The organism is Pseudodesulfovibrio mercurii (assembly GCF_000189295.2).
GTDB classification, from domain to species: Bacteria; Desulfobacterota; Desulfovibrionia; order Desulfovibrionales; family Desulfovibrionaceae; genus Pseudodesulfovibrio; species Pseudodesulfovibrio mercurii.
In genome coordinates this window covers 2497840-2611443 of record NC_016803.1, presented here as the reverse complement: position 1 = coordinate 2611443, position 113604 = coordinate 2497840, and the positions used below count along the sequence as shown (strand labels likewise).

Genomic DNA, 113604 nt, shown 5'->3' with positions numbered 1-113604 from the left:
AGGCCGAGCTTGCTCGGTCTTAGAGCCGTCGACAGCAGCGATAGGGCGGCGCCCTGCCCGCCGGAGGCGCCCGCCCGGCGAGGGCATTTCCCCTCTACCCAAGTCCCGACCATGGGGCGGCATCTTCGGGTTGGCGTCCGGCCGGGGATAGCGTATGACTTACGGTGCCGCCGTGCGCGTGTGGGCGCGGGCGGTGCGGGCGCGAACCGGCCCGGTTGTGGTCATTGTTGCGGGAGAGGGGAATCCCGCGAAACCGTTTTGGAGGGATGCATGTTCCGCAAATTGTTGATGGCGGCCGTGGCTGCCTTGGTTCTGGCGTTTTCCGCCGGCAGCGCGTTGGCCCTGAATCCCGCCGTGATCTACGATCTGGGCGGCAAGTTCGACAAGTCGTTCAACCAGGCCGCGCACATGGGGGCCGAACATTTTTCCGAGGTCTCGGGCATCAAGTACCGGGACTTCGAGCCGACCAACGAGTCCCAGTACGAGCAGGCGTTGCGCCGGTTCGCGTCCAGGGGCAGCGACCTGATCGTGGTGGTGGGCTTCTCCTACGCCTCGGCCCTGGAGAAGATCGCGCCGGAGTTCCCGGACACCCGGTTCGTGATCATCGACATGGTCGTGGACCAGCCCAACGTGGAGTCCGTGGTCTTCAAGGAGCATGAGGGCTCGTTCCTGGTGGGCATGATCGCGGCCATGAAGTCCGAGACCGGCAAGGTCGGGTTCGTGGGCGGCATGGACGTGCCGCTGATACGCAAGTTCGCCCTGGGCTACAAGGAGGGCGCGCGGTACGTGAACAAGGACATCGTGGTCTTCGAGAACATGACCGGGACCACCCCGGCGGCCTGGGGCGATCCTATCAAGGCGGGCGAGCTGGCCCGCTCCCAGTTCGACCGGGGCGCGGACGTGGTCTTCACGGCGGCGGGCGGTTCGGGCATGGGCGTGCTCCAGGCAGCGGCCGACGCCAGGAAGTTCTCCATCGGCGTGGACTCCAACCAGAACTACATCCATCCCGGCAGCGTGCTGACCTCCATGGTCAAGCGCGTGGACCTGGCCGTGTTCGAGGCCATGCGCGACGCCGAGCAGGGCACCTGGAAGCCCGGCGTGAAGGTCCTGGGCCTGGCCGAGGGCGGGGTGGACTACGCCCTGGACAAGTACAACGAGTCGCTGATCACCCCGGCCATGCGGACGCGCGTTGACCAGGCCAAGGCGGACATCATCTCCGGCAAGATCAAGGTCACCAACTACTTCGACATCATGGACAAGTAGCCGGTCCGGCCGGACGGTTCTCCGGCGGCGGGCGAGGGTCCGCCGCCGTCCGTCCGCTTGGCGGGGCGCGCGGTATCGGGTATCGTCCGGAGACCGCGCCCCGGCCCTTTTCGACAACCCGGCGGAACCGGCGGGTTCCGCCCCTGGTGGAGGATGCATGTCCCGCTCGCCCATACTCCTGCTCGCGCTCCTGCTGCTGCTCTCCTGCCCCGGCACGGGCCTGGCCTTCAAGCCCGCCCTGCTCTACGACCAGGTGGGCAAGTCCGACAAGTCGTTCAACGAGGCCGCGTTCAAGGGCGCGGAGCGGTTCGCCGGGGAGTCCGGCCTGCCGTACCACGAGTTCACGCCGACCAACGAGTCCCAGTACGCCCAGGCCATGCAGCGCTTCGCGGCGCGCGGCTTCGACCCGATCATCGTGATCGGCTTCTCCTACGCCTCGGTCCTGGAGCAGATCGCGCCGCAGTTCCCGGACACCCGGTTCGTCATCGTGGACATGGTCGTGGACCGGCCCAACGTGGAATCCGTGGTCTTCCGCGAGCACGAGGGCTCGTTCCTGGTGGGCATGATCGCGGCCATGAAGTCCGGGACCGGCAAGGTCGGCTTCGTGGGCGGCATGGACATCCCCCTGATCCGCAAGTTCGCCCTGGGCTACAGGGAGGGCGCGGAGTACGTGAACAAAAGGATCGTGGTCTACGAGAACATGACCGGGACCACTCCGGCGGCCTGGGGCGACCCGATCAAGGCGGGCGAGCTGGCCCGCTCCCAGTTCGACCGGGGCGCGGACGTGGTCTACCAGGCCGCGGGCAGCTCCGGGCTGGGCGTGCTCCAGGCGGCGGCGGACCTGCACAAATTCTCCATCGGCACGGACGCCAACCAGAACTACCTGCATCCCGGCAGCGTGCTGACCTCCATGGTCAAGCGCGTGGACCTGGCCGTGTACGAGGCCCTGCGCGACGCGAGGAACGGCACGTGGCAGGCGGGCATCCGCTCGCTCGGCCTGGCCGAGGGCGGGGTGGACTACGCCCTGGACGAGTACAACGAGGCCCTGATCACCCCGGCCATGCGGGCGCGCGTGGACAAGGCCAAGGCGGACATCATCGCGGGCAAGATCAAGGTCACCAACTATTTCGACATCATGGACAAGTAGCATGGCGGCCCCCGGCGACCATAGACCTCCCGCGGTGGAGCTCATCGGGCTGAACAAGTCCTTCGGGCCGGTGCGGGCCAACCGGGACGTGTCCCTGCGCGTTGCGGCCGGGACCATCCACGGCATCGTGGGCGAGAACGGGGCGGGCAAGTCCACGCTCATGGGCATGCTCTACGGCTTCTACCAGGCGGACAGCGGGCGCATCCGCATAAACGGCCGGGAGGTGCGCATCACCAGCCCGGCCCACGCCATCAGCCAGGGCATCGGCATGGTCCACCAGCACTTCATGCTGGTCGAGCCGTTCACGGTGCTGGAGAACGTCATCCTCGGGGCCGAGGAGGGCGGGCTGCTGAAGCGATCCCTTGGCCACGCCCGGCGGGAGCTGGAGCGGCTCGGCCGGGAGTACGGCCTGGAGGTGGACCCGGACGCGGTGGTCGGCGACCTGCCCGTGGGCTTGCAGCAGCGCGTGGAGATCCTGAAGGCCCTCTACCGGGGGGCCGAGACCCTGATCCTGGACGAGCCCACAGGCGTGCTCACGCCCCAGGAGGCGGACCGGCTCTTCGCCATGCTCGACACCCTGCGCGACCAGGGGCGCACGGTCATCCTGATCACCCACAAGCTGCGCGAGATCATGGCCGCGACCGACGCCGTGTCCATCATGCGGCGCGGGACCATGGTCGCCGAACGGCGAACCGCCGAGACGAGCAAGGAGGAGCTGGCCGAGCTCATGGTCGGGCGCAAGGTCCTGCTCCGGGTGGAGAAGACCGAGGCCCGGCCCGGCGAGCCCATCCTGGAACTGGACGGGGTCGACTACGCGGACACGGCGGGCGTCAAGCGGCTGAAGGACGTCTCCTTCACCCTGCGCCGGGGCGAGATCCTCGGCGTGGCCGGGGTCTCGGGCAACGGCCAGTCCGAGCTGCTCGAAGTGCTCTGCGGGGTGGCCGCGCCGTCGGCCGGGACCATCCGGTTCAAGGGCGAGGTCATCGCGGGCCAGGGCAAACGCACCGACCCCCTGGCCATGCACCGGCTGGGCGTGGGCCACGTGGCCGAGGACCGCCACCGCACGGCCATGATCATGGATTTCACGGCGGCCGAGAACATGATCCTCGGCTACCACACGGGCCGGGACGTCAACGGTCCGGTGCTCATGGACCTGGGCCGGGTCCGGGGGCTGTGCCGCGACTACATGGCGGACTTCGACGTGCGCCCGCCCGACCCGGACCTCCCGGCCACGGGCTTTTCCGGGGGCAACCAGCAGAAGATCGTCCTGGCCCGCGAGATGGAGCGCGACCCGGACCTGCTCCTGGTGGGCCAGCCCACGCGCGGAGTGGACATCGGGGCCATCGAGTTCATCCACCAGCGGCTCATCGAACTGCGCGACCGGGGCCGGGGCGTGCTCCTGGTCTCGGTGGAGCTGGACGAGATTCTGGCCCTGGCCGACCGCATCCTGGTCATGTTCGACGGCAGGGTGGTCGGCGAGATGGCGGCGAAGGACGCGGACGAGCGCACCCTGGGGCTGCTCATGGCGGGCTGCGCCGGGACGCCGGACAGCGGGGAGGCGGCGTAGATGGCGCAATCCAAGCTCCCCGGCTGGGTCAACGCGGGGCTGATCCCGGCGCTCAACCTGCTGACCGCCTTCCTGGTCTCGGGCCTGGTCATCCTGGCCATGGGCCAGGACCCGGTCAAGGCCTTCGGCTACCTGGTCTACGGGGCCTTCGGCTACGGCGAGGCCATCGGCTACACCCTGTACTACGCCACCAATTTCATCTTCACGGGCCTGGCCGTGGCCGTGGCCTTCCACTGCTACCTGTTCAACATCGGCGGCGAGGGCCAGGCCTACCTCGGCGGGCTGGGCATCGGCCTGGTCTGCCTGTACCTGGGCGACCTGCCCTTCTGGGCCATCCTGCCCCTGAGCGTGCTCGGCGGGGCCCTGTTCGGCGCGGCCTGGGCGGCCATCCCCGCCTATCTGCAGGCCAGACGCGGCTCGCACATCGTCATCACGACCATCATGTTCAACTTCATCGGCTCGTCGGTCATGACCTTCCTGCTGGTGGACTGGCTCAAGCGGCCCGGCTCGCAGCTGCCCGAGACCGCCCATTTCCCCGAGGGGACGTGGATGCCCAAGCTGCACGAGCTGGCCGCGCACTTCGGCGTCAAGATGGCCCACTCGCCCGCCAACCTGGCCCTGTTCATCGCCCTCTTGTGCTGCGTCGGGGTCTGGCTGTTCATCGGCCGCACCCGCTGGGGTTACGAGATCCGGGCCGTGGGCCGCAACCCGGACGCGGCCGTGCACGGCGGCATCTCCCCGGCCAGGGCGATCATGGTCTCCATGCTCCTGTCCGGGGCGTTGGCCGGGCTCATGGGCCTGAACGAGCTCATGGGCGAACAGCACCGGGTGGTCATCAACTTCACCAACGGGTGCGGGTTCGTGGGCATCGCCATCGCGCTCATGGGCCGCAACCACCCGGCGGGCATCGTCCTGGCCTCCCTGCTCATGGGCGCGCTGTTCCAGGGCGGGGCCGAGCTGGCCTTCGAGATGCCCGACATCACCCGGGACATGATCTGGACCATCCAGGGGTTCGTCATCCTGTTCACCGGGGCCTTGGAGCACCTCTACCGCCCGCAGCTGGAACGGCTGTTCCTGCGCACGGGCAAGGAGGCCCCGGCATGACCGACCTGTGGATGCAGCTGCTGCTCACGGCGGACGCCACCCTGCGCATCAGCACCCCGCTGATCCTGGCCGCCCTGGCCGGGCTGTGCTCGGAGCGGGCCGCGGTCATCGACATCGGCCTGGAGGGCAAGATGCTCGGCGGGGCGTTCGTCGCGGCCACGGTCAGCTACCTGACGGGCTCGGCCTGGCTCGGGCTGGTCTGCGCCGTGGCCGCCTGCCTGCTGCTCGCCCTGCTGCACGGCTTCGCCTGCATCACCCACCGGGGCAACCAGGTGGTCTCGGGCATGGCCATCAACATCGTGGTCGCCGGGCTGGCCCCGACGCTGGGCCACGCCATTTTCCACATCAACGGCGACACCCCGCCCCTGCCCGAAGGCGCGCGGTTCATGGCCCTGACCCTGCCCGGCGCCGAGGCGTTGCGCGGGGTGCCGGTCCTGGGCCCGATCTACGCCGAGCTGATCAGCGGCCACACCCTGTTGACCTACGCGGCCTTCGCCCTGATCCCGTGCGTCTCCTTCATGCTCTACAAGACCCGGTTCGGGCTCCGGCTGCGGGCCGTGGGCGAGAACCCCGAGGCCGTGGACACGGCGGGCATCTCGGTGACCCGGCTGCGCTACCGGGCGGTGCTCATCGCGGGCGCGCTGTGCGGCGTGGCCGGGGCGGCCCTGTCCACCGCCCTGGGCGCGAGCTTCATCCGCGACATGACCGCGGGCAAGGGGTACCTGGCCCTGGCGGCCATGATCTTCGGCAAGTGGCGGCCCGGCCCGACCGCCTGCGCCTGTCTGCTCTTCGCCTTCACCGACGCGCTCCAGGCGCGGCTGCAGGGCGTGTCCCTGCCCTTCGTCGGCGAGATACCGGTCCAGTTCATCATCATGCTGCCCTACGTCATGACCGTGGTCCTGCTGGCCGGGTTCGTGGGCAAGGTGACGGCCCCCAAGGCCGACGGCATACCTTACGTCAAGGAGCGCTAGATGCCCGACATCGAGGAACTCATCCGGCTGGCGGTCCGGGCGCGCGACCGCGCCTACGCCCCCTACTCCAACCACCCGGTGGGCGCGGCCCTGGTCACGGACGCGGGCGAGGTCTTCACCGGCTGCAACGTGGAGAACGCGGCCTACCCGCTGGGCAACTGCGCCGAACAGTCGGCCATAGCCGCCATGGTCCTGGGCGGGGGCCGGACCATCCGCGAACTGGTGGTGGTCGGGCCGACCGACGCGCCGTGCACCCCGTGCGGCGGCTGCCGCCAGCGCATCCGCGAGTTCGCCGGGCCGGACGCGCTGGTCCACGCCTGCAACGAACGCGGCGTGCTGCTGACCATGACCCTGGACGACCTGCTGCCCGAGTCCTTCGGGCCGGAAAACCTCAACCCACGGAAATCATGAACGAAGATTTGATGAAGACATTGACGGCCGAGGCCGGACGGGTCCGGGCCGACGAGCGATACGCCCTGCGCGCCCTGGTCTCCATGGACCTGACCTCGCTGGGCGAGGACGACACGGACGAGAAGATCCGCGACCTGTGCTCGCACGCGGTCACGCCCAGGGGCCACGTGGCGGCGGTCTGCATATACGACAAATTCGTGCCCCTGGCCCTGAATGAGCTGAAGGGGACCGGGGTGCGCGTGGCCACGGTCTGCAACTTCCCCCACGGCGGGGCGGACGCGGCCAAGGCCGTGGCCGAGGCGCGGGCCCAGGTGGCGGCCGGGGCCCAGGAGGTGGACGTGGTCCTGCCCTACAAGCGATACAAGGCGGGGGGCCGGGACCAGGCCATCGCCCTGCTCCACCAGGTGCGCGAGGTCTGCGGCGAGACGGTCCTGCTCAAGGTCATCCTGGAGACGAGCCAGTTGCAGTCGCTGAAGATCATCGCCGAGGCCGGGCGGGACGCCATCGAGGCGGGCGCGGACTTCATCAAGACGTCCACGGGCAAGGTGCCGGGCGGGGCCACCCTGGAGGCGGCCGCGGTCATGCTCGAGACCATCCGCGAGATGACCCCCGAGGTCGGGCGTCCCCTGGGCTTCAAGCCGTCCGGCGGCCTCCGGACCGTGGCCGACGCGGCGGGCTACCTCTATCTCGCGGACAAGATCATGGGCGAAGGCTGGGCCACCCCCCAAACCCTGCGCTTCGGGGCATCCGGCCTGCTCAACGACGTAAAAAACCACCTCGGCCTCTAACCGAGCAAACCACAATCCCCCACCCACGCACCCCGCCAAGCGGCAATAAAAAGTTTGGAAAAAGGAGGGGATGGGGGTCCGGAGGAAGGGGAGGAACCAACCCTTTTCAAAGGGTTTTTCCTCCCCTTCCCCCGGCCGCCGGAGGCACCACACATGACGTTCATACCGCAGGAGATCATTCGCAGGAAGCGGGACGGCTTGGCGCTCGACCGGGCCGACATCCGGGCCATGGTCCGGGGCATCACGGACGGTTCGGCCAGCGAGGGCCAGGTGGCGGCGTTCGCCATGGCGGTCTTTTTTCGCGGCATGACCCTGCGCGAGCGCATCGACCTGACCGAGGCCATGCGCGACTCGGGCCGGGTCCTGGACTGGCCGGGCATGGGCCTTGAGCGCGGCGTGGTGGACAAGCATTCGACCGGCGGCGTGGGCGACAAGGTCAGCCTGATTCTCGGCCCCCTGGCGGCGGCCTGCGGCGCGTTCGTGCCCATGATCTCCGGACGCGGCCTGGGGCACACGGGCGGCACCCTGGACAAGTTCGACGCCATTCCGGGCTACGACACCGCCCCGGACCTGGAGACCTTCGCGCGCGTGGTCCGCGAGGCGGGCTGCGCCATCATCGGCCAGACAACGGACCTGGCCCCGGCCGACCGGCGGCTGTACGCCGTGCGCGACGTGACCGCCACGGTGGAGTCCGTGGACCTGATCACCGCCTCCATCCTGTCCAAGAAGCTGGCTGCCGGGCTCCAGGGGCTGGTCATGGACGTGAAATTCGGCTCCGGCGCGTTCATGGAAGATTTCGCGGACGCCTGCGCCCTGGCCGAGTCCATCGTCACCGTGGCCACGGGCGCTGGCGTGCCCACCACGGCCCTGCTCACGGACATGAACGAGGTCCTGGGCGACTGTGTGGGCAACGCCGTGGAGGTCCGCGAGGCCGTGGACTTCCTGACCGGCGTCCGGCGCGAACCCCGCCTGGCCGAGGTCACCCTGGCCCTGACCGGCGAGATGCTCGTCCTGGCGGGAGTCGTTGCGGACCCGGACGCGGCCGCGCGCAGGATGGAACAGGCCCTGGCCAGCGGCGCGGCCGCCGAGCGGTTCGGCCGCATGGTCGCCGGGCTGGGCGGGCCAAGGGATATCCTGGAGCGGACGGACGTTTACTTGCCGAAACCGCCCGTGGCGCGGCCCGTGTACCCGAACCGGACCGGCTTCGTCGCGGCCATGGACAGCCGCGCCGTGGGCATGACCCTGGTGGCCATGGGCGGCGGCCGCACCCGCGCGGACCAGGCCATCGACCACGGCGTGGGCATGACCGGCTTCGCCCGCATCGGCGATCCCGTTGCCCCGGACATCCCCCTGTGCGTGGTCCACGCCCGCGACACGGCACAGGCCGACATGGCCGCAGAACGCATTCGCCGGGCCGTGACCATCAGCGACGCGCCACCGGCCCCGCGCCCGGTCGTCCGCCGCCGGATCACCGCCCGCGAGGAACCCGCACAGGAGACCAACTGATGCCGCGCGCCTTCATCCTGGTCCTCGACTCCCTGGGCATCGGCTGGGCACCGGACGCCGACCAGTACGGCGACGCCGGGGCCGACACCCTGGGCCACATCGCCGAGGCCTGCGCGCGCGGCGAGGCCGACCGCGACGGCCTGCGCTCCGGCCCCCTCAACCTGCCCTGCATGGCCTCCCTGGGCCTGGGGCTGGCCGCCCAGCTTGTCACCGGCACCGTCCCGCCGGGCCTCAAATCCCCGGTCCTGCGCGGCCGGTTCGCCGCCGCCCGCGAGATCAGCCGGGGCAAGGACACGCCCAGCGGCCACTGGGAACTGGCCGGGGTGCCCGTGACCTTCGACTGGGGCTACTTCCCGCCCGACTTTCCGAGCTTCCCCAAGGCCCTCACCGACGCCATCATCGAACAGGCGCACCTCCCCGGCATCCTCGGCAACCGCGCCGCCTCGGGCACGGAAATCATCAAGGAACTCGGGGCCGAACACATGGCCACCGACATGCCCATCTGCTACACCTCCGTGGACTCGGTCTTCCAGATCGCGGCCCACGAGGAGACCTTCGGCCTGGACCGGTTGCTCGACCTCTGCAAACTCGTGCGCGAACTCCTTGACGGCTACAACATCGGCCGGGTCATCGCCCGCCCGTTCATCGGCCGGCCCGGCAACTTCACCCGCACCCCCAACCGCCACGACTACGCCCTGGAACCGCCCGCCCCCACCCTGCTCGACGTGCTCAAGAACGCCGGACGCCAGGTTATCTCCGTGGGCAAGATCAGCGACATCTTCGCCGGTCGCGGCGTCACCAGGGCCGTCAAGGGCCCGGACTCGGCCACCCTCTTCGATCTCGTCGAGACCGAGGCCGATCAAGCGCCCGACGGCTCCCTGGTCTTCGCCAACTTCGTGGAGTTCGATTCCGAATGGGGACACCGCCGCGACACCGCCGGGTACGCCGCCGCCCTCGAAGCCCTCGACGCCCGCCTGACCGGCTTCCTGCCCCGCCTGCGACCCGGCGACCTGGCCGTCATCACCGCCGACCACGGCTGCGACCCCACCTGGAAAGGCACCGACCACACCCGCGAATGCGTGCCCGTCCTGCTGTTCGGCCCCCCGGTCCTGCCCGGCTGCGCAGGCCTGCGCGACACCTTCGCCGATGTCGGCCAGACCGTGGCCCGACACCTCGACGTCGGCCCGCTGGAGACGGGTGAGGTGATTGACTTGGCGTAAGGGGTGGCGTGGGGAATGCCTCCGGCGGGCCCTCGCCGGGCGGCGTCTCCGACGGGCAGGGCGCTGCCCTGCACCAGCTCAAGGCCGAGGGCCTTGAGAATAGTCACGTTCTTCGTGTGTGACTATCCAGTCTTTCTTTTGGTTTTCAACGGGTTGCAGGTGGACACCCGCAAGCCGCCTTGTCAGCGTGTGTGAACCGCATGTGTGAAGTTGTCAGGCAACCTTGTCATCATCCTTGCGGCTTTCCCTTTCGTAAACGTCCATGGCGTCGCGTTCCACGTCACGGAGTTTTTCCAGATAGATTTCCGTGCTCCGCCGGTCCGCGTGGCCAAGGATGCGCTGGATGCCAGGGAGCAAGGCCCCGCTGTTGTCCATCACGGATGCGCCCGATGCCCGGAAGCGGTGGAAGGTGTAGTAATCCACTCCCGCATCCCGGCAGATCTTTTGGAGCATGGAATACCGGCCCCGCCTATAGGGACCTTCTTCCATCATGCCGGTCTTGGCGTTGTAGCTCCTAGTCCAGAACACCCATTCCTTTTTGGGGGCGTGGGTCGCGTACAGGTTTGAGAGGACTTCGTACAGCTTGTCCGTCATCGGCACCCGGCGCAGCACCGGTTCCCGGTTCTTGTTCTTGCGCGTTTCCAGCTCGACGTACCGTTCTTCAAAGTTGACCCGATTCCAGGTGAGCCGGTGGACCTCGATGCTCCGCGCCATGGTTTCCCGGAGCACCCACAAATAGGGGCGGTGCTTCGGCTGAGCCGCTTCGATCATCCGGTCCAGTTCGTCGATCCTGGGGGTCTTCTTCCGTTCGCTGGGCTTGTCGCTGGGGAACGTTTCCAACCCCGCGAAGGGGTTGTCCTGAATGAACCGCTGGCCCCGCTTCATGCCCCAGGAGAACGCCGCCCGGAGCACCTTGAGGTCGTTGTTGCCAGCGACCGGGGTACGTTCCCTGACCACGGCCATCAAGAATTCGTCGGCCTTCAGGCGGGTAATTACGGAACACGGCACCTTGCCGAAGTAGTCCAGCAGCCGCTGGGCCGCGAGCTTGGTCTTCTTGTAGTGGGACTCCGAGTACGCACGGTCCAGCAGGTAATCCAGCCGCAGGTTGAGCAGATCAAGCAAGGCCATGTCGCCCGTCGCTTCCAGTTCCTGTTTCTTTTCGACGTCCTCCCTTCTTTTGACTTCGGCCGTTTTCGCGGCCTGTTTCCCCTTGAACCACGCCTTGGTGTAGCGCTTGCCCTTTACCATGAAGTCGTACCGGTACCCTTTCCCGGCCTTGAAATAGACGGTCATAGATATCTTCCTCGTTCGGAAAGAACCATGACCCACCACGTTTGACGCCGCCGACGTCTTCGGCATGGTCGTAGACCCAGTCCACGCTTTTGCCCAGGAACGCGGCAACGTCCTGGGCGCATAATACGCGGGTCTTCAGTTTGGTGTCAAAAGCCATGTACCTTCCGGATTGTCTTCGGTCCCCCTCGGGCGGCCTCCGAACCGCCCGCCAACTCGGCCAACCCTTCAGTCTGATCACACCGGCACCTTTGAACTCAAGGAATCGGGATAGGGTATTTTCATTTTTTTCGACGAGTCGCTCATCAGGGAGCGAAAGTCCTCCCTGCCCATCGGCCACAAGCCGACGGGCGGGGAGGACGGTTGCCAGGAGATGAATCGCGTGAACGATTCATCTCCTGGCAACCTCATGCCCAAAAGGAAGCCCCACCGAAAAGGGCGGGGCTTCTTCTAACGGGAACGGCCAAGGTAGGCATCGGACACATCACGGCGGCCAGGGGAATGGCCGGCAGAGACTTCTATTTCATCCCGGGCTTCGGCGTCGAGCCGGGACCATTCGTCCCCAGCGGTGTCCCGCGCGGCCTTCTGGAAGGCCGCCAGGGATTCGTGCTGGTTGGGCGGCTGAAAGCCCGTGTGCGCGACATACATACGATGGAACCGTTCATGACGGTTGCTGTGCAGCGTCCACCCGCTTTCCTTCTTGGTGAAGCCGCAAAGCCTGGCCGCGTAGGACAGCTTTTCCTGCCATTTGCCGCCCATCCCGCTCGGCATGAGATTATGAATCCCCGGCCTGTCGGATTGACTTACGTATGGCAGAGCTCGCTCAAGAGCTTCCTGCTGCCGATCGGACAGATTGTGCAGCGTCCGGGGGCGCCCACCCTTCGGACCATACCGGATGTAAAGGGTGCTGCCTTCCTTGTCCCAATCGTTGATCAGATCGACTTTTGCCGACTCTTCGCGCCGGAGCCCCAGTTCGTACTGAAGCCGGATCTGGGCGGCGCAACGAGGACCGTGCTCGTATGACGATTCGGTTTCCAGTTTGGCGATTGCCCCCAAGACGAATTCAGGGGCAACCGCCTTGCTGTTGGCGTTGGCAATGCTGCCCCGCCGGACGTCGAACACGCCGTTGGTCGGGCTGATGCAGGTATTCCCGTAGGCTCGGCACAGGTGACGGGCTGCCGAAAAGATTTCGGCGATACGCCCGTCACCCACGCCTTGGCCTTTCATTTGCCGCGCTACCGCCGCAAAATGCTTGTTGGAAATGTTGGTCCATTTGCGGACCCCAAATCCGGCTTCGCGCAACCGGCCTGCGAAGGCCTTGGCGTTCTGCCGGATTCTGTGTTGCTTCGAGCGCGGGCCGGACAAAGTTGCCCTGTTCGCGCCCAGTACCAGACTGATGGATTTTGTCATGGAATTATCCTTCCTGAAGTTCGGGGCAGTGCCCCGGGACAAAGCAGGTCGGACCTTCCCCGTTTGCCGGGAAATGACCTGCCTATGGCACGAACGCGCCACACAACAACCGACACGGGACAAATCAATGTCCGTTTCCCACTGAAGGAAAATTCAGGAATCCATTTAATAAGGGGTGCCACCACGCAGGCTCATTCGTCCTGCGCATAAAGCGGTGGCCGTGGGGGAATTTCGACAACGGCAGATTTCTAGATACCTGTCGTTTGTCCGGCGGGGGTGCTGTGTTTCAGCCTGGCGTTTGGATGTGAAAGCGTGCCGTTTGGAAATGCACGGCAGCGAAATGTTAGGTGTTACGGCATGTTAGTGCCTGTTTAAGCGTTCATCAGTTTAGACTGTCGTCAAAACTTATGAACGCGCCTTGGGTGCGATTTACCTCCTTCTAGTTACTCAACCGGACTGGTTATGCCCTGTCGTATCACCCCGGGAAATCGCCGCGCAAGGTTCGGCGGAGGGGTTTTCCCCCTCCCGCCGAGTTTCCCGCGTTACCGCTGACTAACTCGCGGCCAAGCGAGGGATACCGTGAAAGGCGAACAGCTTGCCCCGGTTGCGGCGCGCAACCGTTTCAACCTCGGATCGTTCGGCTCCAACAGGTCGTTGATTCAACTTTCGGGGTGGGACCGGGAGTTGCCGGTAGGAAAGTATTGGGATATGCGGGACTATCCGGGCGGCAAACGGGATATTCACCGTCCCGGCCGGATGGCGACGATATGGGCGGGCTTCGCCGGCGGGAATCTCCGTCCGGGCGAGGGGGAGTTCGCCAGGGGTGGCGGTGGGCAACGCCCGTTGTGTCTTCAGGGGTGATTGCGCATCGAACCATTGAGGAAAGCCATTCAATGGAACGAGATTATTTCACAGGTTGATATCTTGCCCTGCGAGGGGAGAAGCATGGAAGCCGAAAACAATACATACCATGTGTTGATGATCGATGACGACGAGAACCTGTGCGGGGTCGTCAGCGATTTCATGGGGGCCTACGGTCTGGAGGTCCAGTATGCCCTGGACGGCAACGACGGGCTGCAGATGGCGCTGTCCAGCGCGTTCGACGCCATCCTCCTAGACATGATGCTGCCGGACATCGACGGCCTCACGATTCTCAAACAGCTCCGCGCCAAGGCTCCCAAGCTGCCGGTGATAATCATCTCGGCCCAGACGGACGTCAGCGACAAGATCGTGGGATTGGAGATGGGCGCCGACGATTATGTGCCCAAGACCTTCGCCCCACGGGAACTGTTGGCGCGCCTGCGCGCGGTGCTGCGCCGCAGCCGGACCAGCGCGGAAGACATGGTCGAGGAAGAATCCTGCGACGGCGAGACCGTTGTCATACACGGCCTGATGCTCGACAGCACCCGAATGCAGGCCGACCTGAACGGCAAGACGCTTGACCTGAGCACCATCGAATTCCAGCTCCTGTACAGGATGGCCTCGCACCCGGGGCGGGTCTTTTCCCGCGATCAGCTTATTTCCGATATCTTCGGCAGGGAATACTGCATCTTTGACCGCTCCGTGGACATGCACATTTCCTCCCTTCGGCGCAAGCTGGGGGACTCTCCACGCACGCCCTCCTACCTGCGCACCGTTCGAGGGAGCGGCTACATGTTCATGAAATAGCGACAGGATTCATTGGCTACAGGGAAACGGCATGCGCTTATACACAAAATTCATGATCTGGTCGGTGCTGAACCTCGTCTGGCTGGGGGTTGTCGTGCTCGGCGGCAGCTGGCTGCTGATCGGCAGCAACGGGGCCTACGCCCAAGTCCTGTTCCGCGGCGGCATCAACTCCGTCATGCAGGTTGTGGCCGCCAATCTCCAGTACAAGCCGATTTATGACTGGCAGAAGGTGCTCGACCGCTACAGCGAATCCTACGATATCCGCTTCCATGTGCAGGCCCTGGACGACATGGGGCACATTCCCACCCACGGCGCCATCCCGGACACGGTCATGGCCGAGGCGAGCAAGATGCCCAAGCCGCAGGTCTCCTTCTGCGCGGAGCCCGGAAGTTCGGAACGGCAGGACATCAACGCCGTGCTGGAAGCGGAAAGCGGATTCCTCCCCATGCAGAACGCGATCTATCTTCGTGCGGGCGACCCGACCCGCTACTGGTATGGCAGGCCGGTCTTCGTTCCCGACGAGAACCACAAGCTGCACTATGTCCTGTTGATCTCCTCCTCCACGTCCTTTTCCGGGCACGGGTTGTACTTCAACATGTACGGTGTACTGGTCACCATGGTGGTCGTGCTGGGCCTGTGCTTTCTCTGGTGGTGGCCGTTCGTGTGGCATCTGGCCAAACCCATCGGCCAGGTCACGGAAAAGGCGGAGCGCATAGCGGCCGGGGAGTACGTGCTGACCGAGAAGCGCAAGGACGACTATCTCCCGTCCCTGGGCCGCAAGGACGAAATCAGACGCCTGGCCGACGCCGTGGACAGCATGTCCAATCAGCTGATGCAGCAGATGTTCCGGCAGCGTCGCTTCATCCGTCAAATCGCCCACGAACTGGGCTCGCCCATTGCCAGGACGAAATTCGGCCTCGCCGTGCTGGAGGAACGCCTGGACGGCGATTTCGCGAACCGCGCACGCAAGATCAGCCGGGACGTCGAGGAGATCGCCGTCCTGGTGGAGGACGTCCTCGGGTATCTGCGCTCCGAGGGTCTCCCCGGCCAACCGCGCATCGAGATCGTTCCGTTGTATCATACGATCAATGAGATCATAGCGCTGGAAGGGCAAAGCGCGGACATCGAGTTTGAACGTCCGGAGCAGGAGTTTTACATCCGCACCGATCTGGAGTGCCTGCGCCGCATGGTGGGCAACGCCCTACGCAACGCCATCCGCTACGCCGCCGAACAGGGCGTCATCACGATCCGGGTGCAATGCCTGGTGGACGAGGTCCTCGTCAGTGTCGAGGATAACGGACCGGGCGTGCCCCCCACTGAACTGGCGCATCTCACGGAGCCTTTTTTCCGGGGAGAGGGCGCCGCCGATTATCCCGGCGGTTCCGGCCTGGGCCTGTCGATCGTCAAGCAGTGCATGGAAATCTGCGGAGGGCGCCTGGAATTCGCCAACCGGTCGCCGCACGGATTCGCCGTCTCCCTTTTCTTCCCCCTGTCCCATTAGGAGGGACCGCCCGGCATCCCCCCGCTGGGCTCGTCCGTCCATCCCCTTTCGCCGCTTTGTCCGGGCCTCGGCCCGGTCCCCATTTTACAATGAATTACAATTCAACACACCCGATTGAACGGCTTTTTACAATCGGGACGTAGAAGGTATTCGACGCTGCACAAGGGGCACGGGCCCCGCAGTGGGCGTCTGAGGACCAAGCAACTTGGAATAGAAGGGAAAAAAGACATGAAAAAGATGATGGCCATTCTCTCGTTGACATGGGCGCTTCTCATCCCGGCGTTCACCCTGGGTGTTTGCACGGACGTTCAGGCCGAGAGCGAACGGAAGGAAGTGAAACAGCGCCTGGAACTGAACAGCGTCACCGCCGAGGAGTTGGCGGCCACCGGCGTGGTGGACCTGGATCTGGCCAAGAAGATCATACAACTCCGCGAAGACCTGGGCGGCTTCCAGAATTACGACGATCTCGAGGAACTGAACATCCCCGCTGATCAGATGGAAAAGCTGCGTTGGAACACGACGATCAAAGGCATCGCCAGCGATTGTACCTGCTGATACTGGCAACCGACACCGACAGGGCGTCCAGTGAGAGAGGCGGTAATGAGCGAAAGTTATTCTAGGCGGCGATTTCTCCGGTTGAGTTCCGCGCTGTTGGCAGGAGGCGTGGCGGCGGCGGACGCCGCCCCCGCCCAGGCCCTGAACCTGCGTGGGGCGCGACCCAAGGGCGAGATCACCAAGGTCAAGGGATACTGTCCTTTTTGTCAGGTCAGGTGCACCTATACGGCGCTGGTCCGCAATGGCCGGATCGAGAGCCTGGTCGGCGAGCCGGACAATCCCTGGACCCATGGGACCATGTGTCCCAAGGGACTCTCCCTGGTGGAGCTGGTGCGCAGCCCGTCGAGGATCACCGAGCCCCTCCTGAAGCAACCGGACGGTACCTGGAAGCCCATTGCGTATACCGACGCCCTTGATCTCATTGTCCAGCGGGTCGAGGCCTGTCAACGCGAGCACGGCGAAACGGCCGGGGACCGCATCGCCCTCACGGGGCCCCTGTGGGATTGCCGGGAGAGCGAACTGGCCGCCGAAATGACCCTTTCCTTCATGGGCAGCAGGAACTTGATGCCTGCGGGCGAGGTGTGCATCAGCAGCGCCTCCAACATGCTCGGCCTCATGACCGGGGTGAACACCTCCACCACCACGGTCAACGAGATATGCAACTGCGAGACCCTCGTCCTCTGGGGCGCGAATATCGCCGAACTGTATCCGCCCTACAGCAATTGGCTGGACAAGGCGCGGAATGCGGGCGTGAACATCGTCTACCTCGATCCAAGGCGCACGCGCACCAGCCTGTGCTGTTCCAGCCAGCTCTCTCCCCGGCCCGGAACCGACGGCGCCATGGCCATGGGCGCGATCCGGCACATTCTGGCGACCGGCAGCTATGACGCCGACCGGGCCGGGCAGCTGATCTCCGATCTCGACATGCTGCGGGAGGACGTAGAGCCGTACACCCTGGAAAAGGTCGCCGGAATCACGGGCGTACCGAAAGAACTGGTGGAGGAATTCGCCGACACCCTGGGCAGGAGCCGAAGGACCATCATCTGGCTCGGCGGTTCCCTGTCGCGCTACACCAACGGCATCCAGAGCCTGCGGGCCGTCATGCTGCTCCAGGGGCTGCGCGACAACCTCATCGGCAGCGGCAAGGGCCTGCTGACCATGGAAGGGGGCAAGCCCGCCGGAGAGGACGAATTCATCGACCACATCTGCGGCCCCAACGACAAGCCCAGGATGAACTTCCGACGGTTGTTCAGGGCCATGAGCAAGGGCCAACTCGACATCCTGTTTCTCAACTCCTCCTACCGCCGCTACCCGGACAGCAAGAACGTCCGCGCGGCCATACAGAAGGTCCCCTTCGTGGTGCATCGCGGCTTCTTCCTGACCGAAGAGGCCGAGGTGGCGAATCTGTTCATGCCCGCGACGTTCTCCCCGGAAAGCCAAGGGTCGCACTACGGCGCGGAAAAGCAGGTGGTCTGGCGCGAAAAGGTCGTGGATGCGCCGGGGTCCTGCGTGCCCGACTGGCAGTTCTACCGGGACATCGGGCGGCGCATCGCCGGCGACAGGTATCCCCGGTTCGAGCGGCCCGAGGACCTGTACCGTCTGTTCGTCTCCCTGGTGCCCTCCTGGCGGGGGCTGACCCTGGAGCGCCTGCGCAAGGCCCAGGGCGGCATGGTCTGGCCGCGTTACCACGAGAACGATCCCGAACGGCTGGGGACGTCCTTCACCCAGGGCAAGCTCCTGACCCCGGACGGCAGGATGCCGGTAGATGACAGCGTGTTCGGCCGCATCAACTGGTCCTACCCCCGCGGCAATCCCCAGGGGCGTGACAACGACCCCAAGTACCCGCTGGTGCTGCTGCAAGGCAAGGTGTTGACCCAATGGCAGCAGACCTTGACGAACTATTCCGAGGCGCTGTCCAGGTTCTCCCACGGACGTTTCGTCAACATCCATCCGGATACCGCGGCGGAAATGGGGGTGAAGGACGGCGACATGGTGGCCCTCGAGACCGCCACCGGAAGCCTGGAGGCGAGAGTGGAACTGTGCGCCGAGATCGTGCCCGGCATCGTGTTCACCCCGTCGCATTTCAACAGGACCGCTCCATTCGCGCAAAACCGGAGCGATCACATCAACCTGATCGTGCCCAACTACTGGGATCGCATTTCCTCCCAGGTCAACGGCGTCGGCTGCACGATCCGCAAACTGCAGGGGGCATAAATGGCTCGGTATGTCATGGCGATCGACGCAACCCGGTGCGTGAACTGCAAGGCGTGCATCGTGGCCTGCCAACAACGGAACGGGGTGCCTTACTCCCTGACCCGGAACTGGGTTCGCGAGACCCCGGCCCCGGATTCTCCCACCGGGCTGCGCTACCAGCCCGGAGCGTGCATGCATTGCGACAAGCCGAGCTGCGTGGAGGCCTGTCCCACCGGCGCAACCTACAAGGCCGGGGACGGCAGCGTGGTCGTCGACCATGACCGCTGTATCGGCTGCGGCGGCTGCGTGGCCGCCTGTCCGTACAACGCCCGTTTCCTGAATCCGCATACGGGCACGGCGGACAAGTGCGACTACTGCCGCGACGCCGGGGTGCCGGGCCAGCCTCCGGCCTGCGTGCAGGTCTGCCCCATGAATTGCCGCATCTTCGGGAACGCCGACGATCCCCAAGATCCCGTCTCGGCGGTGCTGGCGGCCAACGTGAACGTCCATGTCGTCCCGTCGAGCCGGGACACCCGGCCCACGCTCACCTATCTGGGGGCCACAACCCCCACCGACTGGCCCGGTGAAGTCCGGATGCCCGAGGGGCTGGCTGCCATGGCCATCGTCTCCAAGGGCGTGAAATGGCTGGGAGGCCTGGCCTTGTTCGGAGTGGCGGGCGTGTTTGTCGAACATCTTTTCTGTCCCGGCCTTGCCGAGGACACACATGGGGACAAGGGGGAGCAGGCATGATCCGCCGACACGCGTTCAGCGCGATATTGATGCATTGGTTCAACGCCGCATGCTGGCTTCTGCTCACCTTTACCGGATTCGGAATGCTCGCGAATCCCGACATGCAGCCCATCGGCCAGTGGTGGTCGGATCTGTGGACCGGAATGCTCGGCTCCCTGGGCGTGCTGCGGCTGCACGTCGCCCTCGGCTGCCTGTGGATCGCGGCCTATCTGCTGTTCCTGCTCCTGCGGACCCCGTCGGTCGCGATCCCATTCCTGTATGAGATCACCCGGTTGCACCTGAAGGACGACCTGAAGTGGTGCCTGCGCAAGGGGCTCTCGCTGGTGCTGGGCGCACGCCTCATGGGCCGGCTCGGCCTGGACGCGACCCTTCCTCCCCAAGGCTTCTACAACGCGGGGCAGAAGATCGTGGCCGTCTTTGCGGTGTTGTGCGGCCTGGGCCTGGCGGCGACCGGCGTTCTCATGCTTCTTTTCTCGGGCGGGCCGGAAAGCGAGGCGTTGATGCGTTGGTACCTGCTCATTCACTTCGCCTGCGCGGGGCTGATGGCCATCTTCATCCCTGTCCACATCTACATGGCCGCACTCGCCCCGGGCGAGGGTCCGGCCATGCGCTCCATGCTTACCGGCCTGGTGCCGCTGAATTTCGTGCAAAGGCATAATCCGTTGTGGTTCGAAAAACTGTCCCGGGATAAGAGCACCGGTGTGAAGTGACGGGGCTCCGCCTTGGGCAAAAGGAGAAAATGATGAAGATACGAATCGGCCTTTTCCTGCTGGCTCTACTGGGCCTGCTGACCTCCCCCGCAATAGCCGCCGAGCAGGCGCAGGAATGGGAGGTCCTCAACCCAACCGGCGTCGTCAAACAGGCGAACATCAAGCCCGCGGCGCGTCCCGACACCCTCGAAGGGAAGACCATAGTGTTTCGCTGGAACGGCAAGCACAACGGCAACAATTTCCTGCAGCGGCTGACGGAATTGATGGCCGAAAAGTACCCCTCGGCCAAGATCGTCAAGGCCTGGGAAGTTGACCCCTCCCTGAACAAGATCTCGGGCAACAAGGTGGAATCCAAGCGCATCGCGAAGGCGCTCAAGGACATGGGAGCGGATCTGGTGATCGCCTCCCAATGCGATTGAGGCTCCTGCACTTCATGGCTGGTAGTTGACCAGTCCAACGTTGAGCAGCTTGGCATCCCCACCGTTACCGTCGCGACCAACTCCTTCCTCGGGCTCGCCCGAGGGACCATGGCCAGTATCGGCATCTCCGACATGTGCTTTGTCGAAGTGCCGCATCCCATCGGAATGATTCCCCTTGAAGAGGTCCGGGCCAAAGCCGACAAGGCCTTCCCGGCCATCATCGACGCTGCCTTGAACTGGAAGCCGCAGGCTGCCCAGGATACAAAGGCAATGCCCCCCTATCCCGCGCGGCGGGTGAAGATCACCGGAACCTACGCGGATCTGAACGCCATCTTCGCGAAGCGCAAGTGGTCCGGCGGCATGCCGATCATTCCGCCCACTCCCGAAGCCGTGGCGGCCATGCTCAAGGGCACCAGGCACGACCCCTCCGAAGTGCTCTGGAACGTGCCCCCGCGCATGGGCCAACTGACGGTTGAACTCGTTGCCGCCCTGGGCGTGATGTCCGGCTGCAAGCCCGAGCACATGCCTCTGCTTCTGTCCACGATCAAGGCCTTCAGCGACCCGCGGGTGGATTGGCAGGGCTGCAACACGACCACCGCCGCCACCGTGCCGGTGGTCATCATCAGCGGGCCGATCCTCGACAAGCTGGGCATCGGCTATTCGACCGGCGAACTGGGCAGTTTCATGCCCGTGAACAGTGCGCTCGGCTACTTCATCAACCTTGTCGGCGACCTTGTCGGCGGCTCCGTCCCGCCGGTCATCGACAAGAGCACGCAGGGAATGCCCAGCGACCATGTCGCGGCGGTCTTCGGTGAAAACGCCAAGGAAACGCCGTGGAAGCAGACCTACGCCGAGGAAATGGGCTTCAAGGCCACGGACAACGTCGTGACGGTGTTCGGCGCCTACCCCGGCAACGCCAACGTGGATCACAACAGCGCCTCGGGTTCCGCCCTGCTCGACACCCTTTCCAGCGGTGTGTCCGGAGCGGCCAGCGGCATCGGCGCGTGCTACGCGGAATACGGCAAGCCGAGCGGAAAGCGCTACAACCAGATCACCTTCGCCTTCATGATGCTCTGCCCGGAACACGCGGCGACCATCTACAAGGACTTCCCCAACAAGGCCGATGTGAAGGCGTTCATGCAGAAGCATACCGTCAAGCCGTTCAAGTACTACACGTCCGGACCTCTCGGCTGCATGCCGCCGGACTTCGTCAAGGACTACGACGGCGAGACGCTCATGCCGCGCTTCATGAACCCCGATTCATTCCACATCGTGGTTACCGGCGGTCCCGGCAAGCAGTCCCAGCTGTGGCTGCCGTTCGCAACCGTGACGCAACCGGTGTCCGTCCTGATTGAGGACTAACCGATACAAACAGGAGCCCGGCCCGAGTGGGCCGGGCTCCTTCCAAAAGGAGGGGACGGCATGGGCAGCAAAAGGTTGCAAGGCGGCGCGCTGATCGCCCTCATGGCCCTGTTGTGGAGCCTCGGAGCGGGGAGCGTCCCCGAATCCCTGGCCGGGCAGTCCCCGGTAACGGATCTCGGCGGCGACGACATCGTCTGGGTCTGCAACCCGGCCGGGGTTCGCGATGACGGCTCGTTCGTGGACATGGCGCTTCGCCGTGTGAGGGACTCCATGGGCCTCGAATATCCTCCCCTTGCGGGCGAATTCCCCGAAACGGACGTGGAAAGGATGCGCGTCCGGGGTGACGGAAGCGCCGCCATCAACGATCTTTTCTACAAGCGCGGCTGGACCGACGGGCTGCCCGTCGTCGTCCCGACCTTCGAACGTCTGAAGAGCATGCTCACGGGCACCGATCTCGAAAGAGCATATGAGGTGGCCACCCTCGCGCCCATGAACGGCGTGGCCACGGTGGAGAAAATCGCCGTGAACGCGATCATGGCGGGCTGCCGCCCGGTGCACATGCCCATCCTGATCGCGGCGGTCCGGGCCATCGCGGACCCGGACTTCGACCTGCGCGGCATGTCCACGACCACCAGCCCCGACGTTCCCTGCATCATCATCACCGGCCCGATCGCCAGGCAGATCGGCCTGAACACCGGGTTCAACGTCATGGGGCGCGGCAACCGGGGAAACGCCTCCATCGGCCGCGCCCTGCAACTGATCATCAACAACATCGGCGGCAGCTGGCCCGGCATCACGGACATGTCCTGCCTCGGTTCACCGGCGGAACACGGCATGGTCATCGTGGAGAATCCGGATGGCAACCCATGGCCTTCGTTCAACGAGGATATGGGCCTGCCGGCCGACGCCAACGCCGTCACCGTGCTCGGCGCGGAAGGCTGGCGCGTCGCCGTGGCCCACGGCTGGAGCGGCCCGGACGTGATGCGCCTCATGGGTCGCCACCTGGCCGGACTGGCCTACCAGCGTCCCCGGTGGCCCACCATCCTGGTGGTCATCCCGGGCGACACCGCCTATCAGCTCGCGCACGAAGGCTATACCAAGGAGAGAATCCGCAAGGAACTCCGCGAACAGAACCCCATCCCCAAAGGGGAATACGAAAAATGGTTCGCCAATGATTTCTGGAAGCAGGGGGTGACCAGGACGCTCGCCGAACACCCCGGGGAACCGGTCATTGCCGCGCCGGAGACGGACCACCTGCTGATCCTCTACGCGGGGGGCAACGGAATGAAGAACATCATCGTCCCCGGCTGGTTCGGGGCCAAGGGGCCCGTAACCCGCGAGGTCGAGCTGCCGCCGGACTGGGACGACGTGGTCGCCGCCGACAAAGGGGCGTTCTAGGCCGCCGATGCCGTCGGCACAGCCTTCCGCCTTCCCGCTTCACCTGTAAACCCGAGGGGCGTTTTCGTGCATCGAACCGCCCTTCCTCCCCAATAGGAACGTGTCATGCGACGTGGAAACATGGTGTTTTTCGTTTCGGTCCTGGCGCTGCTGTTGAACATCTGCCCGGCGGCGCAGGCCGGACCGGTGGACGTGACCGGGGCGCGAGACCTGAACGAACGGATTCAGGCGGAAGACGGCCGGCCGTTGCTGCTGGTCTATTGGGCGTCGTGGTGCCCGCATTGCCGGGTCTACCTTTCCCAGCTCGGGGCCCTGCGCGACAGCTACCCGGAAAAGGATCTCCGCATCCTCGGGGTCTCGCTGGACACGGACAGGGACCACGCGAGGGAGTTCTTGTCCGAACATCCGTTGCCCTTTCCGGTCCTCCTGTCCAACAGCGAGGTTGTCGATTCCCATCGCAACAAGCCGATTCCCCAGACGATCCTCTATGGAGCCGATGGTGTCGAAAAATGGCGGTTCATAGGCGAGGTCAGGGAAAAACGGCTCAATCACTACATCAAGCTGCTTATCAAGCAGGCTGAGCAATAAACCATCAACCCGGATGGGCCGACACGCAGGCCCGGCCAACGAGGAGAAAATCCATGCTGATTTCACGAACCGGACTGGCGATCGCCATCCTGTGCCTGGCCCTCTCCGCCACCCCCGGATACGCCGCGGAAAGGCCGTCCGAAGAAAAGAAGCAGACCGTGCTGGATCTCTATGTGACGCCTTCCGAGGCCTATGCCCAATGGGAGGCGGACAAGGACAACGTGCACATCGTCGACTGCCGCACCCCGGAGGAATACGCCCTGATAGGCCATGCGCCCATGGCGGTCAACATACCGGTCATGTTCATGACCTGCATCTTCAACCCCAAGACCAGAAGCTACGTCATGCAGCCGAACGCCGAATTCGAGGAGATGGTCAAGGCGCGCTTCGGCACCGGCGACATCATCATGATCATGTGCCGTTCGGGGAGCCGCAGCGCCCTGGCCGTGAACAGGCTGGCCAAGGCCGGATTCACCAGGGCCTACAGTATCCTCGACGGATTCGAGGGCATTCCGGACCACACCCCCGACAGCCCGAACAATGGTCGTCGCCTGGTCAACGGCTGGGCCAATTCGCGGCTCCCGGTCACCTTCGCCATGCGCAAATCCCTCATGTACAATCAGGAGAGCGGCCTCTGCTGTCCCCGATGAGGCCGATATGCATCCTTACCGGGGAGCGCCCTGTGCGTAGCGCCCCCTCATGCCCACGTCGCAACGGCGAAGGGAACAGGCACCGGGTTTATCCTGGCTTTCTCCCGACAAGTCCCTGACCTCGGACACGAGGCGGAAGGCCCGCGATCTACCGTGCAATTCATGCGGGGTCATTGGCGATGGTCTCGGGTTCCCGGACAGTTGTCACAGACGCTTCTCCCTAAATGCCGACAACGGCGGGCAGCCTTAGACCTGACGCCGAATGACAAGCCGGCGCGCCGCGCCACCCGCGGCCACAGACGGAACGTGCTGAAGTGGTGGAATTGGTAGACACGCATGGTTCAAGACCATGTAACCGTTCGGCCGTGGCACTTCGAGTCTTCTCTTCGACAGCATTGGAATTTTCTCCTTACCTCACTTAAGTTGACAATATTTTTTAATAGCACTATAATTATTTAAAATAATTAGCATATTTATATTCAACGTGTGTGAAGAAATGTGTGATTCCCATTCCGAAATCACCGCAAGACCTCGAAGAACACCATCTATCACCAAAAAGTAACCCCCTGCCATGTTTGAAAAACAAGGCAGGGGGCAGCTTTTCAGAAACGTGGTGGGTACTTTTGAGAATCCCATCGCCTCGCTGCGCTCGGAGTGCGTGCGGCGGCGAAAGGCTGGCGCGGGATGCCTTCCGCCGTGCCGGTGTGCGATTTCGGACGGGAAAAACGGATGGGCCGACGTGCGTCTTCACGAAACAGCACCCGCCGTTTTTCCCGCCCGAAATCGCGGTTTTTTATTTTTTAGGAGGGGAATAGCGCGGAAATAGCTTCTGTTTTGCCGCTTATTACCAACGCCGCAAAACCGGCTTAACGGATTCCGACCAACCGCCCGGCGGCGTTGGGCGGTGTCCCGAAGGGTTCGCGCCGGGCGGCCCTCCGGGGCCCGTGGCCGTCCGGCGCGAACCCTTCGGGACACCGCCTGCCCGCCCCTGGCCAAGCCCACCGCCAACGATCTCCGCCCTTCCGCGCCTCACCCCGCGAAGCGGCGCCAAAAAGTTTGGGAGAGTCCAGGGAACCCTTTCCAAAGGGTTCCCTGGTCCCGCCGACAAATCCGCAGGACAGCGGATTTGGACCGCGCCTGGAAAGGCGCGACCCCGCAGGGGTGAGCCCCAGGACGGGGCGAATCAAGGCGACCCCCGGTAGGGCCGCCGGAGGCCTTCCCCGCTCGTCCACCCGGCCTAGGCCAGGTGGCCGCCGGAGTCGATGATGGCCTGGATCTGGTCGTTGAGGGTGTCGGCGTCGGAGCCGGTATGGAGGATGGCGTTGATATCGGCGGCTTCGACGCCGAGGAGGGTGACCTGGATGGTCTCGTGTCCGTCGCCGATGAGCAGGTGGAGGTCGCCGTCCAGTTGGGAGGCGCTTTGCAGGGACAGGCCGTCGGCGAGGAAGAGCTGGTCGTAGTTAAGGGTCTCGCCGTCATCCACGGTGAAGTTTTCCACGATCAGGGTTTCGCCGTCCACCAGGGCGTCGCGGTTGAGGATGATGGAATCGCTGCCGTCGCCGAGGCGCACGTAGTCGTCGCCGGAGCCGGGCAGGATGAAGGTTTCGCCCACGGGTTCGGAAGTGTCGTGGGACTCCTCCGTGCCGAAGACGAGGGGTCGTCCGGCCACGATGAAGTCGTTGCCCGAGCCGCCGGAAATGACGGTCAGGAAGTTTTGTCCGCCGTACAGGGCGTCGTCGCCCGCGCCGCCGTCGATGACTTCGGCATAGGAGTAGGTGTTGTCCACGCCGTCGACCACGGTGTGGGCGGAGCCGAAGATGGCGTCGTCGCCGTCGGTGCCGGTCAGGTATTCGGCTTGGTCGACGGCATCGGATTCGCCGCCCGTGATGAGGGTGTCGAAGTCGCGGTAGGCGGTGACGTCGTCGATGAGGGTACCGTAGCCGTCGTTGTGGGCGGAAAATTCGGAGAAGGTCAGGTCGGCGTGGTCCTGGTCGGCGGTCAGGGTGAAGACGAGTTCGGTCCAGTCTGTGCTGCCGTCCGTGGTGTAGCCCAGGTTGGAGAAGTGGAAGGCGTCGGTGGTGCCGTCGGCGGCGGTCACGCCTTCACCCAGGGTGACGAGCCAGTCCCCGGCGTCGGCGTCCCAGGTGACTGTGGCCACCAGCTGGTCGCCGAGGGTGAGCTGGAAGTCGTTGGTATCCATGCCGAGGTCGCGGACCGACTCGTCCACGCGCGGGGCGAAGTGGAAGGCGATGGTCACGGCCTCGCCCGCCTTGGTGGCGATGGCCTGGGACAGGGTGTCGATGGTCCCGGACGTGGCGTCGAGTTCCATGAGCCGTTCGCCCTCGCTGGGAGTCTGGGGCATGTCCTGGCCCCAGGTCTTCATGTGGTTGTCCGAAGTTTCGGCGGCGGACCGCGCGGCCATGAACATCATGCGCCGGAACTGCGGGATGACCGGGGCGGCCGGGTCGCCGGTGTTGCGCCAGTGGTCCACGTCGTCGAGCCAGGTCCAGGTGTCGCCGGTATAGCCCGAGGCCTCGAAGCTCGGGTTGAGCACGATCTGCACGGATTCGGTTTCGGGGTAGATGGTCTGTCCGGACTGGCCGGCCAGGGGTGCGGTTTCCGCGGGCGGCAGGGGCGCGGAGGGCGCGCCCTGGGGCTGGGGCGATTCGCCGAACAGGGTGGACTGGCCGCTCATGGCGTCCAGGCCGTTGCCGAGCGCACCGGGGTCGTCGGCGTATGCGCCCGCGCCGGACCCGTCGGGCATGTCCCCGGCGGCGGTCTCGAACTCCCGGCCGAAGGCGAAGAGGTAGACCCCGCCCGCCACCAGCTGGCCGTCGAGCAGTTCGAAGACCGGCAGGGCGTGCTGCCCGGCCAGGTCCAGGTAACCCTGAAGGACCACGCTCCCGCCCCAGGGCAGGGAGATGACCAGATCGTTTCCCGAGGCCGCGAACTCGGCTTCCGAGAGGTCAAAGGCGAACTTCACCGGAACGCCCGCTTCCAGCCGATAGGTCTCCCTCTCGCCGGACTCGGGCGGCAGCACGTTGATCCGTTCGGCCATGACCGCGCTCCTTGAAAAAGGTTCCAGGGGATGCCGCCGCAATTGCTCCCCATCATAATTAGAATGAACGCTATTTTTTGTCAATACACGAATATTTCATAATTCCGTAGAGTTGTTATGTGCAAAAATAGTGAGTTTTCCCCCTGCCCCAGGCGCCGCCAAGGGTTCCCGCCCCTGGCCGCAGGGTCCGGCGCAACCGGACGGACCACTTTATCAACAGGGTCATGTGGAAAACTAGCCGCCTTGACACGGCGCGGACCATTCCCCCAAAACCGGCCCTTTCCAGGCCAATCCGCGCATATATCGGGACAATTTCTTTGTACGGAGGAAATGCGCCGGGCATTGGACGCGGCTCGGCGGCCCGGAGGCGGTGGCGGCCGACCGTGCGGAAGGTGCGATTTCCGCCATGGTCGGTATATAACCAGCTGACAGGATTGGACTTGAGGAAACGGCGCGTTCCGGCTTTACAGCCGGGGAAGGGTCCCGTAGACCGGAGGGTATGAAGAAGATCGACCTGCACGCCTGGCCGCGCAAGAGCCTGTACGACTATTTCCGGTCCCTGCCCTCGCCCCATTTTTCCCTGACCGCGGACGTGGACGTCACCGCGCTGATCACCCTGGCCAAGCCGCGCGGGGTGTCCGTGTTCAACGCGGTGCTCTTCGCGGTCATGCGGGCCGCCAACCGCATCCCCGAGCTGCGCCAGCGGCTCCTCGGGGAGGACGTGGTCGAGTTCGAGGCCGTGCACCCCGCGCCCACCGTGCCCATTGAGGGCGACCGCTTCGCCTTCTGCCAGTTCGACTACGTCCCGGACTGGAACGACTTCGACGCCATCTGCTCCGAAGCCATGGAGCGCGGCAAACGGCAGACCGAACTCGTGGACGGCTCCGGCGACCGCCTGGACCTGATCTTCACCACCTGCCTGCCCTGGGTCAGCTTCACCTCCATGCACCACCCGGTGCAGGGGCCGGACGACAGCTTCCCGCGCATCGCCTGGGGCCGGTTCACCGAGTGCGGCGGGGCCTGGCGCATGCCCGTGAACCTCCAGGTCCACCACGCCCTGGCCGACGGCCTGCACGCGGGAAAGTTCTATCAGTACGTCCAGGAGGCCCTGGACTCGTTCCGGTAGGCATGCGGCGGACGCGCCGAAAGCATCCGGCCGCGCCTCCCGAACAGAGGGGGGGCGGCGGGCTCTTGTCGCGCGTCCGGGGGACGGGCGGCTAGCTGACGGGGTCGGACATGGCCAGGCGGATGCCCAGGCCGATGAACAGGGTCCCGGCGGCGCGCTTGGCCCAGGTGCCGAAGGAGGTGTCCTTGCCGAGTTTGGCGGACACGCGGGCGGCGGACCAGGCGTAGGCCAGGTTGACCAGGGTGCCGTTGAGGGTGAAGACCACGCCGAGGATGAGGAAGGCGAGCGGCTTGTTGGGCGCGTCCACGGCCACGAACTGGGGCAGGAAGGCCATGAAGAAGAGGGCCACCTTGGGGTTGAGGGCGTTGGTCCAGAACCCCTGGGCGTAGATCTTGCGCGCCCTGACCTTGAAGAATTCGTCGTGCTCCCGGTCGTGGCCGTTGCCGTTCCTGCGCCACATGGTCAGGCCGACCCAGATGAGATAGGCCGCGCCCGCGAACTTGACCACGGTGAAGGCCATGGCCGAGGTGGCCAGGATGGCGGACAACCCCAGGGCCGCGGCGAAGACGTGCACGAAGCAGCCGGTGCCCACGCCCAGGGCGGCGATGGAGCCCATCTTCCAGCCGTGGGACGCGCCCCGGCTGACGATGTAGAAGACGTCCTGTCCCGGAGTGATGTTCAGGAGCAGGCCGGACATGACGAAGAGCAGGAAGTCGTGGACGCCGAACATGGTCAGTCTCCGGCCGGTTGGGTTGCGGGCCCGGCGGGCATGGGGAAGAGCGCGTCGTAGGCCCAGTTGTAGAGATAGGTGTAGGCCAGGAAGAAGACCGTGAACCCGAGGTCCGCGACCAGGGCGGACCACAGGGAGAGGTCCAGCCACCAGCTGATCAGCGGCACCGTGACCAGGGTCAGGGAGATTTCGAAGCTCAGGGCGTGCACCGCGCGCAGCCATGGCGGCCGGACGTTCAGCGGACGGCCCAGGCGCAGCAGCAGATGGTCGAAGGCCAGGTTGAATAGGTAGTTGCAGATCATGGCCGCAGCGGACATGGACACGGACAGCATGCCCACGCGCAACAGCTCGCGGTCCAGCGCCCAGGCCGCCAGGGGCGTGCAGGTCAGGAGCCCGAAGAACTCGTAGAGCAGGGTGTGGCGGAGCCGGTCCGCGTGGGTGCGCATGGCAGAAGGGAATACACCCGGCGGCCGCGCTTGTCCACGGGCCGGGGACGCGGCGGGCCCGGGGCCGGTCAATAGTCGTCGAAGTCGGGGTAGGTGTGCCCCCACTTCTCGTAGATGGGCCGGAGCCTGCCCTCCCCGTGCAGGCGGCGCATGCCCTCCTCGTACATCCTGATGACCTTGTCGCTGCGCGGGCCGGTGTTGAACATGGGGTGGTACGAGCGGCGGCCCGCCCTGCGGATGTCGAAATCGGCCGGGGTGAAGCACGGGCCCTGGCGCATGGAGTGCCGGATGAAGGCCATGTCGTCCACGTAGAAGTCCGACCGGCCGAGCAGGACCATCTCCAGGCACTTGACCCCGGAGGGCATCTCGCGGATGCGCACGGGCACCGGGAAATCCCAGTCGTGGTAGAACCCCTTCTGGGCCGCCACCTCGCGGCCGCGCAGGCTCTCGCCCCCCCGCCACGGGCCGATGCGGTCCTTGCGGAAGAAGACGTAGTAGTCGTTGACGTATAGGGGAAGGCGGGCCAGACGCAGGGGCGGTTCGGCCCGGTCGTCGCAGAGCATCATGTCGGCCCAGCCCAGGCGGACCAGCTCGTCGGCCCGGTCCGAGGGCACGTACTCGTGCCGCACCGCAATCCCGTACAGGGCGAAGACCGCGTCCAGGACCTCGTGATACAGCCCGGTGCCGTCCCGGTTGGTGAAGGTTTCCCAGGAGGGACCGGCGGTTATGACCTCGGTGACCCCCTCTGCGGGCTCCATGCACCAGGCGGATACGGAAAGCAGTACGGCCCCAAGGCCCGCGAGGATGAACAGGGTGGTTCGCATTCTATGGAATTGCCCCGTAACCGTCACGCGCGTCAATGATTTTCCCGGATCGGGAAATACCCCCGGAACCATTTTTTGGGCATATGCTCATTTTTACCCTTGACTCCGGGATTTCCGAGCGTATCTTCATATGCGCAACCGTTCATACCAGTGAGGACCGATGGGAAGGCGAAAGATCAGGCGGACCGTGCAGCGGGAACCCGGCGCGACATACTACAAGCCGCAGGGCATCCCCATGCTCGAATTGCAGAACGCAACCCTGACCCTGGAGGAGCTCGAGGCGCTTCGGCTGGCCGACGCGCAGGGGCTGACCCAGGAGGAGGGCGCGCAGGCCATGGGTGTTTCCCGGGCCACGTTCGGCAGGGTCCTCGGCGCGGCGCGGCACATAGTGGCCACGGCGCTGGCCGAGGGCATGGCCATCCGCATCGACGGCGGCCACTACACCCTGGCCGAGGACGCCTGGGAGTGCCCCAAACTGTTACCGGACGAGATGTCCGAAACCATTGGAGGCGACAATATGCCGGGAATGGACGGAACCGGACCGCGCGGAATGGGCGGCGGACGATGCATGGGCGGCAGAGGCCGAGGCATGGGCCGAGGCATGGGACAGGGCCGCGGCATGGGCGGCCAGGGCATGGGCCAGGGCCAGGGTCGCGGCATGAGCGGCCAGGGACAGGGCATGGGCCAGGGTCGCGGAGCCGCACAGGGCTCCGGAACGCAACAGCAAATCAAGGATACGACAATGAGCAAGATAGCAGTGACCACCGAGGGACCGACCATGGATGACCGCGTGGACCCGCGCTTCGGCCGGGCGGCGGGCTTCGCCATCGTGGACCCGGAAACCATGACCGTGGTCCAGTACGTGGACAACGGCGGCTCCCAGGCCATGGCCCAGGGCGCGGGCATCCAGGCCGCCGAGAACGTGGCCAACGCGGGCGCCTCGGTCCTGTTGACCGGCTACGTCGGGCCCAAGGCCTTTGCGGCCCTCCAGGCCGCGGGCATCGCCATCGGCCAGGACGTGGACAACCTGACCGTGCGCCAGGCGGTCGAAAAGTACGTGGCGGGCCAGGTCGACATGGCCGACACCGCCAACGCGCCCGCCGGAGGCAACAAGTGATCTACGCCGTCGCCAGCGGCAAGGGCGGCACGGGCAAGACCACGGTGTCTTCGTCCCTGGCCGCCCTTTGGGACGGGCCCGCGACCCTGGTGGACCTGGACGTGGAGGAGCCGAACCTGCACCTCTTCCTCAAGCCCGACCTGACCGACGTGCGCAAGGCGTACATCGAGGTCCCCGAGGCCGACGAGTCCAAGTGCACCCGCTGCCGCGCCTGCGCCGACATCTGCCAGTTCAAGGCCATCACGGTCATGGCCGACACCCTGCTCGTCTTCCCGGAGATGTGCCACGGGTGCGGCGGCTGCCTGGCCGTCTGCCCGGAGGGCGCGCTCTTTCCGGGCCGCCGCGAGCTGGGCGAGATCTGCCGGGGCACGGCCGGACGGCACGGCTTCGTCATGGGCAGGCTGCGCGTGGGCGAGGCCATGAGCCCGCCGCTCATGCGCCAGGTGCGCCGCCTCTTCCCGGAACTCTCGGCCAGGGGGGACATCCTCATCGACGCCCCTCCGGGCGTGAGTTGCCCGGCCATCGCGGCCGTGACCGACGCGGACTGCATCGTCCTCGTGACCGAGCCCACGCCCTTCGGCTTCCACGATTTCAAGCTCGCCTGGGAGGCCTTCAAGCCCCTGGGGAAACCCATGGGCGCGGTCATCAACCGGGCCGACCTGGGCGATACGGCGGTGCGCGATTTCTGCCGGGACAACCTCATCCCGGTCTGGGCCGAGATCCCCTATTCGCGGGACATCGCCGAGACCTACTCGCGCGGCGAGATCGTGGCCGGGGCCCTGAGCGGTCTGGAACAGACCTTCACCCGGCTGCGCGAACACATGCGCGCCGCGGCAGCAGGAGGTGACGCATGCGCGAAATAGTGGTCATCAGCGGCAAGGGCGGCGCGGGCAAGACATCCATGTGCGGGGCCTTCGCCCACCTGGCGGACAAGGCCATCCTCTGCGACCTGGACGTGGACGCCCCGGACCTGCACCTGCTGCTCGATCCGCAGGTCCAGTCCGAGGAATCCTTCTACTCCGGGCACGAGGCGGTCATCGACCCCGAGCGCTGCATCGGCTGCGGCCAGTGCGCCGAGCTGTGCAGGTTCGACGCCGTGCGCGAGGACGGCGACGTCTATCGCGTGAACTCCCTGGCCTGCGAGGGGTGCAAGGTCTGCGTGGCCCTGTGCCCGGAAAAGGCCATCGACTTCCCGGAAAAGCACTGCGGCCAGTGGTACGTGTCCGACACCCGGTTCGGGCCCATGGTCCACGCCCAGCTCTTCCCCGGCGAGGAGAACTCCGGCCGCCTGGTCACCCTGCTCAAGCAGAAGGGCCGGGCCATGGCCGAGGAACAGGGCCTGGACCTGGTCCTGTGCGACGGCACGCCCGGCATCGGCTGCCCGGTGATCAGCTCCATGGCCGGGACCGACGTGGCCGTGATCGTCACCGAGCCCACCCCGTCGGGCCTGCACGACCTCAAGCGCGTGGCCGAGCTCTGCGAGCGGTTCCGCACCAAGGTGGCCGTGCTGGTCAACAAGTGGGACATCAACCCGGCCATGACCGAGGAAATCGAGCGGTGGAGCACGGGCCGGGGCTACACCCTGGTCGGGCGCTTCCCCCACGACCGGGCCGTGGTCGACGCCATGCTCGAACGCAAGGTCGTGACCGAGACGGACAACGCGGAACTCTCGCGCATCATCAACGCATCCTGGGCCGGGGTCCTGGCCCTTCTGGATACATGCAATTAACCGCTTTACAAGGAGTTTTTGACGATGAATACACGTATTGCCATCCCCTCCGCCGCCCCCGGCGGCATGGATGCCTCCATTGACGCCCACTTCGGGCACTGCGCCATGTACACCCTGGTGGACGTGGAGGACGGGGCCGTGAAAGAGGTCTCAGTGGTCCCGAGCTGCCCGCACGTGCAGGGCGGCTGCATGGCCCCGGTGAACTACCTGGCCGACAACAAGGTCAAGGCCCTCATCTCCGGCGGCATGGGCATGCGCCCGCTCATGGGCTTCAACCAGGTCGGCATCCAGGTCTATCACGGCCAGGGCGCGCCCACCGTGAGCGTGGCCGTGGAGGCCTTCCTGCGCGACTCCCTGCCGGTCTTCACCGTGGACCAGACCTGCGGCGGCGGGCACTAATATGTCCATCGTGCTGGCAACCGCCCGCCCGGAAGCCCTGGCCGGGTTCACCAAGGCCCTGGCCGACGCCACCGGACAGGACGTGGCCGTGGCCCCCTCCGGGGCCGTGACCCTGGAATGGGTGGCCGCCAAGGCCCCGGCACTGGTGGTCGTCGACGAGGGACTGCCCGACCACAAGCCCCTCGACCTGGTGCGCGAGATCATGATGGTCTCGGCCATGACCCTGACCGCCGTGATCACCGCCATGGCCGAGGAGGAGTTCCACGAGGAGGCCGAGGGCTACGGCGTGCTCATGCCCCTGCCCCCGGACCCCACCCCGGCGGACGGCGTCGAGCTGGCCAGGAGGATGTCCGGCATCTGACCGGCGGATATATGCATTGAAAGGCCCTCCCGCGCACTGCGGGAGGGCCTTTTTTTGTGTCGCTCCCCTGCCCCGCAAACATGAAGCCCCGGTCTCGGGGGCGGAGACCGGGGACTTCACTAGGAGGAGGTAAGGTATGTGTGACTTTCGGTAATCTAGGCGGGTTCGTAGTAGCACCGCTTGGGCGAGACCACGCTCCCTTCTTCCTTGAGAATCTTGATGGCCTTCGAGACTTCCTTGCCGTCCACGCCGAGGACCTTGGCCAGGTCGCCGGGCCGCACCGGCCCGCCCGCTTCGCGCATCGCTTTCAACACCGTATCTTTCATCGAAATGCTCCCGTTTGCTTGAGTTGGTAATAGGAATCATTACTGAACAATCGACCTTTGTCAACACCCAATCTGCACGGTTGCCATAATTCGGCCGAAAAGGTAGAAAAACTGCATGGCTCCGGCCTTTGCCGGAAACGCGATCCCTTGCCCAGGAGTCCCATGGCCGAACCATCCGCCAAGTCGCCGCAGGAACTGATCGACGAGATCGGACGGTTGCGCGCGCAGCTGAAGCACTGCCGCGAGAACCGCGCGGACGAGGCGGCCTGCGGGTCGGCCATGGAGGTGGAGATCGAGCAGTTGCGCGAGGCCCGCGAGACCGTGGGCCTGGTCAACGTCATCGTCGAGAATTCCCCGGCCGTGGTCTTCCGGCGGCTGGCCGATCCCCCCAACACTCTGGTCTACATCTCCGAAAACATCCGCCAGTGGGGCTACTCCGCAACGGACTTCCTGTCCGGCGGCCGGACGTTCGAGGAGATCGTCCACCCGGCGGACAAGACGCGCATGGGCGACGAGATCGAGGAGTGCCGGGCCCGGAACGTGGAGGAGTACGCCCAGGAATACCGCATCGTCACGGCGGACGGCGAGACCCGCTGGGTCTCGGACAAGACCTCGGTGGTCCGCGACGCCGACGGACGGCGCATCTACAACCAGGGCGTGCTGGTGGACGTGACCGCCAACAAACGGGCCCAGGAGGCCCTTGAGGCCAGCGAGTTCAAGTTCCGCCGGACCATCGAGGGCGCGGCCGAGGGGTACCTGCTCATGGACCGGGACCTGGTCCTGCGCGAGGTCAACGACGCCTATTGCCGCATGCTCGGCTTCGACCGCGAGGAGCTGGTCGGCAAACGGCCCCACGACTTCGCCACCCTGGCCTACCAGCGGTTCCTGGAGTCCAACTCCGAACACCCGAGGGACGGGGTCCAGCAGCGCTTCGAAGGGGCCATGGTCCACCGCGACGGCCATGCCGTGCCGGTCCTGGTCAACGCCAACACCCTGCTCGACGCGGACGGCGGGTTCCTGGGACACGTGGCCTTCGTGGCCGACCTGACCGAGCAGAAAAAGGCCCTGAACCTGGCCGCCGAGGTCCAGAAGAGCCTCCTGCCGCGCACCGCCCCGCGCATCCCCGGCCTGGACGTGGCCGGACGGTCCGTGCCCAGCGAGCTGACGGGCGGCGACTATTTCGACTACTTCGAGGAGCCGGACCCGGACCGCCCGGTGCTGTCCGTGGCCGTGGGCGACATCTCGGGCCACGGCGTGGACGCGGCCCTGCTCATGACCACGGCCCGGGGATTCCTGCGCATGCGCGCGGGCCAGCCCGGCAGCCCCGACCAGATCGTCACCGAGATGAACCGCCACCTGGCCGAGGACCTGTACGGCTCGGGCCGGTTCATGACCCTCTTCTTCCTGCGCCTGGACGCGGCCGGGGCCAAGGCCCAGTGGGTCCGGGCGGGCCACGACCCGGCGCTCATCTACTGCCCGGTCCACGACGCCTTCACCGAACTGGGGGCCGAGGCCGGGCTGCCCCTGGGGGTCCTGCGCGAAACCCGCTACCGCGAGGAATCGGGCGAGCTGCTGCCCGGCCAGCTCATCGCCATCGGCACGGACGGCATATGGGAGGCACGCAACGCCCGTGGCGAGATGTTCGGCAAGGCGCGCTTCAAGGCGGTCCTGCGCAGGCGGGCCCGCGACCGGGCCCAGGCGATCCTGGACGCGGTCTTCGAGGCGGTCCGCGACTTCACCGGCAAGGCCGGGCTCGCGGACGACGTCACCCTGGTCATCATCAAGCACGGAGCGACGCCATGAACCGGTTATTCCGAACCTGTCTCCTGGCCTGCCTGGCCGTGATCGTGTCCATCTGTCCGGCGCGCGGCGCCGGACCGGACCGGGTGCGCCAGACCTGGAAGGGCGACCTGCCCCAGATCATCGAGAACCACCGGCCCATCCGCGTGCTGGTGGTCTACAACCGGACCAATTTCTTCATGAAGGAAGGGGCCATGCGCGGTCTTGAGGCGGACATGATGCGCGCCTACGAGGAGCACCTGGCCAAGACCTACAAGAAGGAGCTGGTCCGGCTGGTCTTCGTGCCCGTGCCCATGAAGGAGCTGTTCCCGGCCCTCCTGGACGGCCGTGGCGACATCGCGGCCGCGGCCCTGACCGTGACAGAGGAACGCAGCCGGGTGGCGGACTTCGCCACGCCCTACCGCACCGGGGTCAACGAGATCGTGGTCGGCGGCCCCAGGAGCGCGGCCGTGGCCGACGCCGACGCCCTGTCCGGCCGCAGGCTCACCGTGCTGGCGGGGTCGAGCTACGCCGAGCATCTGGCCGACCTGAACGCGGGCCTCAAGAAAAGGAAGCGCGCGCCCGCGCGCGTCACGGACGCGGACCCGTACCTGGCCACCGAGGACCTCCTGGAAATGGCCGCCCGGGGCATGATCCCCTACACCGTGGCCGACAACTTTCTGGCCGACCTGTGGCAAAAGGTCTACCCCAAGCTGCGTCTCTACCCCGACGCGGCCATCCACCGGGACGGCAGGCTGGCCTGGGCCGTGCGCAAGAACTGCCCCGAACTGCGCCGGAGCCTGTCCGAGTTCGCGGCCACCGTGCGCCAGGGCACCTTGCTCGGGAACATGCTCTTCAAGCGCTACTACGAGAACGACGACTTCGTCACCGACCCGACCACCCAGGTGGAGATCGGCAAGCTTCGGAGCATGGCCAAGCTCTTCCAGAAGTACGCCGAGATGTACGACTTCGACTGGCTCAAGATCGCGGCCCTGGCCTACCAGGAGTCGCGCTTCGACATGAACCGCAAGAGCGCGGCCGGCGCGGTGGGGGTCATGCAGATCAAGCCGTCCACGGCGGCCGGGCCCCAGGTGGGCATCAAGGATGTCTACACCCTGGAGAACAATATCCACGCCGGGGTCAAATACCTGCGCTTCCTGGTGGACAACTATTTTCTGGACGTGGCCCCGTCGGCCAGGATGGACTTCGCCCTGGCCGCCTACAACGCGGGTCCCGCCCGGATCATGCAGGTGCGCAAGCGGGCCGCCGAGATGGGCCTCGACCCCAAGCGCTGGTTCGGCAACTGCGAATGGGCCGCGTTCGACATGATCGGCCGGGAGACCACGGGCTACGTGGCCCACGTCCAGATGTACTACGCGGCCTACAAGGGCACCGAGGAGATCCTGGTCAAGCGGCGCGAAGCCATGTGACCGGGCGCACCCCAAGACGCCGGGCGGCCGGGCCGTCCGGGAGCGGGAAGGGTCGCCCGGGCCGGATCAATACCTGGGACGGGGGGCGCGCGGTTTGGCTTCGTTGACCTTCAGGGGCCGCCCGGACATCTCGTGGCCGTCCAGGGCCTCTATGGCCGAAGCCGCGTCCGCGTCCTCCATCTCCACGAAGCCGAAGCCGCGAAAACGGCCGGTCTCATGGTCCTGGATGAGTTTCACGGAGGAGACGTCGCCGTACTCGCCGAACAGGTTGCGCACGTCGTTCTCGGTTGCACCAAAGGGGATGTTGCCGACATAAATACTTTTCATGACTCTGAGGCTCCAACAAAAATGATCCTGGTAGCGGGGGAAGGATTTGAACCTCCGACCTTCGGGTTATGAGCCCGACGAGCTGCCAGACTGCTCCACCCCGCGCCATTTCCGACGCCCGGCCCGCCCGTTCCGCCGACACCACGAAGGCGGTCCCGCGAGCACGGGATTACTTTAGCCATTACGACGAGTTGCACTTTTCGTCAACCGGGGTTCGAAAATTGTTTCGCCGCCGGAGGCGGGTCGGCGCAAAGCCGGAAGGGGCGCGGCTCCCCGTCGCGGGACCTCGAGCCCATAGACCTTGAAAAAAGGCGTGAATTTCCTTACACCGTGTACATCCCGAAAACAGATTGGAGGGGAACAATGAAGATACTTGTTGTCGGTTCCGGAGGCCGGGAGCACGCCCTGTGCTGGAAGCTCGCCCAGAATCCGAAGGTGGAGACCATCCTGTGCGCGCCGGGCAACGGCGGCACCGCCCAGGTGGGAACGAATATTCCGGTCAAGGACGACGACATCCCGGGCCTGGTCAAATTGGCCAGGGACGAGGAAGTGGACCTGGTGGTGGCCGGACCCGAGCTGCCGCTGGTGCTCGGCCTGGAAAACGCGCTGCGCCAGGAGGGCATCCCCTGCTTCGGCCCCAACGCGTTCGCCGCCAACCTCGAAGGCTCCAAGGCCTTTTCCAAGAACGTCATGGCCGAGGCGGGCGTGCCCACCGCGCCCTTCCGCGTGTTCGAGGAATACGAGGACGCCGTGACCTTCATCAAGGAACGGGGCGCGCCCCTGGTGGTCAAGGCAGACGGCCTGGCCGCCGGCAAGGGCGTGGTCGTGGCCGCCACCGAGGAGGAGGCCCTGGAGGCCGTGGAGCACATGATGGTCAAGAAGGCCTTCGGCTCGGCCGGGGACCGCGTGGTCATCGAGGAGGCCCTCAAGGGCGAGGAGGCCTCGTTCCTGTGCTTCTGCGACGGCGTCCACTACGCCATGCTCCCGTCCAGCCAGGACCACAAGGCCGCCCATGAGGGCGACACCGGCCCCAACACCGGCGGCATGGGCGCCTATTCCCCGGCCCCGATCCTGCCCAAGGACAAGTACGCCGAGACCGCCGAGCTGTGCATCAAGCCCATCCTGCGCCACCTGGCCGCCAAGGGCGAGCCGTTCAAGGGCGTGCTCTACGCCGGGCTCATGTACACCGAAAACGGCCCCAGCGTGCTCGAATACAACGTCCGCTTCGGCGACCCCGAATGCCAGCCCCTGCTCATGCGCCTCGAAACCGACCTGCTCGAAATCATGTTCGCCTGCATCGACGGCAAGCTCGACCAGGTCGAGGTGACCTCCTCCCAGCAGACCGCCTGCGGCGTGGTCATGGCCGCCGAGGGCTACCCCGGCCCCTACCCCAAGGGCATGGAGATCACCGGCATCGACCAGGCCGACGCCATGGAAGGGGTCAAGGTCTTCCAGGCGGGCACCAAACTGGAGGACGGCAAAATCCTGACCACCGGCGGCCGCGTGCTCTGCGTCACCGCCCTGGGCGACGATCTGGCCGCCGCCCAGAAAAGGGCCTACGAGGCCGTGGCCAAGATCCACTTCGACCACAGCTACTACCGCCGCGACATCGCCGACAAGGGGTTGAAGCGCGCCAAATAGTTTGAAAATGCGAGAGGGAAACTTTTGAAAAAGTTTCCCTCTCGCGCTCTCCCTTCAAAACTTTTTGGGGCTGCGCCGCCGGGAAGGGAGACGAAGAGCGGATGTCCGGCCAGGCGGCGCAGGGGTGCGAGCCCCACAAATTTTACGAGTCAACACAAGGCCTTCCGGCCCCCCTTCGCGAAGCGACATACAAAGTTTACGAAAGGATGGGGGATGGGGGTCCGGGGGATGGGGGATGGGAAAGCCCTTTTCAAAGGGTTTCCCTTCCCCCTTCCCCCGGCCGCCGGAGGCATTCAAGGAGCGAACAATGCCGCAGGTTGTGATTTTCATGGGGTCCCTGTCGGACGAGGAGAAGATGCGTCCGTGTTCGGACCTGCTCAAGGAGTTGGGCGTGGACCACGTGTTCACGGTCACTTCGGCCCACCGCACGCCGGAGCGCACTGCCCGGCTGGTGGACGAGTACGAGGCGGACGGGGCGCAGGTCTTCATCTGCGCGGCCGGTCTGGCCGCGCACCTGGCCGGGGCCGTGGCCGCCCGGACCACCAAGCCGGTCCTGGGCGTGCCCCTGACAGCGTCGCCGCTGGGCGGCATGGACGCCCTGCTGGCCACGGTGCAGATGCCTCCGGGCTTCCCGGTGGCCACCCTGGCGCTGGACAAGGTCGGGGCCAAGAACGCGGCCTGGCTGGCCGCCCAGATCCTGGCCCTGCGCGACGACGCCCTGGCCGCGAAGATCCGGGCCGCGCGCGAAGGCTTCCGGGAATCCGTGGAAAAGGCCGCCGCCAGCCTGTAGCCGGGCCTCCGGCCGACGTCTTCGGCGGGCACGGGCCGGACCGCCCGTGGACGATTGTACGGCTCCTCCACACGGATTGTCCGGGCGATCCGGCAGCCGGTGTACCGGCCGTCTTGCCCGGCTTGCCGCTTTGGCGTAATCATTCGGGTCAGGTATGACGACGACACCCACCCCATCGACCCCGGCCGGAACGGCCCGGCCCGCAGCAGGCGGTCCGCCCGAGTTCCGGTCCGGCAAGGCCTCCAGGCGGTTCCTGCGGAACCTGTTCTGGCTGCTGCTCATCGGCGGCCTGTTCCTGGCCGGCCAGGGGGTCCGCTATTACCTGAATTACCGGCAGGTTGTGGCCATCCAGGCGGAGACCGACGCCCTCTACCGCTCGGTGCTGGGCCCGGACATCGGCGGTTCGCCCTTCGGCCGGTTGCAGTTCGAGCACGGCAAGCTGCTGGCGGCCAAACGCATCGGCCTGGCCCCGCTGGGCGTGCTCGCGGCCCTGAGTCGGCCCGCCGGGGAAAAGCTGCGCGTGGACGGGGTCAGCCTGACCGGGACCCGAGGCCGGGTGCGCGGCTATTTCAGCGGCGACGAGGCCGGGTTCATGCACTACATGGAGAAGCTGTCGGACGACGACCGCTACCTGTTTTCCGTCTACAAGATCGACGAGCTGGGCGGCGGCGTGTCCTTCAGCCTGAGCGTGGAGCCAAAATAGCATGGCCCGGAAGCACTGCACCTATCCCTGGACCTGCTGGCCGCCCGCCTCCCAGGAGCGGCTGTTCAAGTACGTCCTGTTCGGCGCGGCCGGGCTGCTCTTCGCGGTCTTCGTGGGCGCGTACCTGTTCACCGGCACCCTGGCCCAGCGCATCGAGGCGGGCAAGGAGCAGTACGGCCTGGTGGTGCCCCTGGTCCGGGACATCACCACCCTGCGGGCCGCCCAGGGGGACCTGGTCCGGGTCCCGCCCGAGGACGCGGTCCGGCGCATCCTGGACGACCGCTCCCTGAACGAGTACGTCCGGTCCCTGCGCCCCACGCGCGTGGCCGAAAACCAGGACGGCGTCCAGGTCACCCTGGGCGGGCTGACCCTGATCATGCTCACGGACTTCCTCCAGGACGTGCGCGACCGGGCGAGCCTCCAGGCCCCGGAGTTCATCCTGACCCGCAACCCCGAGGAGCCCCGCCTGGCGGACGTGCACCTCGTGCTGGCGAGGTAGGCCGTGGCCGTGCCCCGCTCCAGACCCTCGTCCCTGCCCGGCCGCATCCTGGCCCGGCTGGTGCTGATGACCCTCGGCGTGGCCCTGGGCGTGGTCCTGTTCACGCCGTGGGCCAAGATCTGGGCTTCGGCCCTGACCCGCCTGGACGCGGGCCTGCCCGCCGTGGGCCTGGCCTGGAGCGGCATCGACCGCGACGGCCCCTTCGGCTTCCGGCTGCGCGACTTCACCATCTCCGTGGCCCAGACCCCTGGCCGGCTCCATTTCCACCACGCCTACGTGAGCATGGGCCTCTCGCCCCTGGCCACGGTCCGCCTGGACACGGGCGGGCCCCAGTGCAGCCTGGAGGTCTTCTCCAACGGCGTCTTCGACTTCGAGGGCGACCTGGACCTGACCTATCTCCTCGGCGACAGCGACCTGAAGGGCGTGGTCCGGGCCTCGGGCAGCCTGTTCCTGCCCGCCGGGGCGCGCCTGCCCAGAAACGGCTGGGTGGACGTGCGCTCGGCCCAGCTGGTCCTGCCCGGCAACAAGGTCATCGAGGACCTCGCCTTCACCGCCGAGATCACCAATGAAAACATGGCGGTGCGCGACTTCTCCATGCGCTTGCCCCTGAACTACAAGTCCGCGGGCACGGCGGTTCTCGACCCGGACAACCTCTTCCGCACGCGCTTCGACCTCAAGGGCGACATGACCGTGGGCCGGGAGGTCTTCCCCTACGAGATGCACGGCACCCTGGCCGACGCGGTCTGGTAGGAACCGTTTTTCCGCAAGCCGAGGAACCGCCATGAAGATCGCCGTCATCCACGAAAACGCCGAGACCCTGCTGGCCGAACACGGCGCCCTGCTGTCGGGCCTGGCCTCCATGGGCCACGAGGTCAGCGCCCTGGCGCCGGGCAGCGGCCCGGAGACCTCGACAGGGTTCGAGGCCCTCGGCGTGGAGTACGCCATGTACCCGCTCTCGCCGCGCTCGCTGACCCCCATCGCCGACATGGGCACCCTGCTCCACCTCAAGCAGATTCTGTTCCGCGTGCGGCCCGGTCTGGTCCTGTCCGTGGGAGCCAAGCCCGTGGTCTACGGCTCCCTGGCCGCGCGCCTGATCTGGGTGGGCGAGGACAAGCGGGTCTTCGCCCTGGTGGACGGGCCGGGCTTCGCCTTTGCCGGGACCGGGTTCACCGGGCGGCTCCTGGCCAGGCTGGCCAAGCCCATGTACCGGGCCGGGTTCCGCTCCTGCGACGGGGTCTGCTTCCGCTCGGCCGGGGCCGAGGCCTTCTTCCGCAAGCTCGGCGTGCTCGACCCCCAGGCCCGGACCGGGGTGGCGGACCAGGCCGATCCCGAGACGCTGGACCGGGCCCTGCTCTCCTTCATGGGAATGATTCCGACCGATTGATTGTACAATCGGGTTGGCAGCACCGCGCTCCATGGTGTATGCTTCAGGTACGTTCCCGTTCCGGGACGCGCCGAGAACACGAAACATCAAGGAGTGGGCTCATGCACATCTCTCGAATTCTTCTCCCCGTGGACGGGTCCCGACTGTCCGACGCCGCCGCCGACATGGCCATCGACCTGGCCGGTAACGAGGCCACCGTCATCCTGCTGACCGTACGCCGGACCGTGCCCACCGGGCTGGGCCAGCCCAACGCGGGCGAGCTGCTCGAATACCTGAACAAGATCGCCGAGGAGGTCATGGTCCACTACCGGGCCAAGCTGACCAACGCCAAGGTGGACTTCCAGGAGCTGGTCATCGGCGGCGACGTGGCCGAGGTCATCAGCAACGTGGCCGACAACGAGAAGTGCGACGTCATCATCATGGGGTCCAAGGGCAAGTCCGACCTGGAGGGGCTGTTCCTCGGCTCGGTCACCCACAAGGTGCTCCAGACCACATCCAAGCCCGTGCTGGTGGTGAAGTAGTCCCTGCGGGGGCCCCTTGCCGGACCGGAACCGTTGTCGTCCATGAAAATCCGACCGTCGTCCGCGGCCCGCATCCGGGCCCGGTATCTGGCCTGCTGCCTGGCCGGCCTGTTGCTCCTGGCCGCCTGCCCGGCCCGCGCCCAGGAGCGCGTGGTCGTGGTCGCGGACTCCTGGATGCCCTACAACGGCACGCCGGGCTCGGCGCGCGAGGGGTACGCCGTGGAGATATTGCGCGCCGTGTTCGAGACGCGCGGATTCACCGTGGACTACCGCGAGCTGCCGTGGAAGCGGGCGGTGCGGGACGTGCGTTCGGGCCAGGCCGACATCCTCATCGGCGTGACCCCGGACGAGCTGCCGGACTTCATCTACCCCAAGACCTCCCTGGGGCGGAGCGAGCTCTGCTTCTTCACCATGGACTCCGGCTGGCGGTTCACCGGGCCGCAGTCCCTGACCGGCGTGGTCACCGGCTATGTCCAGGGTCACAACTATCCCGGATGGTTCATGGAGGCCATCGGACGGAGCCCCGAGCGGTTCCACGCCCTGCACGGCCAGGACGCCTTCGCGCGCATGCTGGCCATGCTCGCCGAGGGACGGGTCCAGGTCATCCCCGGCAACCGGGCCGTGGTGGACTACTACGTCCAGCAGGCGGGCCTTGAGGGCCAGGTTTTCGTGGCCGGGTGCAGCGAGACGGGCGCCCACGAACTCTTCTTCGGCCTGTCCCCGGCCAACATGCCCAAATCCCGGCTCCTGGCCGACATCCTGGACCAGGGCGTCTACACCCTGCGCAACACCGGCCAGCTCAACCACCTGCTCATCAAATACGGCCTCAAGGATTGGCTCAAGCCCCGCTAGGGGCCGACGCGGGCCGCAATCCGGTTCGCGGCCGGACACGCCGGACCGTCCGGCCGGGTGCGGCGGCACGGCCGACGGCGGCGATCCATGCGCCCCCTGGGGGCGGCACCGGCTCAAGCACCGATGATCATTCGCGAATACCGGCCCAGGACCTTCTTGCACCCCACGGAAAGCAGGATGGTCAGGGCAAGCGCCATTATGGCCAGCAACATGGCGGCGACGGGCCAATTCAATTGGCTACTATCCGGGACAATGGTCAACAGGACCCAACTGCAAAAACGAAACGCCACGGTATGTAGGAAATAGATGGCGAAACTATAGCTTGCGAGCAAATTGATGATGTAGAAATTTCTTTGTTTCAACATTTGTAGAATCTTGACCGTTACAAACAGGATCATCATTTTTTGCATAAAATACACGGATTCAATGTTGAAGTAGCCGCTGACCCGAATTTGCTTAAGTGTCATGACCGCCAATAGCCCGCTGAGCAGTACAGCGGACACGGCAAACCATTTGTAATAACGCTCACATATCGCTACGAATTCATCATAATGCCTGGAACAGGCGGCTCCAAAACAATAAATAGGGAAGAAGAACACATACTGTCCCCATGATATATTAGTACCTGTTCTTGTCCCCAGCAATGGCAACAGAATACAGATCAATGATAACGGAACAAATAAATTGTCTTTTATCTTCGATAAGAGAGGACTTACCAGGAAAACAAGGCTGATAAACGGTATATACCAATACTGCACTTCAACCTTTCCGTGCACTATCGCATACAGATAGGAAAGATCGTAATTGCCTATCACATATGAATTATATAAAAAAATCAGTGTGCTAATTATGACATACGGAGATAGTACGTTTAATATCTTTCCCTTGTAATACTTTTTCAAATCAAATCTATATGACAAGTAGTCGAAAAGGAACCCGGAAATAAAAATGAAATAAATTGTACTGTTATGAAATAGAATTTCCCGCAGCAGAATATACCTGTAGGGCAATGCCTCCGCAGGCACCCCCGTTGGCAGCCGAAGGGTATGGATCAAAGCCACGTTGAGTATTGCAAATGCACGAAAGTAGTGCATATCGATCAGAAAACCGCGCTTTTTAAGACCCACAGTCATTTCTTTTCATCCATTTTTAACAACCGCTGAGAATCCACAAGTACAGCCTCACCATACGATATTCATACTCCACAAGGTCCCGGCCTTTACGCGGAAAGCGACCAATTTTTCGGCCACGAGTTTTCTAATATGTATAAGTGCAAAACACCAGCTTCCCCTGAGTATTATACATATATGTAACGGAATACTGCCGAGACGAGCGACACAGGCGGTCCGGCGGGAATGGTCGCCGATTTTTCCATGCAGGAGTCCGCCCACGCCGCAACACCGACCAGCTCAACCACCTGCTCATCAAGTCCGACCTCAAGGACCCGCTCAAGCGCCGATGATCATCCTCGAATACCGGCCCAGGACCTTCTTGCATCCCACGGAAAGCAGGATGGTCAGGGCAAGCGCTGCCAACGTCAGCAACGTGCCGACCACGGGCCAATACAGTTGATCGGGATCGGGGAAAACGGTCATCAGCACCGAGCCGCAGCAACGGAACACCACGGTGTGCAGGAAATAGATGGCGAAACTATAGTTTGCGAGCAGGTTGAATACATATATATCCCGCTGCTTCAGCATCTGCAGCACCTTGACGGCGCAGAACAGGATCATCATTTTTTGCAGGTAATATATGGACTCCGTATTCAACAGAAAATACCTGCCGTGGACATTGTAATAGACCAGAAACACCAACAGGCCGCTGAGAAGTATCGCAAGCCCGCTGAAATATTTGAAGTACTTCTCGCAAACGGTGACAAATTCATCATACGACCTGGAACAGGCAGCCCCGAAGCAGTAAACGGGAAAGAAGTATACATATTGCCCGATCGAGACATCTATCGTCGTTCTCGTTCCCAGCAACGGAAAGACCATGCCGATCGCGACGAGAGGAATGAAATGCTGTTTTTTGATTTTCAACAATAGCGGACTGACCGCGAAGACCAGGCTGATGAACGGGATATACCAATACTGTATCTCAGCCCGTCCATACAGCATCGTCTGCAGGTACGAGAACTTGAGACCGCCGTTCATCCATACTTTATACAAATATATCAGCGTGCTGATGATAACGTATGGGCATATCACATTGAGTATTTTATTTTTATAGTACTTCTTCACATCGAATCGATAGGCCAGGTAGTCGAAAAGAAATCCCGAGATAAAGATGAAGTAAATGGTACTGTCATGAAACAAAACCTCTCTTAGCACCTTGAAGCTGTATGGCCAGGCTGCCGCGGGGACTCCCACGGGTTGCTTCCAGGTATGCACCAGGGCCACGTTCAATATGGCGAAGGCCCTGAAGTAGTGCATGTCGATAAGAAAACCGCGTTTTTTCAGACCAACTGTCATTCCCGTCCCTTGTATCCCTGTCCCGGCTGTCGTCCGACAGCCATCAATACGAAATCCCTCCGCAACGGATTGCGGCCTGCATGAATTCTGCCCTGATGGATGAAGCGACCGTCTATCGGCCACGCATTTACTAATATGCATTATCGCAAAACGCCAGCATTTCATGCCTGCGCCACGAATCGTTACACGGTGGAGACCCTAGGACGAGATGCGGGCGGACTGCACACCCCGCCGAACCGACGCCAGGCGCCGCGCGCACCGGCCGTGCGGCACGAACCGAGCCCGCACCCCGCCCCGTTTTCGTCATTTTTCGGCGAAAATCCGCCTTCTCGCGTGTCCGTAACAAATTTCGGGACATTTCTGTTGCTCCCGCCCCGCAAAAACGGGTAAACCTCTGGACATATCATCCCGCACAACACCGGCATGGCCGATCCGGCCCGGGGCCGCCCTGGAACGTGCGGCCCATTGCTCCAACATCCCAACCGGAGGAGTTTGCATGAGTATCCCTGTTTTCAACTGCAAGAACGCGGACGACGTGATGAAGGCCGTCAAGGACTATGACGTCAGCTTCATCCAGTACTGGTTCGTGGACATCCTCGGCACCCTGAAAAGCTTCCAGATCACGCCCAACGAACTCGAGGCCTCCTTCGAGGAGGGCATGGGCTTCGACGGCTCGTCCATCCTCGGTTTCTGCCGCATCGACGAGTCCGACATGGTCGCCATGCCCGATCCGACCACCTTCCAGATCTGCTCCTGGCGGCCCGCCGAGCGGCCCGTGGCCCGCATGTTCTGCGACGTGGTCAACCCTGACGGCTCCCCGTTCGAGGCCGACTCCCGCTACGTGCTCAAGAAGGTCATGGCCCAGGCCGCCGAGAAGGGCTACACCTTCTACGTGGGCCCGGAGCTCGAATTCTTCCTCTTCGCCGACGACCAGGACACCGAGACCCTGGACTCGGGCGGCTACTTCGACGCCCCGCCCCTGGACCTCGGCAACAACATCCGCCGCGACATCATCTTCGCCCTGGGCGCCATGGGCATCCAGGTGGAATACTCCCACCACGAGGTGGCCCCGTCCCAGCATGAGATCGACCTGCGCTACCAGGAAGGCATGAAGATGGCCGACACGGCCATGACCTACCGGGTGGTGGTCAAGGAGACCGCGCGCAAATTCGGCTGCTACGCCACCTTCATGCCCAAGCCCATCTTCGGCGAGAACGGCTCGGGCATGCACGTCCACCAGTCCCTGTTCAAGAACGGCCGCAACGTCTTCTACGACGCCAACGACGAATACCACCTGTCCGCCGAGGGCAAGGCCTATATCGCGGGCATCCTCAAGCACGCCCCGGAGTTCGTCTGCGTGACCAACCAGTGGGTCAACTCCTACAAGCGGCTGGTGCCCGGCTACGAGGCCCCGGTGTACATCGCCTGGGCGCGGCGCAACCGCTCGGCCCTGGTCCGCGTGCCCATGTACAAGCCCGGCAAGGAGAACGCCACCCGCATGGAGCTGCGCTGCCCGGACCCGGCGGCCAACCCGTACCTGGCCTTCGCCGTGCAGCTTGCCTCGGGCCTCAGGGGCATCGAGGAGAACTACGTCCTGGCCGACCCGGTGGAAGAGGACATCTTCGCCATGAACGACCGGCAGCTCAAGCGCAACCGGATCAAGGCGCTGCCCGGCTCCCTGTACGAGGCGGCCATGAACCTGCAGAAATCCACCTTCATGAAGGAGATTCTGGGCGAGCACCTGCACACCGCCCTGGTCGAGAACAAGATCGCCGAGTGGGACGAATACCGCACCCAGGTCACCGAATACGAATTGGACAAGTACCTCCCTGTTTTGTAGGGGCGCGCAAGCAACAATGAAAAAAAGGGGCCGCTGCTGACGCAGTGGCCCCTTTTTTTCATTGTTGCTTGCGCGCAGGGGGGCGGCTTCCGATAGCGGGGGAGAGAGCCGCTGCCCGGGGGAAAAGACCTGTGGACCGGAAAAAATTGCAAAAAATGCCCAAAGACGGGGTGCAGCTCAACCCCTATAATCCCGATAAATACTGGTTCGAATGATGAAGAAAATAAGTTTGCTGGTAATAGGATTTCTGGTTGCCTTATGACTTGGAGGGAAAATCAATGCAGCCTTCTTTTCCCCCGACCTGGGGCTTGCCTTGTTGAGCAACCGGAGTTCACAGGCGATCACTTCCGCCACGATATCCGTTTGCGGGCAATCCTACGTGCTCTCCGGTATCCCGAAAGGGGAGTTCGCCGCGATCCGCTACGTTGTGACCCGTGATTCGCATTACGACGTCCTTGTCACCCTTCAATCGGGGAAAACACTGAAGAGCGAGATCGGATATGTTACCAACGGGTCCAATTTCGTGGATGTCATTCAGGTCACGGATGCCAAGATCACTCATATGAGCCGGGAGGTTCCCGCCATCCAACGAACGGTCCAGGAGGCCCGTGAACGCACACGGGCCTCCTTTTTCCATGGCGCGGCGGTGATCCGGGCATGTTAACCGCACCGTACAACACGGCCCGTAAAAAAAGCCCCCCGCAACCGGCGTCGCGGGGGGCTTTGCGTTGCTGGGGCCGGGCTACTTCGAGAGCGCCCCGGTCACGGCCCGCATCACGGTCTGGATGTTTTCCGGGGTGGCCGGAGACTGGCCCTTGGCCAGGCCGAGGTCGGACAGCTGGATGTGTTCGAACTCCGTGAAGCCCGCCTCCTCCAGGGTCTTGCGGGCGCAGTTCAGGGGGCAGCCGTCGATGGCCACCACCTTGTCCGCCGCCTCGGTGGACTTGACGATGCCGGACACCTTGCCGCCGATGCCGGCCAGGCAGAACACCTTGGCCGTGCCCTCGCGCGACACGGCGCGGGCGGCCTGGTCCGCCACCTCGCCGACGTCCGCCGCGCCGGAGCAGGAAAACACGAATTTCGGGGCCGCCTGACAGGAACAAGCGCAATCGGACATGATGGATTTCCTCCTCGCTTCCGCCGTTACTTCAGCCAGCCGAGCACGTCTTTCTTGGACGGGGCCTTGCCCACGACCTTGACCTCGCCGTCGATGACCACGGCCGGGGTGGAGAAGATGCCGTACTTGGCGATTTCCTGGAAATCCTTGACCTTTTCGATGTCCGCTTCGACGCCCGCTTCGGCCACGGCCTCGCGCACGGTCTTTTCGGTCTGTTCACACTTGGGGCAGCCGGGGCCCATGACCAGAATCTTCATGATATACTCCTGTGATGTTGGTTGGATGATCGCTTGAATGATCGCCTGGGTGATCGCCTAAATGATCGCGTTGAAAAGATAGCCGACGATGAGGATGCCGCAGCCGACCACGCCGATGAAGGCGGCGATGAGCCTCGGCTTGAGGACCTTGCGCAGGATGACCATCTCCGGGAAGGACAGGGCGATGACGGACATCATGAAGGCCAGCGTGGTGCCCAGCGCCGCGCCCTTGCCGAGCAGGGCCTCGACCACCGGGATGACGCCCGCCGCGTTGGTGTACATGGGGATGCCGAGCAGCACGGACAGGGGCACGGACCACCAGGCCTGGCTACCCATGATCCCGGCCAGCTGCCCTTCGGGCACGTAGCCGTGGATGGCCGCGCCCACGGCGATGCCGAGGATCACGTACTTCCAGACCCGGCCCACGATGTCGCGCACGGAATCGAGGGCGTAGGCGAAGCGGTCCTTCCAGGTCATGTTCGGCTCGTCCGCGGCCGCGCCCGCGCGGATCTCGCGGACCCAGTCCTCCACGTAGGGTTCGAGCCGCATGCGGCCCATGACCCAGCCCGCCACGATGGCGATGGAGATGCCCGTGGCGAAATACAGGGCCGCCACCTTCCAGCCGAGCAGGCCGTAGAGCAGGACCAACGCGATCTCGTTGACCATGGGCGCGGCGATGAGGAAGGAGAAAGTCACGCCCAGGGGGATGCCCGCGGTCATGAACCCGATGAACAGGGGCACGGCCGAGCAGGAACAGAACGGCGTGACCACGCCGAGCAGCGCGGCCAGGACGTTGCCCGCGGACTCGCGCTTCCCGGCCAGGAAGGCCCGGGTCCAGTTGACGGTCACGAAGGAGCGCAGGATGCCCACGCCGTAGACCACCAGCAGCAGGAGCATGAGCACCTTGGGCGTGTCGTAGACGAAGAACTGCACGGCCGAGCCCAGGTGGCTGGCCGGGTCGAGCCCGAGCAGCCCGTAGGCGAACCAGTCGGCAAAGGGCAGCAGCTGTTTGTAGAGAAGATACCACGCGGCCACGGCCAGGACCTGCAACAGCAGGATGCGCCACACTCCGGTCTTGCCCTTGGCGTCATGGGCGTCGTTGGCGTCTTGGGCCGCCTTGGGCGCGCCGCTCTGGCAGGCGCAGGAAACGTTGTTCTGTTCGGACATGATTACCTCGTTTGGCTGTTTCGCCAAGTGTTGTTCCAAAAAAAATCGGCCCGTTTCACCCTACTTCCCCCCCGCCTCCAGCACGGACTCGATGCAGTGGAAGAAGTTGACCACGCAGGGCACGCGCAGCCGGTAGTAGATCTGCTTGCCGCGCCGCTCGTCCTCGACGATGCCCGCCTTCTTGAGCACGGACAGGTGCTTGGACACGGTGGACATGTCCGCCCCGACCAGCTCGCGCAGGTCGCAGACGCACCGCTCGCCGCGCGACAGCTCGTCGATCATCATCAGTCTCGACGAATGGGCCATGGCCTTGACCACCCTGGCCCGCGCCTCGAAGCGGTTGGCCGTCACGATTTCCTGCATCACCTGTTCCTCCGTGGTCTACGTTTGGCAATATAGCCAAATGTTCGGCCAAGTCAAGGGCGCGACCCGAGGTGCGGCAAAAAAAAACGCGGATTTGGTCGCGGAGGCCGGAACGCGGCGATCAGTCGCGCGGTTGGATGGACGCCTTGCCGTGGCTGTAGTTCAGCCGGTAGGGCTCGTTGCGGATGACGTGGTCCAGGGCGGCGTTCATGGGCGTGAGGCTGGTGATGGCCCCGCCGTTGGTGGTCACGGTGACGAAGACCTTCTGGCCGGGCTTGGGATTGAAGTAGACCATGCCCTCGGCCCGTTTCTGCCAGCCGCTCTCCAGGGTCTTGCACCCGCCGATGAAATTCTTGGGTACGTAGGGCGTGATGGCGTAGTCGGTCTTGAAGGTCACGTTCTTGAGGGTGCCGTCGGCGTTGTTGGCCATGATCTGGACCTTGACCACCGTGGCGATGGCCTTGATCTCGGACTCGTGGGCCATGATGGACAAATAGTCCGGGTCCTGGGCCCGCGCGGGCAGAACCAGGGCCAGGAGCAGGAGTATCGAAAGAAGGATGCGGATTTTCATGGGTATTCGGGGTTCCGTGAATCGGCGCCGGAAACGGATGCACCCTAGCCCAGATGGCCGACCGGCGCAACAATGTGCAAGCGGAACCGTGCAAAAATGCGGGCAAGGCGATCCGGGCTTGCCATTTCCGGACGTGGGAGTAAATCTATACCTCAACAGTCTGGAATACAACCACGGAGGCGACATGGGAACGGTACTGGCGGTCAACATCAGCGACCGCAAGGGCGAGAGGAAGCATGAAGTTCAGGCCATCACCCTGATCGAGGACCACGGCGTGGAGCACGACGCCCACGGCGGCAGCGAGCGGCAGGTCAGCCTGCTGGCCTTCGAACGCATTGAGGACATGCGCGCGGCCCTGGCCTCGCTCAAGGCGGGCGACTTCGCGGAGAACATCACCACCACGGGCCTGGCCGCGTCCGAGCTCGCGCCGGGCATGCGCCTGGCCGTGGGCGGGACCCTGCTCGAGATCACCCAGATCGGCAAGACCTGCCACAAGGGGTGCGCCATCCGCGAACAGGTGGGCCACTGCATCATGCCCCTGGAGGGCGTGTTCGGCCGGGTGATCCGGGGCGGGACCGTCAAAAGGGGCGACCGCATCGAGGTCCTGGCCCCGTAGTTCCAGGCCAAGGCCGGTCCGTATCGACAAGCCGCGCCGAATCCGCTACTTTTCATGGTGACCCGGGAGGTCCCATGGAATATTTCGCCTCGGCGCAAAACATACAGTGGCTCGTCTGGCTGGGCGTGGGCGTGTTCTTCGTCATCGCCGAACTGGTGGTGCCCGCCTTCATCGTCATCTTCTTCGGCCTGGGCGCGTTCATCGCCGGGGCCACGGCCTTTTTCGGGGCCTCGGTCCAGGTCCAGCTGGTGGTCTTCGGCCTCTCCTCCATCATCCTCATCCTCCTGCTGCGCAAGGTAATGGCCAAGACCTTTTCCGGCGAAAAGGCCGAGGACGAGCCGGAACCCAACGTGGTCGGCTCCCTGGCCGAGGTGGTCGAGGCCATCCGCCCGCCCCAGTCCGGCCGGATTAAGTTCCAGGGGTCCTTCTGGAACGCCCGGAGCGGCCGGGCCGTGGAGCCGGGCTCCGTGGTCCGCATCGTCAAGCGTGACGAAAACGACGTGAACACCTTCGTGGTGGAAAAGGAGCAATAGCTATGGATCCCGCAACCATGACCTCCCTGATCACGGCCCTGGTCTTCGTCCTGCTGGTGGTCGTCCTGATCATCAAGACCGCCGTGGTCGTGCCCCAGAAAAGCCAGTTCGTGGTCGAACGGCTCGGCAAGTACGCCAAGACCATCGGCGCGGGCCTGCACATCCTCATCCCGTTCATCGACCGCATCGCCTACAAGCGCTCCCTCAAGGAGGAGGTCATGGACGTCCCGGCCCAGACCTGCATCACCCGCGACAACGTGTCCGTGACCATCGACGGCGTGCTCTACATCCGGGTCATCGACGCCAAGATGTCCGCCTACGGCATCGAGAACTACTACATCGCCGCCTCCCAGCTGGCCCAGACCTCCCTGCGCTCGGCCATCGGCAAGATCGACCTGGACAAGACCTTCGAGGAGCGCGAGTCCATCAACGCCTCGGTGGTCCAGGCCGTGGACGAGGCCGCCCAGGAATGGGGCATCAAGGTCATGCGCTACGAGATCAAGGACATCACCCCTCCGGGCACGGTCATGGCCGCCATGGAGGCGCAGATGAAGGCCGAACGCGAGAAGCGCGCCGAGATCGCCATCTCCGAGGGCGACCGCCAGTCGCGCATCAACCGCGCCGAGGGCTTGCGCCAGGAGGCCATCCACGTGTCCGAGGGCGAAAAGCAGAAGCGCATCAACGAGGCCGAAGGCCAGGCCCAGGAAATCCTGCTCGTGGCCGAAGCCACCGCCGAAGGCATCCGCAAGGTCGCCGAGGCCGTCAACCTGCCCGGCGGACCCGAGGCCATGAACCTCAAGGTCGCCCAGCAGTACGTCGCCGAGTTCGGCAAGCTGGCCAAGACCAACAACACCATGATCATCCCGGCCGATCTGGCGGGCATGGGCGGCATGGTAGCCGCGGCCACTGAGATCATCGGCACGGCCATGGCCCGGAGCCGGGGCAAGTCCGTGGCCCCGTCCCCGGCGCCCAAGCCGGAATAGCGGCCCACCCTCCGCAGGAAAGCGGCCCCGCCCGGTCATCCGGGCGGGGCCGCTTCTCGTTCCGGGGAGTCCGGAAGCCCGGCTCAGGCCTTGTCCTTCACCTGGCGGAAAAATTCCTGGAGGAACTGGGGCGAGGTCCGGAGGTTGTTGACGTCGAGCCGCTCTAGGAGGACCACCAGGTTGCCGCGCGGGGTGGTGGTGGAAACGAAGTACAGGTCGTGGGTCTCGTTGTCCGGCGCGGTCATGGTGAATATCCAGGCGTCGTCCCGCCGGGTCCAGCGGACCGAGGTCCCGTCGGCCCCGCGCACCAGGATGGCGATGAACCCGGCCAGGGGGAGCCTGCCGGGCACGCCGAGGAATTCACCGTGCTCGTTGCGGATGACGATGGGGGTCGTCAGGAAGGCGTCCGACGGGTGCTCTCCCTCCGGGAAGTCCTCCGGCTCCGCCTCGGCCTCCTGCTCCAGGGCGTAGGAGGCCACGTCGCCCTCGGGGCCGCGCACGTTGACGATGCGGCGCGCCCGCAGGCGCGGTTCGGGCCGGGGCTCGGGCTCCGGCGCGAATTCGGACGCGGGTTCAAACTCGGGCGCGGGTTCGGCGGCCTGGGCGGCGCTTCCCTGCGGCGCGGGCCGGTCCAGGAACCGGGCGAACAGGGCCCTGTTCTCGGCCTCCACCTCCAGGAGCTTTTCCAGGGCGGACTCCACCCGGCGCAGCCGCTGTTCGGCCTTGGCCTGGGCCGTGGCCAGCCCGGCCATGCCCTGCATCATCTGCCCCGCCGTGGTGAAGAACCGCTCCAGGTATTCCTCGGAGACCCCGGCCGTCGTCCCGGTCGGCGCGGGCGCGGCGGACGCGGGGGCGGACGCGCGGCGCTGCCGGGCGGACGGCTCTTCCTTGAAGTGTTCCTTCAAGATCTTGTGAGTCTCGTTGACGGACAGCCCCTTGGCGAAGCAGTCGCGGATCTTCAGGCAGACCTCGCCCGCCTCGGGCCGGAAGCGGATGGGCTTGCCCCGGGTCAGGACCGGGATGAAACCGGGAAACTTGCGGCGGTAGCTCTTGATGGTCGTCTCGGAGACGCCGCAGAGCACGGCCAAATCCTTATGCGTATAAGTATCTGCCATGGTAGCTGTTCATCCTCGGGGTTGTGGAGGCGGTACCGCGGGTGGCCAGGGCCAGCCGCCGGGGCCGGGTCCGGAACCGGGCGTCCCAGACGCAGGACACCGCCTTCGGGCGTGTGATTTTCATGGGGGTGAGCGGGTTCGTTTTGCCAAGCCTGACAACCACTTTGCGGGGCGCGGAGCCAAACGCGAGTCGGATCACCTGTCCTCCTGGTGTGAGAATCGTCACCAATCGTCACCCTTGTAAAACAAGGAAAATCAAGGAACGGAACTTATCGATATATTATCTTGAGAATCTCTAGACGTCAAGAAGGGAAGGCGATTTTTCCACGCCTTCGCGGGTTCGGAGCGCCCGGCGCGCGAGCTATTTGACGAGGAAATCGATGTTGGCCACTTCGCCCTTGTCGACCTCGGTCAGGACCTGGTCCAGCCGGTCGTCCAGGACGTAGAAGGCATAGGTGCCGGGCTTGTCGCTGCCCAGATAGAAGTTGGCTTCCTCGAAGGCCCACTCCTTGCCCTGCCGGTTGGTGATGGTGAAGGTGTGCGGGTCCTGGAAGACGATGGACTGCCAGTTCATCAGGTCGCGGAAGCGGGTCAGGCTGACCACCGTGGAGGAGCGGCCGTTAAGCTTGCCGGTGACGTAGACCCAGTAATCGCCGCCCAGCTTCTGCAGGGCGTCGATCTTGAGGGTGCTCCCGTTCCTGAGCTGCACCTGGCCCAGCGGGCCTTCCGGGATGACCTCCTGGATGGCGCGAGTGGTGGATGCGGCGGCCTGGTCCCCGTCGGCGGGGGTCGCCTGGGCGGCGGCCTGGTCCGGGACGGGCTGTTGCGCGGCCTCGTCCTTGGCGGAGCAGGCGGTCAGGCATGTCGCGAACAGCAGGGCGAGCGTCAGGGCGAGCAATCGGATGCGCATGTGTCCTCCATGGGTGTCTTTGCCGCTTGGTTCTAGCAGGGAACGGGCCGGGAATCCAGGGTTGTCTTCGCCCCGGCCCGGCTCCCGCCGGGTCCGGCGGTGCCGCGTCGCAAGGCTGTTATACATGGCTGTCGCTTTATTTCGTGTTGTGCTACGGAGGGCGCATGATCGAAAAAAGGCACATAGGGGAAACGGCCGTCTATGCGGCGGTCCTGATGGCGGGTATCTGGCTGTTCGTGCGGCTGGACGCCTACGAGGCCTTTCACCGGTGGAGCCGGGCGCGGGAGGGCTGGGAGCTGGACGAGCTGGCCCTGATCCTGCCCGCGGTCCTGGTCTGCCTGGTGCTCTTCTCCTTCAACCGGACCCGCGAGCTACGCAAACGGGCCCGGCTGCTGGAGGAGTCCCGCCGGGAACTGGCCAAGGCCCACGAGAGCCTGCGCAGCCTGAACCAATCCAGGGAGGCCTTCCTGACCACCGCCTGCCACGAACTGAAGAGTCCCCTCATCGGCATCGTCAACGCCTTCGAGCTGTTGCGCATGACCGAGGACCAGGGCGAACGCGAAGAGCTCATCCAACTGGCCGGGGTGGCGGCCCGCAAGCTGGGCATCCTGGTGGACGGCGTGCTCGAATTTTCCCGCCAGGAATCCATGGCGCCGGCCCCGACCGTCTTTTCCCCGGCCGAGCTGCTCGCCTCGGTCCGGGACATGTCCCTGCTCCAGGTGCGCAGCCGGGGGCTCGCCCTGACCACCGAAACGGCCGACGGCACGCCCCCCCTGGTGCGCGGCGGCGAAAGCGTCCTGCGCCTGGTGGCCCTGAACCTGGTGGGCAACGCCGTGCGCTACACCGACCGGGGCGGCATCCGGGTGGAACTCGGCTCCCGGGACAATCCCGCCGAGGCGCTGGTCCTGACCGTGTCGGACACGGGCCGGGGCATCCGGGCCGAAGACCTCGCGACCATCTTCGACCCCTTCTCCACGACCGCGGGCGGACCGGGCCTGGGCATCGGCCTATCCATCGTCAAGCGGTTGATGGAACGCTGCCGAGGGACCATCGAGGTGGACAGCGCGCCGGGCCGGGGAGCCCGCTTCACGGTCCAACTCCCGGTGGAGGTCGTGGACGCCCCCTGACCGGCGGCCCGTCGAAAACGCGAAACGGCCCCCCGCGCATCCCTTTGCGCGGTGCGTCGCGGGCGGCATCAGTACCGTTTCAGGCCGTCCCCGCCGTCCTCGTCGCCCAGCTTGAAGTGGCCGATGGCCTCGTGCAGGCTCCGGGAGCTGTCGGACAGGGCGGCGGCCGTGGCCGCGACCTCCTCGGAGGTGGAGGCGTTCTGCTGGACCACGGTCTCGGAGTCCTGGATGGCCCGGGCCACCTGCTCGATGCCCTGGCTCTGCTCGGCGGCGGCCGCCGCGATCTCCTGGATCAGTTCGGCCGTGCTCTTGATGTCCGGGACCATGCGCTTGAGCAGTTCCCCGGCCTCCTCGGCCACGGCCACGCTGCTCGAGGAAAGCTCGCTGATGCCCGCCGCCGCCGTGCCGCTGCGCTCGGCCAGCTTGCGCACCTCGGCCGCAACCACGGCGAACCCCTTGCCCGCCTCCCCGGCCCTGGCCGCCTCGATGGCCGCGTTCAGGGCCAGCAGATTGGTCTGGCGGGCGATCTCCTCGATGATCCCGATCTCGTCCGCGATCTTCTTCATGGCCTCCACGGTGCGGGCCACGGCCTGGCCCCCGGTCTCGGCGTCGTTGGACGCCTTGGTCGCGGTGGTCTCGGTCTTGGCCGCGATGTCCGCGGTCTGGCGGATGGAGCCCGACATCTCCTCCAGGCTGGCCGCGATCTCCTCGATCCCGGCGGCCTGCCGGTTGGCCCCCTGGGACAGGCTGTCGCTGGCCTGGGAGAGCTCGCCGCACCCCTCGGCCACCTCGCGCGAGATGTCGCGGATGTTGCCGATGGTGTCGGCCAGGTGGGCGTTCATGTCGCACATGCCCTCCAGGATGATGCCCATCTCGTCCGAACGCATCTTGCACGTCCGGCTCTCCAGGTTGCCCTGGGCGATGTCCGAGGCCAGTTCCGCACACTGCTGGATGGGCCGCTTCACGGAATATTCCACCACCCAGAAGATGATCACCAGGGGCACGATTACGACGATGAGCAGCCCGATGCCGACCATCCAGGCCACGGCCGACATCATGGCCTGCTGGCCCGAGATGTCCATGGACAGGAGGATGGCGCCGATGGTGTCCCCCCGGTAGTCCTTGACCGGGAACACGGCCACGCCGTCATGCCCCACGACCTCCACCAGGGACGAGCGCATGCCGCCCTCCAGCAGGGCCGTTGTGGCCAATTCCCGCGCCGTCTCGTTCTTCTGGCCGTAGATGAGCACGAACCTGCCGTCCTTGACCGGGTTCTTGGCCGGGTCCTGCAACTGGGTGGTCACGGGCAGCAGCTTCGCGTCCATGTACAGCAGGGCCCTGATGGTCCCCGAACCCTCCATGGTCTTGAGGATGTTGTCGAACCCGAGCAGGACCTCCACGGACCCGAGATGCGCCCCGTCGGGCCCGGTCACAGGGGCCAGCCCCCGGATGGTGAACCCGCCTCGGCCCGGCTCGATGCCCTGGACCGGCTTGTGGGTCCTGTTCACGTCGATGACCGTGTTGCGGAATCCGGAAAGGTCGTCGGAGATGTCCACCCACTTGCCGTTCTTCCTGGCCTGCTTCTCGCGCCAGGTGCGCAGCAGGCTGCGGGCCGTGGGCAGGTGGAAATGGAGCTGGACGCTCTTGCCCACGCTCTCCTTGTACCCCTTGAGCGTGGGGGCCAGCGACGCGCGCAGCCGCTCCCTGGCCGCCTGAAGCGTGGGGTCGGCCTCGTCGTCCATGTTCCCCCGGTTGGCCTCGGCATAGGCCTCGACCACCTCGGGCATGCGGCTGAACAGCGCGGCCTGCTGCAGGGCGCTCTCGGAAATCTGGGTGATGGACTGCTGCACGTCCTCGATCTTGCCCCGCATGATCAGGGAGACGAAGGAGTTCTCCAGGTCCGCGAACTGGGACCGCAGCATCAGATAGCCGCCGACCAGCATGACCAGGGCCATGCCCAGCAGGGGCAAAAAGAGTTTGGAACGGATACCCATGGGGTGCTCCTTTGCGATGCGATGTTGAAAAGGGAATCACGCCCATCCTGGGTCGCCATGAAAAATCGGGCTATTATTTTTCGGACGCCGGGAAATCCCGGCGCCGCCCGCCCCGCGCAGGGCCGCTCCGTCTCCCCTGCCGCCCCAGCGGGACCGGTGGTTTACAGGCGGATGGATATGCGTGTACACATTTCCCAGGCATCCCGCCCCAACACCTTGTCCCCACGGATGAAATCGTGATCGCCACCATCTCCTGCGCCGCCCTCATGGGCATCGACGCCTTCAAGGTCCAGCTCGAAGTCGACTTCTCCCGGTCCGGCATGCCCGCCTTCACCATGGTCGGACTGGCCGAGGGCGCGGTGCGCGAATCCAAGGAGCGCGTCTTCTCCGCCCTCAAGAACTGCGGCTTCAAGGTCCCGCCCGCCCGGATCACCGTGAACCTCGCCCCGGCCGACGTGCGCAAGGAGGGCAGCGGCTACGACCTGCCGCTGGCCATCGGCATCCTCACCGCCATGGGCGTCATCGACCAGCGGGCCGTGGACGGCTGGTTCCTGGCCGGGGAACTGTCCTTAAGCGGCGACCTCAAGTCCGTGCCCGGCGTCCTGCCCCTTGCCCTGGCCGCGCGCAAGGAAGGCGGCCGGGGCATCATCGTGCCCGAACAGAACGGCCGCGAGGGCGCGGTGGCCGGAGACCTCGCCGTCATCGGGGCCGCCGACCTCGGCCGGGTCGTGCGCATGCTCCTGGGCGAAGACACCATCGCCCCGGCCAGCGTGGACATCGACACCCTCTGGAACGAACGGACCACCCATCTCGTCGACTTCGGCGAGGTCAAGGGCCAGGAACACGCCAAGCGGGCCATCGAGATCGCCGCCGCCGGAGGCCACAACCTGCTCTTCATCGGCCCGCCCGGCTCGGGCAAGACCATGCTCGCCAAACGCATCCCCACGGTCCTGCCGCCCCTGTCCTTCGAAGAGGCCCTGGAGGTGACCAAGATCTACTCCGTGGCCGGTCTGCTCCCGGCCGACCGCGCCCTCATGGTCACCCGACCCTTCCGCACCCCGCACCACACCATCTCCGACGTGGGCCTGGTCGGCGGCGGCCGCTACCCCCAGCCCGGCGAGACCTCCCTGGCCCACCGCGGCGTGCTCTTCCTCGACGAAATGCCCGAGTTCAAAAAATCCGTGCTCGAAGTCCTGCGCCAACCCCTCGAAGACGGCGAGGTCTCCATCTCCCGCTCGCTCATGACCCTCAAATACCCGGCCGACGTCATGCTCGTGGCCGCCATGAACCCCTGCCCCTGCGGCTACCTGTCCGACGAAAACCACCCCTGCACCTGCTCCCCGCTGGCCGTCCAACGCTACCGCTCGCGCATCTCCGGCCCCCTCCTCGACCGCATCGACCTGCACGTGGACGTGCCCGCCGTGCCCTACGAAAAACTCCGCCAGACCCGCTCGGAAATGGACTCCGCCACCATGCGCGCCCATATCCTCGCCGCCCGGCGCACCCAGGCCGAACGCTACCAGGGCCGTCACTTCTCCCTCAACGCCGAACTCGACGGCGCCGCCCTCGAAGAATTCTGCGCCCTCGGCGACAACGAGCACCGCTTCCTCCGCCAGGCCGTCGAAACCCTCGGCCTGTCCGCCCGGGCCTACACCCGCGTCCTGCGCATCTCCCGAACCATCGCCGACCTCGCCCAGGCCCGCACCATCGGCCCCGACCACCTCGCCGAAGCCATCAACTACCGCAGCATGGACCGCGAAGGCGCCGGCTAAACCGGGGCTCACGCGGACGAGGATGCGGGGGATGCCTCCGGCGGCCCTACCGGGGGTCGCCTTGATTCGCCCCGTCCTGGGGCTCACCCCTGCGGGGTCGCGCCTTTCCAGGCGCGGTCCAAATCCGCTGTCCTGCGGATTTGTCGGCGGGACCAAAGAACCCTTTGGAAAGGGTTCTCTGGACTCTCCCAACCTTTTTGGGTGCCTTCGGCAGGGGCGTGCGGACGCGCGATGACGTGCGGGGTGAGTGTGGGGAAGACTGTGCTGCTTCGCGGGAGGCCTGGCTGGGCGCGAACCCTTCGGGACGGTTGCCCAACGCCGCTGAGGGGATGGCGGAACGCATCCAAACGGTTTTGCGGCGTTGGTAGAAGGCGGCGAAGCAGTATTTTTAGTGAGCTATTCCCCTCTTAAAAAAGCAACCACGCGATTTCGGGCAGAAAAAACGGCGTGCCCATTCCGGTGAAGCAGCACGCCGTCCCATCCGTTTTTTCTGCCCGAAATCGCACACCGGCACGGCGGAAGGCGTCCCTTGCCGAGCCTTCCGCCGCCGCAGACCGAGCGCAGCGAGGCGATGGGGGTCCAGGGGGCTTTGCTCCCTGGCGGGTGCAGGGCAGCGCCCTGCCCTTCGGAGACGCCGCCCGGCGAGGGTCCTCCCCGAAGGGGCCGCCGGAGGCCTTCCCTGCTCGTCATCCCTCGCCCCCCCACGCCGTGTTGGACTTCGTTTGGCCGGGTGTGTATTCGTGGGTGGGAATGCTGCGAACGTGGGGTGCGCGATGATACATTACAAGGATGGCGGGTACGGTCTGGAGGGGGTCCGGCTGGACCCGGCGGGCGGTGCCTTCCGGTTTGGTGCCGGGTTGTGGGAGACGGTCTATTACAACGGCCGGGAGCTGTGTCATCTGGACCGTCATCTGGACCGGCTGCTGCATGGGCTGCGATCGTACGGCCTGGAGTATGCGACGGTGGATTTCCCGGCCGTGGCCGGGCAGGTGTTGAACCGCAACGGATTGGAGGGTCGGCCCGCGCGGGTGGACATCGTCTATCCGGTGGACGGACGGGCGGCCTCGCCGGTGCTCACGGCCGAGGCGGTGGAGCCCAAGCCGTACAAGGCGTTCCGGCTGTGCGTGTGCGAGGACCGGCATGTCTCGGCCCTGAACGCGGTCCGGACCACCAACGGAATGTTCCGGTTCCTGGCCTTGCGCCAGGCAACGGCCCGGGGGTTCGACGACGCGGCCCTGTTCGATCTGGGCGGCAACGTGCTCGAGGCGGCGGGCGGGGCCCTGGTCTTCGAGAAGCAGGGGCAGTTCGTGTGTGTGGACTCGCCCTATTGCGCGCCGTCCGTGGCCCTGGACCTGGCCCGCACCGTGCTGGATATTTTGCCCGTGCGCGTGCCGTCGGCGGACCTCGAATCCTTCCGGCACGCCTATCTGCTCAACTCGCTCATCGGCATGCGCCCGGTGGTGGCCGTGGGCGAGACCGCCTTCGTGCCCGACGACGCGGCCTGCGACAGGGTCTCGCCCCTGATCCTGGGCGAATCCGCCTAGCCCGCTTGCCTTTTCGGGCGCAATCGCTATTACTGTGGCGGTCCCCTGCGCAGCCTCTTGCCGCGCCTGGTAATTTTTGCTTGCGTTTCTAGCCAGGAATCATTACTACTTCATCCACGCACTCAATCGGCCCGCGAGCCGACAACCGAAACCATACAGGAGAAATTCGATGACCAAGACCATGGAGAACCTGAAGGCCGCTTTCGCCGGGGAATCCCAGGCCAACCGCAAATATCTGGCCTATGCCGAGAAGGCCGACGCCGAGGGCAAGCCGGGCGTGGCCAAGCTGTTCCGCGCCGCCGCGGCCGCCGAGACCATCCATGCCCATGCGCACCTGCGCCTGATGAAGGGCGTCGGCACCACCGAGGAGAACCTGAAGGACGCCATCGCGGGCGAGACCTACGAGTTCAAGTCCATGTATCCCGAGATGATGGAGGACGCCAAGGCCGAGGGCGAGAACGCCATCCTGCGCTATTTCGGCTTCGCCAACGAGGCGGAGAAGGTCCACGCCGAGCTGTACGCCGAGGCCCTGGAAGACCCGGACAAGTTCGCCGACGCCGAGTTCTACATCTGTTCCGTGTGCGGCCACACCATGAACGGCGAACCCACGGACAAGTGCCCCATCTGCGGCGCGGCCGTGAAGGCCTACCGGAAGGTCGAAGCCTAGTTCCTTCACCGACACAGCCCGTCTGCGCCGCCCCGTTCCCGCCTGGAACGGGGCGGCGTTTTCGTTGCGGTCCTGTACAAACGGAGGCGAGCCGGGTACATAAGGCGACATGATGGTCAATGTGGAACGACTGTCCTACAACTTCGGCTCCTACTGGGCCCTCAAGGACATCTCCTTCACCCTGGAAAAGGGCGAGTTCCTCTTTCTGACGGGCCACTCGGGCGCGGGCAAGACCACGCTCCTGCGCCTGCTGTACGGCGCGCTGCCCGTCACCCGGGGCCGCGCCTCGGTCGCCGGGTTCCAGCTCAACACCCTGAAAAAGCGCGATATCCCCAGGCTCCGCCGCAAGGTCGGCGTGGTCTTTCAGGACTTCAAGATCCTGCCCGAGCGCACGGTTTTCGACAACGTGGCCATGGCCCTGGAGGTGCGCGGCTTGCCCCGCACCCACCTGGAGCGCCGCGTGCGCGCCATCATCCGGGCCCTGGGCCTGGAGACCCGCAGCTATTCCCTGTGCGAACGCCTCTCCGGCGGCGAGCAGCAGCGCGTGGCCATCGCCCGGTCCATGGTCGCCAACCCCGAGTTGATCCTGGCCGACGAACCCACCGGCAACCTGGACGTGGACCTGACCCTGCACCTCATGGAGATCTTCAAGCAGTTCCACACCTACGGCACCTCGGTCATCATGGCCACCCACTCCACCGAGGTCCTGGAGTGCGTGCCGAGCGCGCGCATCCTGCACCTCCAGGACGGACGCATCGAGGAACCGGGCGACATGGGCGAACCCGACGACGAGCCGGACGAATCCCGGGACGACCCGTTCGACGATCCCTTTGCCGACGACGAGACCGGACTGGACGAGGTGGGCCTGTGATCGGGCCGTTCCTCCGCCTGACCCTGCGCGGCGTGGCCGACCTGCGCCTGCACCCCTTCGCCCAGCTGCTGACCCTGCTGGCCGTGGCCATGGTCACCCTGCTCACCGGACTGATCCTGCTCGGCATGCACAACGTGGACCGGGAGCTGCTCCGCTCCCGGGGCAAGGTGGAATTCCAGGTCTACTGGAAAATCAACGCTCTCCCGGCCCAGGTGGAAAAGGACTGGCAGGCCGTTCGGGCCATGGACCACCTGACCGGATTCAAGACCTTCACCCCCAGGACCGCCCTGTCCGAGCTGGCCGGGGCCCTGGGCGAGACCGGCGACTTTTCCTGGCTGACCGACAACAACCCCCTGCCCTACTCCGGCCTGGCCGCCTTTGCCGTGCCGCCCGAGGCGCAGCGGGCGGGCTGGGCCGCCGACCTGCTCACCCGGCTCAAGTCCCTGCCCGGCGTGGACAAGGTCAACTACACCCCGTTCCAGGCCGACCTGGCCCAGGGCTGGCAAACCCTGACCAAGCTGGTGGTCTGGCCGGTCCTCGGCTTCCTGGGCCTGATCGTCTCCCTGGTGGTCCACAACACCATCAAGCTCTCCCTGCTCACGCGCATGGACGAGGTCGAAATCCTCTCCCTGGTGGGCGCGAGCCCGGCCTATATCCGCTGGCCCCTGCTCATCGGCGGCCTGGCCCAGGGAATCCTCGGCGCGGGACTGGGCATCGGCCTGCTCGCCGCCACCCACTCGGCCGTGGCCGACGCCCTGAACTTCCCGCCGTTCCTCATCCACCTGCAATTCCTGCCGGCAACCCAGCTGCTCATCCTGGCCGGAGCCGTCACCCTCGTCTCCACCCTCTCCAGCTGGGTGGCCGTGAAATAGGCGGAGCCCCCGGACCCCCATCCCCTCTCCCTTCCTAATCTTTTTGGCGCCGCTTCACGGGGCGATTCACAATGAAAAGACCTCCGACTCAATATTGAGTCAAAGGCCTTTTTTCTTCATTTTTCTGGAGCGATTCGGGTGCGCGGCACCCGACAGCGGCTCTCCGCCCTCGGAATAGGCTTGGGAGAGTGGGTCAGCCGTGCATTTTCTCCCGGCCGGGCCGACCGCAGCGTGGCTTACCACGTGAGGATTGGGCCGGCCGGGAAAAATGTGCGGATGACCCGCTATCCCAAGCCGCCCCCCGGAAACCACCCCCTGACATAAAAGAAGCGCTCTTGTCCGGAGGGGAAAGGATGACAAATCCCCCGGACAAAAGCGCCTCCAACCCGCTGTGCAAGCGGGAGCGTCGCTCCCGGTAAATTCTTCTAGAAACCCCTGGTGAACAGCAGCAGCGTAAAGGCGGCCAGGGCCGAAGCGGCCGGGCGCACGCGGCTGTGGGTGCGGCTGTTCCTGCGGGGACGCGTATCGTCGTTGCGGTGCGCATCGTTGCGCATGTGCATCATGGCCAGTCTGGTGTCGTTTTCCATGCTCATGATTTCCTCCTATCCTTCTCCGCCATCCGGGCGGATTTCCATATCTGCACATCTACGGATCATGTCGAAATCAATCCAATTGTTTTGTTTGATGTACTTGTTCGGAATTTCTGATGACAATTTCGATCTCAATCGGATATGATTATGACGGACATCAAGGAGGCTGATCGGGTATGGAACTGTACCAACTCAAGACGTTCGTGGTGGTGGCCGAGGAAGGCCACCTGACCCGCGCTTCGGTGCGGCTGCACACCAGCCAGCCCTCGGTCAGCGCGCACATCAAGGCGCTGGAGGACGAGCTGGAGACCAAGCTGTTCATCCGCACGCCCAAGGGCATGCGGTTGACCGAGGCCGGGGAGCGCATCAAGCTCAAGGCCGAAGCCGTGCTCAAGTCGGCCCGCGAGCTGAAGCTGGAGGCGCGGAGCATGGGGGACGAGCTGGTCGGCGACCTGTCGCTCGGCCTGAACACGGACGCGGAATACCTGCGCATCGTGCCCCTGCTGACCTCCCTGGGCGAGGACCATCCGCGCATCGTGCTCCAGATCCAGCAGCGCGCCTCCACCTCGGTCCAGGGGGCCGTCCGCGACGGGCAGCTCGACTGCGGGTTCATCTTCGGCGAGCCGCGCTACCCGGAGATCTGCGCCATTCCGCTGGAAAAGACCCGCTTCTTCGTGGCCGTGCCGGACATCTGGAAGGATCGCATGGCCCAGGGGACGGCCGGGCTGTCCGACCTGCCGTGGATCATGGACCCGTCCGACAACCCGCTCCAGCAGCTCATCGACCCGTTCTTCAAGTCCCACGGGATCAAGCCCTCGGTCCAGCTCGAGGTGGACGGCGACGAGGTCATCCGCGTGCTGGTGGCCGCTGGCAAGGGCATCTCCTTTCTGCGGCGCAACGAGGTCGAGGCGGCCAACCGCATCGGCCGCCCCGTGCACGCCCTGTCCTTCGACGAGCTGTCCATCCAGGCCAACTTCGTCTACCTCAAGCGGCACGACGAGGACCCGGTCATGCGCGCGGTCATCGACCACGTCAAACGGTGTTGGGAAGTGAGCTAGGTCAGCAGGTCTCGCCGGGCCACAGCCCCCGGACCACCTCGGTCAGGGCGCGGATGGTCGGGTCGCCGGACCGGCTCTTGGGGTAGACGAAATTGATGTTCAGGGACAGGACCGGACCCACGTCGCAGATCACCGCCGTGCCGTCCCGGACCATGGCGTCCGCGTCGCTCTGCTTGAGCAGGGACACGCCCTTTCCGGCCGCCACCAGCTCACGGATGACATCCTCGGAGTCCGCCTCGATGTAGTCGGTGATGCGGATGCCCGAGCCCTCGAACACCCCGTCCAGGACCATCATGAACGGGCACTCCCGGTCCGGGCGAACCCAGGGCAGGGTCGCCAGCCCGTCCAGGGGCATGCCCTCCACCCGGGCCGACCAGGCCGCCGGGGCCACCACCCGCACCGGAATCTCCTTGAGCGGGATGTGCGCCACCTCGGCGTAGCGGTTGTCGAAAAAGGAAAAGCCCGCGTCCAGCCGCCGGTCGCGCACGTCCTTCAATATGGACCCGGAATTGCCCTGCTGGAACTTGAGCCGCAGCTTGGGGTGGGCGTCGGCCATGGCCGCCGACAGCTCGGCCACGCGCAGAAAGCTCGTGTCCGTGTTCAGGGCGATGGTCAGGGACCCGGTCAGCTCCTCCAGGTATCCGGCGGCCAGGTTGGCCATGTCCTCGGCGGCCAGGAGCACCGAGTCCGCCTTGAGCTTCAGTCCCTTGCCCGCCTCGGTCAAGCGCATGCCGCGCGGGGTGCGCACGAACAGCGGCAGCCCCAGCTCCTCCTCCAGCGCCTTGATGTGCCCGCTCACCGCGGGCTGGCTGGCGTAGATGCGCTCGGCCGCCTTGGTCAGGTTGCCCTCCTCGGCCACGGCCACGAAGGTCTTCAGCTGATACAGTTCCATCACACCTCCCAGGTGCGCCGCACCAGTTCGAGAATCGCGGCCAGGGACGGCAGGTCGTCCTCGTCCTTGCGGTACACGAAATTCACTTCCACCGGATGACGGCCCACCAGCGCGCACTCGGCCGCCAGCCCACTGCCGACCATGACCGCCACCTCGTCCTCGCGCACCAGGGCCAGCGCCTTGCCCTCCACCACCAGCGCCCGGATGACCTCCTCCGAATCCGCGCCGATGGTCCGCGCCGGGACGATCCCGAACTTGTTGAAGATGTCCAACTGCAACTCCCGGAACGGGCTGTGACTCGCGGGCATGACCCAGGTGAACCTCGACAGGGCCTCGGCATCGGCCACGGCCAGCTCGTCCCCCACGCTCGCCGCGCCCAGGATCGAATACTCCGGCTCGGCCAGCTTGACCGCCTCCAGGTCCCGGTACGGGTTGCCTGAAAACACGAACCCCGCGTCCAGGGTGCGCGCCCGGATGCCGTTCAGGATCACCCCGGACGGCGACTGGATCAGCTTCAGGTTGAGCTTGGGAAACCGCTCGCTCATCAGGTCGATCAGGCTGGTGGCCTTGAGAAAACCGGGGTCCGTGCACAGCCCGAGCGCCACCTGGCCCGCCACCTCGCCGCCCAGGGTCACGGCCCGCGCCTGCAACGTCTGTGCGGCGGCCAGCACCTCAATGGCGTCGTGCACCAGCTCGGCCCCGGCCTGGGTCAGCTCCACGCCGCGCGGTACCCGGTCGAACAGCCGCACCCCCAGCTCCTCCTCCAGCGCCTTGATGTGCGCGGAGACCGCGGGCTGGGTCGCGTGCACGCGCCTGCCCGCCCTGGTGAAATTGCCCTCCTCGGCCACGGCCACGAACGTCCTCAACTGGTACAGTTCCATGCCGCCTTCATACCCGCCCGCGACGGACTGGGCAATCGCTATTCCTTATGCCCGGTTTCACCCTTTGTAATTGGACCGAACCCCGTCCGCACAGGCAAAAATACCCCTTACAACCCGAAAAGGAGAAAAATCATGCCGGATTCCTCTGCCTGGAGCTACCTCTTCCTGCCCGAGGACAGTTCCGACGCCGAACCGCTTCAACCCCCACCCGCAGCCGCGCGGATCGGCAAAATCCTGCTCTGGACCGCTGTGGCCGTGCTTCTCGGCGTGCTCCTGGGGCATCCCACCTGATCGCGTCCCATCAGAAATCCTTATGCCTGCCGTCACGCATCATTATTGGACCGCCGCGCCATTCTGCGCCTACCAGGAGATCGAGGCTGCCTTCCGCTCAACGAATTTTGCAAGGAGGACGGAAAAATGAAGAAGTCCAACATCAATATGCTCGCCTACCTGTTCCAGCCCGAGGATTCCACGGGCGCACCCTGGAACAACGACCTGTGCCGCGCCGCCAACGGCCCGCTCGGTCTGCTCAAGCTGCTCTTCTGGACCGGCGTGTCCATGATCCTCAGCATCGGCATCAGCCAACTCGTCTAACCACACACTTTTCGCGGGACCGGCTCGGGTCCGGACCCGCCACATCCAGACCTCATAAGGTCCTCTCCGGCCAAGGCCGGGCAGCAAGCCACGGAAACGCTCTGCCCGGCCTTGGTTTTTTGGGATGAGCGACGGGAGGAAGATGCGGGTAATGCCTCCGGCGGGCGCTCGGGGCGTGCGGCGGCGGGAGGCTTGGCGCGGGACGCCTCCCGCCGTGCCGGTATGCGATTTAGGGCAGAAAAAACGGCGTGCTTCTTCACCAAAAGAAGCACGCCGTTTTTTCTGCCCGAAGTCGCGGGGGGTGTTTTTTTAATAAAAAAATAGCTCGCTCAAGACACCGCCCCGCCGCCTTTTACCAACGCCGCGAAACCGCTTTGGCGGGTTCCGCCGACATCGCCAGCGGCGTTGGGCAACCGTCCCGAAGGATTCGCGCCGGGCGGCCCTCCGGGCCCCGGAGGGCCGCTCGGCGCGAACCCTTCGGGACACCGCCGCCCGCCGCCAGCCGATCCCCCCGCAACGAGCTCCGACCTCTCGCATGCCTCACACCCCGCACGACCTCCCGCACCCGAACGCCCCTGCCGAAGGCACACAAAAAGTTTGGGAGAGTCCAGAGAACCCTTTCCAAAGGGTTCTCTGGCCGTCGGAGACGCCCGCCCGGCGAGGGCCCGCCGGAGGCATTCTTCCCACCGCTCGGCCGCTCGCTCGCCCCCTACGGGCTTACACGCCCATGATGTTGTAGCCCGAGTCCACGAAGACCACGTCGCCGGTGGTGCCGGAGGACAGGTCGGAGGCGAGGTACAGGGCGCATTTGCCCACGTCGTCGATGGTGATGTTGCGGTGCAGGGGGGCTTTTTCCTCGATGCGTCCGAGGATGGACTTGAAGCCGGAGATGCCGGAGGCGGCCATGGTCTTGACGGGTCCGGCGGAGATGGCGTTGATGCGCACGCCGTTTTGGCCCAGGTCCACGGCGAGGTAGCGCACGCAGGCTTCGAGGGCGGCCTTGGCCACGCCCATGGCGTTGTAGTTGGCCACGACCTTGCCCGAGCCGTAGTAGCTCATGGTCAGGACGGAACTGCCGGGCCCGAGCAGGGGTTCGAAGGCGCGGCACAGGGCGACCAGGGAGTAGGAGGACACGTCCAGGGCGACCTTGTAGCCTTCGCGGCTGGTGTCGATGAACCGGCCCTTGAGGTCCTCGCGGTTGGCGTAGGCGATGGAGTGGACGAGGATGTCCACGTCGCCCCAGCGGTCGCGCACGAGGTCCACGCCCGAGGCGATCTCGTCGTCCGAGGTGACGTCGCACTTGTACATGAACTCGCCGCCGAGCTCCTCGCAGATAGGGGCCAGGCGGTGCTCGATGGGGTCGGCGGCGTAGCTGAAGGCCAGGCGCGCGCCGTGTTCCCCGAGTTGCCGAGCGATGCCGTAGGCGATGGAGCGGTCGTTGACCACGCCGAAGATGAGGGCTTTCTTGTCCTTGAGCAGCATGTGCACTCCTTTGCTTTGCGGCAGTATACCCTGCCGGGCGGCGAGTGGCGATGGGAAAGTGTGGCCGGGCTACATGGCTGCGTGGATGTCCTCGAGGATGCGGGCGGAGTTGGCGGCCCCGTCCAGGTTGAGGTTGAGGGGCGCGGCCGTGCGGTCCAGGCCTTCGCGCATGAGCGGGACGAGGCGTTCCGGCCCGAGGTCGTCCTGGGTGATGACCTTGAGTCCGCCCTTTTCCTCGATGCGCCGGGCGCGCATGTTCTGTTCGCGGTTCTGGAGGAAGGGGTACATGAGCCCGAAGGTGTTGGTGGCCAGGAGGTTCATGGTGGTGTTGTACCCGCCGAGCGAGACGGACAGGCGGGCCAGGTCCAGGTAGGCCAGGAACCGCTTGGTGAAACGCTTGAGGGTGATGTGCGGGTATTGTTCGGCGATGGCCCGGAGGCGGGCGAACTCGTCCTCCTCGGCATAGGGGCCGGTGAACACGGCCAGCCGGTGGGGGTGGGTCTCGTTCAGGATGGGCGAGGCGGCCAGGGCCCCGCGCAGCAGGTCGCGGCCGATGTGGCCCCCGCCCACGGACACGACCACCAGCGGGGTGTCGCCGAGGTTCAGCTCGGCGGCCAGGCGCGCGGTCTCGGCCGGATCGGGCTTGCGGGCCACGTAGCCGGTGTAGTGGACCTCGGGGACGATGCCGTCCACGCCGGGAAAGGTTTCGTCCAACCGGACCAGGTTGGGGTCCGAGTGGACCAGGACGTGGTCGAAGTTGGGGTTCAGGTAGCCGTGGACCCGCTCCACCTGGCGCTTCATGTCGTTCTTTTCCACCAGGATGTCGCGCACGGAGCAGACCGCGCGGCAGGGGCCGTACTCGCCCTTGCGGACCTTCTTGAGGATGGGCAGGAGCTCGAAGCGGAACTTCTTGCGGCCGAAGGGGAAGAGCTCGACCATGAAGATGTCGGGCTGGTACCGGGCCATGATCTCCTTGAACAGGCGCAGCCGCCGGACCAGGACCTCGTCCACCTCGGCCCCCTCCTCCAGGGGGATGAACCGGGTGAACTTGGCGTCCATCATCAGGCCGGGCAGCTGGATGCGGGTCATGTTCGCGGGCGGGTCGAAGTCCACCTCGGCCCCGCCTGTGACCAGGATGACCTCGTGGTTTTTCAAGGCCTTGACGATTTCCAGGGACCGGAACATATGGCCCACGCCGAGGACGTGCTGGCAGTAGAAGACGATGCGCATTAGAGCTCCATGTTCAGCTCGCCCAGGGCGAGCTCGTTGTCGATGCATTCGATGCGGTGCAGCCGGTAGGGAAGGTATTCCACGGGGTCGCCGGGCAGGAAGTCCGAGCCGGACAGGGCGTGGGCCAGGCAGCGCAGCACCCCGTTGTGGGTGACCACCAGCACGGACTCGCCGGGGTGTTCGGCGGCGAAGTCGATGAGCGCGTCGCAGGCCCGGCAGAGCACCTCGTCGCGGCTCTCGCCGCCCAGGGGCCGGAACCCGAACCCCTTGTGCTCCTCGCGCCGGACTTCCTTGCGCTTTTCCTTGAGTTCAGTCTTGGTCAGGCCGGTCCAGTCGCCCCAGTCCTGCTCGCCGAGGCGTTCGTCCTCGTGCATGGGCAGTCCCAGGACCTCGTTGACCAGGGCGGCCGTCTCCCGGGCGCGGGAGAGCGTGCTGGTCAGGATGCGGTCGAACCCCTCCCCGGCCAGGGACTCGCCCCACTTGCGGGCCATGTCGCGGCCCTCGTCGCACAGGGGGATATCGGTGTTGCCCTGGATGCGGCAGGCGCGGTTCCATTCGGTCATGCCGTGGCGCATGCAGAAATAGGTGGTCATGATTGTCGGGCCCTCGCTTCGGCCAGATGGCGCAGGACGTCGGCCACGTGGCCGTAGTTGCGCTGCGCGTCGTGTTCGTTGGTGACGTATCCGGGCGCTTCGGCCGCCAGGGCCGCGCACCGTTCGGGGTCGCGGACCAGCTCGTCCACGCCCCGGGTGAAATCCTCGATGTTCGCCCCGGTGATCAGCCCGGTGCGGCCGTGGGCCACGACCATGGGCGCGCCCTCGTCGTCCGTGGCCACCACGGGCAGGCCGCAGCGCTGGGCCTCCAGGTAGACCATGCCCACGCTCTCCTTGAGACCGGGGAAGGCGAACAGGTCGCCCGCCGCGAAAAAGCCGCCCAGTTCCCGGCGCTCCACCAGGCCGAGGAAATGCACCCGCTCGCCGAGCAGGGCGCGGGCCTCGGCCTCCAGCTCCGGGCGGCACGGGCCGTCCCCGGCCACGGCCAGGACCACGTCCCTCCCCTGCCGGACCAGATCGGCGCAGGCCCGGAAGACCCAGCGCAGCCCCTCGGCCTTGACCCCGGCGCGCATCATGGCCGCGCTCAGGACCACGCGGGCGTGCTCCGCGCCCCAGGCCCGGCGCAGCCGGGTGCCGGCGGTGTCGTCGCGGGCGAACAGGCCTGCGGGCAGGCCGGGCCGGACCGGGGAAAAGCGCTCCGGGGGCAGCAGCCTGCCGCAGCCGCACAGGTCGTTGGCCCGGTTGCAGAAGATGTGATCCGCCCGGAGCATGGCCCGCCGGTTCAGGCGGAAGCCCGGCCAGGTGGCCAATTTCCGGCCCCGGTTCAGGGCGTAGCTCGCCTGGAAGATGGCGTAGGGAATGGCCAGCCGGGCCGTGCAGACCGGGCCGAAGATGTCCGGGGCCTTGTAGTAGGAGCCGTAGGTCAGCCAGGCGTCGCAGCCGCGCGCGGCCTCGGTCATGCGCCCCATGGCCCGGTACGCGGGCAGCCAGCGGGCGGGCCGCTTCCAGATCTCCTTGGCCGGGAAGAACGGCACCGGGACCACCTCGTGGCCCAGGCCAGCGAGCGCGTCGCGCAGGTCGCGGGCAATGGTCACGTCGCCGGACACGGACGGGTTGTCCAGCGCTTTGAACGGGGTGCACAGGGCGATCTTCACGGGTCACTCCGAAGGTTGCGTGGGGGCGCCGTCCTGGTCATACACCAAAAGAGCGGCCCCGCGAACCCGGCTCACTGCCTGGGCGGCACCAGGGGCAGGGGCTCGGGCACCACCTCGGGCAGGTTGGCCAGCCGGGTCTCCACCACCTTGGGGTTGGGATAGGTGTGCAGGATGGATTCGAGCAGCTCGCGGGTCTTGGCGTAGTCCCGGTCGTTCTCGGCGATGTCCGCCTGGAGGAAGATGGCCAGGGCCCTGGTCTCGTCCGAGATGTGCTTGAGCCTGAGCAGGGAATCCAGGGTCTTGGACGCCTGGGACCAGCTGGAGATGAAGGTGTAGCTCTGGGCCAGCTCATACAGGCATCTGGCCTTGGCCTCGTCGTCCGCGGCCGAGTCCGCGCAGTTTTCCAGGGTGCCGGCCACCAGGTCGTAGCTGCCCATGTTGCGGTAGAGCCGGGCCATGCGCAGCTGGGTTTTGTAGGTGTGCTCCGGGTTGCCCTGGGCATGGATCAGGCACTTCTCGAAGCACTCTATGGCCTTGGGATTGTTGCCCAGTTCGGAATAGACCTCGCCCAGCTGGAACATGATCTTCCAGGCCGTGTCCGGGTCGTCGCCCAGTTCGAGATACATGGCCTCGAGCAGGACCACGGCCCGATCCAGGTCGCCCTTGATGGACACCGCGATCTCGGCCAGACGGTCCCAAGCCTCCTTGCGGAACTTGCCCTGGGGCTCCACCTGAAGGTAGCGCTCGTAGTCCTTTTCCGCCTCGAGGTAGAACCCCTTGGAATAGGAGTCGCGCGCCCGTTCGATGTCCTCCCGGCCCGGCGAACCGGACGAAGAGCAGGCCGCGACGGCAAACACCGTCGCGGCCAGCAGTATCAGCACGAGTATGCGTCGCATGGTCCCTAGGCCTGGACCTCGCCCAGGTCTTCGTCGTCGTCCATGACCAGGTCGAAGCCGATGACCTTGTTGTCGTCGTCCATGCGCACCAGCCGCACGCCCTGGGTGGCCCGGCCGCGCGTCTGGCTGACCTCGGACACCGACATGCGGATGATCTTGTTCTGGGAGGTCAGCAGGATGACGTCGTCGGACTCGTTGACCATGCACGCGCCCACGACCATGCCGGTCTTGTTGGTCAGGCGCATGTTCAGGATGCCCTTGCCGCCGCGCGTCTGGACCCGGTACTGGTCGATGGTGGTGCGCTTGCCGTAGCCGCCCTCGCTGACGGTCAGCAGCTGGTCGCGCTCCTGGTCGCCGGTGACCACGCAGGCCACGACCTCGTCGTTGGGCCTGAGCGCCATGCCCTTGACGCCCGCCGTGGCGCGTCCCATGGGCCGGGCGTCGTTGATGTTGAAGCGGATGGCCGAGCCCTCGCGGCTGACCAGGATGCAGTCCACTTCCGGCTCGATCTCGCGCACGTCCATGAGCTCGTCGTGATCGCGCAGGTTCACGGCGCGGATGCCGGTGGTCCGGCAGTTGCCGTACAGGCCGATGGACGAACGCTTGATCATGCCCTTCTTGGTCACGAACAGGAAGAAGCGGTCGTCCGCGAACTCCCGCAGGGACAGGCAGGTGGCGATGTGCTCGTCCTTGTCCAGGGGCAGGAGGTTGTTGACGTGCCCGCCCTTGGCGTAGCGCGACCCCTCGGGCACCTGGTGGACCTTGATCTTGAACATCTTGCCGAAGTTGGTGAAGAGCACCAGATGCTGATGGTTGGTGGTCAGCATGAAGGTGTGGATGAAGTCCCCGTCACCGGTCTGCACGCCCGCGATGCCCTTGCCGCCGCGCTTCTGGGCGGTGTAGTTGGACAGCGGGGTGCGCTTGATGTAGCCCCGGCGGCTCAGGGTGATGACCGTCTCCTCGTCCGGGATGAGGTCCTCGATGTCGATGGAGTCCAGGTCCGCCCGGAGCAACTCGGACTTGCGCGGGGTGGCGTAGTTGGTCTTGATCTCGTTCAGTTCGTCGCGGATCACGCCCTTGAGCACCTCGTCGTTGGACAGGATGGCCTTGAAGTATTCGATCTTCTTCATCAGCTCGGCCAGTTCCTCCAGGAGCTTGTCGTGCTCCAGGCCGGTCAGCTTCTGCAAGCGCATGTCCAGAATGGCCTTGGCCTGGATGTCGGACAGGCTGAAGCGGCTCATGAGGCCGTCGCGGGCCTCCTCCGGAGTCTTGGACGCGCGGATGAGCTTGACCACTTCGTCGATGTTGTCCAGCGCGATGCGCAGGCCTTCCAGGATGTGGACGCGCTTCTCGCACTTGTCCAGGTCGAACTTGGTCCGGCGGATGATGACCTCGCGCCGGTGCTCCAGGAAGTGGCCCAGGACCTCCTTCAGGTTCAGGAGCATGGGCCGCTTGCCGACCACGGCCATCATGTTGATGCCGAAGCTGGTCTCCAGCGGGGTAAACTTATACAGCGAATTGATGATGATGTCCGCGATGGCCCCGCGCTTGAGCTCGAGCACGATGCGGATGCCCTTGCGGTCGGACTCGTCGCGCAGGTCGGCCACGCCGTCGATCTTCTTTTCGTGGACCAGGGCCGCAATCTTCTCCACCAGGGTGGACTTGTTCAGGGCGTAGGGAATCTCCTTGATGATGATGGATTCCTTGTGCCCCTTGCGCGCCTCCTCCAGCTCGACCACGCCGCGGATCTTGATGGAGCCGCGCCCGGTGGTGTAGGCGTCGATGAGCCCCTGGCCGCCGAAGATGGTCCCGCCCGTGGGGAAGTCCGGGCCCTTGATCCGCTTCATCAGCGATTCGATGGTGCATTCCGGATTGTCGAGCAGGTGCACGGAGCCGTCGATCAACTCGCCCAGGTTGTGGGGCGGGATGTTCGTGGCCATGCCCACCGCGATGCCCGTGGTGCCGTTCAGGAGCAGGTTCGGGACCTTGGTCGGCAGGACCGTCGGTTCCTGCAGGGTGTTGTCGTAGTTGGGCGCGAAATCGACCGTGTTCTTCTCGATGTCCCCGAGGAACTCCGAGCAGAGCCGGGCCATGCGCACCTCGGTGTATCGCATGGCGGCCGCGGAGTCGCCGTCGATGGAGCCGAAGTTGCCCTGCCCGTCCACCAGGGTGTCGCGCATGGAAAAGTCCTGGGCCAGCCGGACCAGGGCGTCATAGACCGCCGAGTCGCCGTGCGGATGGTATTTGCCGATGACGTCGCCGACCACGCGCGCGGACTTCTTGTAGGCGCGGTTGTAGTAGTTGCCCAGGTCGTGCATGGCGTAGAGAATGCGCCGGTGCACCGGTTTGAGCCCGTCGCGCACGTCCGGGATGGCGCGCCCGATGATGACGGACAGGGAGTACTCGAGATAGCTCTTCTTGAGTTCGCTCTCGATGGTGATCGTATCACTCATTCCTTGCTTGCCTCCTAGGATGCCGGGGTCCGTGTGAGGGGATGCCTCCGGCGGCCGGGGAACCCTTTTGAAAGGAATCCCCGGACCCTCCTAAACTTTTTGTGTCGCCGCCGGTTGATGGTGCGTTCGCCCCGTCACGTCCGGGCGGCGTTGGTTCCTGTTCGATTGAAAAACCGGGGGTCGGGGAAGCCTTCTCCCAAGAGGGTTCCCCCGCTCTTCCCCCAAAAACCTAGATGTCCAGCTCCTGGACGGCCAGGGCGTTCTTCTCGATGAATTCCCGGCGCGGTTCCACGTTGTCGCCCATGAGGTCCACGAAGATGTCGTTGGCCGCGGCCGCGTCCTCGATGGTCACCCGGAGCATGGTCCGGTTTTCCGGGTTCATGGTCGTCTCCCAGAGCTGTTCCGGGTTCATTTCGCCCAGGCCCTTGTAGCGCTGGATGGACCAGCCGCGATGGGCCTCCTCGATGACCGCGTCATACAGGCTGAAGAAGCCGGAAACGGGCCGCTGCTCCTCTTTCAGGTCCAGGACGAACTCGAACCCGCCGCAGACCTCCTTGAGCTCGCCGTAGGTGTTGTAGGCCGTCTTGTAGAGCTTGGAGTAGAAGAACTCCATGGCCAGCCGGGTGCGGTGGCCGTTCTCGTTCTCGAAATCCAGGTAGGTGCGGTCCTTGTCCATCTCGGCGTCGTGCTCGGTCTCGATCTGCACCTGGTAGCCGTTGGTCTCGAAGTCCCGCTTGAACTTCTCGGGGTCGTGCTCCTCGAAATAGGTGTACGAGATGCGCTCCGGGAAGTTCAGGAGCTTGCGGTACAGGATGGCGTCGATGCCCACGGTCTCGGCCTCGTGGAACCGGGTGCGCAGGAAGCGGATCTTGTCCATGACCCCGATGAGCTTCTGTCCCTCCAGGACCTTGCCATTGCCGGTCTTCACGGACAGGTCGCCGCCGACGCGCTCCAGCAGGAAGTTGTCCAGCTCCACGTCGTCCTTGATGAACCGCTCGAACTTGCCCTTGCTGGCCCGGTAGAGCGGCGGCTGGGCGATGTAGATGTGGCCGCGGTTGATCAGCTCCTCGTACTGCCGGAAGAAGAAGGTCAGCAGCAGGGTGCGGATGTGCGAGCCGTCCACGTCGGCATCGGTCATGATGACGATCTTGTGGTAGCGCAGCTTGCTGTAGTCCTTCTCGTCCTCTTCGTGGCCGATGCCGATGCCAAAGGCGGTGATCATGGCCCGGATTTCCTTGTTGCCGAGCATCTTGTCCAGCCGGGTCTTCTCCACGTTCAGGATCTTGCCGCGCAGGGGCAGGATGGCCTGGATCTTGGGGTCGCGGCCCTGCTTGGCCGAACCGCCTGCGGAGTCGCCCTCCACCAGGAATATCTCCGAGTCCTCGGGGGACTTGGACTGGCAGTCGGCCAGTTTGCCGGGCAGGGCATTGTCCGACAGGGCGCCCTTGCGCCGGACCAGGTCGCGGGCCTTGCGGGCCGCCTCGCGCGCCCGGGCCGCGTCCACGACCTTCTCAATGATGAAGCGCGCTTCCTTGGGGTTCTCCTCGAAGAAGGTGTTCAGCTTGTCGTAGATCACGCCGGCCACCAGGCCGGCGGCCTCGGAGTTGCCGAGCTTGGTCTTGGTCTGGCCCTCGAACTGCGGGTTGGGCAGCTTGACCGAGATGACCGAGGTCAGTCCCTCGCGCACGTCGTCGCCGGTCAGCTTCTGGATGAGCTTCTTGGGCAGATCCGCGCTCTGGATGTAGCTGTTGATGGCCCTGGTCAGGGCGGTCTTGTACCCGGCCAGGTGCGTGCCGCCCTCGATGGTCCGGATGTTGTTGGCGAAGGTGTAGGTGTTTTCCTTGTAGCTCGCCGTGTACTGCAGGGCGAACTCGACGAGCATGTTCTCGGACTCGCCCTCGCCGTAGACAATCTCGCCGATGGTCGTCAGGTTGGAGTTGATGTCCTTGACGTACTGCTTGATGCCGCCGGTGAACTTGAAGATCTCGGGCTTGGACTCGGGGTTGCGCTCGTCCTTGAATTCGATCTCCAGGCCGGAGTTGAGGTAGGCCAGCTCCTTGAACCGCTTGCGCAGCACGTCGTAATCGAACTGGTTGACCTCGAAGATGTCCTCGTCGGGCCGGAACCGCTGGCTGGTGCCGGTGGAATCGGCCGGGCCGACCTCCTCCAGTCCCTTGACCACGTGGCCGCGCTCGAACTTCATGCGCCAGGTCTTGCCGTCGCGCTTGACCGTGGTCTCCATAAACTCGGACAGGGCGTTGACGCAGGACACGCCCACGCCGTGCAGGCCGCCCGAAACCTTGTAGGAGTCGTTGTCGAACTTGCCGCCCGCGTGCAGCGTGGTCATGGCCACCTGGACAGCCGGGATCTTTTCCTTGGGGTGGATGTCCACCGGGATGCCGCGGCCGTTGTCGGTCACCGTGCAGGAGTTGTCCATGTGCAGGGTGACCTTGATCTTGTCGCAGTACCCGGCCATGGCCTCGTCAATGGAGTTGTCGATGACTTCGTAGACCAGATGATGCAGGCCACGGATGTCCGTGGACCCGATGTACATGGCCGGGCGTTTGCGGACGGCCTCGAGCCCCTCGAGTACGGTGATCGACTCGGCGTTGTACTGTTTCTCGCTCATTTATGCGTTTTCCTCGGTATAGTAGGTCTCTTCCTGGATCATCATCGGCATGACGATCACATTGTAATCCTTGTCGTCCGGACCGGTCAGGCCGCACGGCGCCTCGGTGCCGGTCAGGGTGAACTTCACGGTTGGCGAGGCGAAGTGGTTCAGGATCTCGATCAGGTTGCGGGTCGGGAAGGCGATGCGGGTCATGTCCCCGGTGAAGGTCGCGTCGATGGACTCGCGCGCCGTGCCGGTCTCCTGGCCCTGGGCCGAAACCGTGACCTCGTTGTCGTCGAACGAGAAGTAGGCGCAGCGGTTGGAGTCGGTGTTGAACAGGGCCACGCGGGACAGGGCGTCCACCAGGTCCAGCCGGTTCACTTCCAGGGTGGAGACGTTGTCGTCGTTCAGCCGGGCCAGGAAGTTGTTGTAGTTGGGATACTGGTAGTAGGACAGCGGCAGGGTGAAGGTCTCGCGCTTGTCCCCGGTGCGGAAGAAGAGCCGCTTATTGGAGATGGCCAGCTCGATCTCGTCCGCGGTCAGCCACTTCTTCAGCTCGGCCAGGTACTTCTTCTGGATGAGCACGCCCTCTTCCGGGAGCATGGCGTAGATGTCGTCGTTGACGAAGTTGAGCATGGCGAACTGGTGCCCGTTCAGGCCGCAGACCTCCACGGTCTTGTTACCGGCCTTGTCGCGCGGGACCATGTAGATGCAGGCGATGGCCTCCATGGAGTCCTCGTCCGAGATGCAGAAGGAAATCTTGTCGATGATCTCGTGCAGGAAGTCGCCGGACCAGTAGACCGTGTTGTCCTCGGGGAAGGTGGAGAACTTCTGGAACCACTCGGGGTCGTTCACCGGGAACTTGTACTTGCGGGCCTTCTGCTCCACCAGCACGTTCTGGTTGGCCTCATCCGTGTGGATGGTCAGCTCGCCCTGATCGGAGCGGAGCTGCTTGACCAGGTCGTAGAAGGCGCGCCCCTGCACGCCGGCCAGTCCCTCGCCCTCCAGGGCGGCGGGATAGGAACCCATGAACTCCAGGTTGGAGTCCGTGCTCATGATGTTCAGGTTCCCGTTCTCGCACTGGAGCCAGATGGTCCGCAGGAAGGCCGCTCCGGTTTTCGCCGGGATGATGTTCGCCGACTTCTGGAGTCCTTCGATGATTTCATCTCGGTTCACTTTCAGAAACATAAAAAATATCTCCTTGATTGAGATTTATTACCGCGGTTCCTTTGTTCCTTTCGGAACCAAGAACTTGTAATCGTTAATTTTTTTTAGCACACCCATTGTCATGATTTAGGAACCGGCGGTGCCTCAACAGGCCGTTTCCCGAAATGATCACGACATGCGACATTTATTCTTCAAGGTTTTCAACAGCTGTTTCAATTCGAAGTCATCTTCCTGTAATTGATCGATTTTTTTGACCGAGTACAGGACCGTGGAGTGGTCCTTGCCGCCGAACGCCCGCCCCAGAGCCGGGTACGAGGTGTTCAGCATCTGGCGGCAGAGATACATGGCCACCTGCCTGGCGTGGGCGATGTGCTGGTGTCGCTTGGTCCCGGTCAGGTCCTTGACGTGGACGCTGAAATGCTCGGCCACCACGCTCAGGATCTTCTTGGGCGTCAGGTCGTCGGTGGTCTTCTCCTCGGTGTTGGCCAGGATGTGTTCGAAGTCCTTCTGGGTCAGGTCCTGCTTGACCAGCTCCTTGAAGGCGAAGAGCTTGAGCAGGATGCCCTGCAGATAGCGGAAGTCCGTGAACCGCTGGGCCAGGGTCAGGACCTGCTCCTTGGTCAGGGAGAGCCGCTTGGCCCGGGCCTGGCGCTGGATGTAGCCCACGCGGATCTCCAGGTCCGGTTCCTTGAGGGTCACGATCAGCCCCCAGCCGAGCCGGGATTGCAGGTTGTCGTCCAGAAAATCGTAGCTGGTGACCTTCTCGCGGCAGGCCAGGACCATCTGCTTCTTGTTGTCGTAGAAGTGGTTGAAGATGTTGACCAGTTCCTGTTGGAAATGGGGATGTTCCTTGATCTTGTGGAAGTCGTCGATGAACAGGAAATTGTAGTCGAACAGGTGGTTGCGCGCCTTGAACGGGTCGCCCTTGAAGCGGATGGAATAGAGCGAGTTGAGCTCCTCCAGGGAGCCCATGAAGATGGTCGAATAGTCGTGCTTCTTGGCGATCTCGTTGCCCACGGACTTGAGCAGGTGGGTCTTGCCCGATCCGCCGGGCCCGCAGATGATGAACGGGTTGAACAGGGAGCCCGACTGCTTGGCCACTTCCTTGGCCGAGGCGATGGGGAAGTAGTTTTTCTTGTTGATCAGAAAGGTGTCGAAGGTGAATTCCTGGCCGAAGGGGAAGTCGATGCGCTTGACCACGTCGGACACCTGCACGCCGCGCGGCCGGTCCTGGGTCTCGCTGTCCTTGTAGCTGACCACGTACCCGTTGCCCAGGAACATGTTCAGCTGCGCCTCGAACCGGTCCTGGATGTCGGACTCGAACCACTTGGCGAAAAAGGCATGGGGAAAACCCACGGTCAGCCGCTTGTTTTCCTCGGAGTAATCGAAGGAAAGCGGATCGAACCAGCGCTTGAGTTCCTCGTCCGTGCAGGTCTGGAGGAGATGTTGCCGAAGTGCTTCTTTCACGATGGGATGTCGGTGCTTGTAACCAATTGAAATTACATGGTTTTAAAAAACAAAATTCGAGTCTAAAAAAACTCCTGAAATTTATGTGATTCTATACCCTAAAATGGGCCGAAAGCCAAGCTTTTCCGCCACTTTTTCCTGTGGTTGACGGTCGCTCGCCGCCCTTTCCCCACCGTTCGGCAAGGCCTGTTGAAAACACACGGGAAAACGGGAGTTTTCCTCCGCCGGACAGGTTATTCACAACGCCGGGAGGATCCGGTCAAGAAGCTGGTTTTCCTTCCGGCGAAATTGGATTACAAGGGGTGGACTTCACGCATGGAACAACACCTCGCGGACCCCGGTCCGGTGGGGCGAAGGCAGGATAACGATGGCTGAATACAAAGTGAACAAGACGGTCCAGGAGATCAACGAGCGCATCCGCCAGGGCAAGGCCGTGGTGGTCAATGCCGAGGAGATGATCGAGATCGTCAGGAAGGAAGGCAAGGTCAAGGCCGCCCAGGAAGTGGACGTGGTCACCACCGGCACCTTCTCGCCCATGTGCTCCTCGGGGCTGCTCTTCAACATCGGGCAGCAGCCGCCGGTCATGAAGGTCTCCAAGCTCTGGCTGAACAACGTGCCCTGCTACAGCGGCATCGCGGCCGTGGACGCCTATCTCGGGGCCACCGAGCCCGCCGAGGACGATCCCCTGAACAAGGTCCATCCCGGCCGCTTCGCCTACGGCGGGGCCCACGTCATGGAGGACCTGCTGCGCGGCAAGGCCGTGCACCTGCGGGCCGAGGCCTACGGCACGGATTGCTACCCCCGGCGCGAACTGGACAAGGACGTGACCCTGGCCGATCTGCCCAACGCGGTCATGCTCAACCCGCGCAACTGCTACCAGAACTACAACGCGGCCGTGAACCTGACCAACCGGACCATCTACACGTACATGGGTCCGCTCAAGGCCAACGCGTCCAACGTCAACTACGCCACCGCGGGCGCCCTGTCCCCGCTGTTCAACGACCCGTACTTCCGGACCATCGGCATGGGCACGCGCATATTCCTGGGCGGGGGCATCGGCTACGTCATCGGCGAGGGCACCCAGCATGTCCAGAAGCCCAAGCGCAACGAGCGCGGCATCCCCGAGGGCGGCTCGGGCACGCTCATGCTCAAGGGCGACTTCAAGAAGATGAACGCCCGCTACGTGCGCGCCCAGTCCATCATCGGCTACGGCGTTTCCCTGGCCCTCGGCGTGGGCATCCCCATCCCCATGCTCAACGAGGAGCTGGCCTGGTTCGCCGGCGTGGCCAACGAGGACATCTCCATGCCGGTCAAGGACTACGGCTACGACTACCCCAACGGCATTCCGCGCGAGGTCACCCGCGTGAGCTTCGCCGAGCTCAGGAGCGGCCGGATCATGGTCAACGGGAAGGAGACCGCCACCGTGCCCGTGACCTCCCACTCCATGTCCCTGGAAGTGGCCGACAAGCTCAAGGAATGGATCCTGGCCGGCAAATTCCTGCTGACCGAAAAACAGGACGACATCCCGAGCTTCTAGCCCGCCTCGATGCATGCAAAAAGCGGCCTGCCGGAGATTTCCGGCAGGCCGCCTTGTTTCGGCTCACTGGGCGGCATCAAGTATCCGCCGCGCCACCGCCATCTCCTCCGGTGTGGCCCGGCAGCAGCGTATCGGGTCGGACAACTCCCCGTAGATCGGCCCTCCACAAACCAGGTCACAGCCAGGGGGTGCCGCCCGCCGTTTCGATCCGCAAAGGCGTAGGCGACCTGGATGACCTCCGGCGTCCTGTCCATGCCGAAGACCCTTGTTGGCCCTCCGGCATACTACTCGTACTCATTCACGAAGCCGGGCTCCGGCCCCACGAACATCTCGGGCCGCTCCCCGGCTCCGGCCGGGCCCGACAGCAGCACGAGGAGGATGGGGCAGACGCAGGCTCGGGTTGGTGTCCTCGATGATCCCGCCGAAGGGGTCGTACAGTACATCCTTACGGATGAGGACAGCAGCAATCGGCCAGGGGGGAAACTTTTCCCAAAAGTTTCCCCCCCGGACCCCCCTTCCAAACTTTTTTGTCGCCGCTTCGCGGGTGCCGTGCGGGAGCTTCAAACCGAGCCATGGAGATACCTATTGTACGTAATAGATGATCATATTGTATGACTAACCCAGCCCCCTCCCCTCCCCCGCGAAGCGGCGCCAAAAAGTTTGGGAAAAGGAGGGGATGGGGGTCCGGGGGAAGGGGAGGAAAAAACCCTTTTCAAAGGGTTTTTCCTCCCCTTCCCCCGGCCGCCGGAGGCACAAAAAAACGCCCCTGCCGGAGCATCCGGCAGGGGCGTTTATTTACATGTGTCCCGCGCTGCTAGGCGACGTGTTTGGCGCCGGCTTGGATGGCCTTGGTGTTGGCCGGGATGAGCTTGTGGTAGTGCGGGGAGATGACGTTTTCCAGCGAGCCGATGACCGCGTCCAGCGGGATGATGCCCGAGGCCTGGACGAAGGCGCCGATGGCGACCATGTTGGCCATGCGGGTATTGCCCAGCTCGTCGGCGATCTCGTTGCAGGGTACGCCGTAGCATTTGAGGCGACCGGTGTCGGCCAGCTCCATGTCGATGAGCGAGGAGTTGATGATGTGGATGCCGTTGTCGACCACGCGCGGCTGGAACTTGTCCAGGGACGGGCGGTTCATGGCGATGAGGGACTTGGGCCGACGGATGATGGGCGAACCGATGTCCTCTTCGGAGAGGACGACCGTGCAGTTGGCGGTGCCGCCGCGCATCTCCGGGCCGTAGACCGGGATGTAGGTGACGTTGAGGCCGTCCTTCATGCCCGCGTAGGCGAGCAGGTTGCCGATGAGCATGACGCCCTGGCCGCCGAAGCCCGCGATGATGGTATCCATGTAGCGCATCAGCAGACACCTCCTTCCTCGGACACATCCTTGTAGATGCCGAGCGGGAAGTACGGGATCATTTCATTCTGGATGCGTTCATTGGCTTTGAGCGGGGTCATCTTCCAGTTGGTCGGGCAGCCGGAGAGCAGCTCCACGAACCCGAAGCCGGTGTTGTTCAGTTGGAACTCGAAGGCCTTTTTCAGGTATTTCTTGGCCTTCTTGATGTTGGCCACGGTGTTGAGCGCGGCGCGCGCGGCAAAGGCGGTGCCGCCCAGGGAGGCGATGATCTCGGTCATGCGGATGGGCGCGCCCTCGTGGGTCTGGCAGCGGCCCGCCGGGGTGGTCGTGGTGATCTGTCCGATCATGGTGGTCGGGGCCATCTGGCCGCCGGTCATGCCGTAGACCGTGTTGTTGACGAAGACCACGCACATTTTCTCGCCGCGGTTGGCGGCGTGCATGATCTCGGCCATGCCGATGGAGGCCAGGTCGCCATCGCCCTGGTAGGTGAAGACGAACTTGTCGGGCCGGGAGCGCTTGACGCCGGTGGCCACCGCCGGGGCGCGGCCGTGGGGGGCCTCCACCGCGTCGGCGTTGAGGTAGTTGTAGAGGAAGACCGAGCAGCCGATGGAGGTGACCATGAGGGTCTTTTCGGCCAGGTCCATTTCGTCGAGCAGTTCGCCGATGAGCCGGTGGGCGATGCCGTGGTGGCAGCCCGGGCAGTAGTGGGTCGGCCGGTCGATGACGGACTTGGGCTTGTCGAAGACCAGTTTTTCGTTCATTTCGGTCATTTATTTACCCTCCAGGCATTTGAGGATGGGCTCCTCCAGTTCGTCCGGGGTGGGCAGGTTGCCGGGATAGATGGGGTAGAAGTCGGAGTCGGCCACGGTCCGGATGGCCAGGCGCACGTCGTCGACCATCTGGCCGAGGTTGTGTTCGATGGTCAGGAACCGCTTGCCCTGTTCGGCCAGGGCCTTGAGCTCGTCCGACGGGAACGGGTACAGGGTGATGGGCCGGAACAGGCCGACCTTGCGGCCGTCCTTGCGGAACTTGCGCACCGCGGACTTGGCGATGCGGCCGATGGAGCCGTAGGCGCAGACGATGAGGTCCGCGTCCTCGGTCTCGAACTGCTCGGCCTCGGTCAGGCCCTTCCAGGAGTCGTATTTGGCCTGGAGGTGCCTGTTCTGTTCGGCCAGGGCCCCTTCCTCGAGGAAGAGGGACTTGATCAGACGCTTTTCGCGGCCGTCGGTTCGGCCGGTGATGGCCCAGTCGCGGCCCGCGTCCTCGTCGATGCCTTCGGGTTCCCAGGGGGTGATGGGTTCCTTCATCTGGCCGAGAATGGCGTCGCCCAGGATGAGCACCGGGGTGCGGTGGGTGAAGGCGATGTCAAAGGCCTTGATGGTCAGGTCGTAGGCCTCCTGGACCGTGCCGGGTCCGAGGGTGAAGTGGCGGTAGTCGCCGTGGCCGCCGCCCCGGGTGGACTGGTAGTAGTCGCCCTGGGCCGGGCCGATGTCGCCCAGGCCTGGCCCGCCACGGTTCATGTTGACGATGACCGCCGGGACCTCGCTGCCCGCCATGTAGGAGATGGCCTCCTGCTTGAGCGCGATGCCGGGGGAGGAGCTGGAGGTCATGGCCCGGACGCCGGTCGCGCCCGCGCCGAGCAGCATGTTGGCCGCGGCCACCTCGGATTCGGCCTGGACGAAGTCGCCGCCGGCCTTGATGATCTCCGAGGACATGAATTCGGGTATGTCGTTCTGCGGGGTGATGGGGTAGCCGAAGAAGCATCTGCACTTGGCGGCCAGTGCGCCGCGCGCGATGGCTTCGTTCCCCTTGACGAAGATGCGGTCGTTTTTCTTGCTCATGCTACTTCCCCTCTTTCTTCTTTGGGGTCCTGTACACTCTGATCGCCACGTCCGGGCAGATCTGGGCGCAGGATGCGCAGCCGGTACATTTGTCCTTGTCGGCCTCGGGCACCTCGGCGACCTTGTAGCCGCTGACGTTGAACCGGTCAGACTGGACGATGATGTCGACGGGGCAGACGGTGGTGCAGAGCAAACAGCCTTTGCACCTGTCTTCCCGGACCTCGATTCGAGACATGTACTACTCCAGTTCTGTAAGTGATGATGAATGGTTGCCGCGTCTACCTGATGAGCATCGCATCCCCGTAGGAGAAGAAGCGGAAGTCGTTTTCAAGGGCGAACGCATAGGCATCCAGGATCGTTTTTCTGCCAGCAAGAGCCGAGATCATAATGATGAGCGACGATTCTGGCAAATGGAAGTTCGTCAGAATACCGTCGATAACCTTGAAAGTATAGCCCGGGGATATGAATATGTCCGTTTCTCCACGGAATTGCCGTATGGAACCGGCCTCGCGGACCATGCCTTCCAGGGTCCGGGCGCTGGTGGTGCCCACGGCGATGACCGGCCGCCCTTCGGCCTTGGCCCCGCGCACGGCCTCGGCGGTTTCCTCGCTCACCTCGATGTATTCGGCGTGCATGCGGTGGTCGCGGATGTCCGGGCAGCGCACCGGGCTGAAGGTCCCGTAGCCCACGTAGAGCGTCACCTCGGCCCACTGGATGCCCTTGGCCCGGATGCGCTCGCGCAGCTCCGGGGTGAAGTGCAGCCCGGCCGTGGGCGCGGCCACGGACCCGGTCTTGGACCGGTCGGCGTAGGTGGTCTGGTAGCGCTCGCGGTCGGCTTCAACGTCCGGGCGCTTGATGTACGGCGGCAGGGGCAGGTGGCCCAGGCTGTTGAACAGCGCTGTCAGGTCCCCCTTCCAGCGCAGTTCCACCTGCCAGCGGCCGAACTCCCCGGCTTCCAGCGCGGTCAGGGAAAAGTCGTCGGCAAAGGTCACGGTCGCGCCGGGTTTGGGTCCCTTGGAGGCGCGCAGCAGCCCTTCGGCCCGGACGGTCAGCCAGCCGTCCCGCTCCTCGGGTGTGAGCAGCGGCAGGGGCGTGAGCAGCAGGAACTCCACCTGGCCGCCCGTGGGCTTGCGGCCGAAGACGCGCGCCGGGATGACGCGCGAGTTGTTGGCCACCAGCAGGCAGTCGTCCGGCAGGTAGTCCAGGAGATCGGTGAACCGGGCCGGGGTCAGGGAACGGGCCGCGCGGTCCAGGACCAGGAGCCTGGACCCGTCGCGGCGGGCGGCGGGTTCCTGGGCGATGCGGTCCTCGGGCAGGGGATAGTCGTAGCTCGACAGGCGGTAATCTTCGGGTATTTCCATAAATATAGGTTCCATCGTCTTGTTGGACCCGGTTGTACAACATCTCCAATTTCTACGTAATCTTTTTCTTTTCCAATAATATCGGTCGGATATGCCAAGTGGCCGCCAATGGGTCCGAAGGGCTTGATATTGGCCGGATTCATGGTATTTCATAGGCATGAATTGGCTTTCCGTGGCTGAGATAGCCAAACGCACCCGCATCCCCGCGCCGACGGCGCGTCGGTACGCCGCCCTTTTCAAGGACTTCCTCGGGGGCCGAAAGGTCGGCCGCGTGACGAAATACCCGGAGGACTCCGTGGTGGTCTTCGAACGCATTTCTCATCTTTACGGGGACGGGCTGGTCACCAACGAGATAGACGACCGGCTGCACAGCGAGTTCCCCCGGACCATCGAGGTGGACCACACCCCGGCCGCCGCCGGTCCGGTTCCGGCCATGGAGGGATTCGCCGACCTGGCCGCCACCTTCAACGACGTGCTCTCCCGCGTGACCGCCTGCATGGAGGTCATCGCGGACCAGAAGTCCATCATCGAACGGCAGCAGGACGACATCCACAAGCTCAAGACCGCCTTCGTGCTCCTGGCCCGCAGCCAGAAGCGCATCAAGCAGCTGCCCCCCGGCCCGGCCGCACTGCCCGAGGACCTGCTCGAACAAACCAGGGCGCTCGAGGCCAAGGACGCCGAGATCGAGGAGATGGCCCTGAAGCTGACCTTCGACACCTCGGACATCAAGGCCAAGCTCCAGATCCTGGAGAGCGAGCTGGTCCGGCTGCGCAAGGACCGCCGGGACATGGAACGATACCTTCAGGACAAGATCGACCGGCTCAAGGAAGCCGCGTCCTGAACCCAACCGCAACGACATCACCGCACATACCGAGGGAGGAAACCATGCGTTCATTCATCAAACTGCTCCTGCCGCTCCTGATCATCGGCCTGTTGGCCGCCTGCACCGCCAGGACCGGCTCGAACTCGTCCGGGGCCGAACCCCAGGCCTCGTCCCAGACGCAGGAACCGGACTACTACCTCGACTTCGACGACATCATGATCCCCAAGGAGATCAGCTACGTCAACGACGGCTCCTACAAGCTGGACAACGCCAAGTTCCGCGCCTCGATCATGAAGTTCAAGGGCCGCGTGGAGATTCCCGAACTGGTCCAGTATTTCCTGAACAACATGACCAAGGACAACTGGACCCTGGTGTCCAACAACAAGGCCAGCTCGGTCCAGTTCCTGACCTTCGAGAAGTACAACAAGAGCTGCGTCATCGAGATCGACGACACCTTCGCCTCGGCCACCACGACCATCTTCGCGGTGGAGGTCAAGGACGCCGACGCCAAGAGAAAGTAGCATGCAGCCCCATTACGGTTTTGCCGGATTCATGGGCAAGCGCGTCCACCTGGGCGTGACCGGGTCCATCGCCGCGTACAAGGCGCTGGACCTCGCCCGCGCCCTGCAACAGGCGGACTGCATGGTCTCGGCCACCCTGACCGACGCCGCCCGCCGGTTCGTGACCCCCCTCTCCTTCGAGGCGCTCGGCGCGTCGCCGGTCTACACGGGCATGTTCTCCGAGACCCCGGACGCGGACACCGCCTTCGGCCATCTGGAACCGGGCCAGGCCGCGGACGCGATGGTCGTGGCCCCGGCCTCGGCCAACACCCTGGCCAGGCTGGCCTTCGGTCTGGCCGACGACATGCTTTCCTGCCAGGCCCTGGCCTTCCCCGGCCCCAAGATCGTGGCCCCGGCCATGAACCCGCGCATGTGGGCGGCCCCGGCCACCCAGCGCAACTGGGCCACCCTCGGGGAGCTCGGCTACATCCGCGTGGCCCCGGAGTGCGGCTCCGTGGCCTGCGGCGAAACCGGCACCGGGCGGCTGGCCCCGGTGGACGAGATTTTCCTGGCCGTGCTCAAGGCCCTGACCCCCCAGGATCTGGCGGGCCGGAACGTCCTGGTCACCCTGGGCCCCACCCGCGAGCCGTGGGACGCGGTGCGCTTCTGGTCCAACCCGTCCAGCGGGACCATGGGCGCGTGCGTGGCCATGGCCGCCTGGCTGCGCGGCGCGGACGTGACCGTGGTGGCCGGGCCCACCGCCCTGACCTTCCCCTGCGACGTGGCCGTGGTCTCGGTGACCACCGCCCGGCAGATGTTCGCCGCCTGCACCGACCTGTGGCCGTCCATGGACATGGCCTGCCTGACCGCGGCCGTGGCCGACTACCGGCCCGTGCCCTTCGGCGAGACCAAGTTCAAGAAGTCCACCTCGGCGGGCGCGGGCATCACCGTGGAGTTCGAGACCAACCCGGACATCCTCAAGACCCTGGGCGAATCCAAGCGGCCGGACCAGAAGCTCATCGGCTTCGCGGCCGAGACCGGCAACCTGCGCGAGGAGGCCGCCCGCAAGCTCGAGAGCAAGCACCTGGACCTCATTGCGACCAACGACATCGGCAAGTCGGGCAGCGGCTTCGGCGTGGCCACCAACGAGATGTACGTGCTCGACGCCAAGGGCCGCCGCGAACAGTGGCCCCAACTGCCCAAGACCGAAGTGGCCTGGAGACTATGGGATCACCTTCTGCTCGACTGAACCTGCGCGAGAGCCTGCGCCCCTGGCTGGAGTCCGGCCTGGAGTTCGTCTACGCGCCGGGCGGCATGGCCGCCCAGGCGCAGCCCGAACCCGTGACGGCGCAGCCCGGCGTTGTGGACGCGCAACGCGAACCCATTGCCGCTCAGCCCAAACCCGAGGCGCAGCCCCGGACCCGTCCGTCGCAACAACCGGCCCGGCAGCCGCAGCAACAACCGGCTCGGCAGGCGGCCCGTCCGACCGTGGCCCGGCCGCAGGCGACACCGCCCTCCCCGGCTCCGTCCGCTCCCGCCTCCGCCCCGGCCCCGAATTTCCCGGACCCGTGGTCCGCGTTCCTGCGTTTCACCAAACCGGGCGCGCGCGTGGTCATGACCTACATGGAGCTCGGCCTGGACCTGTCCGGGCAGTCCGACCCCAGGCGGCGCGGCGTGCTCAAGAATCTCCAGGCGCACCTGAAGTGGCCCGCCGGGACCATCAACTTCTGGCCCGTGGCCGCCCTGACCGGCGGCGCGCTCCAGCCCGACACGGCCATGTTCTGGCGCGGCTGGGAGCTGTGGCGCACCCCGCACATCGTCTGCTTCGGCGACGAGGCCCTGCGGGTCGTCCTGCCCGATGCGGACCCGCAGGTGGTCACCCACCTGCTCGAGACCGTCATCGTCCACAAGCTGCCCCCCCTGGCCCGGCTGGTGGACATGCTCCCCCACGAACAACAGATGGCCGTGGATTCCATCGCCGGCATCCGTCTGTAGCCCGTTTTTTCGACCCATTGCCCCTTCGCCGCCAGCCCGTCCCGCCTTTTTCTCCGAATTTCGCCCGGAATCGCCCCTGGACGCACTTTGCGTGGTGCGGCAGGCCCGTGTCCGGATTTTATGCGAAAGGCGCTGTCCGGGCCGTTTCCGGCGATGCCCCGCAAACCCCCGGCCCCCAACGGTTTGCGGTCGTTTGGGACAAGATTGACACCCTCCGGCCCTCCGGGGGGCCCCTCGTCGGGAGGGGTCTTCGAAAACCAAATATTGCGCGCTTGCCCTGGGGGCACGAAATGGAGTATGAGCTTGTGGCGGCGCGCACCGCCCCATGATGGCGCGCCGCATACCTCGCCAAAAACACCTGAGCACAATCAGGCATAAGGACCATGCATATGAAGATACTTGTCACCGGAGCCGCGGGCTTCATCGGCTTTCATCTTTCCAAGCGGCTGACCGATGCGGGCCATGAAGTCATTGGCCTGGACAACCTGAACGACTACTACGACGTCAACCTGAAGAAGGACCGCCTCAAGATCCTTGAGCAGTCCCCCTTGTTCCGCCACGTGAACATCAATCTCGAGGACGCCCAGCCCATGAGCGAGCTGTTCCAGGCCGAACGGTTCACCCACGTGGTCAACCTGGCGGCCCAGGCGGGCGTCCGTTACTCCATCGAGAACCCCCGCTCCTACATCGACTCCAACGTGGTCGGATTTCTCAACATTCTTGAGGGTTGTCGCCACAACAAGGTCGAACACCTGGTCTACGCCTCCAGCTCCTCGGTCTACGGCATGAACACCAAGATGCCGCTCAACCCGCACGAGGGCGTGGATCATCCCATGAGCCTGTACGCGGCCACCAAAAAGTCCAACGAGATGATGGCCCACTCCTATTCGAGCCTCTACAACCTGCCCACCACCGGGCTGCGCTTCTTTACGGTATATGGGCCGTGGGGCCGCCCGGACATGGCGCTCTTCCTGTTCACCAAGAACATCATCGAGGACAAGCCCATCAACGTCTTCAACTACGGCAAGATGCGCCGCGACTTCACCTACATCGACGACATCGTCGAGGGCGTTGTCCGGGTCATGCAGCGCACCGCCACCCCGAACCCCGACTGGGACGGCGACCATCCGGACCCGTGCACCAGCTCGGTCCCCTACCAGATCTACAACATCGGCAACAACACCGTGGTCGAGCTGTCTCGGTACATCGAGGTCATCGAAGAGGTTGTCGGCAAGAAGGCCATCTACAACTACATGCCCATGCAGGCGGGCGACGTCCCGGCCACCGAGGCGGACGTCTCCGACCTTCAGGCCGACGTCGGGTTCAAGCCGGACACCACCATCGAGGAAGGCATCCGCAAGTTCATCGAGTGGTATCACGAATACTACGGCAAATAGGCGCTGATCATCACGATCATCAAGGGCGGCGTCAGCCGCCCTTTTTTGTGTCTTTTTCTCCCTATTCCACCCTCTCCCCTTGCCTTTGCCTTTTTTTCCGCCTACGACAATCGAAACGACAAGAGGACAATGTTTCACGTGAAACACCGCCTGTTCAGGGGTTAATTGTTTCACGTGAAACAAACGACGGAGTCTCGAACGCACCGAATGCAGCTCGAAAGCGAGGGTCATGTGGCGAGAAGAATCGTGATTGCGAATCAAAAGGGCGGCGTGGGCAAGACCACCACCGCCATCAACCTGGCGGCCTCCCTGGCCGTGATGGAAAAGCGCGTCCTGCTGGTTGACTGCGACCCCCAGGGAAACGCCTCCAGCGGGCTCGGCTTCTACCCCGGCGATAAGCGCGAAAACATCTACACCGTGCTCTTCGAGCCGAAGAACATCGGCAAGGCCATCCTCCCGACCGGCATACCCTACCTGGACATCCTGCCCGGAACGCAGGACTTGGTCGGCGCGGAGATCGAGCTGGTGGACAAGTTCGGACGTGAGTTCTACCTGCGCGAACTCATCGACCAGGCGGACCCCGAGTATGATTTCATCCTCATCGACTGCCCCCCCTCCCTCGGCCTGCTGACGGTCAACGCCCTGTGCGCGGCCGACGAGCTGCTCGTGCCGTTGCAGTGCGAGTATTACGCATTGGAGGGCATCGCGCAGTTGCTCATGACCTACGAGCTGGTCCGCAAGCGGCTCAATCCGGGGCTCGATATCCTCGGCGTGGTCCTGACCATGTACGATTCGAGAAACCGGCTGTCGTGGCAGGTGAAAAACGAGGTACGCAAGGCGTTCCCCCAGCACCTGTTCGAGACGATCATTCCGAGGAACGTGCGTCTGTCCGAGGCGCCGAGCTTCGGTAAACCGGTGATCAATTACGATATCAAGTCGCGGGGTGCGGAGGCGTACCTGGCGCTGGCCCAGGAAGTGGAGCGCAGCTCCACGGCCGGGGCCTGACGGGTTCTTTGACGGGAGCGCCGCATCGTGATGATCGAGCGGCGCGGGCGTGAGCGATGGGTGATCAGTACCGCCCTTCCTTGGAGGTGATCTTCTCCTCGCGGTAGGGCGTGCATTCGGTGACGATCTCGTCCTTGAAGTGCTTCTTGACCACCTTGGCCCGGCAGTCCATGCACTGGAAGGCCACCAGCCCGGCGAGGTTCGCGCTGGTCAGGCGGAACTTACGCGGCTCATCAGAGGACCAGTCCTCGGTGCGGTTGCCGCAGTTTTCGCAGGCCACGTCCATGTCCACGGCATACGGGAAATCCCAATATTGCGTGAGGGTTTCCCAGTCGGCCAGCGGCTCGGGCTTTACTTCGGGCGCGTCGGGCGCGTCGTTCTCGTTCACCCCGAGGGCATCCATGACCAGGGCGCGGACCGTGGTCCAGGCCTCGGCGGTCAGCAGGGCGCCGATGAGGTTGCCGTCCTTGTCGAAGAGTTCGTTGATCTGATCGGACATGTTCGCTCCGTATGGTTTTCTTCGGGGCGTTATAGGCACTCAAGCATTTTTGGGCAAGGATTGAATTACCAGCGAGACAGGAGTCATATATGACAGCGACGAACAGGGGACTTGGACGGGGATTGGATGCATTGCTGGGCGGCGTGCGCGAGGATGAAAAGGTCACGGCCGATGCCGCCGAGGTGCGCCTGATTCCGGTGGGGGCCATCACCCCCAACCCGCACCAGCCCCGGCGCGAATTCTCCGAGGAGGCCCTGAACGACCTGGCCGCCTCCATCGAGACGCGCGGCGTGCTCCAGCCCATCCTGGTCCGCCCCCTTGGCAAGGGCAAATACGAGCTGGTCGCCGGTGAGCGGCGGCTGCGCGCCTCCAGGAAGGCCGGGCTCACGGACATCCCCTCCCTGGTTCGGGAGATGACCGACCAGGAGAGCCTGGCCATCGCTCTGATCGAGAATTTGCAGCGCGAGGACCTGAACGCCGTGGAAGAGGCGCTCGGCTACCAGCGGTTGCAGCAGGAGTTCGGGCTGAGCCAGGAGGAACTGGCCCGTCAGGTGGGCAAGAGCCGTTCCGCCGTGGCCAACTCCCTGCGTCTGCTCAACCTGCCGGAAAGCGTGCAGACCGCCATCCAGCAGAACGTCCTGTCCGCCGGGCACGGTCGGGCGATCATGGCCGTGAGCGCTCCCGAGCCCCAGGCCGAACTGCACCGCCGCATCGCCGAGAACGGCCTGACTGTGCGCCAGGCCGAGGCCCAGGCCTCTTTCTTCAAGCAGCACGGACGGCTGCCCGGCGCGGACGAGATCGGGGCCGCGCCCTCCTCCCGCTCGGCCAAGTCCGAACCTCGGCCGTTGGACCCCCGCCTGGAGACCCTCCAGGGCGAACTTTCCGATTTGTTGGGCCTTACGGTCAAAATCTCCGGCTCCCCGGAAAAAGGTAAATTGACGGTTAGTTACGCGGCTGAAGATGACTTGCGGTCCGTTGCGGAAAGGTTCGGGGTCGAGTTCGCGTAGGTAGCCGGGTCCCTCCCCTGCCGCCGAATGCGGCCCTTCGTGAGCGGTGAGTGATACGCTGCGATCACGCAGCCTGGGATTCGAAGGCAGAGCCCCGGAGCGCGGCGTGACGGCGATCGTTTGTAAATTGACGACAACAACGGGAAAAAATTGGTTGTTTACAATATGTCACATGCAATGATTCTGGAAGCGGTCAAGGCCCTCAAGGGGCACAAGGTCATGATCATCGGCGATCTCATGCTGGATCACTACCTCATGGGCGGCGTGGAGCGCATCTCCCCCGAGGCGCCGGTGCCGGTGGTCCAGGTCAAGGAGGAATCCTTTCTTCTGGGCGGCGCGGGCAACGTGGCCCGGAACATCGCGGACCTGGGCGGCAAGCCCCTGCTCATCGGGGCCGTGGGCACGGACCGTAACGGGGAAATTCTCGAGAGTTTATGCGAACATGCGGGGTTGAGCACGCGGCTCATCCAGGACGGCGGCCGGCCCACAACGGTCAAGACCCGGATCATCGCCCACAACCAGCAGGTGGTCCGCGTGGACCAGGAACGCGTCGGCCCCCTCTCTCCGGCCGAGATGGACACCCTGTTCCTCATCCTTGAGGAGAACCTGCCTGATTTTCCGGTGATCATCCTGTCCGACTACGGCAAGGGATTCATCTCGAAGGCGTTCATGGACCGCTTCATGCCCCTGGTCCAGGCCCGTTCCACCCCGCCCCTGGTCCTGGTGGACCCCAAGACCGTGAATTACGACCTCTACCGGGACGTGGACCTGCTCACTCCCAACACCAAGGAGGCCAGCGAGGGCGCCAACCTGCCGGTCTCGGACCGCTCGTCCATCATCGCGGCGGGCCGGGCCATCTTCGACCGGCTTAATTGCCGCAACCTTTTGATCACCCTCGGGCCCGACGGCATGGCCCTGTTCGAGGGCCGGGATTCCATCCGGCACATCCCGACCTTTGCGCGCAAGGTCTTCGACGTCACCGGCGCGGGCGACACGGTCATCGCCACCGCCGCACTGGCCCTGGCGGCGGGCATGGACCTGCTGACCGCCTGCACCCTGGCCAACTACGCGGCGGGCGTGGTCGTGGGCCAGGTGGGCGCGGCCTCGGCAACCCCCGAGGATCTCGACGAAACCATTGCGGAACTGCCGGAACCCCAGGTGACCGCCTGGACGGAATGACCAGCTGTCATCCATGAGGGAATACGGAGCGTAATATTATGAAACGCCTGGATTTCGTTACGGAAATACCGAATCTCGGCAAGGCCAAGATCAAATCGCCGCTGAAGAACGCCCGGTTCGTGGACGAGTCGATTCCGGTGACGCTGATGCTTACCTCGGGCGAGCTGACCGAGTTGGACACCGACGTACTGCAAAAGGATTTCGAAAAGGCCGGACCGCGCGAGCAGGTCTATTTCGACACCTCCAAGGCGCGCTGCGCCGTCGTCACCTGCGGCGGCATCTGCCCGGGCATCAACGACGTCATCCGGGCCATCGTGCACGAGGCCCACTACCACTACGGCGTGCGCCACGTGCTCGGCATCACCAACGGGCTGCGCGGCTTCATTCCCAAGTACGGCTACGACATCAAGGAACTCACCCCGGAGACCGTCTCACACATCCACCAGTTCGGCGGGACCATCCTGGGTTCGTCGCGCGGGCTTCAGGACCCGGTGGAGATCGTCGATTCACTGGAGCGGCTGAACATCAACATCCTGTTCGTCATCGGCGGCGACGGCGCCATGCGCGCGGCCAGGTCCATCGTCAACGAGATATCCGAGCGCAAGCGGAACATCGCCGTCATCGGCATCCCCAAGACCATCGACAACGACATCAACTTCATCACCCGCTCCTTTGGTTTCGACACGGCCGTGGAAAAGGCCGCCGAGGTCATCCAGTGCGCCCACGTGGAGGCCACCGGCATCGACATGGGCGTGGGTCTGGTCAAGCTCATGGGCCGGGAAGCGGGCTTCATCGCGGCCCAGGCCACCCTGGCCATGCAGGAGGTCAACTTCCTCCTGGTCCCGGAACAGCCCTTCACCCTGGCCGGACCGGGCGGCTTGCTCGAGGCCGTGGAGACCCGGCTCAAGGAACGCAAGCATTCCATCATCGTCTGCGCCGAGGGCGCGGGCCAGGATCTGCTCGGCGGGGAACTCGAACGAGACCCCTCGGGCAACCCCAAACTGGGCGACATCTGCGGCCTCATCGTCTCCGAACTCGAGAAATACGCCCTGTCCAAGGATTTTGAGATCAACATAAAATTCATTGATCCCAGCTACCTGATTCGATCCGTCCCGGCCAATGCGGGCGATCGGGTCTACTGCGGATTCCTCGGGCAGAACGCCGTGCACGCGGCCATGGCCGGCAAGACCGCCATGGTCGTCTCCCGGCTCAAATCGAGCATGGTCCACCTGCCCCTGGACCTGGTGGCCACCGAACGCCGCCGCATCAACATCAACTCCGACTGGTGGGCCTCCGTCATGGAAGCCACCGGGCAACGCGAGTATCTCAAGTAGAGGAAGAATGATGCCCCCGGTCTCCCATTCCTTCTCCCTTCCAGAATTTTTCGTGCGCTACGCGAGTGCGACAAGCCCCGCCGGGACCTGCCGCTTGGCGGGAAATTCGAGAGAGGTATTGGGAAATAGGATAACCGAGTTTGCACGGAGCCCGCGTAGCGGCGATAAAATGTTTTGGAGAGTCCAGAGAACCTTTTACAAAAGGTTCTCTGGCGGGGTCCGAAGCAGCGCCCCGGCCGCCGTAGGCAGTAAAAAGGTAATAAAAAAGGGGCCATTGGCCCCTTTTTTATTACCTTTCCTATGCGAATTTATTCGTTCACGGCGAGTTTGCGGCGGACCTGTTCGCTGACCTGTGCGCCTGCGGCTTCCTTTTCGGATTCCAGGGCCACGGCCAGGAGTTCGAAGAGCTGGTCGTAGTTGAATTCGAGGCTCAGGCTGCCGTTGGTGACGATGCAGCTGTCCTCGCCCTCTTCCACGCGGTAGGCGCGGCGTTCGCGGGCGTGTCCGATGGCGGAGATGATGCCGTAGACGAGCTTGTCGTCCTGGGCACGGTACAGCTTTTCCATGGTCAGCATGCCGGTGCCGTCGTCGAAGTACATTTCCTCGCCGATGAGTTGGCCGGTGACCGCGATGTCCTCGCCGAAATCATTGGGCAGGGTAACGTTCAGGATCGGGTCGCCCCCGTCATAACCGCCAACCGTTCTTTTCGACATGCCGCTCTCCTTAGTCCAGAGGGAGTTTGAATTGGTCCGGCGCGGTCTTCCTCTTGCCCGAAGGGGCCGCCGCCTTCATTCCACTCTCTAAAAATTCCATCAAGGCCTGTTCGGGCACGCGCCACTGGCTGCCGATCTTGATGGCCTTGATGTCGCCGCTGGTGATCAACCGGTAGGCCGTTCTCTGGTGAACCCGCAAATAGTCCGCGACTTCCCGCACGGTAAGCAGGATCGGCGGCCTGGGTGCATTTGCGTTGTCCATAATGTCACAATCCGACCTATGATGTTCATTCTTTGACATAGGGTGTCAAAGATTGTCAACAAAGTACAACGTTGTCCCATATTGTCTAGAGTTATTCTAGAAAGAAACCTATAAAAAGGAATTACAGGACGTTGTTGTTAATTAGGGAAGCCATAGCAGATTCCGCCGGAAAAAATAATGGGAAAAAACCACGAATCGGACTTTCCCCGGTCACTTCCGGCCCCGCACGCGTAGCATGCGGCAAATCGCCGCGTCAATGGCCGCAGGTGGACATGTTATCGAAAAAGATTATGGTTTCAGTAGATTAAAAAAGAATATTCGCTGGGGACAATTAATGGGGTACGCGAAGAAGCGGTTTATGGGGAACCATGCGGTGGAGTGTGGAGCCGGGCGGTAAATGCGGTGCGCAAGGCTCGTCAGGCGGGGAAATATGGTCTGCAAGCGTATTTGTGGTTGGTTGCGGTTCGAATTTCCGCCTACTTTTTGATTTCGTCCACGAGCATGACCATGCCGTCGTCCTCGTTCACCTCGTCGAGCAGGACCAGAGTGGCGTCGTCCAGGTCCGAGACGAGCTGGTCGTTCATCTGGGTGAGGATGCGTCGGAAATAGCGGCGGTCGTTGATGCTCAACCGGTGGTTGACCACCTTTTGCAGGTCGTCGATGGCCGCCAGAACCAGTTTGCGCAACCCCGCGCCCGTGTCGGACAGGACGATGATGGACTGCCGCCGGTCCCTGGGGTTGCGTTCGCAGGTCAGAAAGCCGTCCCGCTCCATCCGCTTGAGGGTGTTGGACAGGGTGGCCTGTTCCACGTCCAGGCTTTCGTGCAGCGTCTTCTGGGTGATGCCATCCCCTTCCCAGAGGCGGAAGAACACCTCCAGGTAGCCGGGTTTCACGCCATGCGGGTCCAGCCGCTTGGACAACCCCTTGGTGTACAGGCGCTGGAATCGGGACATGGCCGGATAAAACAGGTATTCCGCTTTCTGGTCCACGTATTCGTCCAGGATTACAGGTTGGTACCGGATGTTCCATAGCATGCTGTATTTTAAATGACAAGATGTGAACGGGGCATGATTCCACTTTACCGGCGCGCCGCGCCGGTATAGGTTGCCAATGCCGGACCGATGCCCTGTCGCGGGCGGTCCGCAACAAACGAGGAAAAAAATGTATCTGGTGGAACGTTGGCGTGCGCAAGGCGGGTATCGGGAGGCCCTCAATATCGGGCTGCCCCTGGTCGTCAGCATGGTCTCCAACACGGTCATGACCTTCACGGACCGAATATTTCTGGGCAACTACTCCCTGGAGGCCCTGGGCGCCTCCCTGCCGGCCAACGTCATGGCCTTCCTGTTCCTGTCCTTTTTCATGGGCGTGTCCGAGTACGTCAACGTGTTCATCGCCCAGTACACGGGCGCGTGCCGTCCGGCGGACGTGGGCCGCGCCCTGTGGGTGGGCCTCTGGTTCTGCGTGCCGTCCGGGCTGCTGCTCGCGGCCCTGGCCTTTTTCGCGGAGCCGCTGTTCGGGCTGGTCGGCCACCCCGAGTCCATCCGGCGTCTCGAGATCGTCTATTTCCAGATCCTCACGGTGGGCAGCCTGCCCTGCCTGCTCGGCATGTGCCTGTCCAACTTCTTTGCCGGGCGCGGCCTGACCAAGCCGGTCATGCTCATCAGTCTGGGCTCTATCTTCATCAACATTCCGCTGGATTACTGTCTGATCAACGGTATCGGGCCCTTCCCGGAGATGGGCATCGCCGGTGCGGGCCTGGCCACGGTCATCGGCTTCATCGTGCCGCTGATCGTCTACATCCGGCTGATCTTCACCCGCAAGAACGAAGCCCTGTTCCGGGTCCGGTCCGCCTGGCGGTTCGACCACGCCCTGTTCGCCCGGTTCCTGCGTTTTGGCCTGCCCGGCGGGGTCCAGTTCTTCCTGGACATGTTCGCGGTTTCGTTCTTCGTCTTCATCATCGGCCGCTTCGGTCCCGTGGAACTGGCCTCCACAAGCGCGGTCTTCTCCATCTACAACCTGGCCTTCCTGCCGACCATCGGCCTGCACGTGGCGGCCAGCATCATGGTTGGCCAGGCCATGGGCGACGGCAACCCGGACCGTGCGGCCTTCTGCACCCACTCGGTCCTGCACATCGCCCTGGCCTACATGGGCGTCATGGCCGTTGTCTTCTGGGTCATGCCGGAATTCCTGCTCAACCTGTTCCGGCCCCGCGACGTGACCGGCATCGATTTCAACGCGGTCCTGGCCATGGGCGGGGTGCTCATGCGCTACTGCGCCGTGTTCACCCTGCTCGACGCCCTGGCCATCGTCTACATGGGCGGGCTCAAGGGCGCGGGCGACACCCGGTTCATCATGTTCGTCATGGGCACCGGCTCCATCGTCTGCCTGGTCATCCCCCTGCTGGTGCTCAACGGACTGGGCATCACCAGCATCCACGGGCCGTGGATGTTCCTGCTCCTCTACGTGGTCATCCTGGCCTCCACCTTCATGACCCGTTTCCGCAAGGGCCCCTGGCGGCGCATCGATCTCATAGGCCGCGAAAAGCCCGAAAGGGGTTGAACCGGGCTTTCGGGTGGGCTAGGCTTTATTCATGAGCCTCGATCATCTTGCCTCCCTCATCGCCGCGCGCGCGGGCGACGTCGGCTGCGCGGTCACGGCCCTGTCCGGCGGGGTGGACAGCAGCCTGGTGGCCGCCGCGGCGCACCTCGCCCTCGGCCCGCGCGCCATGGCCTGCACCGTGGTCAGCGAACTGACCCCGGACCGGGACCTGAAGCGCGCCGAACGCGTGGCCGCCCACATCGGCATCGAGCACCGGGTCATCCAGATTTCGGCCCTGGTCGTGCCCGAGGTGCGGCGCAACCTGGACGACCGCTGCTATCACTGCAAGTGCCTGATTCTCCGCACCATGCGGGACGCCTTCGGGGCGGGTTGCCTGCTCCTGGACGGGACCAACGCTGACGACGACCCCAACCGGCCGGGCCTGCGGGCCCTGCAGGAGTTCCACGTCTATTCGGTCCTGCTGGCGGCGGGGTTGGGCAAGGCCGAGATCCGGGGGCTGGCGCGCGAGGCGGGGCTGTCCAACTGGGAGGCCCCGTCCGAGAGCTGCCTGGCCACGCGCATCCCCACGGGCGTGCCCCTGAATGCCGACGACCTCGGCCGGGTGAACGCCCTGGAATCCTACCTGCACACCATCGGCGTGCACACGGTCCGCGTCCGGCCTGATAATCTGATGGCAACCGTGGAGTACCTTCCGCAGTACGCAGAAATCATACAGGAAAACCGTGATAAAATCGTGGCGCTGGCGAATCGGATCGGGCTGGAATCATGCACCTTCAGGGAGTGGGCCGGATGAGCCTGGACCGTCTGCTCGACGATTTCGAAGCCGGACAGATTTCGCGGGACAAGCTGAAGAAGGAATTGCTCCGGCAGTCCTTCATCGAAACCGGCTGCGCCAAGATCGACCAGCTGCGCGAGCTGCGCACCGGCGGGCCCGAGGTGGTCTACTGCGCTGGCAAGACGCCCGATCAGGTGGCCTCGATCTTTGATCACCTCAACCGCCACAACGGACGGGTCCTGGGGACCAGGGCCGATCACGCCCATTTCGAGGCCGTGCGGGCCGTTGCGGACGCCCGCTTCGACCCGGTGTCCGGGCTGCTGTCCATCGGGGAGCCGGTGGCGGACCCGGCGGGCAAGGTGGTGGTCGTCTCGGCGGGCACCTCGGACCTGGACGTGGCCGAGGAGGCCGCGGGCACGGCCGAGTTCCTGGGTAGCCGCGTGGATCGGCATTTCGACTGCGGGGTGGCGGGCATCCACCGCCTCTTTTCGGTCATGGACGATCTCAACGACGCCTCGGTGATCATCGCCGTGGCGGGCATGGAGGGGGCGCTGCCCTCGGTCATCGGCGGCCTGGCCCTACCGCCCATCCTGGCCGTGCCCACCAGCGTGGGCTACGGGGCCAGTTTTCAGGGGCTGGCCGCCCTGCTGACCATGATGAATTCCTGCGCGCCGGGCATCGGGGTCGTGAACATCGACAACGGCTTCGGCGCGGGCTACCTGGCCCACAAGATCAACATGCTGGCCGTCGGCGGGCGGGACGGATAGGAACCCATGCACACGGTATATCTCGATTGTTCCACGGGCGTGAGCGGGGACATGCTCCTCGCCGCCCTGAGCCACGCCCTGGAGGAGTGGCGCGGCCCCGGCCTGGGGTTCGCCTTCCTGGAGCGGGAGCTGGCCCGGCTCGGCCTGGACGGCTTCGGGCTCAAATGGACGGAAAAGCGCATCGCGGGCATCCGGACCACGCACGTGGACGTGCTCCAGACCCGGGAGCAGCCCCTGCGCCACTACACCGACCTCTGCCGGATTATCGAGGGAAGCGGCCTGTCCGGTCGGGCCGGGGAACGCTCTGTCCGGGCCCTGCGCCTTCTGGGCCAGGCCGAGGCCAAGGTCCACGGCGTGGACCTGGAGCAGGTCCACTTCCACGAGATCGGCGCTGTGGACACCCTTGCGGATATTTGCGGAACCATGCTCCTGCTGGACGCCCTGGAGGCCGAACGCGTGGTCTGCAGCCCGGTGGACCTGGGGTCCGGGTTCGTGCAGTGCGCCCACGGCAAAATGCCTGTCCCGGCACCGGCTTGCGCGGAACTGGCCAGGGGGCTGACCACCTTCGGCTCCGACTGCGCCATGGAGCGGGCCACCCCCACGGGCCTGGCCATCCTGCGGATTGTTGCGGACGACTTCGGTCCCCTGCCCCTGGGACGTCTTTTGGGGGTGGGCTACGGCTCGGGCGGGCGGTCCTCGGACGAGCAGCCCACCTATGTCCGGGCCATGGTCTTGGAGAAGGTTGCGGAACCCGAACCCCCGCGTGGAGCGTGAACGTGCGTGACGACATCCGGGTGATCATCGCCAGGTACCGCGAGGACGTGTCCTGGGCAAGCCGGCTGGGGTGCCCCCACACGGTCTACGACAAGGGCGGCGATCTCGGCCCGGATGCCCGCAAACTGCCGAACATCGGGCGCGAGGCCCACACCTATTTCACGCACATCGTCAACGAGTACGACGCCCTGGCCCCCCTGAACGTCTTTCTCCAGGGCGACCCCTTCGATCACCTGGATGATCGCGGCCGGACCACGGTGGAGACCTTGCGGAAGACCTTGGAGGACGTTGCGGATAGGGGCGTGCCCTTCCGGGGGCTGGCCTGGTTCAAGCTGAAGAGCGACCGCCTGGGCCGTCCGCACGACCTGCGCAAGCCCGAGAACGAGGGCCGCTGGGCCGGTTGGGGCCGGGACATCCCGGTGGGCGAGCTGTTCGAACGCCTCTTCGGCGTCGCCATGCCGGACGAGATCATCTGCCGCGCGCCCACGGGCAACTTCTGCGTGACCGGCGAGCGCATCCGCACCCGGCCGAAATCCTTCTACGAATTCTGCCTGCGCCTGATCGAGGACGACCCGCTGGACGCGGGCAATACCGGCCACGCCTTCGAGCGGCTGTGGCAGCACGTCTTCAACGGCAACACGGCCTGGAACCGGGCCCGGTACGAGTAGCGGAGGTCCCATGCTGCCCCTGAACCTGACCATCGCCGTGTCCTCCCTGTCGGCCCACAAGCTCCGCGCCGTGCTGGCCATGCTCGGGGTTTTCCTGGGCGCCCTGGCCTTCACCGGGGTGCAGCACGTGTCCAAGATCATGGTCCGACAGGCCGAGATGGAGACCGAAAAGCTCGGCCCGAACCTGTATGCGGTCCTGGCCGGATCGGTCCGCTTCACCCGGGGCGGGGGCGTGCGCATCAACGGCAACTCGCGCAACTTCGTCCTGGCCGACGCCCAGGCCCTGATCGACTCCGTGCCCTCGGTCCTGGACGGCACGCCCTTCGTCACCGCGACCATGGCCGTGCGCGGCAACGGCAACGCGGTCAACGCCCAGATTCTGGCCTGCTGGCCCAACTACCAGGAAATCCGCAGCTTCCGCCCGGACGTGGGCCGGTTCTTCACCTGGAGCGACGTGGACGACCGGGCCAAGGTCTGCGTGCTCGGGCGCAAGATCGCCCAGCGGCTGTTCGGCCGCCCCGAGCAGGCCGTGGGCCGTGACATCTACATGTTCCGGGCCAGCTTCCGGGTCCTCGGGGTCATGGAGGAGAAGGGCCGCGACGTGTCCGGCACGGACCAGGACGAGATCCTGCTCATGCCGCTGACCACCTACATGCGCCGGGCCAGCAACCAGCGCTGGGTTTCCGGTGTATACATGCGTCTGGCCAAGGACGCGGGCCTGACCCAGGTCAACGACTCGGTGAACGCGATCATGCGCGAACGGCACCGCATCGACCCCGGCGAAAAGGACGACTTCAGCTCCATGTCCGCGGCCGACGCCATCAAGCTGCAACGCCAGGCCCTGGACCTGATGACCACGCTGGGCGGGATCACCTCGACCATCTCCTTTGCCGTGGGCGGCCTGGGCATCCTGTCCATCATGATCCTGGTGGTTCGCTCCAGGCGGGTGGAGATCGGCGTGCGCCGGGCCGTGGGCGGCCGCAGGCGGGACATCGTCCGCCAGTTCCTGTTCGAGTCCGGGCTCATGGCCGCGGTGGGCGGCGGCCTGGGCGTGGCCGTGACCGTGGCCCTGGTCCTGGTGGGCTGCACCGTGGCCAAGCTGCCGATCATCATCGACCCGGTCAGCCTGGCCGTGACCCTGGCCGGGTCCTGCCTTCTGGGCGTGCTCGCCGGGGCCTACCCCGCCTGGCAGGCCGCCAATATCGAGATTCTGGACGTCCTCAGGTCCTGATTCATTTTATTCATTAATACGGTCGGTTATCAAATAAATAGCCGACTGTGCGTCGCCCCGGAGCGGGCCATTCGCCCCATCCCCCGCACGATTATCGAGACGCGCCGCCCTTGGCCGTCCCGCCCCCTTGACGGTTCGGCCAAAGGAGTTTAATGAACATGTTCAGTAAATGAACGTGTTCAGTTAAATCAAGGAGGAGCCATGGCCAAGGACGCATCCCTGCGCGAGGAGCGCAAGGCCGAGACCCGCCGTCGGATTCAGGCGGCGGCCCGGACCCTGATCGCGGAAAAGGGGTTCGAGGCCACGACCATGCGCGATTTGGCCCAGGCGGCCGGGGTGGGCGTGGGCACCATCGCCCTGCATTTCCGGGACAAGACCTCCCTGCTCTTCTCCTCGTTTTTCGACGACATCGGCGAGGTCTCGCGCCGGGCCATCGCGAGCGCGCCGCGGGACGTGCCCCTGCGCGAACAATTCCGGCACATGCTCCGCACAATGTACGGCTACTACGGCGAGCACACCCTGTTCCTGCGTTCGGTGGTCAAGGAGGCCCTGTTCGCCACCGGCGAGTGGAAGGCCCGTTTCGACGGGCAGTTGCGGGAGATCGTCGGCGAGGTGGCCGGTCTGATCGAGGCGCGCAAGGCGACCGGCGAGGTCCGGTCGGACGTGTCGGGTCTTCAACTGGCCATGGTGTGCTGGTCCCTGTACGCCGGCGGGCTCATCGACGGGCTCAACCGGGAACGGTTCGACGTGGAGGGCCAGGTGGCCTCGGTCATGGGCCTGCTGGACGTGGTCCTGGCCGGGGTGCTGGCCGACGTGACGGGAGGCGGACATGGACCGGCGTGATCTGGAGCGGCTGTCGGGCATGGCCGGGCTCCTGGACGGCGCGGACCACGTGGACGTGCACACCATGGACGGCCGGGGCACGGTCCTCGGTCTGGCCGCCGGTCTGCTCTCCTACCGCCCGGCGTGGATGGCCTGGCTGTGGCGCGTGCGCGTAGCCCTGCTCCGGACCCTGGGCCAGGGTGAACGCGCGGTGCCGGACCGGGCGGTCCTGACCGCCGAGACCCTGCCCCGCGCCCCGGGCGATCGGGCCGGGATCTTCACCGTGGTCCGGACGGACGGCGAGACCTACTGGATCGGCGAGGGCAAGGAGTCCCACCTGGACGCGGCCGTGGCGGTCTGCGGCGAATCGCTTTCGGAGGGGCCGGACGGGCGGAGCCGGTTCCGCGTGGTCACCGTGGTCCGCTACCGCAACCGGGCCGGGGCGGTCTATTTCAACCTCATCCGCCCCTTCCACCACCTGGTGGTCCACGCGGCCATGCGCTCGTTCCTGGGCCGGGAGCGCGGATAACACCGGTTCATACCGGTTAGGGCGACGCCTGGGCCACGACGGGCGTACGATTGTGTGAACAGCGTTTACAAAGTTAACGGCATTTGCTAGAGGCGGGCATGGACACCAGAAAACGACGGGAACGGGACAGGGAACGGATGCGGCGGCGCATCCTGGACGCGGCGCGCCAGCTCTTCGTCCGGGAGGGGTTCGACAACGTGTCGCTCCGGCGCATCGCCTCGCGCATCGAATACAGTCCGGCCGCGCTCTACCGCTATTTCCGGAACAAGCGGGAGATCCTCTCCGCCCTGCGCGAGGAGGGCTTCGCCGGGTTCGTGGAGCGCCAGGACAGGGGCCGGGAGCGGTTCCCGGACCCGGTGGAGCGGTTGCGGGCCGGGGCGCGGGAATACATCCGCTTCGCCCTGGAGGAGCCGGACAACTACCATCTCATGTTCAGCACCACCTGCGACCAGGTGGACCTGGACGGTGAATGGGCCGCCAGCTCCATCCGCTCGTTCCGGCTTTTCCGGGACACGGTGGCCGAGTGCGTGGCCACGGGCCGGTTCGGCGGCCTGGACGTCAACGCCCTGGTCTTCGCCCTGTGGGGGCAGCTCCACGGCCTGGTCCACCTCATCGCCACCGGGCAGGTGGCGGCCCTGAACGACGGCGAGGACCTGGACGACCTGGTGGGCCGGATCATCGAGTTCGGCCTGCGGCCGGTCCCCGGCGACAACGAATTTCCGAAGAACGCATAAAGGCGGTACCCATGAAACGGATAGGCCATTTCCTTCCGGCCTCGTTGCCGGTCCTGTTGACGGCCCTGCTGTCGGCCCTGCTGCTGACGGCCGGATGCGGCAACGACCGGCTCGGCGAGACGGATTCCGGCAAGACGGTGGTGCCGGGCAGCGCCCTGGCCGAGGCGGCCCAGGCCGAGGTCCCCACCCCCGCCCCCGCCGAGACCGGCTCCACCGAGACCTTCACGGTCCGGTCCGCGGACCGCAAGTCCTCCCTGACCGGCTTCACCCGTGCGCGCAACGCCATGAGCCTGGTGGCCGAGGAGTCCGGCCGGGTGGTCAAGGTCCTGGCCGACGTGGGCGACGCGCTCGGTCCGGACGGGCTGTTCGCCGAGCTGGACACCACCTTCATCGAGCTGGACCTGGCCGCCAACCGCGCGGACCAGGCGCGGCTCAAGAGCGACCTGGCCTACAACAAGAAGGAGCTGGACCGCTACCAGGCCCTGGTCAAGACCGACACCGCGCCCCAGTCCACCCTGGACGCCAACGTCCGCGCCCACCAGGCCGCCCTCCAGCAGCTGCGCGCCAAGCAGGTGGAGGAACAGGTCCTTCTGGAGCGTCTTGAGCGCTTCTCCCTGGTCGGCCCTCCGGGCTGGAAGGTCGTGGCCCGCGACATCGAGCCCGGCGAATGGGTGACCAAGGGCGAGACCGTGGCCCAGCTCGGGCGTTACGACGTCCTGCTCGTGCCCTTTGCCCTGACCAGCGAGGAGTACCGCGCCCTCAAGGCGCTGGGGGACGAGGTCGCCCTGCGGTTGACCGACCTGGGCGGCACGGTGGAGGCCCGCGTGGCCCGCGTCTCGCCCGGCTTCGACCCGGTCACGCGCAAGATCAACGTGGACCTGGAGATCGCCAGGGGGGACTTCGAGTTCCGGGGCGGCATCCGCACCGAGCTGGACCTGGCCCTGCCCGATCCCGGCGGGGCCGTGGTCGTGCCCGAGTCCGCCCTGGTCAAGGCCTACGAGGAGTATTTCCTGATGACCCCGGATCACCAGCGGGTCCGCGTGGTCCTGCTCGGCTCGGCTGGCGACGGTCTGCGCCGCGTGTCCGGCCCGGACGTGCGCCCCGGCGCCGTGTACCTGCTCCACCCCTAACCCCCGGCGAGACGAGCCATGCACAAGGATTCGCCCACCCAGGCCCTGATCCGGTTCACCCTGGGCCAGAAGGTCTTCGTCAACCTCATGTTCATCCTGCTCATGGTGGTCGGCGTGTTCTGCGTCTTCGACCTGCCGGTGGAGCGCTATCCGGACGTGCGCATGGGCAAGGTGGTCATCTCCGCCTTCCTGCCCGGCGCCAGCCCGGACGAGGTGGAGACCCTGGTCACGCGCAAGATCGAGGACGCGCTCGAGGACCTGGAGAACGTGGAGTTCATCCGCTCCCGCTCCTTCCGCCAGCGCTGCTCCATCATGGTCAAGTTCCTGGACGACACCGATTACGACAAACTGTATGACGAATTGCGCTTCAAGGTGTTGTCCATTCAGAATGACCTTCCCAGCGACATGGACCCGCCGGACTTCACGGTCATCCGCGTGTCCGAGTGGTTGCCGGTCCTGTCCGTGAACCTCCTCGGGGAGCGCTCCAACCGGGCGCTCAGCCTCATGGCCGACGAGCTCAAACTGCCCCTGCAATCCATCCCCGGGGTCAAGGAGGTCCAGATCAGCGGCGAGTACACCCGCGAGTTCCACGTCAACCTGGACCCGGAGAAGATGATGCGCCTGGGGGTCACCTTCGACCAGGTGGGCCAGGCCCTGGAGGGGGCCAACGTGTCGGTCCCGGCGGGCGATTTCATCAGTGATTCCGGGGAATACGTCATCGTGGCCGACCAGAAGTTCCGGTCCCGCGACGAGGTGGCCCGGACCATCGTCCGGCGCGACCTGGATGGCTCCTTCGTGACCGTGGGCGACGTGCTCAGCTCGGCGGGCATGGACTACCGCGACCCGTTCGTGGTCTCGTCCGTGGACGGCCGTGACGCGGTCTCGGTCAAGGTCCTCAAGTCGCCCGAGGGCAACTCCCTGGACATCGGGGCGGCCGTGGAAAAGGTGGTCGCCGAATACCGGCCCGTGCTCGACAAGGAGGGCGTCCAGGCGGTGGTCACCCAGGACCAGCGCATCCCCATCCGCGAGAACATCAACACGCTCGGCTCCAACCTGCTGGTCGGCATCGTCCTGGTCTGCGCCTGCATCTGGCTGTTCATGGGCTTCCGCAACGCCATGCTGACCACCGTTGGCGTGCCCTTCTCCTTCCTGGTGACCATGATAATCATGTGGATCACCGGCAATTCCATCAATGAAATCACCCTGTTCTCCTTCGTCCTGGTGAGCGGCATCATCGTGGACGACGCCATCGTGGTGGTCGAGAACATCTACCGCCACGTGCAGGACGGCAAGGGGCTGCGCGAGGCCGTGGTGGACGGGGCCAGCGAGGTCTTCCTGCCCGTGGTGGCGGCCACCTCCACCACCGTGGCCGCGTTCATGCCCATGCTGATCATGACCGGGTCCACCGGCGAGTTCTTCGCCCTGGTGCCCAAGGCCGTGTCCTTCGCCATCATCGCCTCCCTGGTGGAGTGCCTGGCCATCCTGCCCCTGCACTTCCTGGACTGGCCCGGCGCGACCAGGCTCGAGGAGCAGGCCGCCGAGCACCTCCAGGCCCGCGACCCTCGCTTCATGGGCTGGCTGAAGCGGGTGACCGACGCGCTCCTGCGGATCACCCTGCGCCACCGCTGGAAGACCCTGACCCTGGTCGTCACGGCCTTCGTCATGGCCATCGTCATGCTCGGGGTCTCGGTCTCCGGGGTCATGCCCCTGCTGCGCATCAAGTTCTTCCCGGACGAATACACCCTGTATTACGTGTCCATGGAAGGCCCGGTGGGCACGGACGTGTACACCGCGTCGGCCAAGGCCAAGGAGGTCTCCAGGACCCTCATGGCCCTGGGGCCCGGCACCACCAAGTCCTGCTCCGGCCTGGGCGGCATGGACATCAACGAGGACTACGAGAACATCTTCGGCCCCAACCGGGCCATCGTCATCGTGGAGCTGCCCCGCCAGGGCGAGCAGGCCTTCGTGGACAACCCGGACAACGACCCGCAACTGTTGCTGGACACCATCCGCAAGCGGCTCGAACCCCTGGCCGTGAACGGCTGGCGGCTGCGCGTCTGGCCCGAACAGGGCGGCCCGCCCGCGGGCAAGGACGTGAACATCCGCGTCCTCGGCCCGGACCAGGACGCGGTCATGGCCCTCAAGAACAACGTCTTCGACTGGATACGGGCCAACAAGCGGCTGGCCCCGCATCTCGAGGACCTGGCCACGGACACGGGCACGGACAACCGCGTCTTCCGGTTCATCCCGGTGCCGAGCCTGGTGGCCGAGTACGGGCTGACCCCGGCTCAGGTGGTCGCCCTGGCGGGCGGCATCCTGGACGGCCGGTTCGTGGGCAAGTTCCGCGCCGCGGACGAGGACGTGGACCTGCGCATGAAGATCGACAAGCGTTTCCTGTCCAGGCCCGAGGACGCGCTGGACATCCCCATCCTGCAGAACGACACCGGCCCGGTGCGCGTGGGCGACCTGGCCGAGGTCCGCGCCTACCGCGAGCCCGGCCAGCTCAACCGTTTCCAGGGCCAGCGGGCCGTGACCCTGACCGCCAACATCCGCGAGGGCGCGCCGGTCAGCGCCCCGAGCGTGGTCCACGACGTGCGGGCCTACTACCGGACCATCCAGGACGACTATCCCGGCGCGACCCTGAGCTTCGCCGGGGAGTACGAGTCCACGGGCCGGTCCTTCACCTCGCTCATGTACGCCTTCTGCATCGCCATCCTGGTCATGTACACCATCCTGGCCTGCCAGTTCCAATCCTACGTCCAGCCGGCCATCATCCTGTCCGCCGTGGCCTTCGCCCTCATCGGCGTGGTCTTCGGCACCTTCCTGACCCGCTCCCTGTTCACGGTGAACAGCTTCATCGCCACGGTGGGCGTGGCCGGGGTCGTGGTCAACGACTCCCTGGTCCTGCTTGACTTCATCAACCGCCTCTACGCCAAGGGCTACGAGCGCATGGACGCCATCCGCGAGGCCGTGCGCGTGCGGCTGCGGCCCATCCTCCTGACCACCCTGACCACCACCCTGGGGCTGCTGCCCATGGCCCTGGGCATCCCCTACTACTCCGTTGTCTGGGGGACCATGGCCACCACCTTCGTCACCGGCCTGTGCGTGGCCACGGGCATGACCCTGCTGGTCATGCCCCTGCTCTGGGACCTGGTCACGCGGCGCAGGGAGCGCAAGGAGCGCAGGCGCGAGGAGAGGCGCGCGGAACGGCAGCGGCAACGGGAGGCGGCCCTGGCGGCGGCCAGGTAGTCCAGGTTATTTAGAGAAAGTCTAGACTGATCGAAAAAAAGCGGCGCAGCCGGGGAGGACACATCGTCCCCGGCTGCGCCGTTTCCCGTGCCCGGCCGGTCTAGCGGCACAGGGCGTCGAGGAAGTCCCGCTCCCGATCCGGGTCCGCGCTGACCCACCAGACCAGGTCGCCCGCGTACCAGATGAGGTGCGCCCGGCCCATGCCGGTGAAGCGGTACACGGCCACGCCGTTGTGGTCCACCCTGGACGGGTGGCTGAAGGGCGACCGGGGGTTTTCGAACATCTTGTGGACCATGAGCCCGGTCTGGCGGCGCGCCTCGGCCTCGGACGCGACCCGCGAGACCCACGCCTCGGCGGGCCTGCCGCCCTGCTCCGCATAGTGGGCGATGGCGCTGGCCTCGGCCCGGAGCGCCTTGCCGTGCAGTTTGTCCACCTCGGTCTGGGCCTCGTCCCCGGTGACGAGCCCCACGCGCTCAAGCGGCCCAACGGAAGCGGGAAACAGTTCGGACAGGTCGTCGGTGGTGCCGGCGGCCAGGGGCGCGGCCAGCGCGAGCACCCACAGCAGGGTCAGGCAGGCGCGGCGCATCTATTTGCCCCCCGTTTTCGGCGTCTCGGCGGCCGCGGGTTCAGGCTGGGCCTGCGCCCCCGACTCTCCCTTGGATTCCGTCATGGGTTCGACCGCGACCTTGGGCGCGGCCTTGGCCTTGGGCCGGGTGGTGCCGAGCTTGCCCAGGTCCGCGTCAAAGATATCGCCGCCGCGCCGGACCGTGAAGATCAGCGGCTCGTCCGCGTCGTGCGCCGTGGTCCCGGCCACGTGCAGGCTGAACAGCCCCAGGAGCGGAACGCCCGAGGCCTCGATGAGCATGTCGCCAGGCCGCAGCCCGGCCCGGTCCGCGCGCGAGCCCCTGGACACGGATTCCACCAGGATGCCGTCCGCCTGGCCGGACAGGACCATGCCCATGCGTGAACGGTAGGTTTCCGGCGCATAGAAGAACACGTCCCCGGCCTCGGAGTCGAACGGACCGCCGCGCCACGGCACGATGGTCAGGATGCGCGCCGCCGGGTCGAACCAGCGGATGCGCTTGGCGATGCCCCAGCCGTATTCCACGTGCCCGGACCCGGCCACCACCAGCACGGGCCAGTCATACTGCTTGCGCAGCCGCACGGCCTCCTCGGCCATCTTGGAATCCCAGATGGACTGGACCAGGTAGAACCGCTCGCGCT

General features: G+C 65.1%; 111 protein-coding genes and 2 tRNA genes (1 of these 113 only partly in view). 71 read left to right on the top strand and 42 right to left on the bottom strand.

Annotation, left to right across the window (positions count from 1 at the left end):
- The first annotated feature begins 270 nt into the window (after positions 1–270).
- The 9 genes from DND132_RS11875 to DND132_RS11835 all read left to right on the top strand — a co-directional run bounded on the left by DND132_RS11875 (position 271) and on the right by DND132_RS11835 (position 9977).
- Positions 271–1263, top strand: coding sequence for a BMP family lipoprotein (locus DND132_RS11875; RefSeq protein WP_014322991.1), 993 nt, complete (start codon positions 271–273; stop codon positions 1261–1263).
- Between the two features lie 157 nt (positions 1264–1420).
- Positions 1421–2410, top strand: a complete 990-nt coding sequence (locus DND132_RS11870; RefSeq protein WP_014322990.1) for a BMP family lipoprotein — start codon at positions 1421–1423, stop codon at positions 2408–2410.
- Position 2411: 1 nt separating this feature from the next.
- Positions 2412–3977, top strand: a complete 1566-nt coding sequence (locus DND132_RS11865; protein ID WP_014322989.1) for an ABC transporter ATP-binding protein — start codon at positions 2412–2414, stop codon at positions 3975–3977.
- Positions 3978–5081 (top strand): ABC transporter permease, encoded by a 1104-nt coding sequence (locus tag DND132_RS11860; RefSeq protein ID WP_014322988.1) that lies wholly within the window; start codon positions 3978–3980, stop codon positions 5079–5081.
- Positions 5078–6052: an ABC transporter permease gene (locus DND132_RS11855; RefSeq protein ID WP_014322987.1), complete on the top strand. Its 975-nt coding sequence runs from the start codon at positions 5078–5080 to the stop codon at positions 6050–6052. The genes DND132_RS11860 and DND132_RS11855 overlap by 4 nt, the downstream gene beginning before the upstream one ends.
- Positions 6053–6463, top strand: a complete 411-nt coding sequence (locus DND132_RS11850) for a cytidine deaminase (RefSeq protein ID WP_014322986.1) — start codon at positions 6053–6055, stop codon at positions 6461–6463. It begins immediately after the preceding gene.
- Positions 6460–7251: a deoxyribose-phosphate aldolase gene (deoC, locus tag DND132_RS11845; protein ID WP_014322985.1), complete on the top strand. Its 792-nt coding sequence runs from the start codon at positions 6460–6462 to the stop codon at positions 7249–7251. Before DND132_RS11850 ends, deoC begins: the two co-directional genes overlap by 4 nt.
- 153 nt (positions 7252–7404) lie before the next feature.
- Positions 7405–8757 carry a thymidine phosphorylase gene (deoA, locus tag DND132_RS11840; RefSeq protein ID WP_014322984.1) on the top strand — a complete coding sequence of 451 codons (1353 nt, stop codon included), beginning with the start codon at positions 7405–7407 and terminating at the stop codon, positions 8755–8757.
- A complete protein-coding gene (locus DND132_RS11835) occupies positions 8757–9977 on the top strand; it encodes a phosphopentomutase (protein ID WP_014322983.1) in 1221 nt (406 codons plus the stop codon). Before deoA ends, DND132_RS11835 begins: the two co-directional genes overlap by 1 nt.
- 213 nt (positions 9978–10190) lie before the next feature.
- On the opposite strand, the gene DND132_RS11830 is transcribed toward DND132_RS11835, so the two are convergent.
- Entirely contained in the window at positions 10191–11270 is a 1080-nt protein-coding gene (locus tag DND132_RS11830; RefSeq protein WP_014322982.1) for a tyrosine-type recombinase/integrase, read from the bottom strand.
- A 447-nt stretch (positions 11271–11717) separates the two neighbouring features.
- A complete protein-coding gene (locus DND132_RS11825; protein WP_014322981.1) occupies positions 11718–12677 on the bottom strand; it encodes an integrase domain-containing protein in 960 nt (319 codons plus the stop codon).
- A gap of 945 nt (positions 12678–13622) precedes the next feature.
- Between DND132_RS11825 and DND132_RS11820 the strand changes: the two genes are divergently transcribed.
- The 11 genes from DND132_RS11820 (at position 13623) to DND132_RS11765 (ending at position 24863) form a co-directional block, all read left to right on the top strand.
- Positions 13623–14345: a response regulator transcription factor gene (locus tag DND132_RS11820; RefSeq protein ID WP_014322980.1), complete on the top strand. Its 723-nt coding sequence runs from the start codon at positions 13623–13625 to the stop codon at positions 14343–14345.
- Positions 14346–14376: 31 nt separating this feature from the next.
- Positions 14377–15846 carry a HAMP domain-containing sensor histidine kinase gene (locus tag DND132_RS11815; RefSeq protein WP_014322979.1) on the top strand — a complete coding sequence of 490 codons (1470 nt, stop codon included), beginning with the start codon at positions 14377–14379 and terminating at the stop codon, positions 15844–15846.
- A 228-nt stretch (positions 15847–16074) separates the two neighbouring features.
- The gene (locus DND132_RS11810) at positions 16075–16401 is read left to right on the top strand and encodes a ComEA family DNA-binding protein (protein ID WP_014322978.1); all 327 of its coding nucleotides are present in this window, start codon (positions 16075–16077) and stop codon (positions 16399–16401) included.
- Positions 16402–16509: 108 nt separating this feature from the next.
- A complete protein-coding gene (locus DND132_RS11805; protein WP_238528167.1) occupies positions 16510–18615 on the top strand; it encodes a molybdopterin-containing oxidoreductase family protein in 2106 nt (701 codons plus the stop codon).
- Entirely contained in the window at positions 18616–19344 is a 729-nt protein-coding gene (locus DND132_RS11800) for a 4Fe-4S dicluster domain-containing protein (protein ID WP_014322976.1), read from the top strand.
- Positions 19341–20054: a formate dehydrogenase subunit gamma gene (locus tag DND132_RS11795; protein WP_014322975.1), complete on the top strand. Its 714-nt coding sequence runs from the start codon at positions 19341–19343 to the stop codon at positions 20052–20054. The genes DND132_RS11800 and DND132_RS11795 overlap by 4 nt, the downstream gene beginning before the upstream one ends.
- 32 nt (positions 20055–20086) lie before the next feature.
- Positions 20087–21835, top strand: a complete 1749-nt coding sequence (locus tag DND132_RS11785; RefSeq protein WP_273701402.1) for a UGSC family (seleno)protein — start codon at positions 20087–20089, stop codon at positions 21833–21835.
- Positions 21836–21895: 60 nt separating this feature from the next.
- Positions 21896–23233 (top strand): hypothetical protein, encoded by a 1338-nt coding sequence (locus tag DND132_RS17720; protein ID WP_014322972.1) that lies wholly within the window; start codon positions 21896–21898, stop codon positions 23231–23233.
- Between the two features lie 105 nt (positions 23234–23338).
- The gene (locus DND132_RS11775; protein WP_014322971.1) at positions 23339–23821 is read left to right on the top strand and encodes a TlpA disulfide reductase family protein; all 483 of its coding nucleotides are present in this window, start codon (positions 23339–23341) and stop codon (positions 23819–23821) included.
- Positions 23822–23874: 53 nt separating this feature from the next.
- Positions 23875–24471 (top strand): rhodanese-like domain-containing protein, encoded by a 597-nt coding sequence (locus tag DND132_RS11770; protein ID WP_014322970.1) that lies wholly within the window; start codon positions 23875–23877, stop codon positions 24469–24471.
- Between the two features lie 308 nt (positions 24472–24779).
- A tRNA-Leu gene (locus DND132_RS11765) sits at positions 24780–24863 on the top strand.
- An 845-nt stretch (positions 24864–25708) separates the two neighbouring features.
- Here the strand turns inward: DND132_RS11765 and DND132_RS11760 are convergent.
- Entirely contained in the window at positions 25709–27529 is a 1821-nt protein-coding gene (locus DND132_RS11760) for a hypothetical protein (RefSeq protein WP_014322969.1), read from the bottom strand.
- 499 nt (positions 27530–28028) lie between these two features.
- Here DND132_RS11760 and DND132_RS11755 point away from each other — a divergent pair, with 499 nt between their 5' ends.
- On the top strand, positions 28029–28655 hold the full coding sequence (locus DND132_RS11755; protein WP_014322968.1) for a chloramphenicol acetyltransferase: 627 nt from the start codon (positions 28029–28031) through the stop codon (positions 28653–28655).
- Positions 28656–28746: 91 nt separating this feature from the next.
- Here DND132_RS11755 and DND132_RS11750 read toward each other — a convergent pair whose 3' ends face one another.
- The 3 genes from DND132_RS11750 to DND132_RS11740 all read right to left on the bottom strand — a co-directional run bounded on the left by DND132_RS11750 (position 28747) and on the right by DND132_RS11740 (position 30655).
- Positions 28747–29385, bottom strand: coding sequence for a LysE family translocator (locus DND132_RS11750; RefSeq protein WP_014322967.1), 639 nt, complete (start codon positions 29383–29385; stop codon positions 28747–28749).
- Between the two features lie 2 nt (positions 29386–29387).
- On the bottom strand, positions 29388–29831 hold the full coding sequence (locus DND132_RS11745) for a PACE efflux transporter (protein ID WP_014322966.1): 444 nt from the start codon (positions 29829–29831) through the stop codon (positions 29388–29390).
- Positions 29832–29899: 68 nt separating this feature from the next.
- A complete protein-coding gene (locus DND132_RS11740) occupies positions 29900–30655 on the bottom strand; it encodes a substrate-binding periplasmic protein (RefSeq protein WP_014322965.1) in 756 nt (251 codons plus the stop codon).
- A 160-nt stretch (positions 30656–30815) separates the two neighbouring features.
- Here DND132_RS11740 and DND132_RS18780 point away from each other — a divergent pair, with 160 nt between their 5' ends.
- The 5 genes from DND132_RS18780 to DND132_RS11710 are packed head-to-tail and all read left to right on the top strand — an operon-like array spanning position 30816 to position 34261.
- On the top strand, positions 30816–31772 hold the full coding sequence (locus tag DND132_RS18780; RefSeq protein WP_014322964.1) for a DUF134 domain-containing protein: 957 nt from the start codon (positions 30816–30818) through the stop codon (positions 31770–31772).
- Positions 31769–32635, top strand: coding sequence for an ATP-binding protein (locus tag DND132_RS11725; protein ID WP_014322963.1), 867 nt, complete (start codon positions 31769–31771; stop codon positions 32633–32635). The genes DND132_RS18780 and DND132_RS11725 overlap by 4 nt, the downstream gene beginning before the upstream one ends.
- Positions 32623–33501 carry an ATP-binding protein gene (locus DND132_RS11720; protein ID WP_014322962.1) on the top strand — a complete coding sequence of 293 codons (879 nt, stop codon included), beginning with the start codon at positions 32623–32625 and terminating at the stop codon, positions 33499–33501. Before DND132_RS11725 ends, DND132_RS11720 begins: the two co-directional genes overlap by 13 nt.
- A gap of 24 nt (positions 33502–33525) precedes the next feature.
- The gene (locus tag DND132_RS11715) at positions 33526–33900 is read left to right on the top strand and encodes a NifB/NifX family molybdenum-iron cluster-binding protein (protein ID WP_014322961.1); all 375 of its coding nucleotides are present in this window, start codon (positions 33526–33528) and stop codon (positions 33898–33900) included.
- A 1-nt stretch (position 33901) separates the two neighbouring features.
- On the top strand, positions 33902–34261 hold the full coding sequence (locus DND132_RS11710) for an ANTAR domain-containing protein (protein WP_014322960.1): 360 nt from the start codon (positions 33902–33904) through the stop codon (positions 34259–34261).
- A gap of 155 nt (positions 34262–34416) precedes the next feature.
- On the opposite strand, the gene DND132_RS11705 is transcribed toward DND132_RS11710, so the two are convergent.
- Positions 34417–34587 (bottom strand): helix-turn-helix domain-containing protein, encoded by a 171-nt coding sequence (locus DND132_RS11705; RefSeq protein ID WP_014322959.1) that lies wholly within the window; start codon positions 34585–34587, stop codon positions 34417–34419.
- 162 nt (positions 34588–34749) lie between these two features.
- Here DND132_RS11705 and DND132_RS11700 point away from each other — a divergent pair, with 162 nt between their 5' ends.
- Together DND132_RS11700 and DND132_RS11695 are read left to right on the top strand one after the other, a co-directional pair.
- A complete protein-coding gene (locus DND132_RS11700) occupies positions 34750–36390 on the top strand; it encodes a PP2C family protein-serine/threonine phosphatase (protein ID WP_014322958.1) in 1641 nt (546 codons plus the stop codon).
- Positions 36387–37796 carry an MltF family protein gene (locus tag DND132_RS11695; RefSeq protein ID WP_014322957.1) on the top strand — a complete coding sequence of 470 codons (1410 nt, stop codon included), beginning with the start codon at positions 36387–36389 and terminating at the stop codon, positions 37794–37796. The genes DND132_RS11700 and DND132_RS11695 overlap by 4 nt, the downstream gene beginning before the upstream one ends.
- 66 nt (positions 37797–37862) lie before the next feature.
- On the opposite strand, the gene DND132_RS11690 is transcribed toward DND132_RS11695, so the two are convergent.
- Together DND132_RS11690 and DND132_RS11685 are read right to left on the bottom strand one after the other, a co-directional pair.
- Entirely contained in the window at positions 37863–38123 is a 261-nt protein-coding gene (locus DND132_RS11690) for an RNA recognition motif domain-containing protein (RefSeq protein WP_014322956.1), read from the bottom strand.
- A gap of 28 nt (positions 38124–38151) precedes the next feature.
- Positions 38152–38228 (bottom strand) — tRNA-Met (locus DND132_RS11685).
- Positions 38229–38486: 258 nt separating this feature from the next.
- Here DND132_RS11685 and purD point away from each other — a divergent pair.
- From purD to DND132_RS17715, 8 genes are all read left to right on the top strand, one after another.
- Complete coding sequence (gene purD, locus DND132_RS11680) at positions 38487–39764, top strand: phosphoribosylamine--glycine ligase (RefSeq protein WP_014322955.1); 1278 nt, start codon at positions 38487–38489, stop codon at positions 39762–39764.
- Between the two features lie 307 nt (positions 39765–40071).
- A complete protein-coding gene (gene purE, locus DND132_RS11675; protein WP_014322954.1) occupies positions 40072–40554 on the top strand; it encodes a 5-(carboxyamino)imidazole ribonucleotide mutase in 483 nt (160 codons plus the stop codon).
- Between the two features lie 154 nt (positions 40555–40708).
- The gene (locus DND132_RS11670; RefSeq protein ID WP_014322953.1) at positions 40709–41257 is read left to right on the top strand and encodes a hypothetical protein; all 549 of its coding nucleotides are present in this window, start codon (positions 40709–40711) and stop codon (positions 41255–41257) included.
- 1 nt (position 41258) lies between these two features.
- Positions 41259–41756, top strand: a complete 498-nt coding sequence (locus DND132_RS11665) for a hypothetical protein (protein WP_014322952.1) — start codon at positions 41259–41261, stop codon at positions 41754–41756.
- A gap of 9 nt (positions 41757–41765) precedes the next feature.
- Entirely contained in the window at positions 41766–42506 is a 741-nt protein-coding gene (locus DND132_RS11660; protein WP_238528166.1) for a hypothetical protein, read from the top strand.
- Between the two features lie 31 nt (positions 42507–42537).
- A complete protein-coding gene (locus tag DND132_RS11655; protein ID WP_014322950.1) occupies positions 42538–43140 on the top strand; it encodes a glycosyltransferase in 603 nt (200 codons plus the stop codon).
- 101 nt (positions 43141–43241) lie between these two features.
- Entirely contained in the window at positions 43242–43661 is a 420-nt protein-coding gene (locus tag DND132_RS11650) for a universal stress protein (RefSeq protein ID WP_014322949.1), read from the top strand.
- Between the two features lie 42 nt (positions 43662–43703).
- Positions 43704–44513 (top strand): substrate-binding periplasmic protein, encoded by an 810-nt coding sequence (locus DND132_RS17715; protein WP_014322948.1) that lies wholly within the window; start codon positions 43704–43706, stop codon positions 44511–44513.
- A gap of 113 nt (positions 44514–44626) precedes the next feature.
- Here DND132_RS17715 and DND132_RS11640 read toward each other — a convergent pair whose 3' ends face one another.
- Together DND132_RS11640 and DND132_RS11635 are read right to left on the bottom strand one after the other, a co-directional pair.
- A complete protein-coding gene (locus DND132_RS11640; RefSeq protein ID WP_041915788.1) occupies positions 44627–45646 on the bottom strand; it encodes an acyltransferase family protein in 1020 nt (339 codons plus the stop codon).
- Between the two features lie 315 nt (positions 45647–45961).
- Entirely contained in the window at positions 45962–47107 is a 1146-nt protein-coding gene (locus tag DND132_RS11635; RefSeq protein WP_190275285.1) for an acyltransferase family protein, read from the bottom strand.
- A 373-nt stretch (positions 47108–47480) separates the two neighbouring features.
- Here DND132_RS11635 and DND132_RS11630 point away from each other — a divergent pair, with 373 nt between their 5' ends.
- Positions 47481–48824 carry a glutamine synthetase family protein gene (locus DND132_RS11630; protein ID WP_014322945.1) on the top strand — a complete coding sequence of 448 codons (1344 nt, stop codon included), beginning with the start codon at positions 47481–47483 and terminating at the stop codon, positions 48822–48824.
- Between the two features lie 313 nt (positions 48825–49137).
- Positions 49138–49488, top strand: coding sequence for a hypothetical protein (locus DND132_RS11625; RefSeq protein ID WP_041915787.1), 351 nt, complete (start codon positions 49138–49140; stop codon positions 49486–49488).
- A gap of 78 nt (positions 49489–49566) precedes the next feature.
- Here DND132_RS11625 and DND132_RS11620 read toward each other — a convergent pair whose 3' ends face one another.
- From DND132_RS11620 to DND132_RS11600, 5 genes are all read right to left on the bottom strand, one after another.
- Positions 49567–49941 carry a putative zinc-binding protein gene (locus tag DND132_RS11620; protein WP_014322944.1) on the bottom strand — a complete coding sequence of 125 codons (375 nt, stop codon included), beginning with the start codon at positions 49939–49941 and terminating at the stop codon, positions 49567–49569.
- Between the two features lie 26 nt (positions 49942–49967).
- Positions 49968–50198 (bottom strand): thioredoxin family protein, encoded by a 231-nt coding sequence (locus DND132_RS11615; protein WP_014322943.1) that lies wholly within the window; start codon positions 50196–50198, stop codon positions 49968–49970.
- A 57-nt stretch (positions 50199–50255) separates the two neighbouring features.
- The gene (locus tag DND132_RS11610; protein WP_014322942.1) at positions 50256–51365 is read right to left on the bottom strand and encodes a permease; all 1110 of its coding nucleotides are present in this window, start codon (positions 51363–51365) and stop codon (positions 50256–50258) included.
- A gap of 60 nt (positions 51366–51425) precedes the next feature.
- Positions 51426–51728 carry an ArsR/SmtB family transcription factor gene (locus DND132_RS11605; RefSeq protein ID WP_014322941.1) on the bottom strand — a complete coding sequence of 101 codons (303 nt, stop codon included), beginning with the start codon at positions 51726–51728 and terminating at the stop codon, positions 51426–51428.
- A gap of 121 nt (positions 51729–51849) precedes the next feature.
- Complete coding sequence (locus tag DND132_RS11600) at positions 51850–52299, bottom strand: hypothetical protein (protein ID WP_014322940.1); 450 nt, start codon at positions 52297–52299, stop codon at positions 51850–51852.
- Between the two features lie 184 nt (positions 52300–52483).
- Between DND132_RS11600 and DND132_RS11595 the strand changes: the two genes are divergently transcribed.
- From DND132_RS11595 to DND132_RS11585, 3 genes are all read left to right on the top strand, one after another.
- Positions 52484–52915, top strand: a complete 432-nt coding sequence (locus DND132_RS11595; RefSeq protein WP_014322939.1) for an MOSC domain-containing protein — start codon at positions 52484–52486, stop codon at positions 52913–52915.
- 74 nt (positions 52916–52989) lie between these two features.
- A complete protein-coding gene (locus DND132_RS11590) occupies positions 52990–53448 on the top strand; it encodes an NfeD family protein (protein ID WP_014322938.1) in 459 nt (152 codons plus the stop codon).
- A 2-nt stretch (positions 53449–53450) separates the two neighbouring features.
- On the top strand, positions 53451–54431 hold the full coding sequence (locus tag DND132_RS11585) for an SPFH domain-containing protein (RefSeq protein ID WP_014322937.1): 981 nt from the start codon (positions 53451–53453) through the stop codon (positions 54429–54431).
- A gap of 83 nt (positions 54432–54514) precedes the next feature.
- Here DND132_RS11585 and DND132_RS11580 read toward each other — a convergent pair whose 3' ends face one another.
- Together DND132_RS11580 and DND132_RS11570 are read right to left on the bottom strand one after the other, a co-directional pair.
- Complete coding sequence (locus DND132_RS11580; protein WP_014322936.1) at positions 54515–55546, bottom strand: MerR family transcriptional regulator; 1032 nt, start codon at positions 55544–55546, stop codon at positions 54515–54517.
- A 361-nt stretch (positions 55547–55907) separates the two neighbouring features.
- Positions 55908–56456: a hypothetical protein gene (locus tag DND132_RS11570; protein WP_014322934.1), complete on the bottom strand. Its 549-nt coding sequence runs from the start codon at positions 56454–56456 to the stop codon at positions 55908–55910.
- Between the two features lie 164 nt (positions 56457–56620).
- Between DND132_RS11570 and DND132_RS11565 the strand changes: the two genes are divergently transcribed.
- Complete coding sequence (locus DND132_RS11565; RefSeq protein ID WP_014322933.1) at positions 56621–57583, top strand: sensor histidine kinase; 963 nt, start codon at positions 56621–56623, stop codon at positions 57581–57583.
- 68 nt (positions 57584–57651) lie between these two features.
- Here the strand turns inward: DND132_RS11565 and DND132_RS11560 are convergent, their stop codons facing one another.
- Positions 57652–59577, bottom strand: coding sequence for a methyl-accepting chemotaxis protein (locus tag DND132_RS11560; RefSeq protein WP_014322932.1), 1926 nt, complete (start codon positions 59575–59577; stop codon positions 57652–57654).
- 236 nt (positions 59578–59813) lie between these two features.
- Here DND132_RS11560 and DND132_RS11555 point away from each other — a divergent pair, with 236 nt between their 5' ends.
- The 5 genes from DND132_RS11555 (at position 59814) to DND132_RS11535 (ending at position 65303) form a co-directional block, all read left to right on the top strand.
- Positions 59814–61349: a YifB family Mg chelatase-like AAA ATPase gene (locus tag DND132_RS11555; protein WP_014322931.1), complete on the top strand. Its 1536-nt coding sequence runs from the start codon at positions 59814–59816 to the stop codon at positions 61347–61349.
- Positions 61350–62122: 773 nt separating this feature from the next.
- Complete coding sequence (locus DND132_RS11550) at positions 62123–62893, top strand: aminotransferase class IV (RefSeq protein ID WP_014322930.1); 771 nt, start codon at positions 62123–62125, stop codon at positions 62891–62893.
- 169 nt (positions 62894–63062) lie between these two features.
- Complete coding sequence (locus DND132_RS11545) at positions 63063–63560, top strand: rubrerythrin family protein (RefSeq protein ID WP_014322929.1); 498 nt, start codon at positions 63063–63065, stop codon at positions 63558–63560.
- A 112-nt stretch (positions 63561–63672) separates the two neighbouring features.
- Complete coding sequence (ftsE, locus tag DND132_RS11540; RefSeq protein WP_014322928.1) at positions 63673–64431, top strand: cell division ATP-binding protein FtsE; 759 nt, start codon at positions 63673–63675, stop codon at positions 64429–64431.
- The gene (locus tag DND132_RS11535; RefSeq protein WP_014322927.1) at positions 64428–65303 is read left to right on the top strand and encodes a cell division protein FtsX; all 876 of its coding nucleotides are present in this window, start codon (positions 64428–64430) and stop codon (positions 65301–65303) included. The genes ftsE and DND132_RS11535 overlap by 4 nt, the downstream gene beginning before the upstream one ends.
- Before the next feature lie 425 nt (positions 65304–65728).
- Here DND132_RS11535 and DND132_RS18540 read toward each other — a convergent pair whose 3' ends face one another.
- Positions 65729–65896, bottom strand: coding sequence for a hypothetical protein (locus DND132_RS18540; protein ID WP_014322926.1), 168 nt, complete (start codon positions 65894–65896; stop codon positions 65729–65731).
- Positions 65897–66069: 173 nt separating this feature from the next.
- On the opposite strand from DND132_RS18540, the gene DND132_RS11530 reads away from it, so the two are divergent.
- Positions 66070–66951, top strand: a complete 882-nt coding sequence (locus DND132_RS11530; RefSeq protein ID WP_014322925.1) for a LysR family transcriptional regulator — start codon at positions 66070–66072, stop codon at positions 66949–66951.
- Position 66952: 1 nt separating this feature from the next.
- On the opposite strand, the gene DND132_RS11525 is transcribed toward DND132_RS11530, so the two are convergent.
- Positions 66953–67843, bottom strand: coding sequence for a LysR family transcriptional regulator (locus tag DND132_RS11525; RefSeq protein WP_014322924.1), 891 nt, complete (start codon positions 67841–67843; stop codon positions 66953–66955).
- Positions 67843–68724 carry a LysR family transcriptional regulator gene (locus DND132_RS11520; RefSeq protein WP_014322923.1) on the bottom strand — a complete coding sequence of 294 codons (882 nt, stop codon included), beginning with the start codon at positions 68722–68724 and terminating at the stop codon, positions 67843–67845. The genes DND132_RS11525 and DND132_RS11520 overlap by 1 nt, the downstream gene beginning before the upstream one ends.
- Before the next feature lie 132 nt (positions 68725–68856).
- On the opposite strand from DND132_RS11520, the gene DND132_RS18535 reads away from it, so the two are divergent.
- Both DND132_RS18535 and DND132_RS18530 read left to right on the top strand, forming a co-directional pair.
- Entirely contained in the window at positions 68857–69015 is a 159-nt protein-coding gene (locus DND132_RS18535) for a hypothetical protein (RefSeq protein ID WP_014322922.1), read from the top strand.
- A gap of 126 nt (positions 69016–69141) precedes the next feature.
- Positions 69142–69318: a hypothetical protein gene (locus DND132_RS18530; protein WP_014322921.1), complete on the top strand. Its 177-nt coding sequence runs from the start codon at positions 69142–69144 to the stop codon at positions 69316–69318.
- A 717-nt stretch (positions 69319–70035) separates the two neighbouring features.
- Here the strand turns inward: DND132_RS18530 and DND132_RS11515 are convergent.
- The 9 genes from DND132_RS11515 to DND132_RS11475 all read right to left on the bottom strand — a co-directional run bounded on the left by DND132_RS11515 (position 70036) and on the right by DND132_RS11475 (position 82332).
- Positions 70036–70800 (bottom strand): enoyl-ACP reductase FabI, encoded by a 765-nt coding sequence (locus DND132_RS11515; protein ID WP_014322920.1) that lies wholly within the window; start codon positions 70798–70800, stop codon positions 70036–70038.
- 69 nt (positions 70801–70869) lie between these two features.
- The gene (locus DND132_RS11510) at positions 70870–72030 is read right to left on the bottom strand and encodes a glycosyltransferase family protein (protein WP_014322919.1); all 1161 of its coding nucleotides are present in this window, start codon (positions 72028–72030) and stop codon (positions 70870–70872) included.
- The gene (locus DND132_RS11505) at positions 72030–72623 is read right to left on the bottom strand and encodes a histidine phosphatase family protein (RefSeq protein ID WP_014322918.1); all 594 of its coding nucleotides are present in this window, start codon (positions 72621–72623) and stop codon (positions 72030–72032) included. Before DND132_RS11505 ends, DND132_RS11510 begins: the two co-directional genes overlap by 1 nt.
- Positions 72620–73738, bottom strand: coding sequence for a glycosyltransferase family 4 protein (locus DND132_RS11500; RefSeq protein ID WP_014322917.1), 1119 nt, complete (start codon positions 73736–73738; stop codon positions 72620–72622). The genes DND132_RS11505 and DND132_RS11500 overlap by 4 nt, the downstream gene beginning before the upstream one ends.
- A gap of 71 nt (positions 73739–73809) precedes the next feature.
- Complete coding sequence (locus DND132_RS11495) at positions 73810–74634, bottom strand: tetratricopeptide repeat protein (protein WP_014322916.1); 825 nt, start codon at positions 74632–74634, stop codon at positions 73810–73812.
- Positions 74635–74639: 5 nt separating this feature from the next.
- Positions 74640–77087, bottom strand: a complete 2448-nt coding sequence (gyrA, locus tag DND132_RS11490) for a DNA gyrase subunit A (RefSeq protein WP_014322915.1) — start codon at positions 77085–77087, stop codon at positions 74640–74642.
- 229 nt (positions 77088–77316) lie between these two features.
- Positions 77317–79716 (bottom strand): DNA topoisomerase (ATP-hydrolyzing) subunit B, encoded by a 2400-nt coding sequence (gene gyrB, locus DND132_RS11485; RefSeq protein WP_014322914.1) that lies wholly within the window; start codon positions 79714–79716, stop codon positions 77317–77319.
- Complete coding sequence (dnaN, locus tag DND132_RS11480; RefSeq protein ID WP_014322913.1) at positions 79717–80886, bottom strand: DNA polymerase III subunit beta; 1170 nt, start codon at positions 80884–80886, stop codon at positions 79717–79719.
- 147 nt (positions 80887–81033) lie between these two features.
- Positions 81034–82332: a DnaA ATPase domain-containing protein gene (locus DND132_RS11475; protein WP_014322912.1), complete on the bottom strand. Its 1299-nt coding sequence runs from the start codon at positions 82330–82332 to the stop codon at positions 81034–81036.
- 367 nt (positions 82333–82699) lie between these two features.
- Here DND132_RS11475 and DND132_RS11470 point away from each other — a divergent pair, with 367 nt between their 5' ends.
- Positions 82700–83869, top strand: coding sequence for a homocysteine biosynthesis protein (locus tag DND132_RS11470; protein ID WP_014322911.1), 1170 nt, complete (start codon positions 82700–82702; stop codon positions 83867–83869).
- A gap of 814 nt (positions 83870–84683) precedes the next feature.
- Here DND132_RS11470 and DND132_RS11465 read toward each other — a convergent pair.
- From DND132_RS11465 to queA, 5 genes are read right to left on the bottom strand one after another with little or no spacing between them, the layout of a single operon-like run.
- Positions 84684–85226, bottom strand: coding sequence for a 2-oxoacid:acceptor oxidoreductase family protein (locus DND132_RS11465; RefSeq protein ID WP_014322910.1), 543 nt, complete (start codon positions 85224–85226; stop codon positions 84684–84686).
- Positions 85226–85996, bottom strand: coding sequence for a thiamine pyrophosphate-dependent enzyme (locus DND132_RS11460; protein ID WP_014322909.1), 771 nt, complete (start codon positions 85994–85996; stop codon positions 85226–85228). The genes DND132_RS11465 and DND132_RS11460 overlap by 1 nt, the downstream gene beginning before the upstream one ends.
- The gene (locus DND132_RS11455) at positions 85997–87067 is read right to left on the bottom strand and encodes a 3-methyl-2-oxobutanoate dehydrogenase subunit VorB (protein WP_014322908.1); all 1071 of its coding nucleotides are present in this window, start codon (positions 87065–87067) and stop codon (positions 85997–85999) included.
- Between the two features lies 1 nt (position 87068).
- Positions 87069–87302, bottom strand: a complete 234-nt coding sequence (locus DND132_RS11450; protein WP_014322907.1) for a 4Fe-4S binding protein — start codon at positions 87300–87302, stop codon at positions 87069–87071.
- A gap of 43 nt (positions 87303–87345) precedes the next feature.
- Positions 87346–88428 carry a tRNA preQ1(34) S-adenosylmethionine ribosyltransferase-isomerase QueA gene (queA, locus tag DND132_RS11445; RefSeq protein ID WP_014322906.1) on the bottom strand — a complete coding sequence of 361 codons (1083 nt, stop codon included), beginning with the start codon at positions 88426–88428 and terminating at the stop codon, positions 87346–87348.
- A 157-nt stretch (positions 88429–88585) separates the two neighbouring features.
- On the opposite strand from queA, the gene DND132_RS11440 reads away from it, so the two are divergent.
- The 6 genes from DND132_RS11440 (at position 88586) to DND132_RS11415 (ending at position 94148) form a co-directional block, all read left to right on the top strand.
- A complete protein-coding gene (locus DND132_RS11440) occupies positions 88586–89269 on the top strand; it encodes a hypothetical protein (RefSeq protein ID WP_014322905.1) in 684 nt (227 codons plus the stop codon).
- 44 nt (positions 89270–89313) lie between these two features.
- Positions 89314–89772 (top strand): hypothetical protein, encoded by a 459-nt coding sequence (locus DND132_RS11435; RefSeq protein WP_014322904.1) that lies wholly within the window; start codon positions 89314–89316, stop codon positions 89770–89772.
- Between the two features lies 1 nt (position 89773).
- A complete protein-coding gene (coaBC, locus tag DND132_RS11430) occupies positions 89774–91000 on the top strand; it encodes a bifunctional phosphopantothenoylcysteine decarboxylase/phosphopantothenate--cysteine ligase CoaBC (protein WP_014322903.1) in 1227 nt (408 codons plus the stop codon).
- Positions 90976–91746: a hypothetical protein gene (locus tag DND132_RS18325; protein WP_014322902.1), complete on the top strand. Its 771-nt coding sequence runs from the start codon at positions 90976–90978 to the stop codon at positions 91744–91746. Before coaBC ends, DND132_RS18325 begins: the two co-directional genes overlap by 25 nt.
- 389 nt (positions 91747–92135) lie before the next feature.
- A complete protein-coding gene (locus tag DND132_RS11420; RefSeq protein WP_014322901.1) occupies positions 92136–93143 on the top strand; it encodes an NAD-dependent epimerase in 1008 nt (335 codons plus the stop codon).
- Between the two features lie 231 nt (positions 93144–93374).
- The gene (locus tag DND132_RS11415) at positions 93375–94148 is read left to right on the top strand and encodes a ParA family protein (protein ID WP_041916108.1); all 774 of its coding nucleotides are present in this window, start codon (positions 93375–93377) and stop codon (positions 94146–94148) included.
- A 64-nt stretch (positions 94149–94212) separates the two neighbouring features.
- Here the strand turns inward: DND132_RS11415 and DND132_RS11410 are convergent, their stop codons facing one another.
- Complete coding sequence (locus DND132_RS11410) at positions 94213–94647, bottom strand: hypothetical protein (protein ID WP_014322899.1); 435 nt, start codon at positions 94645–94647, stop codon at positions 94213–94215.
- Positions 94648–94736: 89 nt separating this feature from the next.
- Between DND132_RS11410 and DND132_RS11405 the strand changes: the two genes are divergently transcribed.
- From DND132_RS11405 to DND132_RS11395, 3 genes are all read left to right on the top strand, one after another.
- Positions 94737–95654, top strand: a complete 918-nt coding sequence (locus DND132_RS11405; RefSeq protein WP_014322898.1) for a ParB/RepB/Spo0J family partition protein — start codon at positions 94737–94739, stop codon at positions 95652–95654.
- 177 nt (positions 95655–95831) lie between these two features.
- Positions 95832–96833, top strand: coding sequence for a D-glycero-beta-D-manno-heptose-7-phosphate kinase (gene rfaE1, locus DND132_RS11400; RefSeq protein WP_014322897.1), 1002 nt, complete (start codon positions 95832–95834; stop codon positions 96831–96833).
- Positions 96834–96871: 38 nt separating this feature from the next.
- Positions 96872–98167, top strand: a complete 1296-nt coding sequence (locus DND132_RS11395; protein ID WP_014322896.1) for an ATP-dependent 6-phosphofructokinase — start codon at positions 96872–96874, stop codon at positions 98165–98167.
- A gap of 308 nt (positions 98168–98475) precedes the next feature.
- Here the strand turns inward: DND132_RS11395 and DND132_RS11390 are convergent, their stop codons facing one another.
- The 3 genes from DND132_RS11390 to DND132_RS11380 all read right to left on the bottom strand — a co-directional run bounded on the left by DND132_RS11390 (position 98476) and on the right by DND132_RS11380 (position 100176).
- Entirely contained in the window at positions 98476–98880 is a 405-nt protein-coding gene (locus DND132_RS11390) for a hypothetical protein (protein ID WP_014322895.1), read from the bottom strand.
- A 10-nt stretch (positions 98881–98890) separates the two neighbouring features.
- Positions 98891–99142 (bottom strand): helix-turn-helix domain-containing protein, encoded by a 252-nt coding sequence (locus DND132_RS11385; protein ID WP_014322894.1) that lies wholly within the window; start codon positions 99140–99142, stop codon positions 98891–98893.
- 476 nt (positions 99143–99618) lie between these two features.
- Positions 99619–100176 carry a MarR family winged helix-turn-helix transcriptional regulator gene (locus DND132_RS11380; protein WP_014322893.1) on the bottom strand — a complete coding sequence of 186 codons (558 nt, stop codon included), beginning with the start codon at positions 100174–100176 and terminating at the stop codon, positions 99619–99621.
- A gap of 127 nt (positions 100177–100303) precedes the next feature.
- On the opposite strand from DND132_RS11380, the gene DND132_RS11375 reads away from it, so the two are divergent.
- From DND132_RS11375 to DND132_RS11325, 11 genes are all read left to right on the top strand, one after another.
- The gene (locus tag DND132_RS11375) at positions 100304–101701 is read left to right on the top strand and encodes an MATE family efflux transporter (protein ID WP_014322892.1); all 1398 of its coding nucleotides are present in this window, start codon (positions 100304–100306) and stop codon (positions 101699–101701) included.
- A gap of 31 nt (positions 101702–101732) precedes the next feature.
- The gene (larE, locus tag DND132_RS11370) at positions 101733–102494 is read left to right on the top strand and encodes an ATP-dependent sacrificial sulfur transferase LarE (RefSeq protein ID WP_014322891.1); all 762 of its coding nucleotides are present in this window, start codon (positions 101733–101735) and stop codon (positions 102492–102494) included.
- Positions 102491–103243 carry a nickel pincer cofactor biosynthesis protein LarB gene (larB, locus tag DND132_RS11365; RefSeq protein ID WP_014322890.1) on the top strand — a complete coding sequence of 251 codons (753 nt, stop codon included), beginning with the start codon at positions 102491–102493 and terminating at the stop codon, positions 103241–103243. Before larE ends, larB begins: the two co-directional genes overlap by 4 nt.
- Before the next feature lie 6 nt (positions 103244–103249).
- Positions 103250–104017 carry a nickel pincer cofactor biosynthesis protein LarC gene (larC, locus tag DND132_RS11360; RefSeq protein WP_014322889.1) on the top strand — a complete coding sequence of 256 codons (768 nt, stop codon included), beginning with the start codon at positions 103250–103252 and terminating at the stop codon, positions 104015–104017.
- 2 nt (positions 104018–104019) lie between these two features.
- Positions 104020–104685: a DUF3431 domain-containing protein gene (locus DND132_RS11355; protein WP_014322888.1), complete on the top strand. Its 666-nt coding sequence runs from the start codon at positions 104020–104022 to the stop codon at positions 104683–104685.
- A 10-nt stretch (positions 104686–104695) separates the two neighbouring features.
- Positions 104696–105916, top strand: a complete 1221-nt coding sequence (locus tag DND132_RS11350; protein WP_014322887.1) for an ABC transporter permease — start codon at positions 104696–104698, stop codon at positions 105914–105916.
- Positions 105917–106117: 201 nt separating this feature from the next.
- Entirely contained in the window at positions 106118–106759 is a 642-nt protein-coding gene (locus DND132_RS11345) for a TetR/AcrR family transcriptional regulator (RefSeq protein WP_014322886.1), read from the top strand.
- Positions 106746–107267 (top strand): DUF2867 domain-containing protein, encoded by a 522-nt coding sequence (locus DND132_RS11340; protein ID WP_014322885.1) that lies wholly within the window; start codon positions 106746–106748, stop codon positions 107265–107267. Before DND132_RS11345 ends, DND132_RS11340 begins: the two co-directional genes overlap by 14 nt.
- A 98-nt stretch (positions 107268–107365) precedes the next feature.
- The gene (locus tag DND132_RS11335; RefSeq protein ID WP_014322884.1) at positions 107366–108001 is read left to right on the top strand and encodes a TetR/AcrR family transcriptional regulator; all 636 of its coding nucleotides are present in this window, start codon (positions 107366–107368) and stop codon (positions 107999–108001) included.
- 11 nt (positions 108002–108012) lie between these two features.
- Positions 108013–109131 (top strand): efflux RND transporter periplasmic adaptor subunit, encoded by a 1119-nt coding sequence (locus DND132_RS11330; protein WP_014322883.1) that lies wholly within the window; start codon positions 108013–108015, stop codon positions 109129–109131.
- A gap of 18 nt (positions 109132–109149) precedes the next feature.
- Entirely contained in the window at positions 109150–112380 is a 3231-nt protein-coding gene (locus tag DND132_RS11325) for an efflux RND transporter permease subunit (protein ID WP_014322882.1), read from the top strand.
- A 100-nt stretch (positions 112381–112480) separates the two neighbouring features.
- Here the strand turns inward: DND132_RS11325 and DND132_RS11320 are convergent, their stop codons facing one another.
- Together DND132_RS11320 and DND132_RS11315 are read right to left on the bottom strand one after the other, a co-directional pair.
- A complete protein-coding gene (locus DND132_RS11320) occupies positions 112481–112966 on the bottom strand; it encodes a hypothetical protein (protein ID WP_014322881.1) in 486 nt (161 codons plus the stop codon).
- Positions 112967–113604 carry the final stretch of a ChaN family lipoprotein gene (locus DND132_RS11315; protein WP_014322880.1) on the bottom strand. 679 nt of this gene lie beyond the right edge of the window, so only the last 638 of its 1317 coding nucleotides appear in the window; its start codon lies off the right edge, out of view; the stop codon is at positions 112967–112969.

Coding starts and splice junctions, on each gene's coding strand:
- DND132_RS11875 (WP_014322991.1), top strand. CDS start 271: ATGTTCCGCAAATTGTTGATGGCGGCCGTGGCTGCCTTGGTTCTGGCG.
- DND132_RS11870 (WP_014322990.1), top strand. CDS start 1,421: ATGTCCCGCTCGCCCATACTCCTGCTCGCGCTCCTGCTGCTGCTCTCC.
- DND132_RS11865 (WP_014322989.1), top strand. CDS start 2,412: ATGGCGGCCCCCGGCGACCATAGACCTCCCGCGGTGGAGCTCATCGGG.
- DND132_RS11860 (WP_014322988.1), top strand. CDS start 3,978: ATGGCGCAATCCAAGCTCCCCGGCTGGGTCAACGCGGGGCTGATCCCG.
- DND132_RS11855 (WP_014322987.1), top strand. CDS start 5,078: ATGACCGACCTGTGGATGCAGCTGCTGCTCACGGCGGACGCCACCCTG.
- DND132_RS11850 (WP_014322986.1), top strand. CDS start 6,053: ATGCCCGACATCGAGGAACTCATCCGGCTGGCGGTCCGGGCGCGCGAC.
- deoC (WP_014322985.1), top strand. CDS start 6,460: ATGAACGAAGATTTGATGAAGACATTGACGGCCGAGGCCGGACGGGTC.
- deoA (WP_014322984.1), top strand. CDS start 7,405: ATGACGTTCATACCGCAGGAGATCATTCGCAGGAAGCGGGACGGCTTG.
- DND132_RS11835 (WP_014322983.1), top strand. CDS start 8,757: ATGCCGCGCGCCTTCATCCTGGTCCTCGACTCCCTGGGCATCGGCTGG.
- DND132_RS11830 (WP_014322982.1), bottom strand. CDS start 11,270: ATGACCGTCTATTTCAAGGCCGGGAAAGGGTACCGGTACGACTTCATG.
- DND132_RS11825 (WP_014322981.1), bottom strand. CDS start 12,677: ATGACAAAATCCATCAGTCTGGTACTGGGCGCGAACAGGGCAACTTTG.
- DND132_RS11820 (WP_014322980.1), top strand. CDS start 13,623: ATGGAAGCCGAAAACAATACATACCATGTGTTGATGATCGATGACGAC.
- DND132_RS11815 (WP_014322979.1), top strand. CDS start 14,377: ATGCGCTTATACACAAAATTCATGATCTGGTCGGTGCTGAACCTCGTC.
- DND132_RS11810 (WP_014322978.1), top strand. CDS start 16,075: ATGAAAAAGATGATGGCCATTCTCTCGTTGACATGGGCGCTTCTCATC.
- DND132_RS11800 (WP_014322976.1), top strand. CDS start 18,616: ATGGCTCGGTATGTCATGGCGATCGACGCAACCCGGTGCGTGAACTGC.
- DND132_RS11795 (WP_014322975.1), top strand. CDS start 19,341: ATGATCCGCCGACACGCGTTCAGCGCGATATTGATGCATTGGTTCAAC.
- DND132_RS17720 (WP_014322972.1), top strand. CDS start 21,896: ATGGGCAGCAAAAGGTTGCAAGGCGGCGCGCTGATCGCCCTCATGGCC.
- DND132_RS11775 (WP_014322971.1), top strand. CDS start 23,339: ATGCGACGTGGAAACATGGTGTTTTTCGTTTCGGTCCTGGCGCTGCTG.
- DND132_RS11770 (WP_014322970.1), top strand. CDS start 23,875: ATGCTGATTTCACGAACCGGACTGGCGATCGCCATCCTGTGCCTGGCC.
- DND132_RS11760 (WP_014322969.1), bottom strand. CDS start 27,529: ATGGCCGAACGGATCAACGTGCTGCCGCCCGAGTCCGGCGAGAGGGAG.
- DND132_RS11755 (WP_014322968.1), top strand. CDS start 28,029: ATGAAGAAGATCGACCTGCACGCCTGGCCGCGCAAGAGCCTGTACGAC.
- DND132_RS11750 (WP_014322967.1), bottom strand. CDS start 29,385: ATGTTCGGCGTCCACGACTTCCTGCTCTTCGTCATGTCCGGCCTGCTC.
- DND132_RS11745 (WP_014322966.1), bottom strand. CDS start 29,831: ATGCGCACCCACGCGGACCGGCTCCGCCACACCCTGCTCTACGAGTTC.
- DND132_RS11740 (WP_014322965.1), bottom strand. CDS start 30,655: ATGCGAACCACCCTGTTCATCCTCGCGGGCCTTGGGGCCGTACTGCTT.
- DND132_RS18780 (WP_014322964.1), top strand. CDS start 30,816: ATGGGAAGGCGAAAGATCAGGCGGACCGTGCAGCGGGAACCCGGCGCG.
- DND132_RS11720 (WP_014322962.1), top strand. CDS start 32,623: ATGCGCGAAATAGTGGTCATCAGCGGCAAGGGCGGCGCGGGCAAGACA.
- DND132_RS11715 (WP_014322961.1), top strand. CDS start 33,526: ATGAATACACGTATTGCCATCCCCTCCGCCGCCCCCGGCGGCATGGAT.
- DND132_RS11710 (WP_014322960.1), top strand. CDS start 33,902: ATGTCCATCGTGCTGGCAACCGCCCGCCCGGAAGCCCTGGCCGGGTTC.
- DND132_RS11705 (WP_014322959.1), bottom strand. CDS start 34,587: ATGAAAGATACGGTGTTGAAAGCGATGCGCGAAGCGGGCGGGCCGGTG.
- DND132_RS11700 (WP_014322958.1), top strand. CDS start 34,750: ATGGCCGAACCATCCGCCAAGTCGCCGCAGGAACTGATCGACGAGATC.
- DND132_RS11695 (WP_014322957.1), top strand. CDS start 36,387: ATGAACCGGTTATTCCGAACCTGTCTCCTGGCCTGCCTGGCCGTGATC.
- DND132_RS11690 (WP_014322956.1), bottom strand. CDS start 38,123: ATGAAAAGTATTTATGTCGGCAACATCCCCTTTGGTGCAACCGAGAAC.
- purD (WP_014322955.1), top strand. CDS start 38,487: ATGAAGATACTTGTTGTCGGTTCCGGAGGCCGGGAGCACGCCCTGTGC.
- purE (WP_014322954.1), top strand. CDS start 40,072: ATGCCGCAGGTTGTGATTTTCATGGGGTCCCTGTCGGACGAGGAGAAG.
- DND132_RS11670 (WP_014322953.1), top strand. CDS start 40,709: ATGACGACGACACCCACCCCATCGACCCCGGCCGGAACGGCCCGGCCC.
- DND132_RS11665 (WP_014322952.1), top strand. CDS start 41,259: ATGGCCCGGAAGCACTGCACCTATCCCTGGACCTGCTGGCCGCCCGCC.
- DND132_RS11655 (WP_014322950.1), top strand. CDS start 42,538: ATGAAGATCGCCGTCATCCACGAAAACGCCGAGACCCTGCTGGCCGAA.
- DND132_RS11650 (WP_014322949.1), top strand. CDS start 43,242: ATGCACATCTCTCGAATTCTTCTCCCCGTGGACGGGTCCCGACTGTCC.
- DND132_RS17715 (WP_014322948.1), top strand. CDS start 43,704: ATGAAAATCCGACCGTCGTCCGCGGCCCGCATCCGGGCCCGGTATCTG.
- DND132_RS11640 (WP_041915788.1), bottom strand. CDS start 45,646: ATGACTGTGGGTCTTAAAAAGCGCGGTTTTCTGATCGATATGCACTAC.
- DND132_RS11630 (WP_014322945.1), top strand. CDS start 47,481: ATGAGTATCCCTGTTTTCAACTGCAAGAACGCGGACGACGTGATGAAG.
- DND132_RS11620 (WP_014322944.1), bottom strand. CDS start 49,941: ATGTCCGATTGCGCTTGTTCCTGTCAGGCGGCCCCGAAATTCGTGTTT.
- DND132_RS11615 (WP_014322943.1), bottom strand. CDS start 50,198: ATGAAGATTCTGGTCATGGGCCCCGGCTGCCCCAAGTGTGAACAGACC.
- DND132_RS11610 (WP_014322942.1), bottom strand. CDS start 51,365: ATGTCCGAACAGAACAACGTTTCCTGCGCCTGCCAGAGCGGCGCGCCC.
- DND132_RS11605 (WP_014322941.1), bottom strand. CDS start 51,728: ATGCAGGAAATCGTGACGGCCAACCGCTTCGAGGCGCGGGCCAGGGTG.
- DND132_RS11600 (WP_014322940.1), bottom strand. CDS start 52,299: ATGAAAATCCGCATCCTTCTTTCGATACTCCTGCTCCTGGCCCTGGTT.
- DND132_RS11595 (WP_014322939.1), top strand. CDS start 52,484: ATGGGAACGGTACTGGCGGTCAACATCAGCGACCGCAAGGGCGAGAGG.
- DND132_RS11590 (WP_014322938.1), top strand. CDS start 52,990: ATGGAATATTTCGCCTCGGCGCAAAACATACAGTGGCTCGTCTGGCTG.
- DND132_RS11585 (WP_014322937.1), top strand. CDS start 53,451: ATGGATCCCGCAACCATGACCTCCCTGATCACGGCCCTGGTCTTCGTC.
- DND132_RS11580 (WP_014322936.1), bottom strand. CDS start 55,546: ATGGCAGATACTTATACGCATAAGGATTTGGCCGTGCTCTGCGGCGTC.
- DND132_RS11570 (WP_014322934.1), bottom strand. CDS start 56,456: ATGCGCATCCGATTGCTCGCCCTGACGCTCGCCCTGCTGTTCGCGACA.
- DND132_RS11565 (WP_014322933.1), top strand. CDS start 56,621: ATGATCGAAAAAAGGCACATAGGGGAAACGGCCGTCTATGCGGCGGTC.
- DND132_RS11560 (WP_014322932.1), bottom strand. CDS start 59,577: ATGGGTATCCGTTCCAAACTCTTTTTGCCCCTGCTGGGCATGGCCCTG.
- DND132_RS11550 (WP_014322930.1), top strand. CDS start 62,123: ATGATACATTACAAGGATGGCGGGTACGGTCTGGAGGGGGTCCGGCTG.
- DND132_RS11545 (WP_014322929.1), top strand. CDS start 63,063: ATGACCAAGACCATGGAGAACCTGAAGGCCGCTTTCGCCGGGGAATCC.
- ftsE (WP_014322928.1), top strand. CDS start 63,673: ATGGTCAATGTGGAACGACTGTCCTACAACTTCGGCTCCTACTGGGCC.
- DND132_RS18540 (WP_014322926.1), bottom strand. CDS start 65,896: ATGAGCATGGAAAACGACACCAGACTGGCCATGATGCACATGCGCAAC.
- DND132_RS11530 (WP_014322925.1), top strand. CDS start 66,070: ATGGAACTGTACCAACTCAAGACGTTCGTGGTGGTGGCCGAGGAAGGC.
- DND132_RS11525 (WP_014322924.1), bottom strand. CDS start 67,843: ATGGAACTGTATCAGCTGAAGACCTTCGTGGCCGTGGCCGAGGAGGGC.
- DND132_RS11520 (WP_014322923.1), bottom strand. CDS start 68,724: ATGGAACTGTACCAGTTGAGGACGTTCGTGGCCGTGGCCGAGGAGGGC.
- DND132_RS18535 (WP_014322922.1), top strand. CDS start 68,857: ATGCCGGATTCCTCTGCCTGGAGCTACCTCTTCCTGCCCGAGGACAGT.
- DND132_RS18530 (WP_014322921.1), top strand. CDS start 69,142: ATGAAGAAGTCCAACATCAATATGCTCGCCTACCTGTTCCAGCCCGAG.
- DND132_RS11515 (WP_014322920.1), bottom strand. CDS start 70,800: ATGCTGCTCAAGGACAAGAAAGCCCTCATCTTCGGCGTGGTCAACGAC.
- DND132_RS11510 (WP_014322919.1), bottom strand. CDS start 72,030: ATGCGCATCGTCTTCTACTGCCAGCACGTCCTCGGCGTGGGCCATATG.
- DND132_RS11505 (WP_014322918.1), bottom strand. CDS start 72,623: ATGACCACCTATTTCTGCATGCGCCACGGCATGACCGAATGGAACCGC.
- DND132_RS11495 (WP_014322916.1), bottom strand. CDS start 74,634: ATGCGACGCATACTCGTGCTGATACTGCTGGCCGCGACGGTGTTTGCC.
- gyrA (WP_014322915.1), bottom strand. CDS start 77,087: ATGAGTGATACGATCACCATCGAGAGCGAACTCAAGAAGAGCTATCTC.
- gyrB (WP_014322914.1), bottom strand. CDS start 79,716: ATGAGCGAGAAACAGTACAACGCCGAGTCGATCACCGTACTCGAGGGG.
- dnaN (WP_014322913.1), bottom strand. CDS start 80,886: ATGTTTCTGAAAGTGAACCGAGATGAAATCATCGAAGGACTCCAGAAG.
- DND132_RS11470 (WP_014322911.1), top strand. CDS start 82,700: ATGGCTGAATACAAAGTGAACAAGACGGTCCAGGAGATCAACGAGCGC.
- DND132_RS11465 (WP_014322910.1), bottom strand. CDS start 85,226: ATGCGCTACATGGATACCATCATCGCGGGCTTCGGCGGCCAGGGCGTC.
- DND132_RS11460 (WP_014322909.1), bottom strand. CDS start 85,996: ATGACCGAAATGAACGAAAAACTGGTCTTCGACAAGCCCAAGTCCGTC.
- DND132_RS11455 (WP_014322908.1), bottom strand. CDS start 87,067: ATGAGCAAGAAAAACGACCGCATCTTCGTCAAGGGGAACGAAGCCATC.
- DND132_RS11450 (WP_014322907.1), bottom strand. CDS start 87,302: ATGTCTCGAATCGAGGTCCGGGAAGACAGGTGCAAAGGCTGTTTGCTC.
- queA (WP_014322906.1), bottom strand. CDS start 88,428: ATGGAAATACCCGAAGATTACCGCCTGTCGAGCTACGACTATCCCCTG.
- DND132_RS11440 (WP_014322905.1), top strand. CDS start 88,586: ATGAATTGGCTTTCCGTGGCTGAGATAGCCAAACGCACCCGCATCCCC.
- DND132_RS11435 (WP_014322904.1), top strand. CDS start 89,314: ATGCGTTCATTCATCAAACTGCTCCTGCCGCTCCTGATCATCGGCCTG.
- coaBC (WP_014322903.1), top strand. CDS start 89,774: ATGCAGCCCCATTACGGTTTTGCCGGATTCATGGGCAAGCGCGTCCAC.
- DND132_RS18325 (WP_014322902.1), top strand. CDS start 90,976: ATGGGATCACCTTCTGCTCGACTGAACCTGCGCGAGAGCCTGCGCCCC.
- DND132_RS11420 (WP_014322901.1), top strand. CDS start 92,136: ATGAAGATACTTGTCACCGGAGCCGCGGGCTTCATCGGCTTTCATCTT.
- DND132_RS11410 (WP_014322899.1), bottom strand. CDS start 94,647: ATGTCCGATCAGATCAACGAACTCTTCGACAAGGACGGCAACCTCATC.
- DND132_RS11405 (WP_014322898.1), top strand. CDS start 94,737: ATGACAGCGACGAACAGGGGACTTGGACGGGGATTGGATGCATTGCTG.
- rfaE1 (WP_014322897.1), top strand. CDS start 95,832: ATGATTCTGGAAGCGGTCAAGGCCCTCAAGGGGCACAAGGTCATGATC.
- DND132_RS11395 (WP_014322896.1), top strand. CDS start 96,872: ATGAAACGCCTGGATTTCGTTACGGAAATACCGAATCTCGGCAAGGCC.
- DND132_RS11390 (WP_014322895.1), bottom strand. CDS start 98,880: ATGTCGAAAAGAACGGTTGGCGGTTATGACGGGGGCGACCCGATCCTG.
- DND132_RS11385 (WP_014322894.1), bottom strand. CDS start 99,142: ATGGACAACGCAAATGCACCCAGGCCGCCGATCCTGCTTACCGTGCGG.
- DND132_RS11380 (WP_014322893.1), bottom strand. CDS start 100,176: ATGCTATGGAACATCCGGTACCAACCTGTAATCCTGGACGAATACGTG.
- DND132_RS11375 (WP_014322892.1), top strand. CDS start 100,304: ATGTATCTGGTGGAACGTTGGCGTGCGCAAGGCGGGTATCGGGAGGCC.
- larE (WP_014322891.1), top strand. CDS start 101,733: ATGAGCCTCGATCATCTTGCCTCCCTCATCGCCGCGCGCGCGGGCGAC.
- larB (WP_014322890.1), top strand. CDS start 102,491: ATGAGCCTGGACCGTCTGCTCGACGATTTCGAAGCCGGACAGATTTCG.
- larC (WP_014322889.1), top strand. CDS start 103,250: ATGCACACGGTATATCTCGATTGTTCCACGGGCGTGAGCGGGGACATG.
- DND132_RS11350 (WP_014322887.1), top strand. CDS start 104,696: ATGCTGCCCCTGAACCTGACCATCGCCGTGTCCTCCCTGTCGGCCCAC.
- DND132_RS11345 (WP_014322886.1), top strand. CDS start 106,118: ATGGCCAAGGACGCATCCCTGCGCGAGGAGCGCAAGGCCGAGACCCGC.
- DND132_RS11340 (WP_014322885.1), top strand. CDS start 106,746: ATGGACCGGCGTGATCTGGAGCGGCTGTCGGGCATGGCCGGGCTCCTG.
- DND132_RS11335 (WP_014322884.1), top strand. CDS start 107,366: ATGGACACCAGAAAACGACGGGAACGGGACAGGGAACGGATGCGGCGG.
- DND132_RS11330 (WP_014322883.1), top strand. CDS start 108,013: ATGAAACGGATAGGCCATTTCCTTCCGGCCTCGTTGCCGGTCCTGTTG.
- DND132_RS11325 (WP_014322882.1), top strand. CDS start 109,150: ATGCACAAGGATTCGCCCACCCAGGCCCTGATCCGGTTCACCCTGGGC.
- DND132_RS11320 (WP_014322881.1), bottom strand. CDS start 112,966: ATGCGCCGCGCCTGCCTGACCCTGCTGTGGGTGCTCGCGCTGGCCGCG.